Source organism: Frankia sp. AvcI1, assembly GCF_001420875.1.
GTDB classification, from domain to species: Bacteria; Actinomycetota; Actinomycetes; order Frankiales; family Frankiaceae; genus Frankia; species Frankia alni.
On sequence record NZ_LJFZ01000003.1, the window covers coordinates 20,199 to 135,541 of the forward strand.

The 115,343-nt window shown below is 72.1% G+C and carries 51 protein-coding genes, 1 tRNA gene, 49 pseudogenes and 1 riboswitch (1 of these 102 only partly in view); of the genes and pseudogenes, 52 read left to right on the forward strand and 49 right to left on the reverse strand.

The window, feature by feature from the left end; translation table 11 throughout:
- Positions 1–4 precede the first annotated feature (4 nt).
- A partial coding sequence (locus UK94_RS39105) for a GGDEF domain-containing protein (RefSeq protein WP_235486434.1) occupies positions 5–678 on the reverse strand: 674 nt, incomplete at its 5' end.
- Between the two features lies 1 nt (position 679).
- Positions 680–4,180, reverse strand: a pseudogene (locus tag UK94_RS03885) (diguanylate cyclase); the annotation flags it as partial.
- Between UK94_RS03885 and UK94_RS33535 the strand changes: the two are divergent.
- The 7 genes and pseudogenes from UK94_RS33535 to UK94_RS39135 all read left to right on the forward strand — a co-directional run.
- Positions 4,124–4,318, forward strand: a complete 195-nt coding sequence (locus UK94_RS33535) for a hypothetical protein (RefSeq protein ID WP_157734114.1) — start codon at positions 4,124–4,126, stop codon at positions 4,316–4,318. The pseudogene UK94_RS03885 and the gene UK94_RS33535 sit on opposite strands and share 57 nt — an antisense overlap.
- 661 nt (positions 4,319–4,979) lie before the next feature.
- A pseudogene (locus UK94_RS39110) lies at positions 4,980–5,172 on the forward strand (DNA alkylation response protein); the annotation flags it as partial.
- An 11-nt stretch (positions 5,173–5,183) separates the two neighbouring features.
- Positions 5,184–5,538: pseudogene (locus tag UK94_RS39115) on the forward strand (DNA alkylation response protein); the annotation flags it as partial.
- A gap of 1 nt (position 5,539) precedes the next feature.
- Positions 5,540–5,761, forward strand: a pseudogene (locus UK94_RS39120) (acyl-CoA dehydrogenase family protein); the annotation flags it as partial.
- Between the two features lies 1 nt (position 5,762).
- Positions 5,763–5,915 (forward strand): annotated as a pseudogene (locus tag UK94_RS39125) (hypothetical protein); the annotation flags it as partial.
- 1 nt (position 5,916) lies between these two features.
- Positions 5,917–6,235 (forward strand): annotated as a pseudogene (locus UK94_RS39130) (acyl-CoA dehydrogenase family protein); the annotation flags it as partial.
- Position 6,236: 1 nt separating this feature from the next.
- Positions 6,237–6,601, forward strand: a pseudogene (locus UK94_RS39135) (DNA alkylation response protein); the annotation flags it as partial.
- 567 nt (positions 6,602–7,168) lie between these two features.
- Here UK94_RS39135 and UK94_RS33540 read toward each other — a convergent pair.
- The gene (locus UK94_RS33540; RefSeq protein WP_157734115.1) at positions 7,169–7,459 is read right to left on the reverse strand and encodes a hypothetical protein; all 291 of its coding nucleotides are present in this window, start codon (positions 7,457–7,459) and stop codon (positions 7,169–7,171) included.
- Positions 7,460–8,316: 857 nt separating this feature from the next.
- On the opposite strand from UK94_RS33540, the gene UK94_RS33545 reads away from it, so the two are divergent.
- Both UK94_RS33545 and UK94_RS72770 read left to right on the forward strand, forming a co-directional pair.
- Complete coding sequence (locus tag UK94_RS33545) at positions 8,317–8,580, forward strand: hypothetical protein (RefSeq protein WP_050996996.1); 264 nt, start codon at positions 8,317–8,319, stop codon at positions 8,578–8,580.
- A gap of 234 nt (positions 8,581–8,814) precedes the next feature.
- The gene (locus UK94_RS72770; RefSeq protein ID WP_041938769.1) at positions 8,815–10,164 is read left to right on the forward strand and encodes a hypothetical protein; all 1,350 of its coding nucleotides are present in this window, start codon (positions 8,815–8,817) and stop codon (positions 10,162–10,164) included.
- Between the two features lie 84 nt (positions 10,165–10,248).
- Here the strand turns inward: UK94_RS72770 and UK94_RS03910 are convergent, their stop codons facing one another.
- The 4 genes from UK94_RS03910 to UK94_RS03935 form a co-directional block, all read right to left on the reverse strand.
- Entirely contained in the window at positions 10,249–10,800 is a 552-nt protein-coding gene (locus UK94_RS03910; RefSeq protein WP_063822594.1) for an NAD(P)H-dependent oxidoreductase, read from the reverse strand.
- Positions 10,801–11,434: 634 nt separating this feature from the next.
- A complete protein-coding gene (locus tag UK94_RS03920; RefSeq protein ID WP_157734116.1) occupies positions 11,435–12,547 on the reverse strand; it encodes a PfkB family carbohydrate kinase in 1,113 nt (370 codons plus the stop codon).
- A 1,712-nt stretch (positions 12,548–14,259) separates the two neighbouring features.
- Positions 14,260–15,438: a cystathionine gamma-synthase gene (locus UK94_RS03930; protein WP_011602019.1), complete on the reverse strand. Its 1,179-nt coding sequence runs from the start codon at positions 15,436–15,438 to the stop codon at positions 14,260–14,262.
- 9 nt (positions 15,439–15,447) lie between these two features.
- Complete coding sequence (locus UK94_RS03935; protein WP_041938770.1) at positions 15,448–16,866, reverse strand: cystathionine beta-synthase; 1,419 nt, start codon at positions 16,864–16,866, stop codon at positions 15,448–15,450.
- A 327-nt stretch (positions 16,867–17,193) separates the two neighbouring features.
- Between UK94_RS03935 and UK94_RS03940 the strand changes: the two are divergent.
- Positions 17,194–17,579: pseudogene (locus UK94_RS03940) on the forward strand (YccF domain-containing protein); the annotation flags it as partial.
- 68 nt (positions 17,580–17,647) lie between these two features.
- Here the strand turns inward: UK94_RS03940 and UK94_RS03945 are convergent.
- Both UK94_RS03945 and UK94_RS03950 read right to left on the reverse strand, forming a co-directional pair.
- On the reverse strand, positions 17,648–18,064 hold the full coding sequence (locus UK94_RS03945; RefSeq protein WP_011602022.1) for a ferritin-like domain-containing protein: 417 nt from the start codon (positions 18,062–18,064) through the stop codon (positions 17,648–17,650).
- A gap of 176 nt (positions 18,065–18,240) precedes the next feature.
- Positions 18,241–18,918, reverse strand: a 678-nt coding sequence (locus UK94_RS03950) for a hypothetical protein (RefSeq protein WP_235486436.1), incomplete at its 5' end; no start/stop codon positions are given.
- A gap of 1,187 nt (positions 18,919–20,105) precedes the next feature.
- Here UK94_RS03950 and UK94_RS03955 point away from each other — a divergent pair.
- The 5 genes and pseudogenes from UK94_RS03955 to UK94_RS39165 form a co-directional block, all read left to right on the forward strand.
- Positions 20,106–21,839: an ABC transporter ATP-binding protein gene (locus UK94_RS03955; RefSeq protein WP_011602024.1), complete on the forward strand. Its 1,734-nt coding sequence runs from the start codon at positions 20,106–20,108 to the stop codon at positions 21,837–21,839.
- A 44-nt stretch (positions 21,840–21,883) separates the two neighbouring features.
- Positions 21,884–22,288, forward strand: a pseudogene (locus UK94_RS39145) (ABC transporter ATP-binding protein); the annotation flags it as partial.
- Between the two features lies 1 nt (position 22,289).
- Positions 22,290–22,371: pseudogene (locus UK94_RS39150) on the forward strand (hypothetical protein); the annotation flags it as partial.
- A 26-nt stretch (positions 22,372–22,397) separates the two neighbouring features.
- Positions 22,398–22,755, forward strand: a pseudogene (locus tag UK94_RS39160) (ABC transporter transmembrane domain-containing protein); the annotation flags it as partial.
- A 1-nt stretch (position 22,756) separates the two neighbouring features.
- Positions 22,757–23,803 (forward strand): annotated as a pseudogene (locus tag UK94_RS39165) (ABC transporter ATP-binding protein); the annotation flags it as partial.
- Here the strand turns inward: UK94_RS39165 and UK94_RS03965 are convergent.
- Positions 23,800–24,243, reverse strand: coding sequence for an SRPBCC domain-containing protein (locus UK94_RS03965; RefSeq protein WP_050996998.1), 444 nt, complete (start codon positions 24,241–24,243; stop codon positions 23,800–23,802). The pseudogene UK94_RS39165 and the gene UK94_RS03965 sit on opposite strands and share 4 nt — an antisense overlap.
- 225 nt (positions 24,244–24,468) lie before the next feature.
- Between UK94_RS03965 and UK94_RS03970 the strand changes: the two genes are divergently transcribed.
- Positions 24,469–26,103, forward strand: a complete 1,635-nt coding sequence (locus tag UK94_RS03970; protein ID WP_095212531.1) for a S53 family peptidase — start codon at positions 24,469–24,471, stop codon at positions 26,101–26,103.
- A 195-nt stretch (positions 26,104–26,298) separates the two neighbouring features.
- On the opposite strand, the pseudogene UK94_RS39170 reads toward UK94_RS03970, so the two are convergent.
- The 4 pseudogenes from UK94_RS39170 to UK94_RS39185 form a co-directional block, all read right to left on the reverse strand.
- Positions 26,299–26,739 (reverse strand): annotated as a pseudogene (locus UK94_RS39170) (branched-chain amino acid ABC transporter substrate-binding protein); the annotation flags it as partial.
- Position 26,740: 1 nt separating this feature from the next.
- Positions 26,741–26,868 (reverse strand): annotated as a pseudogene (locus tag UK94_RS39175) (branched-chain amino acid ABC transporter substrate-binding protein); the annotation flags it as partial.
- 1 nt (position 26,869) lies between these two features.
- Positions 26,870–26,932 (reverse strand): annotated as a pseudogene (locus UK94_RS39180) (hypothetical protein); the annotation flags it as partial.
- A gap of 1 nt (position 26,933) precedes the next feature.
- Positions 26,934–27,512: pseudogene (locus UK94_RS39185) on the reverse strand (ABC transporter substrate-binding protein); the annotation flags it as partial.
- Positions 27,513–27,659: 147 nt separating this feature from the next.
- Here UK94_RS39185 and UK94_RS03980 point away from each other — a divergent pair.
- The 14 genes and pseudogenes from UK94_RS03980 to thiC all read left to right on the forward strand — a co-directional run.
- The coding region (locus UK94_RS03980) for an ABC transporter permease (protein ID WP_235486437.1) at positions 27,660–29,207 on the forward strand (1,548 nt) is incomplete at its 3' end.
- A gap of 1 nt (position 29,208) precedes the next feature.
- Positions 29,209–29,816, forward strand: a pseudogene (locus UK94_RS39190) (branched-chain amino acid ABC transporter permease); the annotation flags it as partial.
- A gap of 20 nt (positions 29,817–29,836) precedes the next feature.
- On the forward strand, positions 29,837–31,465 hold the full coding sequence (locus UK94_RS03985) for an ATP-binding cassette domain-containing protein (protein WP_063845157.1): 1,629 nt from the start codon (positions 29,837–29,839) through the stop codon (positions 31,463–31,465).
- A gap of 1,355 nt (positions 31,466–32,820) precedes the next feature.
- A partial coding sequence (locus UK94_RS39195; RefSeq protein WP_235486562.1) for a glycosyltransferase family 2 protein occupies positions 32,821–33,505 on the forward strand: 685 nt, incomplete at its 3' end.
- Between the two features lies 1 nt (position 33,506).
- Positions 33,507–33,753 (forward strand): annotated as a pseudogene (locus UK94_RS39200) (glycosyltransferase family 2 protein); the annotation flags it as partial.
- Between the two features lies 1 nt (position 33,754).
- Positions 33,755–34,050: pseudogene (locus tag UK94_RS39205) on the forward strand (glycosyltransferase family 2 protein); the annotation flags it as partial.
- Between the two features lie 212 nt (positions 34,051–34,262).
- Positions 34,263–34,805 (forward strand): annotated as a pseudogene (locus UK94_RS39210) (hypothetical protein); the annotation flags it as partial.
- Position 34,806: 1 nt separating this feature from the next.
- A pseudogene (locus UK94_RS39215) lies at positions 34,807–35,052 on the forward strand (acyltransferase); the annotation flags it as partial.
- A 1-nt stretch (position 35,053) separates the two neighbouring features.
- Positions 35,054–35,798, forward strand: a pseudogene (locus UK94_RS39220) (acyltransferase family protein); the annotation flags it as partial.
- A 14-nt stretch (positions 35,799–35,812) separates the two neighbouring features.
- Positions 35,813–35,962, forward strand: coding sequence for a hypothetical protein (locus UK94_RS33550; RefSeq protein ID WP_157734117.1), 150 nt, complete (start codon positions 35,813–35,815; stop codon positions 35,960–35,962).
- Positions 35,938–37,515 (forward strand): glycoside hydrolase family 30 beta sandwich domain-containing protein (locus UK94_RS04000; RefSeq protein ID WP_313949451.1); only part of this gene is annotated, 1,578 nt, incomplete at its 3' end. The genes UK94_RS33550 and UK94_RS04000, both read left to right, overlap by 25 nt.
- Before the next feature lie 137 nt (positions 37,516–37,652).
- Positions 37,653–37,759: riboswitch (TPP riboswitch) on the forward strand.
- Positions 37,752–38,375, forward strand: a 624-nt coding sequence (locus UK94_RS39225; RefSeq protein WP_235486438.1) for a phosphomethylpyrimidine synthase ThiC, incomplete at its 3' end; no start/stop codon positions are given. (Overlaps the previous riboswitch by 8 nt.)
- Position 38,376: 1 nt before the next feature.
- Positions 38,377–38,752: pseudogene (locus UK94_RS39230) on the forward strand (phosphomethylpyrimidine synthase ThiC); the annotation flags it as partial.
- Between the two features lie 7 nt (positions 38,753–38,759).
- Positions 38,760–39,731, forward strand: a pseudogene (gene thiC, locus UK94_RS39235) (phosphomethylpyrimidine synthase ThiC); the annotation flags it as partial.
- Between the two features lie 132 nt (positions 39,732–39,863).
- On the opposite strand, the gene UK94_RS04010 reads toward thiC, so the two are convergent.
- Positions 39,864–41,510 (reverse strand): toll/interleukin-1 receptor domain-containing protein (locus UK94_RS04010; RefSeq protein ID WP_235486441.1); only part of this gene is annotated, 1,647 nt, incomplete at its 5' end.
- Positions 41,511–41,952: 442 nt separating this feature from the next.
- Here UK94_RS04010 and UK94_RS04015 point away from each other — a divergent pair.
- Positions 41,953–42,025, forward strand: a tRNA-Arg gene (locus UK94_RS04015).
- Between the two features lie 60 nt (positions 42,026–42,085).
- Here the strand turns inward: UK94_RS04015 and UK94_RS04020 are convergent.
- Positions 42,086–42,355 carry a hypothetical protein gene (locus UK94_RS04020; RefSeq protein WP_041938776.1) on the reverse strand — a complete coding sequence of 90 codons (270 nt, stop codon included), beginning with the start codon at positions 42,353–42,355 and terminating at the stop codon, positions 42,086–42,088.
- 414 nt (positions 42,356–42,769) lie between these two features.
- On the opposite strand from UK94_RS04020, the gene UK94_RS04025 reads away from it, so the two are divergent.
- Together UK94_RS04025 and UK94_RS39240 are read left to right on the forward strand one after the other, a co-directional pair.
- Positions 42,770–43,177: a helix-turn-helix domain-containing protein gene (locus UK94_RS04025; RefSeq protein WP_011602040.1), complete on the forward strand. Its 408-nt coding sequence runs from the start codon at positions 42,770–42,772 to the stop codon at positions 43,175–43,177.
- A gap of 3,657 nt (positions 43,178–46,834) precedes the next feature.
- Positions 46,835–47,080: hypothetical protein (locus tag UK94_RS39240; RefSeq protein WP_235486443.1), on the forward strand; the 246-nt coding region annotated here is incomplete at its 3' end.
- Between the two features lie 627 nt (positions 47,081–47,707).
- Here UK94_RS39240 and UK94_RS39245 read toward each other — a convergent pair.
- Positions 47,708–48,265 (reverse strand): hypothetical protein (locus tag UK94_RS39245; protein ID WP_235486445.1); only part of this gene is annotated, 558 nt, incomplete at its 5' end.
- A 489-nt stretch (positions 48,266–48,754) separates the two neighbouring features.
- Here UK94_RS39245 and UK94_RS39250 point away from each other — a divergent pair.
- Positions 48,755–48,952 (forward strand): hypothetical protein (locus tag UK94_RS39250; RefSeq protein ID WP_235486447.1); only part of this gene is annotated, 198 nt, incomplete at its 3' end.
- Between the two features lie 1,213 nt (positions 48,953–50,165).
- On the opposite strand, the pseudogene UK94_RS39255 reads toward UK94_RS39250, so the two are convergent.
- The 5 genes and pseudogenes from UK94_RS39255 to UK94_RS75750 form a co-directional block, all read right to left on the reverse strand.
- Positions 50,166–50,921 (reverse strand): annotated as a pseudogene (locus UK94_RS39255) (ATP-binding protein); the annotation flags it as partial.
- Between the two features lie 849 nt (positions 50,922–51,770).
- The coding region (locus UK94_RS04055; protein ID WP_235486449.1) for a hypothetical protein at positions 51,771–52,079 on the reverse strand (309 nt) is incomplete at its 5' end.
- Positions 52,080–52,331: 252 nt separating this feature from the next.
- Entirely contained in the window at positions 52,332–53,111 is a 780-nt protein-coding gene (locus UK94_RS04060; RefSeq protein ID WP_083866697.1) for a response regulator transcription factor, read from the reverse strand.
- Positions 53,108–53,648: pseudogene (locus tag UK94_RS39260) on the reverse strand (histidine kinase); the annotation flags it as partial. The gene UK94_RS04060 and the pseudogene UK94_RS39260, both read right to left, overlap by 4 nt.
- Before the next feature lies 1 nt (position 53,649).
- A pseudogene (locus UK94_RS75750) lies at positions 53,650–54,940 on the reverse strand (histidine kinase); the annotation flags it as partial.
- A gap of 2,017 nt (positions 54,941–56,957) precedes the next feature.
- On the opposite strand from UK94_RS75750, the gene UK94_RS39270 reads away from it, so the two are divergent.
- The 5 genes and pseudogenes from UK94_RS39270 to UK94_RS72775 all read left to right on the forward strand — a co-directional run.
- Positions 56,958–57,260 carry a hypothetical protein gene (locus UK94_RS39270; RefSeq protein WP_041938782.1) on the forward strand — a complete coding sequence of 101 codons (303 nt, stop codon included), beginning with the start codon at positions 56,958–56,960 and terminating at the stop codon, positions 57,258–57,260.
- A 1,616-nt stretch (positions 57,261–58,876) separates the two neighbouring features.
- Positions 58,877–59,071: a hypothetical protein gene (locus tag UK94_RS04085; protein WP_157734118.1), complete on the forward strand. Its 195-nt coding sequence runs from the start codon at positions 58,877–58,879 to the stop codon at positions 59,069–59,071.
- A gap of 105 nt (positions 59,072–59,176) precedes the next feature.
- A complete protein-coding gene (locus UK94_RS04090) occupies positions 59,177–59,614 on the forward strand; it encodes a hypothetical protein (RefSeq protein ID WP_055748791.1) in 438 nt (145 codons plus the stop codon).
- A gap of 431 nt (positions 59,615–60,045) precedes the next feature.
- Positions 60,046–60,322, forward strand: a 277-nt coding sequence (locus UK94_RS39275) for a type II toxin-antitoxin system PemK/MazF family toxin (RefSeq protein WP_235486564.1), incomplete at its 3' end; no start/stop codon positions are given.
- Between the two features lies 1 nt (position 60,323).
- Positions 60,324–60,402, forward strand: a pseudogene (locus UK94_RS72775) (type II toxin-antitoxin system PemK/MazF family toxin); the annotation flags it as partial.
- A gap of 754 nt (positions 60,403–61,156) precedes the next feature.
- On the opposite strand, the pseudogene UK94_RS72780 reads toward UK94_RS72775, so the two are convergent.
- From UK94_RS72780 to UK94_RS04150, 9 genes and pseudogenes are all read right to left on the reverse strand, one after another.
- Positions 61,157–61,214: pseudogene (locus UK94_RS72780) on the reverse strand (universal stress protein); the annotation flags it as partial.
- A gap of 1 nt (position 61,215) precedes the next feature.
- Positions 61,216–61,379: pseudogene (locus tag UK94_RS39280) on the reverse strand (universal stress protein); the annotation flags it as partial.
- Position 61,380: 1 nt separating this feature from the next.
- A pseudogene (locus UK94_RS39285) lies at positions 61,381–61,585 on the reverse strand (universal stress protein); the annotation flags it as partial.
- Positions 61,586–61,855: 270 nt separating this feature from the next.
- A pseudogene (locus UK94_RS39290) lies at positions 61,856–62,621 on the reverse strand (MFS transporter); the annotation flags it as partial.
- 1 nt (position 62,622) lies between these two features.
- Positions 62,623–63,116, reverse strand: a pseudogene (locus UK94_RS39295) (MFS transporter); the annotation flags it as partial.
- 2,076 nt (positions 63,117–65,192) lie between these two features.
- Entirely contained in the window at positions 65,193–65,873 is a 681-nt protein-coding gene (locus UK94_RS04120) for an FHA domain-containing protein (protein WP_041938787.1), read from the reverse strand.
- 3,082 nt (positions 65,874–68,955) lie between these two features.
- Entirely contained in the window at positions 68,956–70,605 is a 1,650-nt protein-coding gene (locus tag UK94_RS31800) for a glycoside hydrolase family 3 N-terminal domain-containing protein (protein WP_063845155.1), read from the reverse strand.
- A 901-nt stretch (positions 70,606–71,506) separates the two neighbouring features.
- Positions 71,507–73,165, reverse strand: a complete 1,659-nt coding sequence (locus UK94_RS04145) for a hypothetical protein (RefSeq protein WP_011602079.1) — start codon at positions 73,163–73,165, stop codon at positions 71,507–71,509.
- The gene (locus tag UK94_RS04150) at positions 73,162–73,980 is read right to left on the reverse strand and encodes a hypothetical protein (protein ID WP_011602080.1); all 819 of its coding nucleotides are present in this window, start codon (positions 73,978–73,980) and stop codon (positions 73,162–73,164) included. The genes UK94_RS04145 and UK94_RS04150 overlap by 4 nt, the downstream gene beginning before the upstream one ends.
- Before the next feature lie 3,702 nt (positions 73,981–77,682).
- On the opposite strand from UK94_RS04150, the gene UK94_RS04165 reads away from it, so the two are divergent.
- Positions 77,683–78,204 (forward strand): hypothetical protein, encoded by a 522-nt coding sequence (locus UK94_RS04165; RefSeq protein WP_157734120.1) that lies wholly within the window; start codon positions 77,683–77,685, stop codon positions 78,202–78,204.
- 34 nt (positions 78,205–78,238) lie between these two features.
- Here the strand turns inward: UK94_RS04165 and UK94_RS04170 are convergent, their stop codons facing one another.
- From UK94_RS04170 to UK94_RS04200, 4 genes and pseudogenes are all read right to left on the reverse strand, one after another.
- Positions 78,239–79,714 (reverse strand): hypothetical protein, encoded by a 1,476-nt coding sequence (locus tag UK94_RS04170; RefSeq protein WP_157734121.1) that lies wholly within the window; start codon positions 79,712–79,714, stop codon positions 78,239–78,241.
- An 871-nt stretch (positions 79,715–80,585) separates the two neighbouring features.
- Positions 80,586–81,647, reverse strand: a pseudogene (locus UK94_RS39310) (hypothetical protein); the annotation flags it as partial.
- Between the two features lie 1,434 nt (positions 81,648–83,081).
- Entirely contained in the window at positions 83,082–83,615 is a 534-nt protein-coding gene (locus tag UK94_RS72785; protein ID WP_055748807.1) for a hypothetical protein, read from the reverse strand.
- Between the two features lie 1,192 nt (positions 83,616–84,807).
- Positions 84,808–85,083 carry an EsaB/YukD family protein gene (locus tag UK94_RS04200; RefSeq protein WP_055748809.1) on the reverse strand — a complete coding sequence of 92 codons (276 nt, stop codon included), beginning with the start codon at positions 85,081–85,083 and terminating at the stop codon, positions 84,808–84,810.
- A gap of 2,189 nt (positions 85,084–87,272) precedes the next feature.
- Between UK94_RS04200 and UK94_RS04210 the strand changes: the two genes are divergently transcribed.
- Both UK94_RS04210 and UK94_RS04215 read left to right on the forward strand, forming a co-directional pair.
- Positions 87,273–88,172, forward strand: coding sequence for a hypothetical protein (locus tag UK94_RS04210; protein WP_011602093.1), 900 nt, complete (start codon positions 87,273–87,275; stop codon positions 88,170–88,172).
- Positions 88,172–88,879: an RES family NAD+ phosphorylase gene (locus UK94_RS04215; RefSeq protein ID WP_041938791.1), complete on the forward strand. Its 708-nt coding sequence runs from the start codon at positions 88,172–88,174 to the stop codon at positions 88,877–88,879. Before UK94_RS04210 ends, UK94_RS04215 begins: the two co-directional genes overlap by 1 nt.
- A 5,755-nt stretch (positions 88,880–94,634) precedes the next feature.
- Here the strand turns inward: UK94_RS04215 and UK94_RS39325 are convergent.
- From UK94_RS39325 to UK94_RS04230, 4 genes and pseudogenes are all read right to left on the reverse strand, one after another.
- A partial coding sequence (locus UK94_RS39325; RefSeq protein ID WP_235486451.1) for an RICIN domain-containing protein occupies positions 94,635–94,846 on the reverse strand: 212 nt, incomplete at its 5' end.
- A gap of 1 nt (position 94,847) precedes the next feature.
- Positions 94,848–95,138: pseudogene (locus UK94_RS39330) on the reverse strand (hypothetical protein); the annotation flags it as partial.
- Positions 95,139–95,437: 299 nt separating this feature from the next.
- Positions 95,438–95,507 (reverse strand): annotated as a pseudogene (locus UK94_RS39335) (SAM-dependent methyltransferase); the annotation flags it as partial.
- Position 95,508: 1 nt separating this feature from the next.
- Positions 95,509–96,052: pseudogene (locus UK94_RS04230) on the reverse strand (class I SAM-dependent methyltransferase); the annotation flags it as partial.
- 2,206 nt (positions 96,053–98,258) lie between these two features.
- Between UK94_RS04230 and UK94_RS04250 the strand changes: the two are divergent.
- From UK94_RS04250 to UK94_RS72795, 4 pseudogenes are all read left to right on the forward strand, one after another.
- A pseudogene (locus tag UK94_RS04250) lies at positions 98,259–98,577 on the forward strand (peroxiredoxin); the annotation flags it as partial.
- Position 98,578: 1 nt separating this feature from the next.
- A pseudogene (locus tag UK94_RS72790) lies at positions 98,579–98,700 on the forward strand (peroxiredoxin); the annotation flags it as partial.
- Between the two features lie 437 nt (positions 98,701–99,137).
- Positions 99,138–99,285, forward strand: a pseudogene (locus UK94_RS39340) (cupin domain-containing protein); the annotation flags it as partial.
- Position 99,286: 1 nt separating this feature from the next.
- Positions 99,287–99,394: pseudogene (locus UK94_RS72795) on the forward strand (cupin domain-containing protein); the annotation flags it as partial.
- 451 nt (positions 99,395–99,845) lie between these two features.
- On the opposite strand, the pseudogene UK94_RS72800 reads toward UK94_RS72795, so the two are convergent.
- The 4 pseudogenes from UK94_RS72800 to UK94_RS39355 form a co-directional block, all read right to left on the reverse strand.
- Positions 99,846–100,077, reverse strand: a pseudogene (locus UK94_RS72800) (phosphotransferase family protein); the annotation flags it as partial.
- Between the two features lies 1 nt (position 100,078).
- Positions 100,079–100,204, reverse strand: a pseudogene (locus UK94_RS39345) (hypothetical protein); the annotation flags it as partial.
- A gap of 1 nt (position 100,205) precedes the next feature.
- Positions 100,206–100,363, reverse strand: a pseudogene (locus UK94_RS39350) (phosphotransferase family protein); the annotation flags it as partial.
- Position 100,364: 1 nt separating this feature from the next.
- Positions 100,365–100,674 (reverse strand): annotated as a pseudogene (locus UK94_RS39355) (phosphotransferase); the annotation flags it as partial.
- A gap of 1,347 nt (positions 100,675–102,021) precedes the next feature.
- Here UK94_RS39355 and UK94_RS39360 point away from each other — a divergent pair.
- The 3 genes from UK94_RS39360 to UK94_RS72805 all read left to right on the forward strand — a co-directional run.
- The coding region (locus tag UK94_RS39360; RefSeq protein ID WP_235486452.1) for a hypothetical protein at positions 102,022–102,288 on the forward strand (267 nt) is incomplete at its 3' end.
- Positions 102,289–104,652: 2,364 nt separating this feature from the next.
- Positions 104,653–104,865, forward strand: a 213-nt coding sequence (locus tag UK94_RS39365; RefSeq protein ID WP_235486453.1) for a MarR family winged helix-turn-helix transcriptional regulator, incomplete at its 3' end; no start/stop codon positions are given.
- A gap of 24 nt (positions 104,866–104,889) precedes the next feature.
- Positions 104,890–105,099: a hypothetical protein gene (locus UK94_RS72805; protein WP_268761205.1), complete on the forward strand. Its 210-nt coding sequence runs from the start codon at positions 104,890–104,892 to the stop codon at positions 105,097–105,099.
- A gap of 74 nt (positions 105,100–105,173) precedes the next feature.
- Here UK94_RS72805 and UK94_RS39375 read toward each other — a convergent pair.
- The 3 genes and pseudogenes from UK94_RS39375 to UK94_RS04295 form a co-directional block, all read right to left on the reverse strand.
- A pseudogene (locus tag UK94_RS39375) lies at positions 105,174–105,439 on the reverse strand (hypothetical protein); the annotation flags it as partial.
- A gap of 1 nt (position 105,440) precedes the next feature.
- Positions 105,441–105,983: pseudogene (locus tag UK94_RS04280) on the reverse strand (hypothetical protein); the annotation flags it as partial.
- A gap of 1,964 nt (positions 105,984–107,947) precedes the next feature.
- Positions 107,948–108,856: a hypothetical protein gene (locus tag UK94_RS04295; RefSeq protein ID WP_011602111.1), complete on the reverse strand. Its 909-nt coding sequence runs from the start codon at positions 108,854–108,856 to the stop codon at positions 107,948–107,950.
- 1,320 nt (positions 108,857–110,176) lie between these two features.
- Here UK94_RS04295 and UK94_RS39380 point away from each other — a divergent pair.
- On the forward strand, positions 110,177–110,342 hold a 166-nt coding region (locus tag UK94_RS39380; RefSeq protein WP_235486567.1), incomplete at its 3' end, for an SAM-dependent methyltransferase.
- A 1-nt stretch (position 110,343) separates the two neighbouring features.
- Positions 110,344–111,043 (forward strand): annotated as a pseudogene (locus UK94_RS04305) (SAM-dependent methyltransferase); the annotation flags it as partial.
- Between the two features lie 298 nt (positions 111,044–111,341).
- Here UK94_RS04305 and UK94_RS04310 read toward each other — a convergent pair.
- The 3 genes and pseudogenes from UK94_RS04310 to UK94_RS04320 form a co-directional block, all read right to left on the reverse strand.
- Positions 111,342–112,679: pseudogene (locus UK94_RS04310) on the reverse strand (glycoside hydrolase family 3 protein); the annotation flags it as partial.
- 467 nt (positions 112,680–113,146) lie between these two features.
- A complete protein-coding gene (locus tag UK94_RS04315) occupies positions 113,147–113,905 on the reverse strand; it encodes an SDR family oxidoreductase (RefSeq protein WP_041938798.1) in 759 nt (252 codons plus the stop codon).
- Between the two features lie 193 nt (positions 113,906–114,098).
- Positions 114,099–114,944 carry an enoyl-CoA hydratase-related protein gene (locus UK94_RS04320; RefSeq protein ID WP_041938799.1) on the reverse strand — a complete coding sequence of 282 codons (846 nt, stop codon included), beginning with the start codon at positions 114,942–114,944 and terminating at the stop codon, positions 114,099–114,101.
- Between the two features lie 385 nt (positions 114,945–115,329).
- On the opposite strand from UK94_RS04320, the gene UK94_RS04325 reads away from it, so the two are divergent.
- On the forward strand, positions 115,330–115,343 hold the 5' portion of the coding sequence (locus UK94_RS04325) for a DMT family transporter (protein WP_235486454.1). It continues 1,600 nt past the right edge of the window; 14 of the gene's 1,614 nt are visible here — the first part of the coding sequence; the start codon lies at positions 115,330–115,332; the stop codon falls past the right edge of the window.

The following is a 115,343-nucleotide window of genomic DNA, read 5'->3' on the forward strand; positions in this document are numbered from 1 at the left end:
CCGATCAGCGGGTGGCGGGGAACATCTCCCGCCGGGCCCGGGCGGCGCGCTTCGCCGCGTACATGTCCGCGTCGGCGTGGCGGACGACGAGAGCGGGATCGCGTGGTTCGGTCCCGCCGCCGACGCTGCGTGAGGACGCCAGCCCCACGGTCGCCCCGACGACGATGGCGTGGCCGGCCGAGAGGATCGGGGCCGCGACGGTCTCGCGCACGCGCTGGGCGATGTGCCGCAGGTCGTCCGCGTCGACGTCGGGCAGCACCAGGACGAACTCGTCGCCGCCGAGACGGAACGCCGTGCCGTCCGACGGCTGCGCCCGCAGCACCTCGGTCAGCCGGGCCGCGATGATGCGCAGCACGTCGTCGCCCGTCTGGTGGCCGAAGGTGTCGTTCACGGGCTTGAAGTGGTCGAGGTCGACGAGCAGGATCGCGAAGGGCGAGCGCTGCTCGGTCAGGTGGTCGAGCAGCTCGGTGAGTGCCACCCGGTTCGCCAGTCCCGTCAGCGGGTCGCGGGTCGCCCGTTGCCGCAGTTGTTCCTGGAGCTGGCGCCGCTCGCCGACCTCGTGGCAGGTCAGCAGCAGGCCGCCGTCCAGGTAACCGGGCCCGGAGGCGGCCCGCCAGGCACCGGCCTCGATGTCGAACCACCGGTACCCACCGTCGGCCGTGCACAGTCGGACGTCCANCAACGACGCGGGGTTCCCTCGAAGCCGCTCGTCGAGGAAGCCCCGTAGCCAGTCCCGGTCCTCGGGATGGACGAGCTCGAGCAGCGGCAGCCCGATCCTGGACTGGACCGGGTAACCCAGCAGGCTCTCGATCGCGGAGCTGATGAACGTCGGGGAGCCGGCCCGGTTCAGGTTGATGATGATGTCGTGCGACTCGTGCAGCAGGGTCTGCAGCCGCGCGCCGTCGCGCCGGATCGCCTGGTCCTCCCGCAGGATCGCCCGCATCAGCCCCGCCACGGTGACGACGACGATCGAGACGAGCAGCAGGTCGCTGAGGGCGTGGTTCGGCCGCGGCCCCTCCGCCGCCCCGCGGCCGTCGCGCCGCACGACGAGGTACGCCGGCATGGGGCTGGCGGGGATCCTGGTGGCCGTCGCGACGCGACCGCCGCCGTGGCTGTCCAGCACCGTCACGCGTCGGCTGTGTCCGGGCGTGATCGGGCGCAGCTCGTCGGGGTCGACGACGGTCCGCCCGACCGTGGCGGCGTCGTTCGACATGACCGCCCGGCCATGCGCGTCGACGACGCTGATGGTCATGCCAAGGTCCAGCGCGGCCGCGCTGGCGGCCGCCGCGGTTGTTCCCCGGCCGAGGGTGCGGGCCATCTCCGCGGCCGGCGACCCGTGCAGCGTCCGGCCCAGTACCAGGAACGCGGCGCTGCGTCCGGCACGCCGGACGGGCACGACGCTGTAGATCCGGGCCCCACCGGACTCGTCGAGGGCCGGCAGGCTCAGGCCGCCGCCGCGGGCGGACGCCCAGATCCGGCTGTGCGCCGGGAACGGCACCGCCGCCCCGGGCGGCTGGACCGCCCGGGGGTGGCCGTCGAGGTCGACGAGGGCGAGCAGGGTGCCCGGCGTCGACAGGCTCGGCCCGGCGACGGCGGCCAGCGTCCGGGCGTCGGCCGCGGGGTCCGTCAGCGACCACGGCAGTCGGGAGACCGGGTCGATGAGGTACCGGGGCTGGCTCAGGTCGGCCGCGAACCCGGCGAGACGGAAGGAGAGGGCATCGCTGTCGGTCACCCGCTGGGCCTCGGCCCGCCGCCGGTTGGCGTTCTCGATCCCCAGGGTGACCACGGTGGTGGTCAGGATCACCGAGCCCAGGACCAGTAGCGGAAGCGCCCGGGTGAGGTGGGCGCGGACGCTGGTCCGCCGCTGCCGGGACCGCCGCCGCGGGTGCGTCCGGCTCCGCGGCCCGAGCTGGGACGGCGCCGCCGCACCGTCGGCCGTCTCGCCGGGCTCGGCGCCGGCACGGGGACCGGTCGGCTCGGCCGGGTCCGCTGCGGGCGCCGGCCGAGCCGTAGCGGACTCGATCTCGTCCACGGTGACGTCGAGGAGCTCGACCAGGAGAGGCTCGGAGATCGCGAACTCCACGGCGTCCACCCCGACCACACCGGATTCCGCGACGACACCGGACTCCGCGACCGAGCCGGGTGGGCCCGGCGTCGCCACCGCATAACGCCCCGGTCCGACCTGCTTCGCCCGGTACATCGCCTGGTCGGCCGCCCACAGCAGCTGCTCGGGTCCGCACGGGCAGGCACCCGCCAGGGCGATCCCCACGCTCGCACCGATCCGCACCTCGTCGCCGTCGACGAGGATCGGCTGGCCCAGCGCCTGGATGATCCGGGCGGCGACCGCCCGCGCGCCGGGCCCGTCGGTGCCTCGCAGCAGGATGCCGAACTCGTCGCCGCCGAACCGTCCGCCGGCGTCGCCCGCGCCGAGTTCGGACCGCAGCCGTGCGCCCACCGTCTGCAGTACCTGGTCGCCGGCGGCGTGCCCCAGGGTGTCGTTGACCTGTTTGAACCGGTCGAGGTCGACGAACAGGACCGCGACCGAGTCGGCCGGCCGCGCAGAGGTGGCAGAGGCAGAGGCGGCAGAGGTGGTGGCGGCAGGAGCAGTGGCGGCAGGAGTGGTGGTCGCAGGAGTGGCGGCGGCGGTGGCGAGCTCCTCCTCGAAGGCCGACCGGTTGAGCAGCCCGGTCAGCACGTCGTGGCCGGCCTGGTAACCGAGCTGATCGAGCAGCCGCTTGCGTCTGCCGACGGCGTGGCAGGTGATGAGGATCTCGGGTGCGCCGGCCTGCCGCGGCAGCCGGCGCGCGGCGACGTCGAACCAGCGGTGGGTGCCGGCGGCCCGCGTGAGCCGGATGTCGAGCAGCGATCCCGCGGTCGGATTCTCGATCAGGCACAGCAGCCGCGCGGCGTCGTCTGGATGGGCCAGCTCGGTCAGCGACCGCCCCAGCCAGGGTTCGTCCGGGTGGCCGAGCAGGGGGACGATGGCCGGGCTGACGAAGGTGAGCCGGCCGGCCGGGTCGGTGACGAGGACGATGTCGTGCGCCGCCGCGAACAGCGCCCGCAGCCCCGCCCGGCTCCGCTGGGCGGCGGCCTCGCGCAGCAGCCCGAGGAAGACGATGCACAGCACGCCGGTCAGCGCGACCGCCAGCAGCGTCAGGTTGCGCCGGTCGCCTCTGGCCCGCAGGTCGGCGTAGAGCGATTCGGTGGGCTGCTGGAAGTAGGTGAGATATCCGGTCGCCGGCTGCAGCGCGGTGATGTGGGTGATCGTCCCGTCGGGGCCGGAGGTGCGCCAGATCCGCGGGCTGCGGCCGGGGGCACGGGAGCGGCGCAGCTCCGCGGCCGCCAGCATCTGCCGGCCAGGCAGCGCAGGGTCGGTCGAGGCGATCGGGACGCCGTGCTGGTCGATCGTCGACACACTGCCGCTGCCGGCCCCGAGCATGGTCGCGATGCCGCTCGAGAGCCGAAGATTGATCTCCTGGGTGGAGACGGCCACCAGGACGGCCCAGGGCCGCGGCGACCCGACCGGAACCACGGTGGCGCGCACCGGCGCGTCGGCGAGCGTGAAGACGGGGGAGACGGCGCCCCTGCCGGCCCATGCCGACGACAGGGCCGGGCCGAGGGCGCGCGGGGTCACGACGCCGCCCACCGGGTACGCGGCGGTGACGGTGCCGGCCCGGTCGAGCAGGGCCAGCAGCCGGGTGACATCGCCCGACGGCGACAGCTGCAGGCCGGGGAGGAGATCCGCGTTGGTGGCGCGGTCGTCCGGGCGGAAGGGGACGCGCGCGACCGCGGCCGACAGCCCCGCGGGGGAGTCGGCGTCGGACTCCCACTGCGCGAGGCGCTCGACGAGCCTCGCCCGGGCCGCCAGCCGCGATCCCTCCTCCCGGTGCAGCAGGTTGGCACCCACGTGGAGGGCCAGGGTTCCGAGCACCAGAATGGCCAGCAGGATGGCCAACGACGAGAGGAATCGCCGCCGGTGAGCCCGCCTGCGGTGGGCCGGCCTGGAGTGGACCGCGACCGCGGCCGTGCCGGGGCCGAGTGATCGTCGCCCCCCGATCCGGCCACCTCTGATCATCTTTCGCGCCCCGCCCGACAACGCTGCCCGGACTCGACGGATCTCACCGTGAGTAAACGTATTCTGATTTCCGGGCGGCGAATCCTCCCGGTTGTGGGTGAGCATACGAGTATCCGCGCCGCGAGTTTCATCGGCCGCCGCGCATCCGGTATCGGCCGGGCCCGCGCGTGTGCGGCGCGCAGCAATGGGATGGATGTCGACGCATGCCGGTCCGCCGGAGCGGATTCCCTGTCGGCAGAATGACGGATACCGAGAGTCGTCTCGTCGATACCTGCCGTCGCTCCCGAGGGGAGCCGGTCCTGATAGCGTCAACCATGTGTGTTCGACCGTGACGCAAGGTGTCGTGTCGACGGCGAATTGTTGTCGTGATGCTGCCACCGCTCGCGATCGTGCCGGCGGGGCCGCTGTTACTTTCGGTGTTCCTCGGGACTCTCCGTAGCACCCGGGAGGNCTAGCCCGTTCGAGCATCGCACAGCATGATCACGGGATCACGGCGTGCTCCGAGCCTTCGTCGGAGATCCGGTCGGGCCCGGCGGCCTCGCCCCGCGACGGACCCGCGCCGGCGGGCGGGCGCCCTGGTCCGCGCGCCCCGGGCGGGACGACGCCGGAGTGGGCTGCCCGGCCGCCCGCGTTCGTTCCCGGCGGTTCGGATCCATCGCGCTCCGGTCGTCCGGTAAATGCGCGATCCGGCCCCCGAAGATGGGCTGCGAATTGTCCGGAAGGCGGTTATATACCGCCGGGAGGGCGGTTTCCCTGGTGGCTGTCGGGCACCGGCAGCCAATATGTTGTTCTCGTTTGCGGGATCGGTGGACCGTCGAGGGAGGGCACGCCGACCGCCGACCACCGACCACCGGTCTCCCGTGCCGAGGGAGCNCCGTGGCGGGGCGCGAGAGGAGGAGCGGAGATGAGCTCGTCGATCGAGGCGCGGCTGCCCACCGGGGCCTCACGGTCGTCCCCCGGTCGAACGCACGAGGTGACGAACCAGCCCCCGCCGCTGGTCGGCCACGACGCGTCCGCGGACCCGGCGCTGCTGACGGCCCTGGTCCGGGAGGGCGCCGGCTGGCACACGGATGCCCTGCGCCGCCTGGGCCGGCTGGNGGGCACCGANCAGGCTCGGCGCTGGGCGGAGGAGGCCGACCGTTTCCCGCCCGAGCTGCGCACCCACGACCGTTACGGCAACCGCGTCGACGAGGTCGACTTCCACCCGTCCTGGCACGCGCTGCTCGAGGTGGCCGTGCGGGAGGGGCTGACCGGGGCGCCGTGGCGGGACCCGCGCCCGGGCGCGCACGTCGCGCGGGCGGCGAACATCCTCGTCTGGGGCACCGTCGAACAGGGCCACCTCTGCCCCGTGTCGATGACCTACGCCGTGGTCCCGGCGCTGCGGGCCGCGCCCGACCTCGCGGCCAGATACGAACCATTGCTCGCCAGCCGGATCTACGACCCGGGGCTGCGCCCGCCGGAGGNCAAGGCGGGGCTGCTCGCCGGCATGGGCATGACCGAGAAGCAGGGCGGTTCGGACGTCCGGGCGAACACGACGACGGCGACGCCGGCCGCCGACGGCACCTATCGGCTACGAGGCCACAAGTGGTTCACAAGTGCGCCGATGAACGACGTCTTTCTGGTCCTGGCGCAGGCACCCGGCGGACTGTCCTGCTTCTGGGTGCCGCGGGTGCTCCCCGACGGCAGNCGTAACACCTTTCGCATTCAACGGCTGAAGGACAAGCTCGGCAACCGCAGCAATGCCAGCAGCGAACCGGAGTTCGACGACACCGTGGCCTGGCTGGTCGGGGCGGAGGGGCGTGGCGTTCGCGTCATCATCGAAATGGTGGCGATGACCCGGNTCGACGCCAGCCTCGGGTCCGCGGCCGGGATGCGGGCCGCGGTCACGGCGGCCGCGCACCATGTGCGCCATCGCCGGGCCTTTGGGACCCGTTTGATCGACGCCCCGCTGATGCGCAATGTGCTGGCCGATCTCGCCCTGGAATCCGAGGCGGCGACCACCTTGGTGTTGCGGGTCGCGGGAGCCGTCGACCGGGCGGCGCGCGGCGACCGCGACGAGCAGGCGTTCAAACGCCTCGCGACGGCCGTGGCGAAGTACTGGGTGTGCAAGCGGGCGCCGGGCGTGGCCGCGGAGGCCCTCGAATGCCTCGGGGGAAACGGNTATGTGGAGGAGTCGGGCATGCCACGGCTCTACCGGGAGGCGCCCCTCAACGGCATCTGGGAGGGCTCCGGCAACGTCAATGCGCTCGACGTGCTCCGGGCGCTCGATCGGGAACCGGACGGCCTCGACGCGCTGTCCCGGCAGATCGAGGCGGCCCGCGGCGCGGACGCCCGGCTCGATCGGGCCTGGGACCGGTTGCGCGCGCAATTGCCGAAGGCGGCGGCCGACCCCTTCGCCGCGCGCCGTGTGGTCGAGCGGTTGGCACTCGTTATGCAGGGTTCTTTGCTTGTCCGGCATGCGCCGCCCGCCGTTGCGGATGCGTTCTGCGCGAGCCGGTTGGCCGGTGACGGGGGTCTCGCTTTCGGNACGTNGCCGTCGGGGGTTGATGTCGCAGGTATCCTCGACCGGATTGCTTCGGTGGATACGCCTACCGNTTCAGTCGGTGATATCCGTCACGGGCAGGATGATGGCAGAATCTCTTTGTAATTCCCTTGCGACGAATAGCGATGGATCGCCCCTAGCCTGGTAGGCGACTGCGCCCGGGGGGTTTCCATGATGTACTTCTGCCTGGCGGTTGCCGGGCTGATACTGATTGCAGGAGTTCTCGGTCTGCTCCGCGGACGAGCCGAGTGGGCATGGATCCACGATCGCCGTCGGGCCGGGATTGTCACCGGCGCCGGCTCGGTGGCTCTCGTTGCGTTCGGGTTGCTCGCGACGCACGGTGTCGGGACCGGCGACGGCGGCGATCACGATCCGGCCTCGAACAGCGTCTTCCTGGTTCCGCCCGGGTCCGGCTCGTCCTCGTCCTCGTCCTCGCCTGGCCGCGGCGGCCAGGCGGACGTCCAGGTGCAGCAGGATCCGACGAAGGGCGACAAGGCCTATGCCCAGCCCACCGACGACGTGACCAACGGCCGCGCGCCGGGCGGCTCGAATCACCCGCCGGCCACCCCGGCCAGCCGGGCGCGGGCCGGAGCTGCGGGCCTGGTGGCGGGCGTGCCCCGGGCGCCCGCCGGACCCCAGCGCGCCGGCGGCGCGAGCACGCCGCAGCGTGGGACGACCGGCCAGCCCCCGAAGACGGACCGGCCACCGGCCGCCTCCCCCGCACGCCCCGGTGGCACGGCCGTCCGGACCACCTCGCCGCCGCGCGGCGGCGGGGCGGGCTCCGCACCCTCCACTCCCACCGGGCCCAAGGGCGGCCAGACCCCGACCGGCAACGGCAACACGGGTGGCTCCGGTGGCTCCGGGGGCTCCGGAAGTGGTGGCTCGGGTGGGTCCGGTGGCTCGGGCGGTTCCGGGTCCGGTGGCTCGGGTGGGTCCGACGGTTCGAGTGGTTCCGGTGGTTCCGGTGGTTCGACTGGTTCGGGTGGTTCGGGTGGTTCGGGTGGTTCGGGTGGTTCGGGTGGTTCGGGTGGTTCGGGTGGTTCGGGTGGTTCGGGTGGCGCGGGCGGCGCGGGCGGCGCGGGCGGCGCGGGCGAGTCCGAGGGCCCTGCCAGGCCCGTGCCGAGCAGACCAACCCCGAGAAGGCCCGCAACGAGCAAACCTGCACCGAGCAAACCTGCCCCAAGCAAGCCCGTGAGCCGGCCCGCACCGACCAAGCCCGCGCCGACCAGGCCTGCAACGAGCAGACCTGCACCGACCAAGCCCGTGAGCCGGCCCGCACCGACCAGGCCCGTGTCGAGCAAGCCCGCGACGGGGAGACCTGCAGCGGGACGGTCCGAGACGGGCAGTCCCGAGACGAGCAAGCCCGTCACAGGGTCTTCCGGCGGTGGGGCGCCTCGCCCCACCGCCGGCTCGTCCATTCCTCGCGCCTCGGCGCGTCCCCAGCCGATCCCGCCGAGCGACGACGGCTCCCCGCCCGGCCGGTCTGAGGACGAGACCGACGGTCCGTCCTCCACGAGGTCCTCGGCCGGAACCTCCCGTCACGACGGCAACCGCCCCACCTACACCGGGCGTCCGACACCCCCGCCTGCGCCGACCGGCGGCGGGGGCGTCGGATCTGGCGGTTCGGTCGGATCTGGCGGTGCGGGTGGGTCTGGCGGTTCGGGCGGGTCCGGCTGGCCCGGCGGCGGAGGTGGGGCGGGTGGCGGAGCTGGATCGGATGGCGGAGCTGGGGCGGGTGGCGGAGCTGGATCGGGTGGCGGAGGTGAGCCGGATGGCGGAGCTGGATCGGGTGGCGGAGCTGGGGCGGGTGGCGCGGGCAGATCTGGTGGCGCTGGTCGTTCTGGTGGCCTGGGTGATTCTGGGGGCGTTGGCGCTGGTTCCGATGCCGGGACGGGAGGCTCCTTCGGCGGAGGAACCGGCACGGCCGCCGGTGCATCCGCCGGCGCCGGACGTGCCGGTCTGATCGCGCGGCGTTAGGCGGCCGATCTGTCCCACCGCGCTCGCAGCCGGCGCCGTCGAACCGCCGGTGCGGGCAACGGTCCGCCTGGGGCTCGGCGGGTACGGATCGTGCCGCGCCGCGTCGGCGGGAGACCGGTTGGGCGCCGGCACCCCGACACGGCATCCACGGTATCGGTGGTACTACTCTGGGTGAGTTACGGTTCGGGCTCCCGTGGAGACGATGCGACCTGGGGGCCTGATGTCGGTGTTTGCCATGGCCATGGCGCTGCTCGCCGTCGCGGTGATGCTCGTCGGCATCGCCGGCACCCTACGCGGGCGGGTGGGTTGGGCCCGCATCTCCGGCCGGCGCCGCGGGTTGACCGTCGCGGCCGGCGGGTTCACGGTCGCCGTGACCGCCTTCGGCTTCTCCGCCCCCGCCGGTTCGGGCGGGGACGACGTCCGGCTCGGGACGACCAGCGCCGCCGACACCCGGCTCGGGCTCGGCGACCAGCCACAGCGCGACGATCCGCGCTGGCAGCCGGGCGATCCGCAGATCTCCCCCCTGCCGACGCTGCCACCGTTCCCCGGTTCGCTCTACGGCTCCTCCCCGGAGGCCACGGACGGAGCCACCGCCGCGGACGGTTCCGAGCAGGCGGCGCCGACGTATCCGGGCTCGTCCCGGGACGGTGCGCTCGACGAGAACGGCCTGGCCGCCGGCGATCCCACCCGCGTCGACCGGGGCGGGGACACCGACCAGGACGAGGAGCGATTCGCCGCGGACCCGGACGGCGGCGACCGCGACGGGTGGGACGACCGGCCCGGTCGCGGACGCACCGGTTCCGGCCTGGACGGAGGGTCGGCCGGTGACGACCCGGACGGCTACGCCTACCGGGACGAGACCCGACGCGGCGCCGCCGCTCCCGGGGCCGACGGCTATCCCGGAACCGGCGAATATCCCGGAACCGGCGAATATCCCGGAACCGGCGGCCACCGCGGAACCGGCGGAGATCCCGGAATCGGCGGATACTCCGGAACGGGCGGATATTCGGATACCGGTGGGTACCTCGGCGCGGGCGGCCATCCGGGGGCCGGTGGGAACACGGGGGCAGGCGGGTATTCGGGGGCCGGTGGGTATTCGGGGACGGGGGGGTACGTGGGAGCCGGCGGGTATCGGGGCGCCGCAGCCCGTCCGGCCGGTGTGGACGCCCCCGCCGGCACCGCGGCGCAGGGCGCCGCGCCGCGCGCCGGGACGCGACCCGGGTCTCGAGGGCCGACCGGCGCCGGGGGAGCGTCGGAGGCGGGCGCGGGCACCGCGACGAGCGGTCCGGGCGACACCACCCCGCGCACGCGGGGGCAGAACCGGCCCCCTGCGGGCTCCGGCTCGACGTCCGCTGCGAGGTCCGTGTCCGGCGCAGGCCCCCGCAGCCCGGAGGCTCCCGATGGGCGGGCCGCCGCAGGCTCCGCCGGGGCCGGGGCCGGGAGCGGGGCACAGCCCGCGGGTCCGGCGGCGCCGGGCGGCGGTCGGGCGTCGGCGCAGTCCGGCGTGGTCGTCGGGCAGCTGCCGCAGGTGCGGGTCGACCCCGGGATCGCGGGAGTCGGTCACGGCTGAGCCGCGAACGGAGCCGTACCGCCGGTCGTGGTCGGTGCCGCGGAGTGCTTGATCGACCGCCAGGCCGGGACGACGGTCAGGCGGTCAGGCGGACGGCGCCGACACCGCGCGCCGGGCCGCGACGAGGGCGCTCACCGCCGGGAGGTTCACCGAGCCCCAGGCGTCGAGCTGCGTGGGGAGCTCGGCGAGCGCCGAGTCGAGGACGAACAGCCCGGTGGTCGGGCAGGCTGCGCCGATCTCGACGAGCACGGGGCGCAGGTGCACCTCCACCGCCAGGGCATGCTGCGGCGCGGCGGCCACCTGGACCGGGATGGCCGGCAGGCCGGCGAGCTCACCGCCGCCGATCTGGTCGAGGAGCAACTTCAGCAGCCCGGTGTAGGTCGCCTTGTAGGTGGGCGTGGCGATGATGAGGACGTCGGCCGCCCGGATGGTGGCCAGGGCCGCCCCGACGGTCGGGTCGCCCCAGCCGAGGAGGCCGGAACCCAGCTCGCCGACCTCGATGACCTCCGCGGACGTCTCGAAGCCGCTCGCGGCCAGCGAGGTCGCGACGCGGCCGGCCACCGCCTCGGCGACCTGCCTGGTCCGGGACGCCGCCTTCGGGTTCCCCACGACGCTGACGATGCGGCACGGCTCCATCGGGCTGCCTCCCTGTCCGGTCGCGGGCCCGCCCGCGAGTCGCTGGAACCGACGGCGTCTGTTCCCGGTGTCGGCCGGCCGCAGTCTATCTGCGATCCGTCGGTACACGGCAACAGTCAGGCCTGCATCAACCCGGACGGTTACACGATGATGGCCGCTTTGTTGCGCCNCCCGCGGCACCTCCGGGACACCCGGTGGCCCGGCCAGATCGGGCCGCGCGGCGCACATGCCGATCCGGCCCAGGCATCGGTGCCGGAGCCGGATGGGCGTGGTGCGGAAATGCCGGGTTTGGCGTTCGTCGAAGGCGGGAAGGTCGCGTCCGCCATCCTCGATGCCGCGCCGGCGGTCAGCGGGTGTGGAGGGCGAAAGTGTAGAAGATGGCGAGNGGCCACAGCAGGGTCGCGACGAGGGCGGTGAAGAAACTGCTCAGCGCGTGGCCGTCCCAGTCCGTGAAGTTCCAGTAGTCCTGGCTCGCGGTGATGACCACGCCAACGATGAGATAGAGAAGCGTACCGAGGCTGATGCTGCTGGTTCGGGTCCCAACCCGGGTGGCCATGACTGCTCCTTCGGCGGGGGCGATATGTGACTGTCGCAGGATTACCCGCTATCAGCCCACCTACACGCACCTGTCCGGTTAGGCCTTATGCCGGAATACCCCTTCGGGCGCCAGGAGGGCCGGGCCGGCCGGGGGCCGCTCGGGCGAACCGGCGAGGCGGGGCAGCGCATCGAGTGCACCCCGGTGGCGGACCGTCCAGGCCGCCGCGGCGAGGCCCGCTTCGACGGCGGCCAGAACGATGCCGGATGGCCGGGTGGCCGAGGCGGGCACGTGGAGCCGGCCGGCGTCGGTGGCCGGAGTGTTGGTGTCCGTCGTGTCGGTGTCGGTGTCGGTGGCGGTGGCGTGGGTGTCGGTGGCCGGGGCGTCGCCGGCGAACAGGACGTGGGTGAGCGCGGCGGTGAACGCGTCCGAGGCGGCGGTGGTGTCGACGACGGTCGTCGGATGGGCCGGACGGGCCCAGGACCGGGTGCCGTCCCAGACGGCGACACCGTGCTCCGCCCGGGTGACGCACACCAGTGGCGTCCCGAACCGATGACCGAACGCGGCCGCCAGCTGAGCCCCGGGACCGTCGGCCGCCGGATCGCCGGCCGCCGCCAGCAGCAGCCTGGCCTCCTGTTCGTTCGGCGTGGCGACACTCACGCGGTCCCAGGGCAGGTCGACGAGGGCCGCCGCGGCTGCCCGCTCGGGCGGCGCGGGATGGACGACCAGCGCCGCGCCGGCCGCCAGGGCGTGGTCGACGGCCGCCCGCACGGTCGCGGGCGGCGGGTCGAAGGTCACGATGACCGCGCGGGCGGAACGGATGGCCTCCCGAGCGGGGGCCAGGTCGGCGGGGGTGAGCTCGACCGCCTCCGCCCAGCGGCAGAGGAACGCGGTGCGGCCGTCCGGGTGGGCGAGCACCACGCAGACGGGGGTCGCCGCGCCGGGACGGACGGCCATCGTGGCTGCGTCGACCCCCTCGGCTCGCAGCGCCGCGAGCAGCTCGCGGCCGGTCGTGTCCCCACCGACGACGCCGACGGCGCGGACCGGCACGCCGCGGCGGGCGAGCGCCACCGCCTGGTTCAGGCCCTTGCCGCCCGGCCGGGTCCGCACGGCGTCGACCCGAAGATCGTCCCCCCAGGCCGGCAGTGTGTCCGTGGTGACGATGCAGTCGAGGCAGAACCCGCCGATGACTACCACGCCCGACCCGCTCACCGGGTTCACGGTAGCCGGCCGACCCCGGGGACGGCGTGCAGATACCGTGCAGTCGGCGCGGAAGCCCGGGGGACAGAGGATACTCAGACCACGGATGAGCCGGAGTCCCGGGGTTGGAGTGTAACCCGGGTGTGGGCTGATACGGCCTTCTTTGTGGCCTTCTCCTGTCCCGGTCGGACCTTTTTGTGGGTATGTGCAGTGCNGCTCGGAACCTTTGCCGCGCCCCGACCTGCACACCATTGTCGTCCACCCGATAACGTACCGCCGTGCCTATTTCCTATCCCGTCGCCGCGCGGGCGACCCCGCCACCGCTGCCGATCGTCCCGAATATTGCACCATCAAAATCCGTGTACCTCGGTCCGTCGAACGTCATGCCACATTCCGACATATTCCCGTTCCTGGCCGTTCTGGTCGTCGTCCTGGCCGGCCTGCTCGTCGCCCGGGCACTNCGAACCGCCCTGGTCCGACGGCGGGCCGGCTGGTCCGTCGGCGGTCAGACCGGTGACCATTCCTCCGCCTGTGCGACCAGCCCGGACCAGTCCGCTCCCTGGCCTCTGGCCCGCTTCGCGAGCGAGAGAATGCCGTTCGACAACCAACTGCTCGGCCGGACCGCCGAGGCGGCCAGCGCCCTCGTCGCCAGAATCTCCGCCTCGTCCAGATCACGCGACCGCATCGCCGCCGACGCCTGGTAGAGCCGCACGGCGGCGAGCGCGCCGGACGCCCGGGAGCGGCCGAACAGATCGGCGGCCTCATCGAGGCGCTGTTGGCCCTCGTCCACAGCGCCCGCGGCGACGAGCGCCGCACCCCCGAACGTCGGCAGATAGCCCGGATGAATGCCGTCGAGGCTGTAGCCCAACGAACCCTGGGGCAGCTTCGCGGCGATGGCGTCCGCCGAGCGCAGCACGGCCACGATGCCGTCCGTCGGCATGTGCCGGGCGGCCATGATGTGCGCCTCGGTGGTGATCGCAAGGATCGCGGTGTGCGCGTGCGGCGCAGCGGCCCGAGNGGTCCGGGCGAGCTGCAGGCCGTCGAAGGTGCTGTCGAAGGAGTAGGCCGCCAGTTCGGCCAGCACGACTCCGGCGTGGGCGGCGGTGGTGGCGTCCCCGACGTGTTTCGCGAGGACCAGCGCCGCCCGCGCCGCGATCGTCGCCCGGTTCGGCTGCCCGCTGTCGCCCTGGGCGACCGAGGTCATCAGGAGGATCCGGCCGTGCGCCCGCAGCCAGTCCTGACGCAGGGCCGAACCCAGCCGCCAGCGCCCGATGGTGCGGGCGTGGTGCTCGAGGGTGGCGAGCCGTTCGACGAGCTCCGCCGGCGGGGTGGTCTCCCAGCGGCGGGCGAGGGTCTCCAGCGTGGACTCGACCTGCTCCAGGGCTACCCGGCTGTCCGCCGCCGAGGAACTCATGTCGGCGGCACCGCCACCGAGGAGTGCACCGACGACGAGCGCGCTCGAGGTGACGAGCGTCCGGCGGTCCGTCGAGGCGTCCATGCGGCACTCCTGACGGTCGCGACCTGGCGGACCCGGCACGTGTACGGCATACCTGCACGTGCAGCCATGATGTTCTCCGCCCGAGGATCTCAACTCAGTTAGCCAACGATAACCGCTCAAAGCTTGTTATGTCGGCTCGGCGCTCACTTCGGGACTTTCGTCGGCCGTTTTCCACCACCGTGGTGGTGTTGTGCACCGGCTTTGCCCGCGCCTGTCCGCGGTGGAGCTAAGCGGAACGGGTCGAAAGTCCGTCCAGGGCGCGGCGCAGATCGGCCGCGAGGTCGTCGGCCGATTCGATGCCGACCGAGAGCCGGACGAGCTCCGCCGGCACGGCGAGCGGCGAGTTTACGACCGACGCATGCGTCATGCTGGCCGGATGCTCGATCAGGGATTCCACTCCGCCGAGTGACTCGGCGAGGGTGAACAGCCGGGTCCGCCCGCACAGTTCGACCGCGGCCCGCGGGCCGTCCCGCAGGGTGAGCGAGACCATCCCGCCGAAGTCGCGCATCTGTTTGGCGGCGATGCCGTGCCCGGCATGACCGGGCAGGCCCGGGTAGTACACCGTCGAGACGGCCGGATGCGCCGCCAGCAGGGTGGCGACACCGCGGGCGTTGGCGCAGTGCCGGTCCATCCGCACGGCGAGCGTCTTGATGCCGCGCAGGACGAGCCAGCAGTCGAACGGTCCGGGGACGGCACCGGCCGCGTTCTGCAGGAATCGCAGCTGCGTGCCGAGTTCGGGATCGCTGACCACGATCGCGCCGCCCACGACGTCGCTGTGGCCGCCGAGGTACTTCGTGGTGGAGTGGACCACGGCGTCGGCGCCGAGGGCCAGCGGCTGCTGAAGGTAGGGCGAGGCGAACGTGTTGTCCACGGCGAGCAGTGCGCCGGCGTCGTGGGCGAGCGACGCGAGCGCGGCGATGTCGGCGATCGTCAGCAGCGGGTTCGTCGGCGTCTCGCACCACACCAGCCGGGTCACGCCCGGGCGGACCGCGGCCCGGGTCGCCTCCAGGTCGGTGAGGTCGACGCTGCTGTGCTCGACCCCCCACTCGCCGAGGACCCGGGCGATCAGCCGGTAGGTCCCGCCGTAGGCGTCGGCCGGGATGATCACATGATCGCCGGGGCGGCACACCGCCCGCAGCAGTGTGTCGGTCGCCGCCATGCCCGCGGAGAAGGCGAGGCCCACGCGGCCGCCCTCCAGCGCGGCGAGGCAGGTCTCCAGGGCCGCGCGGGTCGGGTTGCCGGACCGGGAGTACTCGAATCCGCCGCGCAGGCCGCCCACGCCGTCCTGGGCGAAGGTCGAGGACAGATGGAGGGGGGGCGCCACCGCGCCGGTGCCCGGATCGGGATCCTGCCCGGCGTGGATCGCGATCGTCTCGAACCCGTCGGCGAACTCGTCGGTGCTCATGACGCCACGCTACGGCGCCACGGCCAGGAAACTCAGCAGGTCGGCGCGCGTGAGGATGCCGACCGGGCTGCCCTCGTCGTGGACCAGGACCGCCGGATCGTCGCCGAGGACCGCGACGATCCGGGACAGCGGCTCGCCGACCCCCACCATCGGCAGCGGCGGGGACAGGTGCTCGCTCACGGGGGAGTCGACGGCGGACCGGTCGGCGAAGACCGCGGCGAGCAGGTGACGTTCGATCACCGAGCCCGCCACCTCGGCCGCGCGCAGAGGTGGTTCGTGGCGGACCACCGGCATCTGCGAGACGTTGTACTCCCGCAGGTAGGAGATGGCCGCGCCGACCGTCTCGTCCGGATGGACGTGCACGAGGTCGGGCGGCCCACCGCCCCGGCCGCCCTCGTGGCCCTGGTCGGTCGGCCGGCTCTGCTCGCTCTTGTACCGCAGCGCGTCGGCGACGGTCGGGCCGCTCGACGGCGGCTCCAGGAAGCCGTACTCGTACATCCACTCGTCGTTGAAGATCTTCGACAGGTAGCCGCGGCCCGAGTCGGGGAGCAGGACCACGACGACGTCGTCGGGCCCGAGACCGCCGGCGACGCGCAGCGCCGCCACCACGGCCAGCCCGCAGGACCCACCGACCAGCAGCCCGCACCGCCGGGCGAGATCCCGGGTCATCAGGAACGAGTCGCGGTCGCTGACCGCCTCCACCCGGTCGACGACCGTCTTGTCGTAGGTCGTCGGCCAGATGTCCTCACCGACTCCTTCGACGAGGTAGGGCCGGCCGCTGCCGCCGGAGTAGACCGATCCCTCCGGATCGGCGCCGATGATCTGCACGGCGCCGCCGGACACCTCCTTGAGGTAGCGGCCCACACCGCTGATCGTGCCGCCCGTGCCGATCCCGGCGACGAAGTGCGTGACGCGGCCGTCGGTCGCCCGCCAGATCTCCGGCCCGGTGGTCGCCCGGTGCGCGGCCGGGTTGTGGGGGTTGGAGTACTGGTCCGGGCTCCACCCGCCCGGGGTCTCCCGGACCAGCCGGCGGGCCACCTCGTAGTAGGAGCGGGGATCGTCGGGGGGCACCGCCGTGGGGCAGACGACGACCTCCGCGCCGTACGCGCGCAGGACCGCCCGCTTCTCCTCGCTGATCTTGTCCGGCATCGTGAACACGCAGTGGTAGCCCCGCCGCGCCGCCACCAGCGCCAGGCCCACCCCCGTGTTGCCGCTGGTCGGTTCGATGATGGTGCCGCCCGGCCGCAGCGCCCCGGCCTCCTCGGCGGCGGCGACCATCGCCAGCGCCACCCGGTCCTTCACCGAGCCGCCCGGATTCAGGTATTCGAGCTTGCCCAGCACCGGCGCCGGGGTCTCGGCGATTCCCGGCGTCAACCGGACCAGGGGCGTGTCACCGACGAGGTCGACGACGTGGTCGTACACCTGCATACCGGGCATCCACCTATCGCTGCGGTCGGAACGCGGGCGGGTCGTGCGTGGTCCGGACCGGTCGGGCGTTGCCCGGGCTGGTCGGGCGAAACCCGGNCCCTGCCGTGCCCGGGCCACCACCGTCGACGGTAGCGAGTCGGGGCCGCCGCCGCCCGCCACCCGCCGGATCCGCCGGGTGCTGACGGTGAACTCGCCCCAAGTGGGGTAAAGGTCGCCGCCCCGTGGGTAAAGTTCCGCAGGCGCTATCCGCCCGCGTTGCACCCGACGCCGCGGGCCTCGGCGACGACCGGTCCCCGATTCCGGGAGAGAGTGCGGGTGGGTCAATGNGCGTCCTGCTCAACGTCATCTGGCTGGTGCTCTGCGGCATCTGGCTGGCCATCGGTTATGCCCTGGCGGCGCTGATCTGTTTCATCCTCATCATCACCATTCCGTTCGGCATCGCGTCGCTGCGGATGGCCAACTACGCGTTGTGGCCGTTCGGCCGGCGGGTGGTCGATCGTCCGGATGCCGGCGGGGCGTCCCTGGTGGGCAACATTGTGTGGATCGTTTTCGCCGGCTGGTGGCTGGCCCTCGGGCATCTCACCACCGGGATCGCGCTGTGCCTGACCGTCATCGGTATTCCGCTCGGCCTGGCGAACTTCAAGCTGATCCCGGTGTCGCTGATGCCGCTGGGCAAGGAGATCGTGGACGTGGACAGCCCCGTCCCCGTCTGAGGGGGCCCGGTGCGGCCGGCTCCCGGCCGGCCGGGACCGCCCCCGCTCAGGCGGCCCGGCCCAGCGGCTCAGCGGCCCAGCGCCGCCTGTAGGTCGCGCACGTGCTCCTGGGTCTGTTCGAGCAGCGGACGCAGCGCCTCGGCGACGTCGGCCAGGCCCAGCTCGTTGGCCTGGCCGAACCGCTCGCGGTAGCGGTCGAGCTGCTCGGACTCCAGCCGCAGATCGTCCCGCAGCGCCTCCTGGGCCCCGCTCGACGGGTGGACCTGGGACACGTCGACGGTCGGTGTCCCGCCGAGGAAGGAGATCTGCTCGGCGAGGATCTGGGCGTGGCTGAGCTCCTGCGGCAGGTGCCGCTTGATCTCGTCGGCGACGTTGAGGTACTCGGCGCCCGTGATGACCGCGCCGTGCTGGATGTACTGGACGATCGACTGGTACTCGGAGCTGAGGTCGTCGTTGAGCAGCTTGACGAAGGTCTCCCGATCCATGCCCTGTGGCCTCCCTGTCTGCAGTACTCCGCCCGGACGGTGCGTCCGGGCGGTCTGAGCGGGATGCCCGTTCTCGGGCCAGTCATGCCTGCACGGCACCTCGGTGGCCGGCCAGGGACCCGGACGGCCGGGCCGCCGGCTCCGGCTCTGGCGGCGGAGCGGGAGCCGGAGCACCGTCATCGTCCGCGGCCGCGCCGCTTGCGTTCCGGCCCGGCGAGGATGTCGGGCTCGGCGCCGGACGCCGTGGCGGCCCGGCGCCCGCGGGCGTTGTCGGCGGGCGCGGCGGCGCGGGTGGCCGCGGCCGCGCGCGTGGCCTCCTGGGCCCGTCGCTGGAGCGCCTCGATCACGGGGGTGGGGCCGGTCGGCGCCGAGTGCAGGGCGTTTTCCGCTGGGTAGGGCAGCGGGCCCCGCACGTTCCAGCCGGCGGGACTCGGCTGCTCGGCGACGAGGTCGCTGAACGCGACGATCGGCCGGTCCCGGCGGTGGTGATGGCCCCCGCGGTGGCCCTGCCGCCGCTGGATGGGCGCCGTGACCGGATCCCCGGACTCGGTCGGCGGGCCCGGCGTCGGCTCGGACTCCTCGGCCGGTCCGCGGGTCTGGAACCAGCCGAAGTGCGCGTTCTTCCCGCGGAGCACCGCGTTCTCGGAGCGGACGATCACCAGCAGCGCGGTGGCGAAGGCGGCGCGCATACGGGCCTCGACGAGCTGCCGTTCGAGATCGGCGACATAGGTCGGATCGATGGTCCCGTCCGACCCCCGGTCGGTCTCCGGGTCGCCCGGCGGGCCGAACGCCTCCAGATGCAGCGGCCGGCACCGTTCGAGCTGCGCCGCCCGCTGCGACTGATCCTCCGGATANAGCAGCTCCACGTAGTTCTCGATGACGTTCCAGTCGATCTGTTTCTCGCCCCGGAACTGACGGCTGAGATCGCGTGCCCGCGCGCGCCGGATCTTGATGTCCTCGCTGTCGGACCAGACTTTCCGTACCACCATCTCGTAACTCACCCGATAAGGGCGGTTGAGTTCATGAAGATGGTGCAGCAGCGTGAGCTGGCTGCTGTTCTCGAGTTCGGGTCTTGGTCCTCGAGGGCGAGCACCGGAAAGAGTCATCGANGGTCCATCCGATTGTAGTGACGGTGCGCCTGCGAGCGAACTGGCGTCGGCCTCCATTACCCCTGCGACNTCACTACGGGTCACCGGCGTCCGGTCCCCCCGGGGGGCGGCGCCCCGGGCATCGGTCGACGCGCAGCTCGCCCTGACACTATCGGTTCCTTTCCGCCATGGACCGGTGGTTGCGCACCTACGACTACGCTCGCCCATGCTCCGGTGTCAACTGTCCTGGCCCGGTGCTCCCGGGCCGGAATAACATGGCTCGTTGTGCCACTTCACCGAAATCTGTTGCATCGACAACTCTGCTGGCGGGTCGAGGGGCACGGGGCGAAGTCGCGTATCGGCGGCCCGCGCCGGACCCGGTACGCCGGCGTCGGGCCGGCCGCCGTGGGCCTGCGGAGCATCCGGCCCCGGCGTCGATCGCCTTCGCTCTTCCGGAGTGGTCGGACGGACCCAGGCTATCGTCGGCCGCCACCATCGACCCGGGAATCACCGCCCGCGCAGGAATGCGGGTCCGGAATGACATCCGCCGCCGGCCGGCGGCAATTCGGTGTGCGTTGGTCGCGGCAGGTCGTCGCCGGTCGCGGCGGGTCGCGGCGGGGTCGCGGCGGCGTCGCGGCGGGGCGTGGCGCGCGGGGTCAGTGTTCGGTCGGTCGATCGACGGCGGCCGCGGCTCGCGAGGCGGTCACGCTCGATCGGAAACGCCTTGACCTGACGTTGGGTTGAGGCCGTAAGGTCGCCACGCGTCCATGGCGCGTCACCCGTCGTCAGGCGGGCTGTGCGACCGCCGTCCCGTCCTCCGCCACCCGGTTGTGGATCACGGGGGTCGCCGCCCGTCGTGGCCGTCATGACGGTGGGGGGACCTGCTCGGTGTCCCCGCGANGGCAGCGGGACGCCCTGGTCGACCGGGTATCGCCGCTGCAGAGAGGGACCGCATGCTCATCCGACTTCTGCGGGCGCATCTGGCCCGCTACCGGCGGCCCATCGCGATCCTGGTGACCCTGCAACTGGTCTCGACGATCGGCATGCTGTATCTGCCGACCCTGAACGCCGACATCATCGACCACGGGGTCGTGGTCGGCGACACGGGTTACATCCTGCGTATCGGCGGGCTCATGCTCGGCGTCAGCATCGTGCAGCTCGTGTGCGCAGCCGCGGCGGTGTTCTTCGGCGCGCGCACGGCGATGGCCATCGGCCGTGACCTGCGGGGGGCGGTGTTCGACCGGGTGCAGGCGTTCTCGGCCCGCGAGGTCGGTCGCTTCGGAGCTCCCTCGCTCATCACCCGGGCGACCAACGACGTCCAGCAGGTGCAGATGCTGGTGCTGCTCAGCTTCACGCTGATGGTCTCCGCGCCGATCATGTGCATCGGCGGGATCATCCTCGCGGTGAACCAGGACGCCGGGCTGTCCCTGCTCCTGGTCGTGATCGTCCCGGTCCTCGCGGTCATCATCACGCTGATCGTGCGCCGGATGCGCCCGCTCGGGCGGGCCATGCAGGAACGGCTGGACACGGTCAACCGGATCCTGCGCGAGCAGATCACGGGGCTGCGGGTCATCCGGGCCTTCGTCCGCGACGACCACGAACGGCAGCGGTTCGGGGTGGCCAACACCGAGCTGACCGACGTCTCGCTGCGGTTCGGCCGCCTGATGGCACTGATGTTCCCGCTCGTGCTCACGATCGTGAACTTCTCCAGCGTCGCCGTGCTCTGGTTCGGGGCGCACCGCATCGACGCGGGCCACATGCAGATCGGCGCGCTGACCGCGTTTCTCAGCTACCTCATGCAGATCCTCATGTCGGTCATGATGGCGACGTTCATGTTCATGATGATTCCGCGCGCCGAGGTCTGCGCCGAACGCATCCAGGAGGTGCTGGCGACGGACTCCTCGCTGCGGCCGCCGGACAACCCGGTGCGCGAGCTGCGCGCCCACGGCCTGCTGGAGCTGCGGGGGGTGGGCTTCCACTACCCGGGGGCGGAGGACCCGGTCCTGCGCGGCGTCAGCCTCACCGCCCGCCCCGGCCAGACCACCGCCGTCATCGGCAGCACGGGCAGCGGGAAGACGACCCTGCTCGGCCTCGTCCCGCGGCTCGCGGAGGCGACCGAGGGCGCGGTGCTGGTCGACGGCGTCGACGTGCGCGACATCGATCAGGCCCTGCTGGCCCGCACCGTCGGCGTCGTGCCGCAGCGGCCCTACCTGTTCTCCGGGACCATCGCGTCGAACCTGCGCTACGGCAAGCCCGACGCCACCGACGACGAACTCTGGCAGGCCCTGGAGACGGCGCAGGCGAAGGAGTTCGTCGAGGCGATGCCGGACGGGCTCGACGCGCCGATCGCGCAGGGCGGCACGAACGTCTCCGGCGGGCAGCGCCAGCGGCTCTGCATCGCCCGGCTGCTGGTCCACCGCCCCGAGATCTACCTGTTCGACGACTCGTTCTCGGCCCTCGACTACGCCACCGACGCCCGCCTGCGCGCGGCGCTCGCCCGGGAGACCGCCGACGCCACCGTCGTGATCGTCGCCCAGCGGGTGGCCACCATCCGCGACGCCGACCAGATCATCGTGCTGGAGGGTGGAGAGGTGGTCGGGGTGGGCACCCATCACGAGCTCATGGCCGACAACCCGACCTACCGCGAGATCGTGCTCTCGCAGCTCACCGAGCAGGAGGCGGCGTGAGCGGGACCGCTCCCACCCCGGCACCGCGGCGCGGGCCGGCCCCGATGGCCGGGCCGGCGCGATTCCTCGGCGGTCAGGGTGCCGCCGAGAAGTCCGCGGACTTCGCCGGTTCGAGCCGGCGGCTGCTGCGCCTGCTGCGGCCGCAGCGGCTGCTGCTGACAGCCGCCGTCGGGTTGGGGGCGGTAAGCGTCGGGCTCACCGTGACCGGGCCGCGGCTGCTCGGCCACGCCACCGACCTGGTGTTCGCGGGAATCTTCAGCCGGCGGCTGCCCGCCGGGACGACGAAGGAACAGGACGTCGCCGCGCTGCGGGCCGCGGGGCACGGCACCCAGGCCGACCTGCTCGCCTCGCTGCACCTCACCCCCGGCCGCGGGATGGACTTCGGCGCGATCGGCACGGTGCTGCTGTGGGTCGCCGTGATCTACGCCCTCGCCGGGATCTGCGGGGTGNTGCAGGCCCGCCTGACCAACCTGGCGATCCAGCGGGTGATCGGCGAGCTGCGCGGGGACGTGCAGCGCAAGATCTCGCGGCTNCCCACNCGCTACTTCGACGGCCAGNCACGCGGGGAGGTGCTCAGCCGGGTCACCAACGACATCGACAACCTCGGCCAGAGCCTCCAGCAGAGCGCGTCGCAGATCGTCGCCTCGGGGCTGACCATCCTCGGCGTGCTGGCGATGATGTTCTGGATCTCCTGGCTGCTCGCCCTGATCGCGCTGGTGACGGTGCCGCTGTCGGTCGTGGTGGCGACGCGGGTCGGCAGGCTCGCCCAGCCCCAGTTCGTCGCCCAGTGGAAGGTCACCGGACGGCTCAACGCCCACGTCGAGGAGATGTACACCGGGCACACCCTCGTCCGCGCGTTCGGCCGTCAGGAGGAGTCGGCGCAGGCGTTCCGGGAGTACAACGAGCAGCTGTACGCNGCGAGCTGGCGGGCGCAGTCCATCTCCGGGTTCATGCAGCCGGCGATGATGTTCATCGGCAACCTCAACTACGTCCTGGTGGCCGTGATCGGCGGGCTTCGGGTGGCCTCGGGGGCGCTGACGATCGGCGACGTCCAGGCGTTCATCCAGTACTCGCGCCAGTTCAGCCAGCCGCTGTCGCAGGCGGCCAGCATGGCGAACCTCCTCCAGTCCGGGGTGGCCTCCGCGGAGCGGGTGTTCGACCTGCTGGACACCGCCGAGCAGGAGCCCGACCCGCCTGCGCCGGCGCGGCCCGAGCGGCTGCGCGGCCGGGTCGCGTTCGAGCACGTCGCGTTCCGCTACAAGCCGGACAAGCCGCTGATCGAGGACCTCTCCCTGGTCGCCGAGCCGGGCCACACGATCGCGATCGTGGGCCCCACGGGGGCCGGCAAGACGACCCTGATCAACCTGCTGCTGCGCTTCTACGACGTGACCTCGGGGCGGATCACCCTCGACGGCGTGGACATCGCGGCCATGACCCGCGACGGGCTGCGCGCCCAGATCGGCATGGTGCTGCAGGACACCTGGCTGTTCGGCGGCACCATCGCCGAGAACATCGCCTACGGCGCCGAGGGCGCCACCCGGGAGCAGGTCGTGGCCGCGGCCCGGGCCGCCCACGTCGACCGGTTCGTCCGCACCCTGCCGGCCGGTTACGACACGGTGCTCGACGACGAGGGGACCGGCGTCAGCGGCGGCGAGAAGCAGCTCATCACCATCGCCCGCGCGTTCCTCGTCGAACCGCTGATCCTGGTCCTCGACGAGGCCACGAGCTCGGTGGACACCCGCACGGAGGTCCTCATCCAGCAGGCGATGTCGACGCTGCGCGCGGGCCGGACCGCCTTCGTCATCGCCCACCGGCTGTCGACGATCCGCGACGCCGACACCATCCTCGTGATGGAGCACGGGGCGATCGTCGAACAGGGCGATCACGCCGGCCTGCTCGCCGCGGACGGCCCGTACGCCCGGCTCTACCGGTCTCAGTTCGCCGAGGCCGCCGTGGAGATCTAGCGCGCGGACGCCGGCAGGCTGGCCCACGACCGGCCGGTCTCCAGGTGCTCCTTCAGGCTGGACAGCGTCGAGGGCCACCCGCCGTAGAGGTCGTGGTCGGCGCCGTCGCGGATCTGGTCGTGCACGACGGTGAGGCGGCAGGCGTCGCCCACGGTCTCGATCACCCAGGTCACGCGGGTGATGCCCGCATCGCGCACGTCGTCGCTCCACAGCGCGACCGTGCGCTGGACCAGCCGCCGCGGCGGCACGACCTCCAGGTTGACACCGGAACCGAGCCGCGCCCCGGTTCCCGGGTGGCGCAGCTCGAAGCCGGAACCGGGGGTCCAGTCCGAGGTCATCCGCGCGCCCAGATCACGGGTGACGCTCGTGTCGGGCGTCGTGATCGCGGCCCAGAGGCGGCACGGCGTGGTGCGGATGTAGATCTCGAACACCTTCTCCATCGGTCTCTCCCGACTGCGTGCGCGCTCGCTGTGCGTGACGAATCGGAGCGGCGTCCGCTCCCATCCTCCGGAGATGGCCGGGCGGCGGCAAGGGACCGGCGGGGGGCACCTTCGGGCCATTCGGGCCCCGATCGCCGGCACGACGGTGTACGAGCCGGAGTGGGGGAATGACGCCTGCGCGCCGAATGTCGGTCTCCGGTCGATTACCGCAGGTCAGGAGGATTCATGGGCCGCCTTCAGGGTTCGTACCGACCATCGTTGGGGACGCCCGTCGGGCCGGTTCCCGACGATCAGCCGATCGACGTCACGGTCGTGCTGCGCCCCACCGCCGCGGATGACTTCCGCGCCGACCCGGACGACGTCGCCGCGGTGCGCGCGTTCGCCGGGCGGGCCGGACTGGACGTCGCCGAGGTCGACGAGCCCGCCCGCACAGTCCGCCTGCGGGGCCCGGCCGCCGCCGCGCGCACCGCCTTCGACACCCCGCTGGCCCTCTACGACTCCGGCGGTCGGGCCATCCGTGGCCGCGAGGGCGACCTCGGCCTGCCCGACGAGCTCGACGACCGCGTCGTGGCCGTGCTCGGCCTCGACGAGCGTCCCGCCGCCCGGCCACGCTTCCAGCCCGCCGCCTCCGCGCGGCAGGGCCTGACCGCCCTGCAGGTCGCGCGGGCCTACGACTTCCCCGCCGCGACCGGCGAGGGCCAGACCATCGCGATCATTGAGCTCGGCGGCGGGTTCGGCCAGGCCGACCTCGACACCTACTTCGGCGGCCTGGACCTGCCGACCCCGGCGGTGTCCGCCGTCGGCGTGCAGGGCGCCGCCAACGTCCCCGGCGGTGATCCGGACGGCGCCGACGGCGAGGTGCTGCTCGACATCGAGGTCGCCGGGGCGGTCGCCCCCGGCGCCGCCCAGGTGGTCTACTTCGCGCCGAACACCGACGCCGGCTTCCTCGCGGCGATCAACGCGGCCGCCGCCGCCACCCCTCGCCCGGCGGCGATCAGCATCAGCTGGGGCGGCCCCGAGTCGTCCTGGACCGCGCAGGCGATGCGCGCCTACGACCAGGCATTCGCCGCCGCCCGCGCCGCCGGCATCACCGTCCTCGCGGCCGCCGGGGACGCCGGCGCCGACGACGCCACCGACCGGCTCGTCGCAGACTTCCCGGCCGGCTCGCCGAACGTGATCGCCTGCGGCGGAACGAAGCTGACCCTCGACGCCGCCGGCGCCCGCGCCAGCGAGGTGGTGTGGAACGAGGCCGCCGACTCGGCGACCGGCGGCGGCTACTCGGCGACGTTCACCCGGCCGGCCTGGCAGCCGGCCGCCGTCGGCCGCTACCGCGGCCTGCCCGACATCAGCGGCAACGCCGATCCGCAGACGGGCTACCGCGTCGTCGTGGACGGCCAGCCGGCGGTCGTCGGCGGCACCTCCGCCGTCGCGCCGCTGCTGGCCGGACTCGTCGCCCGCCTCGCGCAGCTCACCGGCGCCCCCGTCGCGGATCTCGCCGCCGTCGCCTACGCCAATCCCGCAGCCTTCACCGACATCACCGCCGGCGACAACCAGGGCTACCCGGCCCGCTCCGGGTGGGACCCGGCGTCGGGCCTCGGCAGCCCCGTCGGCACGAAGCTCCTCACCGCGGTCGGCGGCCCGACCCCGCCGCCGACCACTCCGCCCCCCACGACTCCGCCCCCCACGACTCCGCCGCCGACCATCCCGCCGCCGACCACCCCGCCGACGCAGACGGTGGACGCCGCGGACAGGGCGCTGTGGTCCGCCGTCGCGACCTGGGCGGGCGGCACCCACACGGGGGCAAACGCCAGGGCCGCGAAGGCGGTCCGTGCCTGGGCCCAGACCAAGAGCCTCGCCTGACCGCACCCGTTCCACGAGGCGCCAGGTCCGGCATCAGGGAACTGTCCCGAGATGTCGGACCTGGCGCGTAAGGGCAGGAGACTGTCAGCCGTCCGGCCGCCGGAATCCGCCCACAACCTCCTCCCTCTCGGTCTTCTGTACTTCGGCGACCTCCGACTCCGGGCGGCGGGCGGTCAGTTGATCAGAGTGATGAGNTGGCGGCCGTCCTGCCAGGTGCCGGTCACGTCGGAGAACGCGTTGTTCTTCCAGTGCAGCAGCCGCACGGCCGTGTTGCAGATGGCCGGGAAAATGTCGATCTGCTTGTTGTCGCAGGTGTAGGGATGGGCCATGACGCTGGGCTGGTCGTGCGTGGCGCGCAGCGCGGTGAGCAGGCCTTCCGCGCTCGGCTGCGGGGTCTTCACCAGCAGGGCCCGCAGGTCGAGCACGGTGGAGAAGGCACCCTGCGACGCCGAGGTGCGATCCGCCTCCGGCACGGCCTTGCGGTAGGCCACCGCGTCGGCGTCCCCGCCGCTGGATCCGACGGGAACGTAGCTGGAGGCGAAGTAGAGGTTGTCGGTGCGGCCCCCGGCGGCCCGTGGCACCGCGGGCGTGGCGCAGGCGCCGACGAAGTAGATGTCGCTGTGGATGTTCAGTGCGNCCGCGGCCTGTACGATCCGCGCGCACGCAGCCGCCTGGAACACGACGATGATGGCGTCCGGGTTGCCGGCGGCGGCCTGGGTGAGTGCCGGCGCGAAGTCCGCCGCGTCCGATTTCTCAGCGATCAGCNGGACGTCGGTGACACCTTTCTTGCGCAGGATGTTCTGGGATCCCTTGATGGCGGCGGTGAGCANCCCGGGGAGATCGACATACAACGCGTGTGCGCTGCGGATGTGTCGGGTCGCGGTGAGGTAGTCGGTGATGCCGAGCAGCTCGGCCACGCTGCCACCGGAAAGCGCGAACGCGTTCTTGGAGTCGAGTTCCCCGCTGAGCTGCGGAGAGCCGGTGACATAGGGGATGCGGGCCGCCTCGTATATCGGCATGGCGGCCTGCGTACCGAAATCGATGCCGCCGACCACCGCGATCGGCTTTTCGGCGACCAGTCGGTTGGCGCAGTTCTGGGAGGATTCTGGGGAACCGTCGGTCACACAGGTCGCCAGCCGCAGGGGTCGCCCGCCGACGCCGCCGAGCGCGGCATTCGCATGGTCCACGGCAGCCTGCGCCGCGCGCCGGGTCTCCGGGTATGACCCGAGAGTGCTGTTCTCGACGGTGACGAAGCCCAGGGTCACCGGTGGCCCGCTCAGGGGGGTCGACGAGGCGCCGGCTGCTGCGCCACCCGACGAGCCACCGCGTTGGCTCGTGCATCCGGCGCCGGCGACGGCGACGGTCAGGGCGACGGAGAACGCGAACAGGACGCGGGAAGCTTGTCTCACGGGCGCTCAAGCTACACTCCATCTCACCCGGTTCCTGGGTGAGACCGCCGGCCGGCGGGACGGGNGTGATTCGGTGACCGCGCGCCCACACTTCCGAGCCACCGCCCGGCCGTCGGCTTCGATGCTGGACATGTGCTCGGGAGCCCCGTGACCACCTATGTAGCCGCAATGCTGCTGGGCCTTGGCCCGGGCGCGGTGTACGCGGCGCTCGGACTCGGCCTGGTGCTCACCTACCGAGCGTCCGGTGTCGTCAACATCGCGCACGGTGCCTTCGCCATGTACGCCACCTATCAGTATGCCGAGCTGCGCGAGGTCGGTGATCTCGTCCTGCCCGTCGTCGGCCTGCCACCGCGAATTCACCTTACCGACACCCCCACGTTCGGGTTGGCATTGTCGGTATCCCTCGCGATGGCCGCCCTGCTGGCATTGGCGTCCTATCTGCTGGTCTTCCGGCCGTTGCGGCGCGCCCAGCCGATGATGACCGTCGTCGCGGCCGTCGGCCTCACCATCGCGTTGCAGGCCGTCGCCGTCGTCCAGTTCGGTTCGGACAACCGCTTCCTCGCCCCCGTACTGGCCCAGTCGCCGCTGCACCTGCTGGGCGTCACCGTGCCGAGTGACCGGCTGCTGCTGGCGGGCCTCGTCGTCGTGGCCGCGGCCGGCCTGTGGGCGATGTCGCGCTGGACCATGTTCGGCCTCGCGACCCGGGCCGTGGCGGACGATGCGGAGACCACCGCGCTGCTCGGCCGCCGGCCGGGCTGGATCGCCGCAACGAACTGGATGCTGGCGGCGGTGCTCGCCGCCCTGGCGGGCATCCTGGTCGCCCCGATCAGCGCGTTGAACCCGACGAGCTACTCGCTGTTCGTCGTGCCCGCGATCGCCGCGGCCCTGCTCGGCGGGCTGTCCTCGTTCGGCCTGACCGTCGCCGGTGCGCTCGGCCTCGGCGTCGCGCAGGGGTTCCTGCTTCCGTTGCAGCAGGACGTGGGCTGGCTCAACCAGCCGGGGCTGCGGGCGCTGCTGCCGATGATCCTCGTGCTCGCCGTGGCGGGTCGGCGCGGGACGCTGATCCCCGGCCGCGCGGCCGCGGCGGTCGTGTCGGTGCCGCTGCCCGTGGTCGAGCCCGCGCGGCGTCCGCTGGGCGGGCTGCTGCTCGGCGTGCCCGTCGGGGTCGTCGCGCTGCTTCTGCTCACCGGCTCGTGGCGGCTCGGGCTCGAGCGCAGCCTCGCCGGCGCCGTGGTGTGCCTGTCCTTCGTGGTGCTGACCGGCTACGTCGGCCAGCTCTCGCTGGCGCAGATGTCGCTGGCCGGCGTCGCCGGCTTCCTGCTGGCCCGGCTGGAGGGCGAGCTCGGCGTGCCCTTCCCGATCGCTCCCCTGATCGCCACGTTCGCGGCCGCGGTCGCCGGACTGTTCCTCGGGGTGGTGTCGCGCCGGCTGCGCGGCGTGGACCTGGCCCTGATCACGCTCGTCGCCGGGGTCGCGATCCAGGAGGCGGTATTCGGCAACCCGCTGGTCACGGGCGGGCTCGCCGGCTCGTCCGTGCCCAATCCGAAGATCTTCGGTCTTGACCTCGGGCTGTCCGGGGCCGGCTTCCCCCGGGTCCAGTTCGGCCTGCTGGCGCTGTCCGTGCTCGCCGCCGGCGGCTACGGCGTCGCCCGCCTGCGCACCGCCGATCTCGGGCGGCGGATGCTCGCGGTGCGGNCCAACGAGCGCTCGGCGGCCGCGGCCGGGATCGACGTGCGCCGGACGAAGGTGCTGGCGTTCACGTTGTCCGCGGCGCTCGCCGGTCTCGGTGGCTGCCTCATCGGGTACGGCCAGGGCCGGTTGTCCTTCGACTCGTTCGGGGTCACCGCCTCGCTGTTCTTCCTCGCCATCGCGGCCGTCGGAGGGGTGACCAGCGTCGGCGGGGCCCTGGTCGGCGGCCTGCTCGCCCCGGGCGGGCTGGCCTTCACGGCGCTGGACCGCGTCGCCGGCCTCGGCGAGTACCAGCAGTTGCTGTGCGGTCTGGCGGTGGTGGTGCTGGCCGTCCTGCGGCCGGCCGGGCTCGTCTACCGGCCCGGCCGCGCCGGCCGCCCGGCGCGGCCGGGCCAGCCCCGACGCAGCACCGGCCGGACCGGCGGGAGCCTTCGGAGACCGCGCAGGCTGGCGCCCGGCGGGGGTCGGCGGCCCGGCGGGGACGGGGGGCCTGGTGGGGACGGGGGGCCTGGTGGGGACGAGGCCGAGGGCGTCGACGGCAGGCCGCCGCGTCCCGCGGAGGGGAACCGGCCGGGCCTGACCGCGTTCCCGGTCAACCCCGGCGGTGTGCCGTGACCGCAAGGCTGTCCGTCGACATGCTCGCCGCCGGGCAGGGCGGCACCCGGATCGTCGAGGACGTCTCCTTCGGCCTTGCGGCGGGCAGCGTCACCGGCCTCATCGGGCCGAACGGGGCCGGCAAGACGACGCTGATCGACGCGCTCACCGGCTTCGCGACGATCTTCGCCGGCAGCGTGAACCTGGACGGCACCGCGCTGACCGGCCTGCCGGCGCACGAGCGGCAGCGGCTCGGGCTCGCCCGTACCTTCCAGGCCCTGGAGCTGTTCGACAGCCTGGCGGTGGCGGAGAACATCGCCGTGGTGGCGCGTCCGACGTCCGGGTCGATGGATGCCGATCGGCTGGGACTCGCGGCGATCGCCGACCGTCTGCCCGCGACGCTCAGCCATGACGAGCGAGCCGCGGTGGCCCTCGGCCGCGCAATGGCGGCCACGCCGAAGGTCCTGCTGCTCGACGAGCCGGCCGCGGGGCTCGATCCCGGGGACCGGCGCGAGCTCGCCGCGCGCATCCGGCGCATCGCCGGCCAAGGCGTGGCCGTCCTGCTCGTCGATCACGATGTCCAGCTCGTCTTCGACGTCTGCGACCAGGTTCTCGTCCTGGACGGCGGTCGGATCGTCGCCCGCGGGCTCCCCGCACAGGTCCGGGCGGATCCGGCCGTTCGCGCGGCCTACCTGGGCGGCTCCGACGGCCCCGAGCCTGCCGCGCCGGTCGAGCCTGCCGCGTCGTCCGAGCCTGCCGCGTCGTCCGAGCCTGCCGCGCCGGTCGAGCCTGCCGCGTCGTCCGAGCCTGCCGCGCCGATCGAGCCTGCCGCGCCGCCCGAGCCGACCGCCTTGGCCGCGCCGGGCGCGGTGACCTCCCCGGCCACCTCCTGGATGCCCGCAGGGCCGCCGGGGGCGGCCACGGCGCCGGCGGCAGGCCCCGAACTGCTCGTGTTCGAGCGGGTGAGCAGCGGCTACAACGAGGGACCGGTGCTGCGGGAGGTGTCGCTGGTCGTCCGGGCTGGCGAGATCGTGGCGCTGCTGGGGGCGAACGGCGCCGGCAAGACGACCCTGATCCGCACGGCCGCCGGCCTGGTGCCGGCGAGTGCGGGCCGGGTCGGGATGTTCGGCGAGTGGTTCCGGCGTCCCGCGCCGAGCACGCTGGCCCGGCGGGGGCTGGCCGTCGTTCCGCAGGGGCGGGGGGCGCTGGGCCGGCTGACCGTCCGGGAGAACCTGCGCCTGGCGGCCGGCCGCAGCCACCGCGGCGAGATCGAGCGGGTCCTGGGCTGGTTCCCGGCGCTCGGCGGCCTGCTCGACCGGCCGGCCGGGGAGCTTTCCGGCGGCGAGCGCCAGCGGCTCGCACTGGCCGTCGCCCTCGTGCGCCGGCCGCGGTTGCTGCTGGTGGACGAGCTGTCGTTCGGCCTGGCGCCCGGCGTCGCGCCGCGGCTGCTCGAGCTGCTGCGCGAGATCGCGGCCGAGACGTCGACCGGTGTGCTGCTCGTCGAGCAGTTCGCCGCTCTCGCGCTGCGGGTGGCCGACCGCGGCTACGTGCTCGACCGCGGTCGGGTCGCGCTTGCCGCGCCCGCCGCGCAGCTCGCCGCCCGCCCCGACCTCATCGAGGCGAGCTATCTCGGCGAGGCACCGGCCGCGCCCTGCGAGTCGCCCTCGTAGGACGTGTCCTTACCGGTGCTCAGGGGCTGGTGTGTGGGCGCCGCGTGGTGGCCGGTTTCTGTCGTGGTTGCGTCGGCACGTGCAGGACGGCTGCCCCCTGACGGCCTGCGCCTGCCACCGGCCATGACCGGTCGGCCGCAGTCGTCCTACCATGCCTGGGCCGCGGCCGTCAGCGACAACCGTATCAGAATCAGTACCCTGATCAATCCGTCATACCTGCCCAGTTCGTGGACGGCCTAACGTTCATCCAGAGTGACGACGGCCATATGAAATATCTGGGTGCCGGCCTCGGCGGCCTCGTAACGACATGGGAACCGCGGGCAGTAGACGCGTCCGTCCCGGTCGGCACGAGGAAGGTGCTCGGAACGAATATCTGACGAAAAGCAAAGGATTCTCGCCGGGGTGCCCGGCTGGTTCCTCCCTTCTTTCTGCATGGCAGCGATCGCCGAGATCATCCGGGGCCGCCGGAAACGTGCGCGGACTCCCGCCGGGGTGCGCTGTCGTCGACCTCATCACCTGNGTCGAGCCACATCACCTGCGTCGATCCACATCGTCCATGTCGACCTCGCCAACTGGTCGACAAGGGTTCGACACCGGCGTCCCTAGCGAAGGTCAGATCGATGGCTGTCAATTTTGCCAACCTGTTCACAAGAAAGTCCNCCCCGGCTGACGACAGATCCTCGGAGGCGCGTCACCCGCCGTTCGCGGAGCAAACCCGGAGGCGAACGTCGGGCGCCGCCGAAGAAAGCCGGGACGGCGCGTACGGACCAGATCAGGCGGTCCGCCCGCCCGGCTTCCGCCGGGATCGCGTGGACCCCGATGACGCGGCGGTCGAGACGCTGCGGGAGGGCCGCCGCCGGCTGCGGCCGCTCGGTGGCGACTGCATCGTGGGTCTGTTCTACCTGCCCGAACTCGACCCGCCCGACGGCGACCCGCCCGACGGCGAGCTGCCGGACAGCGACAGGACGAGCGGCGACCGGGCGCGCAGTGACGTCCCGCGGGCGGCGCCGACCTCGGCCGGGCAGCGGGCGCTGCTCGACCAGGTCATCGCCCTGGTGGGCGCCCGCCACCGGCGGCGCGGCGCGACGGTCGGCCGAGGCGGCCCCGGCGAGGTGATCGTGGTCCGGCCCGCCCGGGCGGGCCGGTCGGCCGAGGGGGCGCTGGACCAGATCGTGCGGACGATCGCCGGCCACGAGTTCGCCGTCGAAGGCCGGCGGCTGCGCGTCACCCCGGCCCCGGGCTACGTCCAGGTCGACGAGGCCGCGGACGACGCGATGGTGATCCGCCGGGNCCGGCTGGCGGCCCAGCACGCCGCCCGGCAGCTCGATCTGGTCCCCGTCGGCTACCACCCGGCGATGGAGGCACGGGCAGGGCGGTTGCGACGCCCGCTGCGGGATCGGCTTCGGCCCGGCGAGGGCCTGCAGATCCTCCTGTCGACCGCGCTGTGCGTCGGCGTGCCGTTCCTCGTCTACAGTGCGCTGTTCGCCCACGGCATCGACCCCACCGCGGTGGTCTTCGGCTTTCTCGTCGTCGCCCTGGTCGGCACCGCCCTGACGATCTACCTGGAGCAGTTGGCCGCGCTCGAGGCCGAGCGGTGCCCGGCCGCGCCGGCTGCGCCCTTCCCGCCGGCCAGCGCCGTCATCGCCGCCTACCTGCCCAACGAGTCGGCCACGATCGTCGAGACCGTCCGAGCGTTCCTCCGGCTCGACTACCCGGGGCCCCTGCGGGTGATCCTCGCCTACAACACCCCTCGGCGGCTGCCGGTCGAGGACGTCCTGCACCGCATCGCCGCCGCCGATCCCCGCCTCCTGCTCGTGCACGTCGCCGACAGCACATCCAAGGCGCAGAACGTCAACGCGGCCGTTCCCCTGGTCACCGGCGAGTTTGTCGGGATCTTCGACGCCGACCACCATCCCGCGCCGGACTCGTTCGAGCGGGCCTGGCGCTGGCTGTCGAACGGCGCCGCCGTCGTCCAGGGCCACTGCGTCATCCGCAACGGCTCGGACTCCCGGGTCAGCCGCACCGTCGCCGTCGAATTCGNGTCGATCTACGCGGTCAGCCATCCCGGCCGGGCGCGCATGCACGGCTTCGGCATCTTCGGCGGTTCCAACGGATACTGGCGTACCGACCTGCTGCACCAGATCCGCATGCGTGGCTCGATGCTCACCGAGGACATCGACGCCAGTCTGCGCACGGTCCTGCGCGGTGGGCGAATCGTCTCGGACCCGGAGCTGGTCTCCTACGAGCTTGCCCCGACGACGGTACCGGCGCTGTGGCGCCAGCGAATGNGCTGGGCGCAGGGCTGGTATCAGGCGTCGCGGCGGCATCTGCACCGGGCACTCGGTTCGGGCGACCTCAACGCCCGCCAGAAAGTCGGCCTGTTCTGGCTGCTCGGCTGGCGGGAGATCTACCCCTGGCTGTCGCTGCAGATCTATCCGCTCATCGTCTTCAGCCTGCTGCACCCGAAGGCCGGGCAGGGCTTCCGGCTGAATATTTCCCTGTATGTCGTGGCCGCCTTCTTCTCCACCCTGGTAGGCCCGATCCAGGCGGTGTTCGCGTTCGCCCTCGCCGATCCGTCGATCCGGNGCCATCCGGGCTGGTTCGTCAGGTTCGCCATGGCGAACATCGTGTACAGCGAGTTCAAGAACGTGATCGCCCGGCTCGCCCCGATCAAGGAGTTGCTGCGAGATCGGGAATGGCATGTCACACCCCGTACCGAAGCGGCGCCGCACGGGGCCGGCGAGGGCGCCGGGTTCCCGTACGCCGACGAGGCCGAGCGGTACGCGCAGGCCCCGTCGTGACCGCCTCGTGGCCGCCGCCACCCCCACCGCCGCCACCGCCGGGGCCGGGGCCGGCTGCCCGCGGCGAGACGCCGCGGGCCACGGTGGCGACGGCGCACGGCGATCGGATCCCGCCGCGACCGCGCACGCCGCCTCCCTCGGAACGCCCGTCCACGCCGGACGCGGCGCACGGCGATCGGATCCCGCCGCGACCGCGCACGCCGCCTCCCTCGGAACGCCCGTCCACGCCGAACGCGGAGGTCACCGGCGGGGACGGCGCGGCGCCGAGCACGCGGGTCGCCGCCGGAGACGGCGCGCAGCCGGGCAACGCCGCGGCGGAGCTGGCGGACCTGGGCGGCTTCCGTGGGGTCGCCGCCGTGTCCGTGATCGTCTTTCACGCGTACCAGTTCTGCCGGGGAGGCGGCCGGACCCCGTACCAGGGCACGTTCTTCGGCCACGTCCTGGGCGCCTTCGACGGGATGATCAGCTGGTTCTTCCTGGTCTCCGGCTTCCTGCTGTTCCTGCCAATGGCCACCCGCGTCCGGGACGGGCGCACCCAGNGCTCCGCCCGGCAGACGCTGCTGCGCCGGGGCCTGCGGATCCTGCCCCTCTACTACACGGCGCTGATCGTCGTGTGGGCCGCGCGGAACCCGGGTCTGCCGGGCGACTGGCTCGACCTGCTCGAACACCTCACCTTCACCCAGGTGTTCGACAGCAGGCGGGTGTTCTACACGATCGGCCCGGCCTGGTCGCTCGCCGTGGAGGTCTTCTTCTACCTCTACCTGGCCCTGGTCGCCGCCTGGCTGCNCCGCCGGCGGACCCACCGGGTGCCGCTCGAACACCGCTGGCGCCTGCTCCGCCGGCCGGCGTACGTGCTGATCGCGGTGTCCGCGGTCTGGCTCGGCTACGCGGTCTGGATCGTGCACGCGCAGCACGATCAGTGGGCGTACTGGTTCTGCCCGCAGAACTATGCCGACAACTTCGGGTTCGGGATGCTCACGGCGATCGCCTACGTCCGGTGGGGCCGGGAGCGGCCGCTGCCGGCGGACCTGGCGTGCGCCCTGCGGTTCGCCGCCGGCGGGATCATCATCGTGGCGGCGTTGGTGCGGGGGAACGACGCGGCGTCGTCGGCGGCGTTCTCGACGCTGAACTCGGTCGGCTTCGCCCTCCTGTTCGCCGCGTCGGTGCTGGCGCCGCGCGAGTCGCGGTGGCGCCGGTTCTTCGCCACCCCGGTCTTCGTCTGGCTGGGCATGATCAGTTACAGCGTGTACCTGTGGCACGAGCCGATCCTGTTGCTCGTGCTCGACCGGTACGGCCTGGTCAGCCACGCGCCGTCCGCGTTTCCCTGGGTGGCGGCGGTCCTGGTGGCGGCGGGCGTCCTCGGCGGCTGGCTGAGCTACATCGTCCTCGAACAGCCGGGACGGCGACTGGCCATCCTGGTGAGCAGGCTGCGCTGGGGCCCGCCGAGCGGCAGGTCCGGCCCGCCGAGCGGCAGGTCCGGCGCGGCGGTCGGTGGGGCAGGCGGCGCGAGACCCGTCCAGCCCGTCTCCTGACGTGCGCCGTCCTGGTGGGCCTCGTGCCGATGGGCTTCGTGCCGATGGGCTTCGTGCCGGTGGGCGTCGTGCCGGTGGACGTCGTAGTGGTGGACGTCGTGGTGGTGCGCGTCGTCGCCTCGTCCTCGCCGTCGTGCCGATGGTGCTGTTCGCGGTCGCGCTGACGGTCACCGTGGTCGTCCGCCGTGGGGGAAGCTCGGTCGGCCCGACGCCCCCGCCGCGGCCACTCGGCGCCGCCGATGCCGGCGGACCGGCGTTTCCCGCGGCCCGGCCGATCGCGGCGGTACGCGGCCTGGCCGGCTGGTCGACAGCGCCGGACGGCAGGCGGCTGGCCATCCTGGACGCTGCCCAGGTCACCGCCGACGGGGTTGCCGCCGGCCCGGGCACTGCCGGCCCGGGCACTGCCGGCCCGGGTGCTGCAGGAACGGGCACCAGTGTCGGCGCCGGCGGGGCGGGCGGCGGGTCGTGGGTGCGGCTGGCCGTCGATCCCGCCGCCCGGGGGCAGCGCATCGACGGCTTCGGTGCCGCACTGACCGAGTCCTCGGCGCGGCTGCTGTGGGGGCTACCCCCCGACCAGCGGGCCGCGGTGCTGCGCAGCCTGTTCGACCCGGTCGCGGGTGCCGGCCTGAGCGTGGTGCGGGTGCCGATGGGCGCCAGCGACTTCGCCACCGGCCAGTACACCTACGACGACGTGGCCGCCGGCACCGCCGACCCGCGCCTGGCCCGGTTCTCGGTCGCCCGCGACGACCGGGCCGTGGTGCCCGTGCTGCGGGAGATTCTCGCGGTCGACAGCCGGGTCCGCATCGTGGCGAGCCCCTGGAGCGCACCCGCCTGGATGAAGTCCTCTAGTCGGCTCGGCGGCGGTTCGCTGCGGCCGCGCTGGTACGGAGCCTGGGCCGAGTACTTCGTGCGGTTCGTCCGGGCCTACGCCGCCCGCGGGATCACGGTGTCCGCGGTGACGGTCCAGAACGAGCCCGGCCACGGCGACCCGTCCTACCCGACGATGACCATGTCCGCGGCCGAGCAGGCGCGGTTCGTGGCCACCGCGCTCGGGCCGGCGTTCGCCGCCGCCGGGCTGGCCACCGACATCGTCGGCTACGACCACAACTGGGACACCCCGGCCGTCCCGACGCAGGTGCTCGGCGACGCCGCGGCCGGGCGTTACCTCAGCGGCATCGGCTGGCACTGCTATCGGGGTGACCCGTCCGCGCAGTCCCAGGTGCACGCGGATTTTCCCGGGAAGGCGACCTGGCTGACGGAGTGTTCCGCGGGGGACTGGCACGGCCGCCCGGCGGACGGGTTCGGCTGGTTGGCGGACGTCGTGGTGGACGCGCTGCGCAACTGGGCGTCGACGGCCCTGCTGTGGAATCTCGCGCTGGATCCCGCGGGCGGCCCGCACCTGGGGGGCTGCGGCGGCTGCCGCGGGGTGGTCACGATCGCGCCCCGGGCGGAGACGGACCTGCGCGCCGTCGATCGGTCGCCGGAGTTCGACCTGCTCGGTCTCGCGGCCCGGGCGGCGCCGCGCGGGGCGGTGCGGATCGGCGCGCGGGCATCCTCCGGGGCGGTCGGTGCGGTCGCCTTCAGCCTGCCCGACGGCCACCGGTCGGTGCTGGCGCACAACCGGACCGACGACGAGGCCGTGCTGACGGTGGACGACGGCGGCGGCGCGTTCACGGTGCGGCTGGCCCCGCACGCGCTTGCCGCGTTCCGCTGGCGGNGCTGACCGGCGCACCGGCGCACGGGCCACGCCCACCGGCCCTCGGCCCTCGGCCCTCGGCGCATGGCGCATGGCCGCGGCGCGATGGGCGCAATCGACTGACGGCCGATAGTCGGGTGGTTTATGGTGACCATGCGCGAATTGATCGCGGGAGCTCCACCGAGGGGCTGAGAGGGTGGCTGGGGCNGCCGACCGCAGAACCTGTCCGGGTAATGNCGGCGTAGGGAGTTCCAACGATGTCGCCATTCAACCGTGATGTGTCGTCCCCTTCTTCCGGGAAGGGCCCCGATCTCGACGGGGCAGATTCCCGGCCGGAATCCGAGCCCGTCTCGGTGGAAATCCCGAGTGTTTTTCCGGCGGCCTCGCCAGGCGGGACACCGGGCCAGCCCGCGTCCCAGGCGGCGCCCGGCGCGCCCCAGGGGTCGCCTGCCGCGCCCCAGGGGTCGCCTGCCGCGCCCCGGGCGACGGCCGTCTCGACCGGGCCGCTGGCGGGCAGTCGCAAGACCTGGCTCGTCGGCGCGGATCCCGACCTGCGGGTGCCGATGCGGGAGGTCGTCCTCACCACCGGCGACAGCGTCGTGCTCTACGACACCTCCGGCCCGTACACGGATCCGGCGGCGGACGTCGACGTGCGCCGGGGCCTGCCGCCGCTGCGGGCACGGTGGATCGCCGAGCGGGGGAACACCGCCCCGGCCGGCGGGCGGGGCGCGCTGCGGGCCCGGCCCGGCGGGGGAGCGGTCACCCAGCTCGCCCACGCGCGCCGGGGCGAGATCACCCGGGAGATGGAGTTCGCCGCCCTGCGTGAGGGGCTGCCCGTCGAGACCGTGCGGGCCGAGATCGCCGCCGGGCGTGCCGTCCTGNCGGCGAACGTGAACCATCCCGAGTCCGAGCCGATGGTGATCGGCCGGTCCTTCCTGGTGAAGATCAACGCGAACCTCGGCAACTCGGCCGTGACCTCCTCCATCGAGGAGGAGGTCGAGAAGATGGTCTGGGCCACCCGGTGGGGCGCCGACACGGTCATGGACCTGTCCACCGGCGCCGACATCCACCGGACCCGCGAGTGGATCCTGCGCAACGCCCCGGTCCCGGTCGGCACGGTGCCCATCTACGAGGCGTTGGAGCAGGTCGGCGGCCGGCCCGAGGCGCTGACCTGGGAGGCCTACCGGGACACCGTCATCCGCCAGTGCGAGCAGGGGGTGGACTACATGACGGTCCACGCCGGGGTGCTGCTGCGTTANGTGCCNCTGACCGCGCGGCGGCGGACCGGGATCGTCTCGCGCGGCGGTTCGATCCTGGCGTCCTGGTGCCTCGCCCACCACGAGGAGAACTTCCTCTACACCCACTTCGCCGAGCTGTGCGAGATCCTCGCCGCCTACGACGTGACGTTCTCGCTCGGCGACGGCCTGCGGCCCGGCTCGATCTCGGACGCCAACGACGACGCCCAGCTCGCCGAGCTCGCCACCCTGGGGGAGCTGACCCGCGTCGCGTGGGAGCACGACGTGCAGGTGATGGTGGAGGGGCCCGGCCACGTCCCGCTGCACCGCGTCGAGGAGAACGTCCGCCTGCAGCGGGAGATCTGCCACGACGCGCCGTTCTACACGCTCGGGCCGCTCACCACCGACGTCGCGCCCGGCTACGACCACATCACCTCGGCGATCGGCGCCGCGGTGATCGGCTGGCACGGCACGGCGATGCTCTGCTACGTCACCCCGAAGGAGCATCTCGGTCTGCCCGACCGCGACGACGTCAAGGCCGGCGTCATCGCCTACAAGATCGCGGCCCATGCGGCGGACCTCGCCAAGGGGCATCCCGGCGCGCGGGCCTGGGACGACGCGCTGTCGGACGCCAGGTTCGAGTTCCGCTGGGCCGACCAGTTCCACCTGGCGATGGACCCGGACACCGCCCGGTCCTACCACGACGAAACCCTGCCCGCCCCCGCCGCGAAGACGGCCCACTTCTGCTCGATGTGCGGACCGCACTTCTGCTCGATGAAGATCTCCCACCAGGTGCGGGCCGCCGGGGACGGCGCCGCCCCGGCCGTCCGGACCGGTCCAGCCGCCGTAACCGGTCCGGCCGCTCTGACCGACCCGGCCGCCCTGGCCCCGCACCCGCACCCGGCCACGGCGGACGAGGAGGTCGCCGCGGGACTTCGGGCCAAGGCCGCGGAGTTCGCCGCGGCCGGCAACCGGATCCACCTCCCGATCGCCGGCCCCTGAGCGTCGCGGCGGCAAGCCGGGCGAGCGACCGTCGCTCTGGGTCGTCGCCGCGGGTCGTCGCCGCGGGTCGTCGCCGTTGGCGGTCGCCATCGGGCGGTCGCCATCGGGCGGTCGCCACTGAGTCGCCGGGGGTCAGGTCCGCGCGGGCGAGCCGGGGAAGGGCGGCGGCGTGGTCGGCCGGTAGCTGCCCTGGATCGCCCGCTTGATCTGCTCGACGAAGGTGCGTCGCGCCGTCTCGTCGTCCAGGTTGACGAGGTCGATGTAGCTGATGCCGCGCAGCAGCCCCTGCGTTTCCGGGGGGCACACGGCGACCCGCACCGGAATCAGGCGCCGCTTCATTCCGGTCGGGTCCGCCCACCATGCCGCGTGCCACTCGGCCTGGACCTTCGCCGAGGCCAGGTAGTTCTCGGAGAGGACCACGAGGGTCCGTTTCGAGTGGGACACGGCCTCGTTGAGGCGCGCCACCAGATGATCCCCGGCGACGACGTCCCAGGTGTCGAGATGCACCTGGAAGCCCTGCTGTTCGAGCAGCCAGGCACACCACTCACCCCAGGCGCCGTCCTCCTCCGCGGCCGAGACGAGAAAGTCCCATCCGGCCGTGGTGCGCGGCTCCTCGGCGACGATCGGCGCCGCCGTCGGCGGAACCGACTGCTGCTCCGCCTCGGGCACCCGAGGGTCGCCGGCCGCCCCGTCGCCCGCTGCCCGGTTGTCCGCCGGGGGCAGCTGGACCCAGGCGGGGCCGGTAAGGCCGGGAACGTCGGTCTCGACCCGCCGGAACGAGTCGGGATCCAGCTCGCGCTGCCGCTGCTGCCGCCGCCGATCGACGGCGGTCGCGAACAGTGCGCCCGAGATGATGACCCCCATCTCCGCGGTGGGGAACTCCCCGAGCAGGCGGCTGAGGGCGGGCGTGTCGACGAGGCGCGAGGCCGCCTGAGCGGCGTCACGCAGGGCGGCGTCACGCAGGGCGGTGGTACCTCGGGCGGTGTCACCTCGGGCGGCGCCGGAAGCGGCGGGAGCGGCGGCGGTGTCGTCGGCGACGGCCCGCCCCTGGTGCAGCGCGACCCGCAACCGCACGCGACCGCTGTCGTTGCGCGGCCGGTTGTAGGCGTGCAGCATGCCCCCCAGCTCCCGCACGAGATCCGCGACGACCCGTTCCGCCGGCACGTCGTCGCGGACCACCCCGAGCAGCCCGCCGCCCCGGTCCTGGACGCGGACCGCGTCGGCCGGCAGGTCGCAGCGCTGCGCGGCGAGGCCCACGAGCTGGCGCAGGCCATCCCGCCAGGCCACGGGCACCCCCACCCCCGCCGGGCCGAACCGAACCGGATCGATGGCGAACAGGACACTGCCCGCCGGCGCCCGGACCCCCTCGGAACCCGTCCCGGACGGGCCCGCCGCCGGCGCTGCCTCGACGCTCGGGGAGCCCGCGCCGGCCGCCGATCCGCCCGCCGCCGTTCCAGCCGTCGCCGACCCGGCCGCCGCCGTTTCGCCCTCTGCCGTTCCGGTCGGCTTGGTGGCCGCGGTGAAGACCTTGTTGGCGGGGTAGGCCGCCGCCGCCGCGGCCAGGATGTTGACCCGACCATCCGCCAATATGCCCAGGTGAAGGTAGTGGTTGATCTCGTCCCAGAACTCCAGCGGGGTCTGCGTCGTCCAGGACGGCTGCCGCCCACGTTCCAGACCGGCCCGTTCGAGTATCGCCATGGCGTTGGATGGACGGTAGAAGGCTCGCGCGAGCATCTCCACCTCGATGTCGGTCAGCCGCTCCGTCACCGCTCCCCCAGANCCGTCCCGCCGCACCGGCAGCCAGACCTGACGAGCGCCGCGCCGCCGCCGTCCGCACCGGGTTCCGCGACTCCCGCCGGATGCTGCTGGCCGATCTTACGTTGCGACCGACTCGGGCGCGCATAGCGTGCGTTCACCGGCACAATCGGTCAGGCGTCAGGCGTCAGGCGTCAGGCGTCAGGTGGCGGTCGGCGCGGTCCTCGCGTGCGCGGGTTCCGCAGAGGGGACCCACCGATGCCACGCCGGCGTCGTGCCGTGCGCCGCAGGAACAGCGCGAAGCGACCCGCGGCTGCGTCCCGGCACCGGCCAGGCAGGGATGCCCCACGACCGCCACTCACCACGAGCATCAGACGAACTACAGATGGTCCCACCTCGACGCGGCCCGTGAGTCGCTCCGGCGGTGCTGTAAGCTGGCACCGCCGGCCACCACGGTGGCGGGCGCGCGCTCGTAGCTCAACGGACAGAGCATCTGACTACGGATCAGAAGGTTGGGGGTTCGATTCCCTCCGAGCGCACGCAAGGTTGAGACAGGCCGGAGCCCCGCACCCCCATCCAAGGTGCGGGGCTCTGCCGCTTCAGGAGCCAGAACGACCGGCCATGCGCCCGAGCGCGACCAGCGCCAGGCCGCCGAGCAGCAGGCCCAGGCCGAGCAGGCCGAACCAATCCACGAACAGCAGCACGCCGATGGTCGCGGCGACCACGCCCCGATGCCGCCAGCAGCCCCGCACCGCCAGCCACAACCCCTTTCCGGCCACCGCCGCCACCAGCATCCACACCGGCACGTGTATCTCCTCGGCCCGTGTCGGCATCCGCTGGAAACGCTGGTCACCGTCGATTCTGGACATGGCAACACCACCCGCTTTTCGGACGTGCGAAATCAAGGGCAGGAGAGGTAGGGAAATCTCGGGCGGCCCGGATCCCGGAGAAACGATCCGGCTCCCCCGATTGGACCGGCGGGGTCGAGCTACGACGCCCGCGGACCCGTCACGCCGGCGGCATCCTCAGCGGCGAAACGGATTTGCTCCGCCACGGATCCCCCTTCCTGAGATCGTCCCCACCGGCCGGACCAGCCCCACCGGTTGGGTACGGATCGAGAATGCTCCGCCAGAAGAGCGCTTTTCAAGCGGTATATCGGCGGTGCATGAGCAGTCGGGATCGAAAAAGGCCGTGACGGCATGAAGCTATGCACGCCATGCCGGGTCGATATGGCCATTGACCAGGTCAGCTACGGGCAATGCGAATTCGCTAGCATGCCGTGCATGACTGATCGTTCCGGTCCCGTCCGTGTTCCCGATTCCGGTCGGGACTCCGACGGCGAGGATTGGACGGCCGTAGCGCAGGCCATCAACACCAGGATGACCACCCGCCGTATCGGGCAACAGGAGCTCGCCGACCGGGCCGGCATCGCTGTGTCCACGCTGCGGCTGGTGCAGCACGGCGCGACCCGCCGCGTGCGTACCAAGACCCTGTCGGCCATCTCCCGGGCTCTCGACTGGCCCGACGATCACCTTGTGCGTGTTCTGACCGGTGACCACGTGGCAGCGCCCGCGGCAGTGGACGAGACCGCGGCGCTGGGGCGGCAGATCCTCGAAGGCGTCCGCGACATCCGCGACGACCTACGGGCACTCGTTCGCCGCCTGGACGACCTCGACGGGCTCCAACGCTGACGTGCCGCCGCGGCGCTCACTCCCGTGGACTTGTTGCCCGCCGGAGTCCTGGCGCACCGCGGACGTCCGCGCACAGGCGAAGACCCCGGACCTCGGTCGGAGGGGAGAGGCCCGGGGTCTTCCTGTGGCCGGCGGTGTGCGACCCGTCGGATCACCGGCCACGTTCAGGGTGGGAGGACCCCACCGCCCCCGGATGGGAGGAGGTGGAAGGGCAGGGCCCTCCCGGGTGACAGGTCGGACGGTCGATTCCGGCCGGTTACCGGCTCAGGTGGGGAGTGTCAGCTCCCACACGGTGTGTTCGGTCCAGGACCCGGCGGCGCTCACCCNCNCCTCATGCGGTCGGCCTCGATACCCACGCTGAAACCGGGACGCGGCGACGACGGGAGCGCGTTGGCCGATCGGACCGCGTCGGATCGATGGCAGATCCTGGGCGTAACACAGCGCCACGGTCGTGCTGGCGAACGGGGTGNCCTTCCGGTGGATCGTCACGGTCGCGGCGGTCCCCAGGACCGCGGCCGCACCGCGGCATCTTCCAGGAACGGCGCTATGACGGGCTGGAACTCGGCCACGAGAGCCACCAACGGCCCGCCCCGCGTGGACTCCACGGCCTCTGACGGCTCCGCGATCAGCAGCCCGTCCACGTCCGGCACGCCCAGCGGGGGTAGAGGGCTCCCCAAAATCATGATCTTAGGCACCGGGCAGCAGCTCCCACGCCGTGTAGTCCACGGTCCGACCGCCGGTCTCCATCCGCATCCGGTGNGGCACCGGTGTGACGGCAACATCGAGATCCTCCGGCCCGGGGGCCACGCCGACCGTCACCACGGTCAGATCCCGATCACCGGCCCACTCCCGCTCCCCGCGGATGTACCGGCCGATCAGGAACGCCACCCCGGTCTCCATCACCGTCGCCCCCGACGGCCACACCGTCACCGTCCCCCCGCCGGTATCGGCCACGGTGCTCAGCGCCCAGCCGACCAACCGCCTCCCACCACGCGCCGGCAGGAAGTCGGTGTGCACGCGACCGCCGCTGTCACGGGCCACCAACGGCCCGGCGACGAGCAGCCCGGCGCGGCCGGGATGGAGCAACCGGGGGATGTCCTCGGCCGGCACCTCCCACGTCCGCGGNCCCACCCGAGCTCCACTCACCGTGCCGTCCCCGCGGCAACAGACAGGCCCGGCAGCACGAGCGCGTTCGCATAGCCCTGTTCCCGCGCGTAGTCTCTCGCCTCTGTTCCGGACAGAAACCAGCCGATCACGCCCGCCAGGGTTCCGCGGGGACTGCGCACCACCAGCGCCCACCGGATCCGGTGCACCCTGGACGCCGCGTCGGCGGTGTTTTCCCGGCCCCGCCGTCCTCCCTGTGGCCGGCTTCCGCGGCAGGAACAGGTCCCGCCTGGAACACGTCGAGCTCACCCGGACGGGCGTAGGCGCGGCATCCGCAGCCGCATCGCTGACGCTGCCCGCCTCGCCACACAGATCAAGACGCGGCAGCGCGGCAATCGGCGTGCCCGTCCCGCGTGCCCGTTGCCTGCCGTTCATCGCTGTCCCCTTCGTCGTCTCCTCGCCCACGCCACCCACCCCGACGGGTCGGACGCCCGCAGGGTCGCCCGGCGACCAACCACGGATCGGCGCGGATGTCGTGACCGGCACTGGTGTCGACGCCGCCCGCGGAGGAACACTCGGCACGGACGGCGCCGACTGCGGACAAGACTCACCGGAACCGGGCAGCCACGGAATGTCGAGACGGCATGGAGCGACGGCATTCCAGCGCCGCCGTCTCCGCAGCACTATGGGCAGCTCAGCGCCGGTCCGGCGCCCTTTGACCGCTCGAGCCGGACTTGTGATGCCGAGACGACATCGGCCCAGCTATGCTCACCGTGCTGATCTGCTTACGCGGCTTGCCCTGATCTGCCACCGACCGAAGAGCGATGCATGACCGNCGATCCCGAATCCGCCTGGCAGCGCTACACCGTCTCCGCGGAGCTGCTGCACCGCGACGACATGGCCGACGCCCTGCGCGGCCGGGACTTCGGCGCCGCGTTCCTGCTCATGCGCAAATGGGATCACGTCAGCCAGGACCNCATAGCCTCCTCGATCGAGGGCTTCAGCCAGTCCAGGATCAGCCGCATCGCCGGGGGCAAGGCGAAGGTCGAGGAAGTCGAGGTCGTCGAGCGCATCGCCGACGGCCTACGCATCCCCGGTGCCATGGTCGGCCTGGCGCCTCGCCCCTGGGAAGTCCCCGGCGCCGCAGGCGTCGCACCGCGACCGCCGCGGGAGACGCTGCGGGTGCCCACCCACCTTCGGGAACAGGCGGGTGGGGCGTTCGGGGCGCCGCCGGTGATGCCCCGGCGCGACGAGGTCACTGACTCCATCCGCCAGCTTCTCGCTTGCATCGAACCCCCCNCTGCCAGCCGAGGCCGCCGGGTCGAGCTTCCCCCGATCGACCTCGAAGCGAAGATCCTCAATGCGTGGAGTTCGGGTCGGCCGCGGGAGGNCTCCCCGGTCCTGGTGATGGTGGCGGGGTTTCCTGGGTCGGGGAAGACGGAGTTCGCCCGGTTCATCTGCGAGATCACCNGCTGGTCGCTGCTCGACAAGGACACGATGAGCCGCCCGCTGACCGAGTCCCTGTTGCTGTCGATGGACACCGACCCGAACGACCGCCAGGGCGAGGTCTACACGGGCCGGATCCGCCCGTTGGAGTACCGGGCGATGTTCGACACCGCGTTCGACAATCTGCGCTTGGGCCTNCCCACGGTCGTGACCGCCCCGTTCGTGCGTGAGCTGACGGACGCGGCGTGGATGGAGCGGATGAAGAAGCGGTGCGCGAAGGCCGGCGCGGCGATCGCCGTGGTCTGGCTACGCTGCGACATCGACTCCCAGCGCGACTACCTCGAATCCCGCGACGCCGCCCGCGACACGTGGAAGCTGTCCTACTGGGACGAGTACGTGGCCACCATCGACCCCGACCAGCGTCCCGTGTGCACCCACTATGTGGTCGACAACAGCCGCCACGCCCGCAGCAACCTTGCCGAACACGCCCGCCGCCTGGCCAGCCGGATCCGCGATGCGTCCTGACGCCGTCATCCTTTANGGCCCCCCCGCCGCAGGGAAGGACACCGTCACCGCCGCCCTCACCGCGCTGGACGATCGGTATGTGCACTTCGACCGGCTGAAAGTCGGTGCCAACGCCGGTGCCCCCTACCGGGCGGCATCCGCCGACGAACTTGACCGCCTCCAGGCCGAGGGGGCGATTCTCTATGCGAACGAGCGGTACGGGAACGTCTACGCCATCGACCGGCCCCGCCTCGACGACCTCACCACCGCCGGCCGCGTGCCAGTCGTGCACCTCGGCCAGGTCGCCGGCATCCACACCCTGCATGCCGAATATCCAGNCCGGTGGGTGACGGTCCTGCTTTGGTGCCCCCGCGAGGTTACCGCCACCCGAGCCCGCCAGCGCGGGAGCACCGACGTTGCCGAAAGACTGACCGTCTGGGACGAGACGAAAACCGATCTCGCCGCCGCGGACATGGACGTGTTCGACGTGGTGCTACGCACCGACCAGCGACCGCCCGACGAGGCTGCCGTTCACATCCACCGCGCTCTGACGGACCGGGCCCGAGCCGTCCCGCCGGTATGGGACAAGGTGGACTGACCGCGATGCAGCTTGTCCTTCCCGCCCTCACCTTCCGCACCCCCGACGGCGCCATCGACACCGCCGCCACCGTCGCCTACGCCCGGCGTGCCGCGGGAACATGGGCGCACCGCTTCATCCTGTCCGGCACCACCACCGGCGGACACCAGGCCAGCGAAGCCGACCGCGCCGCGGTCGTCGACCTGTGGGCGGACACGATCGGAGTGGACCGGCTCACCGCATGCTGCTGGACTCCCGCCGACATCACCCACNCCACCCACGCCGGTGTCGTCCCGATGGTCGTCCTGCGAGACCTCGCCAACGACGCCGAGGCCCTGAGCCTGTTCGCCGCTTTGCCGAGGCCGAGCTACCTGTTCAGCCACCCGGAGTTCAGCCCGACCACCCTGACACCCGAGCTTGCCGCCGCCGCCCGCGCCGCCGGTGTCCTGCCCGCAGCCGCGAAGGTCTCCAAGGTCCCACCAAGCGGCATCGCTGCTCTCCGCACCGCGACCGGCCCGGACTTCACCCTGTGGGACGGCACCGCCCGCCACATCAGCGCCAGCCTCGACGCCGGAGCCGACGGCATCGTGACCGCACCCCTCAGCCACCTACCCGACCCGTTCCCCGCCACCCAGGCCGACCAGCTCCAAGCCGCCATCGACGCCGCCCAACACCACCTCGACACCCAGACTGGCCGAGACGCTCGGACCGCCGCCCTGTTCGTGATGGCCACGGCTGGACACCCGAGCATCGGCACCTGACGTCGTGTCTGCCGAATTGCTCGTTTTAGGATCAAGTCGCGGTGCGGGCCCGCGCCGCGCGGCCGCCTGCGCGCGGCCGTGAACGGCCGTGCTCGCCGGGCGCGTCGCGGCCCCCCCAAAAATCTCCCTAAGCCAAGTTCACGTACGAACAGAGATCTCCACAACAGGCTGGAGCACCTCAAGCCTTCCAGCATATGCGCGAATTACGGCATCATAAATGTCGGTCTTAGTGCTGCGAACTGCAACAACAAGTGCATACCTAATCTTATTAGCCGAGTTAGTGATTCCACCACCCATGCGCGCATTATAGTGAATATCGAACATGGGGCGATACAGGGTGTTCCCGCGAAATCTCTGCTTTGCGTTGAGGACCGTGTCCCACTTCTGCGCATCCCGGCGCAGAGTTTGCTCCGAATCATAATTAGTACGTTTAAAGAAGGACTTACTCTGAGGATCGGTACTTTCGTCCTTCGCGAAGCGACGAGCATCGGGCCGGAACGTCACCTCGAGCCCACTCCGGGTGTAGCTTCCTGGATCTTGTGGATCTACAGCTGTCGCATAGCAGAAAGTTGCGCTAATTTCTACCATTCCATCCAGCTGCTCATCGGGCATCGGAATCAGCGCGCGAAGATACTGGCTCGGCTCCAGCTCGCCCTGATAGATCACGCGTACAGTGTTCTCTGGGCAGGTGACAAGNCTTTCCAAATCGCCTCTTAGTCGGCCCCAACCGACCTCAGACCTATCGTTCATAGCCCCGTCTGCACCATGGATAAGGAGGGCCTTCAGCGCAAGAGGATTCAAACGACTACCAAAGTGTGCGCGAATTCCGGAGGCCAGACGTAGCGCCGCAGGTGCTGCGAACGACGTGCCGCATGTCGACGCTATTTGCGGAGAACGATCCGTGGCGTAGACCATGAAAGGCTCACGATCTTCGCCCCCAAAATGTAGGAGATCCGGCTTCACTCTACCGGGGCTGCGACCAGGACCAAACGCGCTGTAGCTGGCGCGCTGCCAACCCTCTCGCACACTATCCGCAGCGCCTACACCAAGGGCATTGACGCAATCAGAGGGTACTTGGATCCGCGCCTCACCAAGGTCGGAGTCGCCCTCCCCATTGTTTCCGACCGCTACCGCTGCTAGTGCGCGACCGTCGGCGAGATACTCATCCAAAAGCGCCGTCCATGCATGAACTTCGTCGTCCTCAACGGGGAGAGCTGGACCGATGCTGAGGCTGAAAAGTTCATAGCACTCCTGCTTCAGCACACTCTCAATCCGTTTCAATACATCGTAAAGCTCGTAGGGGTCACTATCAGTCTTCTCGTCAAGGACCCGATAATGATCAATTCGACTGTACGGCCGCGGCGCCGGTTTACCGACCACAAGNCAGCCGAAGAGAGCAGCTGAAGTGACATCATGGCCGTGTTGTAGAAGCATAGGTCGGGAGGTAGACACCCCTTGAGTGTCTAGAGCGGTTACCCATCTACCAAGCTCACTCGTTTCGTCAAATCCTCCATCGAAGATCGCCATTCGGAGATCGGGGTCAACCGGTCCCTCGGACGGCAAGGGGGAAATCGGTGAGTTCGGGAGTGGGACCGATCGTTCTATGGGCATCAGCCTGCGCAGTCGAGGCATAGCGCGTACAACCCGGAGAAACGAAAATCGTGCAAGATCGGAAACCGCATGAATCGGGGCCTCGACAGGCATGAAGCACAGACCACCTGCGTACACTCTACGATCTAGATCGGGCTGTACACCAAGCGACAACGCGTATTCTTCGAATGCCAAAATAATGTACTGTGCCGCAGGAGAGTTACTTGCATGTAGGCCGACTTCGAGTACAATTGCTTCGGCCGAATTTATCTGGGGAGCTCCAGAAGTGTTGCGTATCTTCTCAACACTGGTGGGCGCACGGAAGTCTTCCAATCGTTGGATCTGTTCACTAATTCGATGTGGGGAATGACCAAGATCGATGGCCCAACGCTCGAATGATTCACGTTTCCCTGCGACAAATATATCCGTGCTTGGCAGCGGCTGAGGATTCCCCTCTCTAGTCCATCTTTCCGGCTGGACAGTGACAGGACGGCTTCCTACTTGTCTGAGATTAAACTCGTCGAATAGCTGCTGCGGATGATACGATTTTGCGATAGACTGAGGATGNAGTGTTACTATTCCGATAGCTTCATTCTCCGGACATGCCGAGCGTGGCAATGCATCCAAGATCGCTGCAGCTTCCCTAACCCTCGGGTGCAAACGCTCTATTGCCTCCTGGTAAGAGTAAGCGGGTTGCGGACCCCCGCCGCCACCAGGCGGAGGGNTACGTTCCGTCAGGCGCTCACCGTAACCGAGGAGAAAGCGCGGCTCATCCGGCATCCCCAATTTCCTCTCTTTTAGCGCTGCTACTTGACTGATTTGCCATATATTTACGAATCGTATCCCTACTTACGCCAGTCATTTCACTTGCTCGCCTTTGAGACATTCCTGTACTTCTGATTATTTCGGCTACAAAGCGTCCGCGCTGGGNGGCTGGCAGCGTTCGGATGCGAATCTGGGCTATCTGGAAAAGCGCCTGCTCGATGGAGGTCCCGTCCAAGACGGNCGCTCGACGGGCTCGCATGACCTCACGTTCTACGTCATTGAATGACGATCCCACATAAAGTTGTGCAAGCATGGAAAGTGTTTCGTTCCCGATTTCATTTCCGTCAAGATAGCGCTGAATCGCCGCTGCAAGTTTCTCTGGCTCAGGTAGAGGGAATTCGACGAGAAGCTCAAATCTTCGCCACACTGCCGGGTCGAGTAGTTCGGGGTGGTTAGTCGCGGCTAGAAGAAGAGATCCCCCCGGCCAGGAATCAACTTCCTGCAGAAGTACCGTAACCAACCTCTTTAGCTCACCGACATCCGTTACGTCATCACGCTTCTTTGCAATAGCATCAAGCTCATCGAGAAGTAGAATACTCTTCGTGCTCTTGGCGTAATCAAGAACCTTGCGAAGATTATTTCCTGTCCGACCCAGCAAACTACTAATAACGGTCGAAAGATCGAGCACTATCAAGGGGACGCCAAGTTCCCTGGCTAGCCAACGCGCAGCGAGAGTTTTTCCAACACCAGGAGGACCCGTAAAAAGTGCAGTTCGGGTAGGAGCTATACCCGCCTCGAGTAGAGGTTCGGGCATTCGATATTCCCGAAGAAGTTGTTGCAGCGAGGCATTTGTTTCCGTATCAAGTACTGGCTCAACCGAGAGTACTACATGCTCCTCTTCGCGAACGAGAGGAAGGCGTGACTCCGTGTCGATCGGCTCCGCCATTACCGTTGCGCGACCAGCACTACTTCTAAGGGGGCTTTCGCGAAGGAGCATGACGAGGTCCGATGCCAGCGCCGGCCTTCTGTCCCTGTATCGCCNAGCAAGGCGCCGGAGCGTGACCTGCGCGTGGGAGGAGTTCGAGGCGAGGGCAAGTCGCGCCACATGGACTAGATCTGTCTCTACCTCCGAGAGCTCGTCCGTCTGAGGGTTGGATGGGTTCGAGGNCATGGCATCAGCCTACCGGGCTGGTGGACTAGCAAACAGGGTCAGGACAACAACTAGTCCACATCGTAGCAGTCTCCTTGTGATCCGGTGACGATCNCCTGACCCTGCCGATACGGCGGGCACTCACTGCACGGCAAGGATCAAGACCTTCCTGATCTTTGGCGCGAACGAGACGCCCCCGGCGCTGTGGCGTGACAGTCGGGCAGCCAACACTTAATGATCTTCAGGTGATCGCGTCAGCGAACGCTCGGTGACTGCAACAGGCAGACGATCCGTACTGCAGTCGTACTGCAACCGGGACAGACACCCGCAGACGTCCGTGGACATCACGCAGCCTCTGACCTGCTCCGATGGACACCTGTGGACGTCCGTGGACGGTGCGCCGAGGGCTACGGATCAGAAGGTTGGGGGTTCGAGTCCCTCCGAGCGCACGCAAGGTTGAGACAGGCCGGAGCCCCGCACCCCCATCCAAGGTGCGGGGCTCTGCCGCTTCAAGAGCCAGAACGACCGGCCATGCGCCCGAGCGCGACCAGCGCCAGGCCGCCGAGCAGCAGGCCCAGGCCGAGCAGGCCGAACCGATCCACGAACAGCAGCACGCCGATGGTCGCGGTATCAGAAGCGGCCCGAGCGCCAAGAAAACCGCCGGTACGTTAGGGTTCGCGGAAAACGAAGGAGCGGCTAGGACTGCGCTGCCATCCCGAACTTCTCCACGGCCAGACGGCGGGATTCATACTCGTCGAGCCACCGCAGGTGGTAGATTTCGCCGACGAACCTGAGGCGCCCCAGATCCCAGTCGTCGAGCTCCTCAGGGAGGTCGTCGGGTATCACGATCGTGTCCGTGAACGAGATCTCGCTTCCCGGCAGCACCAGGTACAGCATGGCTGCATGGCGGCCCGCTGACCACCGACGCCACCATAGGGCGCCGCCGGTCTGCTCCGAATAGACCTCCGGCACGACAAGCAGGAGTCCGATCTCGACCGGGCCATCNCAGATCCGCGCCACGCGGTGGCTGTACCGTTCCAGCCGCGGGTCAGCCACAAGGGACTCACGCGGCGGGCGCCAAGGCACCGGCTGACCTTCCTTCCGGATCGGATGAGAGACAGGCCGTGGACAATCCTCGGACGAACCGGTGACTGCCGCCAGCAGGCCGAGCGGCGGGAGCGTACGCCCCGAGACATCCGACTTCCGGACGGCTGGAAATGGAGAGGTTCCAGTGGGGCCTCATCAGGACGACCGACGTCACGGGTGGGCTCGCAGGTAGGCGAGGACCGCAAGGACCCGGCGGTGATCGTCAGCTTCCAGGTGCAGGCCCAGCCGGGTGAAGATGCTGCGCACATGGGAGTCGACCGTCTTCTCCGCGAGGTGAAGCCGCCGGCAGATTCCCTGGTTGGATCGACCCTCGGCCATCAGGGCAAGGACCTCGCGTTCCCGCCGGCTCAGACTGCCGAGCTCGCGGCGCCGGGCCCGCATCAGCAGGTCGACGATCGCGGGGTCGACGACATGGCCGCCCCGGGCGACGCGGCGCACTGCGCCCACGAAACCCATGCTGCTGACCCGCTCTTTGAGCAGGTAGCCCACGGACCGCGGGTCGTCGCCGAACACCGCGTCGAGATAGTCCGACTCCAGGTACTGGGAGAGCATGAGCACGGCAGTGCCGGGATGGGTCCGGCGGATCTCGACCGCCGCCTGCAGCCCTTCCGTCGTGCCGGTCGGCGGCATGCGGACGTCGACGACGGCGATGTCCGGCCGAACCGAACCGACCGCTGCCAGCAGGCTGACCGCATCGCCGACCTGCGCCGCCACGTCGAAGCCGTGGTCGCGCAGCAGGACAGCCACCGACGCGCGGATCAGCTCCGCATCGTCGGCGAGCAGCACTCGGATCGGCCCGTCCGGCGGTGTGGGCGGCATCAGGTCATCATCGGGTGTCACCGTGACGGACGCCGTCGGGTTGCGGGGCGCCGTCGGGTTGCGGGGCGCCGTCGGGTTGTGGGACGCCATCGGGGCCGGGTACGTCGTCATGTCGCGCGTCCCCTCTGTCGTGGCTCGGATTCCCGGCGTGCCGGCTGGACTTGGGCGCAGGGGATGACCGCAGCGATGCGGGTGCCGGCGCCAGGTTCGCTGCGGACGGTCAACGTCCCGTCCAGGGCAGCGACGCGATCGCGCAGGCCGAGCAGGCCGGAACCGGAGCCGGAACCGGAACCGGAACCGGCGCCGCCGACCCCGTCGTCGGCAATCTCGACCCGCAGAGCACCGCAGCTGTAACCAACGGTAATCCACACACCGGTCGCCTGGGCGTGCTTCAACGTGTTGGCCAGCGCCTCGGCGACCACGAAGTAGGCAGCCGCCTCCGCCGACGGGTCCAGCCGTCCGAGCACCGGTGGAGGCGCGGGACGCAGGTGGACGTCCAACGGGCATCGCTCCGCCAGGCCGCGCAGCGCGGGTAGCAGGCCCGCGTCGGTGAGGATGGCGGGGTGCAGGCCGCGGGCGAGTTCCCGCAGCTCGCCGATCGCCGCGTCGAGTCCGTCGGCGCAGTCGGCGAGAAGCTGTGCGGCGCCCNGGTCGGTGGTGCCACCGAGGCGGTGCCGTGCCCGCATCAACGTCAGCGCGACCACCACCAACCGCTGTTGCGCGCCGTCGTGCAGGTCGCGTTCCAGTTCGCGGCGGGCGGCGTCGGCGGCCGCGACGATCCGCCCGCGAGACGCCCGCACCTCCACCAGCTGGGCGCGCGCCTCGGCGGTCAGCCGCTGGTTCTCCAACGCCAGGCCCGCGACCGACGTCACCGCGTCCAGCAGGGCGGTGTCCTCCCGCAGCGCCGGGTCGTGCAGCAGCACGGCGACCCGTCGGCCGCCGCGCTCCACCATCCGGGTGCAGCGCTCGGCGTCCGCCGCGGGCAGCGTCATCGGCTGGCCGTCGCCGTCGACGAATGTCCCCGTCTCGGTCTGGGCGTACCCGACCTGCAACGACAGGTCGCCCAACGCCTGGGCCAGCTCGGTGCGCAGCTGCGCGGCGCTGACCGGCTCCCGCAGCCGGACGAGCAGCCTGTCGACCGGGCTGCGCCCCATCCGCAGCCGCAGCACCCCGACGACGAACCCCAGCGGCAACAGCCACAGAGCCACCAGGGAGATCCACATCGACTGTCCCCGCCACGGGTGGCCAGGGCCGAGCAGGCCACCGGCGGCCGTCGCCGCGCCGCCCAGCGCGGTGGCCAGGTAGACCGGCGCCAGCACTCGCCGCAGCGGCCGGCCGGCCCCCGCCCATTGACGGGCCAGCATCACCAGCACGGCGACGGCCACGGCGGCGGTGAGCAGGCTAGCGGCCCGGTCGAGCTGCCCGCTGAGCTGCTCGCTGTCGACGACGAGCAGAAGGTTGCGCCGTGGGATCGGCAGCCCCTCGTTGTTGGTGAACAGTGCCCGGATCGGCGTGAGCCCGAAGGCCACGGCGTAGGCCGTCGCGGCCAGTCCGCGCCGCGTCCGGGTGGTGAGCCTTCCGGTGGGGAACGCCAGCACCAGGTGGGTCAGCACCGCACTGGACGCCCGGGGGAACAGCAGGCCGGCGGTGTGCACCCACGGGGTGGTCGACAACTGCAGGTCCTCCGCGGGCAGCGCGACGCCGACGAGCACCATGAGCAGTCCCATTCGGGTTTCCGGCCGGCGCAGATGCGCGACCACGCCGGCGCAGAGGAAAAGCATTCCGCCGGCGCCGCTCGCCACCGTGTCAGCCGCCGAATGATAGTGCTGGTCGACCTTGAACGTCAGCGCGGCAGCGGTGAGCGGCAGACCGACACCGGCCGCCAACCACAGCGGCGCAACGCCCCACCACTGCGATTGCCCCCGCGACTGCACCTGCATTCCCGCACATTCACACCGGGCCGGACGCGGTGTCAACGGGCCCTGCCCGGTCTGGTTGGTCTGGTCAGACTGATGGGTCTGGCCGGGAAACGGCCGCGGAAGACCGCGACCGCGCGGACGTTTTTCAGGGCCAGCCCTGATGCCGGGCGCCGTCTCCGCCGGCACGCTGAATCCGCATCCCAGCCGTCCTCCGCATCCCGTGTTCCCGGAAGGTGACAGATGGAGCTTTCCCGCAGGCAGTTACTGACCGCCGCATCCGTGGCGACGGCAGGCGCGTTCGTCTCGACGGCCGGACTCACCCCGGCAGCGGCGGCAGCGGCGACGGCGACGCTCATCGGGACGACCGTCGCCGCTCCCGCCATCGTCGGCCCCGGGCCGTCCGGGCAGCCGTTCCAGATCGCCTTCGCGGGCGGCGGCGGCTATGGCGCAGGCGCCCCCAACCATCTGATCAACATTGCTCACGGCAACGACCTGGCGCATCCACGGGTGCTGCCCTACCGGACCGGCGACGCCCTCGNCCTCGCCTGGGACGGCAGTGGCATGAGTACCAGCCTCACCCTCGCCTGGACGCACTACTACGACCGCACCCGGCGGCTCAACCTCGGCCGGTCGGCCAACGGCGCGACCTTCGACCTGTTCCCCGCGAGCAGTCACACGTGCCTCGGTGGGGTTGCCCTCACCCGGCACGACAACGCCGTCATCGTCGGGTGGGCCGGCGGCGGTGGTCCCGGTGGCGGCGCGCCCGACGGCCGGGTCAACGTCGCCGCCCTGGGCGGACGTCCGGTGACCCTGCCCTGGCGCACCCCGTCGGCGCCCGCCCTGGCGGGCGACCCGGGCGTCTTCTGGCCGGACGGACGGCCACGGCTCTACGTCTGCTGGAGGGACGCCGAAGGCTACCTGTACTTCACCTACTGTGGCTATCGCGATTTCGGCGAGTTGCTGGACCNCAGGCGCGTTCAGCGGGTGGAGACCCGCGGGAAAGCCGAACGGAGCTCCCAGAGCCCCGCCCTGGCATTCAGCGGTGACCGCCTGTATCTCGCCTGGCCAGCCGTCGACCGTGCACATCACATCAATGTCAAGATTATCGCCGGTGCCGGCGCCGGGCAGAAGATGACCGGATCGGAGACCGCCTCCTCCGCCATCGCTGTGCAGTCCCACTACCGAGGGTCGGCGAGGGGATGGACAGGACGATACGTCTACCGCGGCACCGACCGGATCGGCGGCGTCTACCTGACTGACGCGATGCCCCTGTGATCCACCGACCGGCCAGAACGGGCACGGACGTTGCCGAAGCCGCGGTCGGGGGTGAACACGACCACCCAGGCGGCGGCACCAGGTGAGGGAGGCGTTGTCGCCACCTCGGGTGCCTACGGCGGTTCGCGACCCCTGACGATGAGGCCGTGGCCGCCCGCGTCCGTCTGGACCACTACCTTCAGCTCGTCCGCGCGGAACTCCACCAGGCCATCAACGTCGGGAGGTCCATCGCCGACTGCGTGGCCCGCGCCCGGGGTCGCGTCCCGTTCTGGTCCGACGACACGATCGCCGACGCCCTCACCGACCGCGGAGCCGACCCCCTGTTGCGCTGTCACCGCCGTCCTGCGCACCGCCTACCACCAGCCCCTCACCCTCGCCGACCTCGCCGAACTCTGGCCGGGTGGCCCGGTCCCGGGCAGCTCAGGCCCATGAACCGAATGACCGGGCGACGAAGCCGAAGACTGCCAGCGGCAAGATTTTCCATGGCTACTCCGCGGAAGCAGCGACTATCCACAGCCTGTGGATAGTCGCTGTGCGTAATGAAAATCGATGGGATTGGGCGGGATGGTGCAGCGAACCGCCTATACAACGGTTGGCGGAGAGTGGCGCCGGTACTCGGAATTTCCGATTTAGAAAAAGTGCCGCGTGTGGTCAGTATCCACGCCGACTCGATGGCCTGACCTGCGTTCCGTGAACCCACTGGCTAGGGTTGCCCTCGCGCCATCACCGCACGAATAGCAATCATGACGAAAGGGTTCACGAGATGACTCAGCAGGAGCAGCAGCAGCAGCGTCAGCAGGTTGAGCAGCAGCTCCGCCAGAACTGGCGGCAGCTTCGCTACCGTCTGCTCGACCAGTTCGGTCAGGTCAGCAGCTCCGACCTGGACGCAGCGAGCGGCATCAACGACCTCATTGCGCGGATCTCCGACAAGACGAACCACAGCGAGCGGTACGTCGAGAACCGTCTCCGGGAACTGGTTGGCGTTGGCGCTGGCCAGGGCGGGCAGTTCGGTGAGCGTCTCGGCGGGCAGCAGGCCGGTCAGGGCCAGCCTTTCGGCGCCCAGTAACAGCCACTCTCCACCGGGCAGGCGCAAGCAGGGAAACCACGGCCCCCACCCGGCGCGCCTGCCCGGCCTTCGCCCGTTGAGAGCAGCCGGGTGCTGACCCGTCCCGAGTCGGCGGCGGGTCGGAACCGATGCTGACGGATGGCAGCCACAACGGCAGTCAAGGCCACGCCCGGNGGTGGACGGGCGACGGCACTCGGCGGACGAGGCTGAGCGTGCGACCGCAGCGGCGGACGCTGGCGGACGAACCTCCGACGATGAGCTGGCTCACGAAATGACGGGGCAGCCCAACCGGATGTCTCGCTCGAAAGCCGCTCCAGGAGGGACGCGCACGGTTTGAGAAAGGCCAGAGCCCCGCACCCCGATCCAAGGTGCGGGGCTTTGCCGCTTTCAAGATCTTCGGTACTGCAATCAGGGCTGCAATGGCGGCACGGTAGTCAGCCGTCCTCGCGGCGGATGCGGAGCAGACCGCCTCGATCGCCGAGATCGCCGTGCGGGCTGCCTGGTCGTCAACGCGGAATACCACGATGCCACGATGGGACCCGGGCGGATAGGCACGGACGTTGCCGAAGCCGCGGTCGGGGGTGAAACAATCCGGCCATCGTCGCCTGCAGCGGCGAGCATCTCAGGGTTCGTCCGTCCCGCACGCTGCTCGCTGAACACGGTGTCGGCGTCGATGTTGAACGTGGCGAGCCGTTCGGCCAGCGAGACCGGTAGGGCGAGCAGGCCGCCCCGGNGGCCGACGTGCTTGTCTGGCATCCCTCCGAGGCAACAGCCCTGGCCACCGCGGCGGCAATGGGCGCACGGGGCCGGGTCGAGATCCGTGACAACGGCACACCCATCGACCTGACCGACCGCAGCGCAGGCATCGACTACCTGACCTTCCGCCGTCTCGCCGAGGCACTGAACGTCAGCCCCGGCAAGCTGGACCAGCTACGCGCCGAGCTCCACCAGGGCCAGCCCGCCGACGAACGCTTCCCCCTCTGGCCAGTCCAACCCCGAATATGCTGAGAGCGGGCTGGAGCCGGTGGAAAGACCGCGGCCGAACAGAAGGCCACTGTCATCGCAACGCCGCTACNAGGCCCCCTCAAAACAGGCGGCCGGCAGGTCACAATCGGCCGGCAGGTCACAATCGGCCGGACGTCTTCCGGTCATCGCGTGAAACGCCGGCGGGGGACCTGGAGATGTACCGCCGTAGCCTTTCCGGCCCGCGAAGGACAGGGCTCCCGGAGCCCAACCGCCAGGACTCTGTACCNGAGCAGGGCCGCCGACGATCCTACAACGGGTCACCAGTCATGACGGCGAGCTACCTTGCCGAGGCCCTGGTTTGTACTACCTTCGGTGGGCGNCGTCGTGCCCAGGTCGGGGTTGGTGCAGTTGAGACGAGAGGCGCAGAGTGAGAACTCGTGTCGGTACCCTCGCGGCGAGCGCACTTCTGGTGTGGTCGGAGCCGACTTCCTGGCCGGTCAGGACATGGCGCTGGAGGCGCCCGGTGTTCTCCTGGCAGCGATGGGGCCTCAGTGTCGTCGTCGGATGCGCTCTCCTCGGTGGGGCCATGGCGCCGGCGGGCGCCCGTTCGAGCCGGCAGGCGACGTGATCAAGCGATGAGGAGTGCGGATATGCAGCAGGAACCGGATCCCGAGCGGGGACTGACCGCGCACCAGCGCGAGTTGTTCCAAACCCTGGTCGACAGGTGCATGGATTTCGGCATGCCGACCGACGAGACCTTCCAGGCGCTCCGAGCCTGCGTGCTCAGCATCAGGACCGACATTCAGGGAATGACTCGCTACCAGGTCACGAAAAGTGACCGGTAGCGGGAAATGTGACGGCTGCCACCCGAGGGGTGGATAGGGGACGACTCGAACTCAACGCCGGCGACGAGTCTCGGAGCCGGAACGACCCAGCACCGGGGGTAGAACGTGGATCCGACGCCTGCAGTCGATGGCACGGGCAACTCCGGCGATGCCCGAGGTGGCGGCCTACGCGACGTCGTGCGGCTCACCATCCCCGCCGCCGGCGCCTACCTGGTCGTCCTGCGCACGGCGACCGCGTCTCTGGCCGCGCGGGCGGACTTCACCCTCGACGACATTGAGGACCTGCGGATCGCGGTGGACGAGGCCTGCGCCCTGCTGCTGGTCTCCGCGGTCCCGGGATCGGCCCTGGAGTGCGTCTTCACGCTGTCGCCAGGCCTCCTGCGGGTGACCGTCTCGGTCGACAGCTTCGACGGCGAGCCGCCGTCGAAGGACACGTTCGCCTGGACCGTGCTGAGCGCGCTGGCCGGCGAGGTCGCCAGCTCCACCGGGCCGGGTCGGCGAGTCACGATCGCGCTGGCGAAACGGCGCGGCGACCGTGGCTAACAGCTGATCCCGCGGCTGCCGTCCAGCTTCCCGGTCGCCGTCGCGGCCTCGCTCGCTCGCGCGAGCCGGCGACCTGACGGCGTCGAGCTGCGAAGGCGGCAGCGCCGTCCGATTATTGTGGCGGCATGGGATTGCTGGGGGATCTGGTCAGGATCGTGTCCGACCTGGTGACGGGCGGCCGGCGCCAGGGTGAGGCACCCCCGCGGGAGGCGGGACGGGTAGGCCGGCGGCGGTCGGTACCCACATCGAAGGCCCCTTCCCCCGCCCCTTCCTCCGCTTCGCCCTCCCCTTCGTCCTCGGGGGCGGCCGCGCGCAGTCACCCGGCCCGGGAGCGGGCGCGGTCGTCTCGCGCGNACGAGGAGGGCTCGCCGGGTGAGTTCGGGCCGGATGCGACCGTGGAGGTCGATCCGGGGCGCATCGGGTCGGTACGGATGAGCTACGCGCCGCAGTCGGACGGGGCCCCGGATCCCGGTGAGATCGTCTGGACGTGGGTGCCGTTCGAGGAGAACGACGGGCGGGGCAAGGATCGGCCGGTGCTCGTGGTGGCCGTCGAATCCGCGGGCACCTACCTGGCCGTGCAGCTCACCAGCAAGGAGCATGACGGCGAGGGCGACTTCGTGCCCGTCGGCGCGGGCGGGTGGGACAGCGAGCGCCGACCGTCCTGGGTCAACCTGGACCGGGTGATCCGGGTGCACGAGGGCGGGATGCNCCGAGAGTCGTCGGCCCTGCCGCGCGAGCCGTTCGAGCGGGTCACGGGCCGGCTGCGTCAGCGCTACGGCTGGCGCTAGGCGCTGTCGGGTTCTCGGCCGCCAGGTCACCCTGACAGCCTTACCCCCGAGTCATTTTCGACTCAGTATTAAGGATTGTTTCCCTTTGTCCAGAAGACCTGAAATGTTATCGGCGCCGGTCGACTTACGACGATGCCACTGACATAGTTCCAGCAGCCTTCCTGTCGGATGCCGACGTGCAGACTCGCCACCCTGAGGTAGCTGCCCGCCGAGGGGTGGCCTGGCGTGGAGTCATCACGGCCGAAGTGGCCGCGAGCTGGCACAGCGGCTGAATCCCGGGCCGCATCGTGATCTCCTCGCCGAGCGCGAAGAAGCCGCCGGCGCCGGCCACCACGTAATCACCGCCGACGGAGAGCAGCGTCACGGTGGCATCGCGGGCACGAACGACGTCCATTGCCCTCGAATTCCGGCGAGGTCGTCGGAACATCGCGAGCACCTCCGTCGGTCATCGTCACTCTCGGAGTTCGACAGATCGCTCCTGTGGTGTGCCGTACGTCTGCGGCGTATCTGAGATCACGAAAAGGTACAGGGGTGCAGCGAACAAGGCGTGCCGTCCCTTCACGCCAGACCCTGAGCGGGGACGTGGAGAGACGCACCACGAGGACNCCCTCGCTCGGGCCCGGACAGCACTTGCGACACAACTCGGTCGCAGTCAGTTTGACCCTGCCTTGGACGCCGCTACCCGCTTTGACAAGCCATACGATCCGGCGCAGGCAACAGTGCGTCCTGGACTGCCTGCACCGACCGGCCCGGATCAGTCGCGCTGGTGGACGACCAGGACCGCGCCGGGGGCGTGGGCGACGACGGAGGTGNCCACGCTGCCGAGCAGGTGGCCGGCCAGCCGGGAGTGCCGATGGGCGCCGAGAACGATGAGGTCCGCCTGGCGCTCGGCGGCGGTGGCGATGATGCCCTTCCAGGTCGGTGCCGCCTGGACGGTCGCGCTCTGGGCGCGGAGTCCGGCGGCGTTCGCGAGGTGANCACCGTGCGCGGCGATCTCGGCCGCGGCCTTCTCGACCTCGGCGGCGCTGTTCGCGTCGAAATGCTGCGAGCCGACCGGGGTGAAGCCGACGTCGGCCGGCTGCCAGGCGCACAGGATGAGCGCCTCGCGTCCGGGCGGAAGCTGCGTCGCGGCGAACTGGATGGCGTGGCCGGCGACGTCACTGCCGTCATAGGCGAACAGCACCGGACCGGGGCGGCCGNCTCGAGCACCGGGCTGCACGGCGTCGGCGTTGGAGTCGGCGTGGGGTGAGGACATGTCAGTCGACGCTTTCCGGGACGGGGAGGGCGATGTCCAGATCATCGAGATGGGGGGTTCGGCGGACTCTGGCCAGCAGCGGGGGAGAGTACCAGGCCGGACGCAGGGCCCCCAGGAACGTGTCGACGTCGGGAGTCTGCGGGCGGGCACCGCTCAGGGCGTAGATTGCCACGCCGATGGCGGCGCCGGCGAGGGCCNGGCCAAGGCCGATCCACAGGGCGATGTTCGTTCCCTCGTTGAGGTCGCCGGTCACCGTGGCCGCGAAATGGGCGAAGATCGGCGCAATCATGAAGGCGGCGACCGCACGTAGCAGTTCGACCAGGGCGAACACGCGCTGAAGGTTGGCGGACGGCAGGGAGAAACCGGCCACGAACAATGCCGGGGCGACCGTGGCGCCGAGGGCGAGCCCGGTCAGTCCCGAAGCGACGAGCGCCAAGGGCTGGCTCGCCGGCATCGCGAACCAGAAGACCAGGATTCCGGCGGCGAGCAGGACCATGCCCACGAGCGGCATGTAGTGCACGGAACGCCGGGTGACGACGAAGCCGAACGTGACCGCGGCAATGACCGCGCCGCCGAGTTCGGGCAGGTAGAGCAGCCCGACGCGCACCGGGCCGTAGGTCTCCGCGAGCACCGAGGCGGTCAGTCCCGTCGCGGACACCGACGCCGCCGCGGCGAACAGCGCGATCACCACGCCCGCGACCGGAATCGAGCTGGTGAGCATCTCCCGGACCATCAGCAGCGGCTGCGTGGCCCGGTACTGGTAGACGACGAGGACGACGATCAGTGCCAGACCGCCGAGCAGCGGTGCGATCACCTCGACGTCCAGGAAGCTGTGGCTGGTCAGTTCGGACGCGCCCAGGAAGGCCGCCAGGCTGCCGACCGCGGACAGCGCGATCGCCGGCAGGTCGCGCGGGGCGTCGGGGTTCGCCGGCGGTGCGTCCTCGAAGGTGAGCACGACCAGCAGNAGCGCCAGCACCGAGACCCCGGTGACGATCCAGAACAGCGGTCGCCAGGCGTTGGCGTCAGCCTGCAGACCACCGATGAACGGGCCGAGTGCGACCGCGCCGAAGATACCCATATTCATGATCATGACGGTGGTGCGCAGCTTCTCGCGCGGGTAGCCGATCGCCAGCGCGGGGGCCGCGGCGATCAGCAGCATGCTGGTGGCCAGGCCCTGCAACAGGTGGCCGATGATGAACATGGCCGCGTCCTGCGCCGCCGCCGTCAGCACCGATCCGACGACGAGCACGACCGCGTAGACGAGCAGCATCCGCCGTTGCGGCAGGTGCAGACCCAGCTGGACGGCGAGCACCGTCCCCAGCGCGTAGGCCGCGTTGCCCAGGCCCGAGCTGATGCTCATCGTCTGCGCGCTCATGTGCAGTTGTTTGGCGACGATCGGCGCCAACGGCTCCAGCGCGGCCGACAGCGCCAGGTAGGGAATAAGCGCGAATATAACCATGGCTGCGGACGCCGCGTATCTGCCAGCAAGAGGACCTTGACNCATCAATACCTTCTGATTTAGGCGTGCGGAATCCGGGGGAAGGATCGGGGCGTGGGACTACGGACTTTCCCTCCGATACCTTTACTCGTTCCCCGCCGGACGAACAGAGGGGCAGACGGACTGTGAGAATCGTTACCATCGGCTAAATACTGGCTTTGNCAGGAATACCGAACGCGCCGCCGGTGTCGCCTCCGGCCCGGGGCTCGGCTTCGGTCCTCGCTCTGGTCGGTCCGGACCTCGGTCCATGTCCCGGCTCTGGCCTTGGCGCTGGATCCGGCTGCCGCGCTGGATCCGGCTCTGACCTCGGCTTCCGTTCGGCCGTGCCGTCGCCTCGGCGGGACGGGAGTCGTACGACTGGGCGGCCGGTGGACGGACTGGGTGCCGTCTGCGTCCGCCGGCGTGGTGTCGGCGGACCGCCGGGTGGTCCCGGCCGACCGGGCCGATGTCGCCCGGAGTGTGGTCCCGCGCGTGACGTACGGCCAGCGGTGATCGAGCGTTACGGCACGTTCACCCAGTGATGGGGAAGGTCGCCCAGGGGTCTTGATGATCTTTAGATCGTCGTCGCCTGGCGGTGAGAATCCGGTCCGGGTAGCACGGCGGGGTTGGACGCCCCTGCGCGCGCCGGCGCGCACCGCCTACTGATGCCGCTGCAGAGCCGGCCACCACGTCCGGCGATCGTCACCGCCTGACCGCCTGACCGCGTGCCGCAGGACGCGCGGTCAGGCGGCTCAGGCATCAGGCGATGTTGCAGTTGGTTCCGGCTGCCGCCGCGGTGTAGACGGCGGGAATGAACACCAGTCCCCCGCCGGCAGGTGCCGGGGCAGGCAGCGCAGGCAGGGGCAGTATGCCCAGGTCGGGAGCCGGGGCGGGAGCGGGAATGATCCCCCGGTTGCCCTGGCGGTCACACTCGTCCGACTCGTAGNGATGAATGATCACATCGATGCCCTGGTCAGTGAGGTAATCTCGCAGTGGCTTCGAGGGACCCAGCGTGTCCTTCTGGCCGGGGAAGAAGTGCCATTCGACGTGGAATCCGTAGGCTGNCACCAGCTTCCCGTCGGCGGTTGCCTGCGGTTCGACCTCCTGTGACTTCGAGACCTTCCCGCTCTTGACCTCGTAGGCGATGCGCTGTGCCGTGTTCGCGAAGTCCAGGATTCGCGCCTCGTTCGCACCGCAGGTCTGGGCGCTGTTGCGGGGCAGCGACGTGTCGACGTGGCACTGCCGGGTGAAAGTGGGGGAGGCGTGCAGCACGGTCGCCCAGAAATAGTCCTCCGCCCAGGTCCCGCGGTTTACCGCAAAGGCCTCGTAGGCGTTCCGGCTCACGTCGGTGACGTCGTGCACCGCTCCCTCGATTGCACCCAGGTAGACCTCGTCGATCTGGAGCCACACATCGGTGCCGGGAGCCCAGAATCCGCTGTAGACGGTGACCGACGTGTTGTCCTCTGAATTGAACTTGACGACAAGATCGATATATCTGCCGCCGGTCGGCCCGAACTGCGTCTCGGCGATCGTGGCTCCCGACTTCGTTCGGACACCGAAGACGCCGGTAGCAAAGTTGTCGGAGGTGCGTACCTTGACGGAGATCGCGTAGGCGTGGTGGCGGTCGACGGAGGCGCTCTGGGTGATGGCGTTCCAGTCCTTGCTGGCGGCCCGGATCCAGGCGTTGTTGTCGCCGGCTGCGGAAAATCCCTTACCGCGGTCAATACCCTTGCTGTCCGGCCCTTCGGACCCCCAGGGCCTGGATACGGATCCGCTGTGCTGGCTTTCGAACCCACCGTCCTTCAACAGCTGCTTCGATGCCGCCGAAGCGGCGGGGACGGCGACGAATGTCGCGGACAGTAGAAATCCGAGGACGGCGACCAGGATGACGGCCGGGCGTGCCCTCGGTAGTTTTTGGAACAATCTTCCCTCCGTAGTAATCTCGCTGCGAACAGTAGTGGATTTGACAGAATGCCGACATCCTGGTCGCGAACGGCTAACCCGGCGCGATCGGGGGCAGACCACGACCCGGCCGGTGTGTCGCCGACGCCGGTGCGGTCATGACGCTGTCCGACGGGCGCTGCCGTACCGCACGGTCGCCGCGGTCGCGGAACCCAGGCGCAGCTGGGCGCCGTCCGGCAGGTTCGACCAGGTCGTGCCGAGCCGCCGGCCGTCGACGAAGGTGCCGTTGGCGGTCGGGTTCTCCTCTCGTCCCTGGGCGGTACCGTCCGCCGCCACCCGGATCAGGACGTGCCGGCGCGAGACGTAGACCCGGCCGTGCAGCACCCGGCCGCTGTCGTGGGTGCCGTGCCGACCGATCACGGCGGTCTCCCCGGCCGGGATGACGACCGTGCCCCGGTCGAACCGCAGCTCGACGCCGCCGGGACCGCCACCCCCACCGGCCGCACGGCGCAGATCGGAGGCGCAGAACGGGCAGACCAGCTCGCCGGGCCGGATCGGCGAGCGTTGGCAGGTCGGACAGGCTGCCTGCGGCCCTGGCTCGGCCGACGTCGCGACCTCGAGTCGAGTTGCCGGGGGAGCGTCGGCCGCCGGGGGGCCGCCGGATCCCGGCGAAGCGTCGGGCGGTCCGGGACTGTCCGCCGGCGGTGGGTCGTCGCGGATCCGGGACTGGTCGGTGAGAACCGTGCCGCACCCGCCGCACACCACGGCCGTCCGCGACACGGGCGACCGGCAGACCACGCAGACCCAGCCGGGGGTGCTCACGGCCGCGGCCGCCACGACACGTCGGCCAGCTCGACGCCGCGGCGGGCCAGCGCCTGCTCGATGCGGTTCAGGTCACCGGGGGCGGGGACGCCGATCAGCCACCAGCGTCCGTCGTCCAGCCCGACCTGTAACGGACGCGCGGCGCCGGCGCCTTCGCCGACGGCGCCGAAGCGCTCGCGGCCCAGCGGGGTGNGGATCTCCAGTCGCTGGTTGGCGGAGCCGCGCCACGCCCCGCCGGGAGCGCGCCGGGCAACATACGGGCCGGTGACGACGACGTCGCACCACTGCATCGCCGCCGCCCGGCGTGGGCTGCGGCGCAGCGCGGCGGTGGTGTAGCCGGAGTAGACCAGCACATCGACCGCGGGCAGCTGCGCCCGCAGTCCGCGCAGCAGCGCGNCGAGCGGCTCCGGCTGCTGGAACGGTTCGCCGCCGGAGATGGTCACGCCGGTCAGCCCGGGCCGCTCGCACAGCCACGCGAGCAGCTCCGCGATCGGCGTCGTGCTGCCGCCGGCGGGATCCCAGGTGTCCAGGGACATGCAGCCGGGGCAGCCGATGGTGCAGCCCTGCACCCACAGGCCGGCGCGGATGCCCGGCCCGAGCGACGTCACCGGGAAGTGCCGCCGGCTCATCCGCAGCGTCGCCCCCGACGGGCCGAGCCCCGGCTCCGCGCCGGACACTCCGGGGCCGGACGGTCCAGGGCCGGACGGTTCAGGGTCGGACGGCGCAGGGCTGGGCGGTTCAGGACTGATCACGGTGGCGCACCTTCACCAGGCCGGCACGGAGGGGGNCGCCGCCCTGGGATCCCGTCGGGCCGGCGTCCGGTTGCGGCGGGGGCCCGGACCGGCGCAGGGTCAGCGTGCGCCGGCCCGAGCTGCCGCCGAGCTCGGTGACCTCGACGACGGTGCCCCGCGGGAACCCCTCCCGGAACAGCGCGTGGGCCAGGGGGTTGACGAACGCCGACTCCAGGAACGACCCGATGCCCCGCCCGCCATAGGCCAGCACCGTGTCCGAGGTCGCCTCCCGCACGAGCGCGGCGCGCACCGCGGCGGACGGCCGCACGTCGACGGCGTGCTGCTGGCGCACGCGCGCCAGCACCCGGGCCAGCTGTTGCTCGAAGATCCGCGCCCCGGTCGGCTCGTCGATGAAGCCGAACACGACGATGTTGTCGCCGAGGCGGTTGAGCAGTTCCGGACGTCGCAGCGTCTCGACGAAGTGCCGGCGGATCTCCGCCTCGACCCGCCGCTCCAGCTCCGCGCGGTCGGTCTGCGGGGTCAACGGCGGCCCGTCGGACGCCTGCATCCCGAGATTCGAGGTGAAGACGATGATGCTCTCGCTGAAATGGACGGTTGACCCCGTGCCGTCCGTCAGTCTGCCGTCATCGAGAACCTGGAGGAACTTGTCCAGGATGCGGGGAGCGGCCTTCTCGATCTCGTCGAACAGCAGCAGGCTGAAGGGGCTCTGGCGTACCGCGTTCGTCAGCTCGCCGCCGGCGTCGTAGCCGACGTAGCCGGGNGGCGCGCCGGTCAGCCGGTCGGCGGAGTGCTCGGCGGCGAACTCGCTCATGTCGAAGCGGATGTAGGCGTCCGCCTCGCCGAAGACGAGCTGGCTGATGGCCTTGGCGAGCTCCGTCTTGCCGACGCCGGTCGGCCCGGCGAGGAACAGCACCCCCCGCGGGCGCACGACACTACTCGCCTGCGCCCCGGACAGGCCCATCACCGACCGGACGAGGATGTCCACCGCCCGTCCGACGGCCTGCTGCTGCCCGAGCACCGCGGCGTTGAGGGTTTCCTCGGCGTCGCGCAGCCGGCCGCGCAGCTCGTGCTGGCCCCACGGGTTCTCCCGGACACCGAGGCGGTAGCTGCGCGCCGCCGCCTCCATCGAGGACACCTCGGGGATGCCGGAGCGGCTCAGCTCGACGATCGCCGGCAGGCTGTTCAGCGGCAGCCCCTGAACGCTGTCGGCGAAGCGCCGGGCCAGCGCCGCACGCTGCTCACCGGTGAGCCCGGCCGACTCCGGTAGCAGCGGCAGCAGCGCGGTGGTGGCCGTCAGCCGGTCGTCGAGCTGCGGGACCGGCACCGCGATGCGGCGCAGCGGAACCGACGGCGACATGAACGACGCAGGNAGCTCCTGTTCGTTGTGNACCAACCAGATCAGCGGGTTNTACCGGGCCCGCTCGTCCGGCCAGACGAAACGCATCGCCTGGTGCGCGAGCTTCTCGGCGGCGGTGAAGAACGCCTGCTCGTTCTCCATCAGGTTCGCGGGATTCGTCACCAGCCGGCCGGCGTAGTCGATGATGAGCGCGACCGGGGTGTCGACGATGCCGGGCGGACGGATGTCCGGCCCGTCCTGCGCCGCGGCGCCCTCGGCGCCCTCGGCGCGGTCGGGATCCGGGCCGTGGACGACGTGGCGCATCCGGTCCGCGAGGGCGGCCAGGTCGAGTTCGCGCTGCGGGGCGCGGATGCCGTACCGGGCGCGCAGCACCTCCTGCTGGGCGCGCAGCCGCTCCTCCCGCTCGGGCCGCGGCATGGCCCGTGGCAGGTGCAGGCGCAGCCCNTCCACCGGGTCGGCGACCAGGACGTGGTGGTAGCCGCTGGCGTCGAGGGTGTACCAGAGTCGGTCGAGCAGCGACAGGAACTGCATCGGCCCCCGCGGCGGTGTCCACAGATGCTGGTCCCGGACATTGCCGTGCAGGACGAACTGCGGGTGCGTGAACACCGAGGACTGCAGGTCGCGCAGCCAGCCGGGGACCCGTGGCCCGTCGACGTCCGTCCCGGCGTTCCTCGGTTCGGCCGCCTCGGCGCGTTCGCTCATGTGCCTTGCAGCGTGCTCGCCGCGTGGGTGTGACACGCGCGTACCTCCTGCCCGTACGACCCGGCCGGCCGGGTCGTGTCCGTCAGTGCTTCAAGGGACGGCCGGTGCGTCCCGGGGATGTCCGGTGCTTCCGAGGGGAGGCCGGTGGGCTCCCAGGGATGACCGGTGGGGTCACAGGGACGGCTGCGCGTCCGGGAATGGAACCGGCGCAGACAGACCGGATCCGGGGTCGGAGGAGGGGCGCTCGATGGCGAGCGAGCACGATGCGCCGCGGCCGGCACGCCGGTCACCTGGTCGGGACCGGGGTTGGCGTCGGCGCTGGTGCTGGTGCCGGCGTCGGCGCTGCGGCCGGGCAGTCGAGCAGGCCCTGCCGCTGCTTGCTTGCGAGGACGGCCGTCGCGGCGTCCGCCAACCGGCGGGCGAACACCGGCGAGCGGTGGGCTTCGGCGGCGAGCGCCGCAGTCATCGGTGCGGCGTCCGCGCCGCGGACGGACAGCACGAGGTCGCCCCCGGCGGCGACGAACCGGACGGCCCGTTCGCCCACCGGCACCGACTGCACCGCGACGGCCGAGCCGAGGTCGTCCGACACGATGACGCCGCGGAACCCGAGCTGGTCGTGCAGCAGCCCGGTGACGACCGGCGCGGAGAACGCCGCGGGCGTGGCCGGATCCAGCTTCGGGTAGCGGGCCAGCGAGACCATCACCGCGGCCGTTCCGGTGGACACCGCGACCCGGAACGGCTCCAGGTTCGGGTCGGTCGTGGTCGCCGCATCGTCGACGGCGGCGGCCGACGTGTCGGTGTTCTGATGCACCCGGCCGAGGCCGGGGAAGTGCTTGGCCGTGGCGAGCAGGCCGCTGTCCTGCATCGCCGGGACGACGACGCCGATGTCGCCCGCGACCGCGCTCGCGGCGGTGCCGAAGTTGCGGCCGTAGGCGCCGATCGGCGGGTTGGACCGCGCGGTGCCGGCGGCGACGGTGTCGGCGACCGGGGCGAGGTCCAGGGTCACCCCGGCGCCGGCGAGGACGCCGGCCCAGGCGGCGGTGCGCGAGCGCAGGGTCGCCGCGTCCCACCGGCCCTGCTCGACGGCGCTCGGGATCGTCCCGAAGCCGGGGCCCTGCAGCGTCTGGACCTGCCCGCCCTCCTGGTCGACGGCGATGTGCGCGCCGACGCCGACGTCGCGGCGCGCCGCGTCCTGCACAGCCCGCAGGTCGTCGCGCAGGCCGGCGGCCGACTGGGTCGAACGGCCGGCGAGGAACACCCCGCCGAGGCGCGACTGGCGGATGAGCGCGATGGCGGAGCGCACGTTGGTGACCGGGACGCCGATCATCATCACCTGGCCGGCCTGCTGCTCGATGCTCATCGCGGCGGCCCGGGCCGGGGCGCAGGACGCCGTCGGGCCCGGTCTCGCCCCGGACGCGGCGAACCGGTCGGCGACCGTCGCCGCCGGCGCGGTCGGGCCCGGGCGGCCGCCGGTCCCGTCGCTCGCGCTGCTCCCGCCGGACTCGCCGGACAGGGCACCCAGGGCGTCGAGGTCGGCGTCGAGGCCGGTGGGGAGGCCGGCGGGGAGACCGGAGCCGGACGGGTCCGGCGCGAGGGTCGGCCTGGTCGCCGTGGCCCGGGTGGCATCGCCGTCGCCGGGCGAGCCGTGTGCCCTGGCGACCACGACGACGAGGCCGAGCACCGTCGCGAGCAGCGCCGGCAGCAGCAGCCGGAACGGCACCACCTCGCCCAGCCCGTACAGCCAGTCCGGGATCGGCAGGTACCACCGCCGATGCCGGATCCCGGGCGCGCTGGCGCGCCGGCTCAGTCCGAACACCGCGACCTCCACCTCGCTGGCGACCTCCACCTCGCTGGCGACCTCCACCTCGCTGGCGACCTCCCCCTCGCTGGCGCCCTCCCCCTCGCGGGCGACCGCCACCTCGCTGGCGACCGCCACTTCGCGGGCGACCTCGGACGCGCGGATGCACCCCCTGAGCCCAAGGGAGTTGATCGTGAAGGACGTGACGACGAAGGAGGCACAGCGTGACCGAGGGCAAGCCGTATCCCGGGTACCCCGCCGGGCCGAGGCCGCAGCTCGCGCCGGGTGTCGCGGCGCTCCTCGCCGCGGCCCTGTTCCTGCTGGTCGTCGGCGGTGGCTACCTCGTGGCCCGGACGACCGGCGTGATCGGCGGCGGCTCCGGCCGGACCGCCACGCCGAGCGCGGCGCCCGTCGCCGCGGTGCCGTCCGGGGCATCCGGCTCCGGTGGTCGGGGTGGGTCGTCCGCCGTCCCCGCCCTGCCCGGCTTCGCCACCCCGGCCCCGCTCACCCGGACCCCCGTCCCCCCGGCCACCAGCACGCCGGACGAGATCGCCCTGCTTTCCGAGACGCGGGCCGACGCGGTGCTCACCCAGCAGGCGGCGCTGGACCGGCCCCGGGTGGAGGCACTGCGCGGCTGGTGGGTTCCGCAGGTCTCCAGCAAGTGCGTCGGCCTGCAGGTCGACATCGAGCCGGACTGGACCCCGGACGGCACCCCCGACGTCCCGAGNGTGACCGAGGCTCAGATCGCGGCCTTCCACGTCGCGCTGCAGCAGCGCTACCGCACGCTGACGACGAGGCAGACCACGCTCGGCATCGACGGCGACTTCGCCACGAAGGGCCCGTGCAGNGGCCGGATGGTGTGGATCAGCATCGTGCCGCAGGGCTTCAGCAGCGCGGCGGGAGCCAACCAGTGGTGCACCGACAGGAACATCCCGCTCGTGGAGTGTGATGCGCGGCTGGTGGCACCGGGTGGCGACAGCTACCAGGTGCCCCGCGGCTGACCCGGCCCGGCCAGCCGCGGACGGCCGCCCCGGCAGGGTCACGAGCCGGGCAGCCGGCGCCGCAGCGGCTGCGGCGCCTCGTTGCGCCGGCGCCGCTGCGCGCGGCGGCGGGCCGCGGCCTGCTCGCTGGTCTCCGTGCCCCGGGTCTGCTCGGCGTCGACGGGCAGTTCGGCGCCCGGCGCCCGGCGCGTCTCCTCCTCGTGCTCGACGCCGACGACGGCAAGGCGTTCGGCGACCCGGTCCACCTCGTCCGCCGCCGCCGCGCACGCCACGCTGTCCGCCGCCAGGACGGACGGCTGCCGCCCGCCCGGCGACCCGATCTCGCCGGGAACGACGGTCTCGCCGGGAACGACGGCCTCGCCGGCCACCACCGTGCGCACCGTCGTCCAGGCCAGCGTCGCCTGGTGCGGCCGGCCGTCCCGGCGCAGGGCCATCCGCAGCTCGTGCTGGCCGCCGAGCTCGGCGCGGACCTCGACCGTCCCGTCCTCGGCCGTGACGACCTCCAGATGCTCGGGGTCGTCCGCGAGTTCGCGGATCGCCTCCCGCAGCGCCTGCGCCTGATGGCGCCGGGCGACCTCGGCGAGCATCGCGTCGACGGCGGCGATCGCCCGGCCGCGCAGCGGACCGTCCAGCGCCCGGCGGCCGGCCAGCACCGCCAGCAGCTCCGTGCGCACCTCGGCGCCGGCCGAGTCGACGGCGCTGGCCCCCGGACCGTCCGGCAGCAGCGGCTGGATGAGCACCGCGGCGTCGGCGGCTGCCGCCTGACGCCGCCGGACCGCGTCCCACACGTCCTGCGCGGTGGCGTGCAGCCCGGCCAGGCGGGCGTCGACATCACCGGGCAGCCGCCCCCGCGCAACGGCCGCCGCGGCAGGGGCGGCCGCGGCGGGGTTGGCTGCGGCGTCGAGCGCTCGGCGCAGTGCACGGTCGGCGGCGGAGGCGGCGTCGGCCAGGGCCGCCCGCTCGTCCACCGAGGCGAACGCGATGCGCGCGTCGGTCAGGACGGAGCGCATCTCGGCCTGGACCGAGGCTGCGAAGTCCGGCACCCCGGCGGGGGCCGCCGGGGGAACTCCGGCGCCGCCGGCACCGCCGGTGGCGCCCCTGCCGCCGGCCGGCTGGGGGAGCAGCCGCACCCGGCTGCCGCCTGTCACGGTCCCGCCTGTCACGGTCCCGGCCGCCACGGTTCCGGCCGTCGAGGGGGCGGCCAGGGGGCTCACGGCGGGGGCGTGCAGCCGGGACAGCAGCGCCGCGCCGCGACGGCGGGCGAGCTCTCCTTCCAGGTCGGCCAGACGCCGGTCCAGCTCACCGCAGCGGCCGAGCACCGCGTCGGGCTGGTCGCTGCGGCCGAGGGCGACCAGCGCCAGGTCGACCGGGATACCCTCGGCCACCGCCGCGGCGGTGAGCTGGCCGATGCGCGCGTTGCGTTCGGCGACGGCGTGCACCGTCGACTCCCAGCGGCGGGCATCGGCGACGGCGGCCTCGCAGGCCGCCGCGGTTCGCGCCGCCCGGTCGGCGCCGAACCGCAGGCTCTGCGCGACGGCCCAGCTCATCCCCGCGCCGGCGGCACCGGCGACGGCGACTCCGGCGGCGACGACCACCACCGTGCCGGCCGCCGCCACCGCCGCGGTCTGCGCGGCGCCGAGCGCCGCGTGCGCCGATATCGTTGGGGCGACGCTGACAACGCCGATTCCAGCACTCATGATCCTTCTCCTGTGGACCGTCGGACGGTGGATTGCGTGCCGCCGGGGCGCGGGCCGCCGGAGGGGACGCTGCCGGTCGGGATGCCGCCGGTTGGGATGCCGCCGGTTGCGATCCGGACGACGCGGGGCCGCATCCGGCCGGGCTGGTCGCCCTGGGCGTTGCGCCGACGCTCGCGGTAGTCGCGGGACCAGTCCGCGCGCCGGACGGCGACCCCGCGGGTGGCGACGACGAGCTCGACCGCCTGCCACAGCGGCGGCACCGCGACGACCAGGACGATCACCACGGCCAGCGCCGCCAGCATCGCCAGCCCCGCGAGGACACGCGGACCCGTGTCCATGTCCTGCAGCCGGCGGGAGGCGTTCGCCCGCCGCACCTGCTGGGCGCGGGCCCGGGCGGCCCCGGCATCGCCGCCGGAGCCCGGCCGCCGGTAGTCGCCGGCGAGTTCCGCGGCCAACCCCAGCTCCCGGTAGACGTGGACCGCGAGCACCCCGGCCGCGACCGTGGCGAACAGCAGGAACCACGGCAGTGACCAGGGTCCGCCGCCGCGGGCGGCGCCGGCCCACAGATGCAGGCCGAGCAGGACGAACGCGCCGAGTGCCCACGGCACCATCCGCCCCGCCGCACGCCGGCGCGCCGCGGGACCGCCGGCCTGTCGCCGCGCGTCCTGGCGCTCCCACTGCTCGCGGCGCGCCCGAGCCGCCGCCGCGTCGCGTTCGTACTGGTCCCGGGCGGCGTCGGCGGCCAGTCCGGCGGTGAGTGCGTGCAGCAGCGCGGCCGCCAGGTCCACCGCGCGGCGCAGCTCACCCCCGGACACCGGACTCACCTCCGGTGGCGGTTCCGCGCACGCGGACCCGCGACGACGTCCCGGTGGCGCGCACCCGGCGCTGCGGGCCGGTGGATGCGGCCGGCGAGGCGGAACCACCGGGCGGCATCACCCCCACCGCCCGCATCAGACCTGACCATGCGCGCGGCGCCCACGGGCCGAAGCGGGCGGTCTCGGCACCCAGCACGTCGGACAGCTCCGCGGCGGCGGCCGTCGGGTCGGCGGCAAGCCACAGCCCGGTCGCGTTCGCCCATTCGGGCAGCCAGGTCGGCAGCGGCCAGCCGGAGGGCGCCGGGGCCAGGTCGTGGGCCCGGCGGGGCAGCGTGCGGGCGGCGAGGTCCCAGCCCTCGGCCACCGCCGCGAGCCGCCGCCGCGCGGCGGCGACCGCGGGCCCGGGATCGACGACCCGCCCGTCCGCCGCGGTGAGGACGGGCTGCGCCAGCAGCGGCAGGACGCGCTCCCGGCGCAGCTGGTCGACGAGCTGGCGTTCCTGGCCCTGCCGACCCCTGGCGATCATCCCGCGGGCGTCGTAGGCGATCGACCGCAGGGACTCCGGAGTGATCGCGATGCCGCGGAAGCTCGGCGGTGCCGCCGGGTCCAACCAGCGCACCAGGTGCAGCAGCCGCACGTCCGCGGAGATGCCGGTCCGGCGCAGGCGATGGTCGAGCAGCTCCGCGAGGTCCTCGTCGCTCCAGCCGGCGGCGGTCCGCGGCCGCACCGCGCGCAGCCACTCGACCAGCTGGCGCCAGCCCTCGCCGCTGTCGTGGCCGCCGTCCACCGGCAGGAAGCGGCGCCGGGCCGTCGCCCAGGTGACCGGATCGGCGCTGATCGCGGCGGCGAGGCCGGCCGGCTCCTGGAAGCGGCGGGCGCGCAGGCTCAGCGTGACCTGCTCGGCGTCCGCGGGACCGGCCGCGGGCGTCCCGCCGGCCAGCCACCGCGAGATCTCCTCGTGGCCCCAACGGTCGGCCTGGTCGCGGGTGAGCAGGCCCTGGCAGAGCAGCCGGACGCGGTCGTCGACCACCATGGACACGTCGACGCCGCTGCCCGCGAGCTGCCGCGTCCAGGCCGCGTCGTGCACGCGGCGGTAGCCGCGCACCCCCGTCGTCAGTTCCAGCACGACCATGCCCAACGCCCAGTAGTCGCGGGCCGGGGAGTCCCACACCAGGCCGGCGACATGTGCCTCCGGCGGCATGAACCGCGGCGTGCCGAGCCGGCTGGTGAACCGACCGGCGCCGTCGATCAGCAGGGCGATCCCGTAGTCCCCGAGCACGACGTGCAGGGGGTCGCGGCACCGCACCAGGATGTTGCCCGNCTTGACGTCACGGTGGACCAGGCGCGCGGCATGTAGGGCCGCCAGGGCCGAGTCGAGCTGGCGGACCAGCTCGCGGATCGCCGCCGGCTGCCACGGTTCGAAGGTCTCGCCGTGGGAGTCCACCGTGGCCCGCACGGCATCCTCCAGGGAGCCGTCCGGCCAGTACGGGGAGATCTCGTAGTCGTGCCGTCCGGCGGTGCCGGTCTCCCCGAGCGTCTGGACGTGATCGTGGCGCACGCTGCTCACGGCGGCCCACACGGCCCGCCGGTCCTGTTGCTGCTCCGGGTCGTCCGGCCGGCGTTCGGGGTCGTAGAGCTTGAGCACCCAGCGGCGGCCCGCGTCACCGACGAGACGGATCCGGCCGCCCGGCGCCTGCGCACGCGGGCGGACCAGCAGCAGGCTGGCCTCGCCGCCGGCGGGAAGCCGGCCGCAGAGCTGCCAGCTCACACCGAGGTCGCCCGGCAGCCCGTCGGTCAGGGTGATGCGAGGCCTGCCGCCGGCCCGGCCGAGCAGCGCGGCGGCCTCGGCGCTGCTCGGCTCGATCCGGGTCACGTCCTGCTGCTGCGCCGCGGCGGACTCGACCCGCGTCAGGTCCTCGCCCGCCGGCGCGGCCGGGTCCAGCCGGGTCACGCCGGAACCCGGCGGCGCGGAAGGCTCGAACCGGGTGGCCTCGGACGCCGGCCCGCGCGGCTCGAGGCGGGTGACCTCGTCGTCTGCCGCCGGTTCGGCAGGGGCGTCGTCGGGTTCACCGGAGCTGGTCAGCGCGCACCTCCTCGGCCTTGGGCGCCACGGTCACGGTGCGAGCGCCGCATACGGGACAGACGGACCAGAGCCGTCACCGGGGCGCGTCCGTCCGTCCGTATCCAGCGGCGGGGGAAAGCGGGCCCGCGGAGGCATCCGGACGGGGAGGGATGCGTCATGGTGTTGGCACCGTGCGGGCGGCGGCGCGGCCGCGCCGGCGACGGGTCGTCCCGGCGGCGATGTTCACGCGAACGGGCCTTGCGGCGGTTGCGCGGAACCGTCCGGGTCGTCGGGCTCCTCCGGACCGGCGTCGGGTTCGCCGTCGGGTTCGGCGTCGGGATCGTCGTCGAGGTCCGGGAGATCCTGCACATCCCGCGGCGGGCGGTAGCGGCGCCGCCCCACGTCCTCGTTGTAGAGCTGGCGGGCGATCACCTCCCGGAGGAACCACTCCCCGGTGACGGGGTCCGCCAGCATGTCCTTGATCAGTGCCTCCAGGGTCGCCCGGTCCCCCGGCGTGGATCGGGCGTCCGCCAGCACCTGGGAGTNGGGGTCGACGGAGCCGCGATCGAGGTGCCGCAGCACCTCGAGCAGCAGCTGGATGCCGCGCGGGTGGCGCTCCCGCAGTCCGTGGAACAGGACCCGCTGAGCCAGATCGCGTCCGGGCTTGACGGCCCAGCCGTGCCGCTGCGCGAGCACCGAACGGCGCGCGTCCCCGACGAAGTCGCAGGTCCGCCGCATGGCGTGGACGTCGCCCGCGGACGGCAACAGCTGCGTGGCGACCGCGTGCACCAGCGGCAGCAGCGGATCGTCCCCGGGAAGGTGCCGGAACAGCGCGGTCCGGACCGCCACCACGGGCGTGTCGTCGTGCGGCGGGCTCTGGACCCAGGCGAGAATGCGGACCCAGTCCCGCACCGGCTCGCCGCGGGTGGTCGGCGGCCCCGTGCGCAGGCACCGGTGCAGCTTGTTCGCCGCCCACGCCGCGTGGTGCAGCGCGATGTCCCAGCACAGGTCGCAGGACCGCCGGCAGTGCGGGCCCAGGTGCAGCTGTCGGGCCCGCTCCGCCCGGGTGAGCGCGAGGAAGCGGCGCGACAGCAGCTCCACCATCGCGTGGTAGGCCTGGTCGGACGGTCGGTCCGGACGGGCCGGGTCCGATTCGGCGAGGTGCCGCAGCCGCCAGTCCGCCGTCGGCCCGCGCGCCGTCCGGTCGTCCCCCGCCGACCGATCGTCCATGGTCGAGCTCCTCTCCCAGCCCTGCCCCTGCCGGTGCCACCGTTGTGTGTGCGATGCCGTCGGGTGGCTNCGCTGTCAGGTGAGCGTCGTCGGGGGGACAGTTGTGACTTCTAGGGACAGGCCTACCGGCCGAAATGGGAACCGACGATGACGGTGCACAAGATGTCGCTCATCTGTCCTGTTCGCGGGTGCTGGCCGGCCACCGGAGCGGCGCCGGCCCGGGTAAGTAACAGTTCTGCAGGCGACAGGCGACACGCCATCGGGCGCTGCCGACCGGCGCTCCACGGACACCCCGGCGCGCAGCGCCACCCGCGCCACCCCGGCGCGCAGCGCCACCCGCGCCACCCCGGCGCGCAGCGCCACCCGCGCCACCCGGCGCGCAGCGCCATCCCGGCCACAGGGAGCGGACGATGGATCGGAACGAGTCGCGCCACGCGTCACCGGCTGGAGCAGAGCCGCCCGGCCCGGCGGAACCATCGGGACCGTCCGGCGCCGCGGAGCCGCCCGGTTCCGCGGAACCGCCCGGCTCGGCGGTGCAGGAGGACCTCGCCGCGGTCGTCTGGCGGCTTGCGTGGACCAGCCGGCCAAGCCTGCGGGTGGACGTCAGAGCGGAGGCCGACCGGCTGCTGGTGACCGGCCAGCCCGGGCCGCCCGACGTCGAGGTGGAGGTGAGCGACCGGCTGTCGGCGGGTTTCCGCGCCTCGGTGCTGACCTCGCTCGGTTTCGCCGGCCTCGCCGACTGGCACCAGCACACGGCTGAGGTACTGCTGGCCCACCGGCTCGTCGGACCGCGGGCCGCGCGGACCATCGGCGAGCTGCTGCCGGGCGGCGGGGGCGCGCGGGTGGACCTCGACACCGCCGAGGGCGCGGACCTGGTCGCCGTCTGGACGGGCTACGTGCACGACGTCGAAGCCGGCCACGGCCCGGACTGACCCGGGCACGGCGGCCGGTTCCAGCACTCGCGGGTCACCAACGGTCGTCGGCGTCGAGGAGTTCTGCGTCGAACTCCACCGGTTCCGGTTCAAGCCGGCCGAGATGCTCGAAGATCCACGGCTTCTCCAGTCGTTCGGCCTGCTCGTAGGCGGAGCGGTCGGTGGCGGCGGCGACGGCGTGCTCGCCGAGCGTCCGCCAGCAGGCCGCCGCCCGGCGCCGGGCGAGCGCCGCCATGTCGGGTCGGTCGGCGTCCATCCAGCCGTCGTCGCAACGCATCCACGCCTTCGCGGCCAGCTCCCACTCCCGGCGCCGCTCGTGGGAGCCCGCCCGCCGGCCCGCCGCCAGCGCCTCGAAGCGCGCCTGGGACGTCGAGGACACCACCCGTTGCAGCGGCCGGTCGGTGACGTCGAGGCGCAGCCGGTGGGCCGGCACCGCCGGCGGCACGAGCAGCCGGGCCACGCCACCGGCAGCCGCCGTGTCCGGCTCGGGCGCGAAGGCGCCCAGGTGTCGCACCCGTGGCAGCGCGTTCGGCACGTCCTCGTGCGCGCGAGCCCAGTGGCCGGTGACGTCCGCACCGGTGACGACGCGTACCCGCACCTCCAGGATGCCGCGCTGGCGCGACCAGGCGATCTTCGCCCCCTGGCGCCACTGCACCACGTCCGGGTCGACGAGGCGTTGGTCCAGATCCACCAGGTAGCGTTCGACCGGGTCTGCCATGCCGAGCCTCCCGTTGCTCGCGGCCGCCGGGCCGGGCGCCCGCAAGCCGGAGGGCCCGTCGCCGTCCTCGCCGTCGCCCCGGTCGCTCGCAACCCGCGTGCTCGCGCCATGAACCTCGCCCGCGCGCTTGCGTTCGGCGTCCAGCAGGTCGGCGAGCTGGGCCAGCCGGCGGACGGCACGCGGGCGGGAGCGGTGCGGCACCCCGTCGAGGAGATCGCCCTCACCCCACGCACGGACGGACGACCTCGCCTGCGCCCCAAGTCCCGCGGAACACTCGCCCAGTCCGACCGACGCGGCGAGCAACGCGGCCTCCAGGGGCCGCCAGGGGGCGTCCACCATCACCGGCATGGACGACAGCAACAGGCACAGCCGGCCGGCCCGCCACTGCGCGGCGAGCACCGAGCTCACCGCGCAGACCACTGCGGACGGCTCGGCGCCGGCGGGCGGCCGCCGGCAGATCAGCCGGGCCGTCTGGGCGCCGAACAGCCGCCCGACCAGCCGGAGCGCACCATGGCTTGGCGCTGCGTCGGGATCCCCGCCGGGCAGCTCGACGGAGATCCACAGCAGCCTGGGCGAGGTCCCCGCGTCGGCGCTCGCGACGACATCCGGCAGGAGTCGCGCGGCCGCGAGTCCCGCGGGACCGGCCCGGCCGTCGCCGACGACGAGGTCCCAGGCGGCGCGTTCCTCGTCGAACTCCAGGGTCAGGTCCAGCCGACGCACCGGGACGTGCACCGTCTGCTTCTTGGGTTCGGCGCCGACGGCGGCCCGGCGGGGACGCAGGCGGGGGAGCATCACGCCGCCCCCAGCACGCTCGCGTGCACCTGGTGCAGCAGATGGCGGCTGCAGTCTCGCAGCCGTTTGCCGGCCTGGCGCGCCGCGGCGCTCTGCGGGGCGGCGTCGAGGGGGAAACTGGTCGGCGCGGCCACCGCGGCGACCAGCCGCCTGGCTGTCCGGGGCGGGTACTCGTCGGCCAGCCCCGCCGCGGTGACGGTGCCGAACGCGATCGAGAACACCTGCTCGGGATGCGGGCAGCCGCCGGCGTGACGCGGGCACCGCGGCCCGGCGGCGGTGAACATCAGGCGGGTGAGCTCGTCGAGGCAGGCCGCGTCGAGCGCCGGGTCGTTCCCGCGGGCCTGGTCGGCCGGGTCGGGCACGGTTCCGCGGCCGGCCGCGTCCTCGGGTAGCTCGTCCGGGAGGACCTCCCGGTCCTCGACGTTCCACGTGCGCCGGCGGGCGCGAAACTCGTCGACGACGGCGTGGCGCAGGGCCCGCAGGCCGAAGGCGCGCAGGTTGGCCTCGTGCCGCGCCGGGCCGTTCTGGAACGTCCGCTCCAGCCGCGGGTAGAGCTCGCCGATGGCCTCTGCGGCGACCTCCCGGTCGCCGTCGGCGAGCCGCACGGCCACGCCCCAGGTGCGTCGATACCGTTCGGCCGCGTGCNGGTGCTCGCACATGCCGAGCTCACAGCAGACGATGCGCAGGTGCTCCCGTCCGTCGAGTTCGGCGGTGGGTGCGGCGCTGTCGGCCGACGCCGCGGTGGTCGCGCACGAGGCGGTTCCGGCGGTGTGATGGGTCGTCACGACGGGACCTCCGACGGCGGGGCGGGCGCCGCGCGGGCGCCGGGCTGCCGGGCCTCGGCCCGGTGGTCGAGCCGGCGTGCACAGGGTCAGTACAGGGAGCAGGCGTCCGACGGGGTGCCGGCCTGGTCCTCGAACGGGTGCGCGCGCGACGGGTGGCAGGCGGCGGGCGGCGGCGTGGGGGACCGGGGCGAGAACGAGTCGTCCGCGCCGTCCCCGAATCGGGAGTAGGCCCGGTAGGTGACGTAGGCGAGCAGCAGGAGGGTGAGGACGGCGGCTGCCAGCACCGTCCACTCCCAGCGCCAGCGGCGGGAGCGCGCGCCGACGAGCCGATCCGGACCGGCCGGTGCCGCGGAACCGGGCGCACCACGGTCGGCTTCGTCGGGGTAGGGCGCGACGGGCCGGGCGGACCGGGTAGGCAGGCCGAGCCGGCGTCGCCCGGCCGGTGCGTTTCGGCGGCGTAGCCGAGGCCGTCGTCGGACACCCCGCGGACGCCCCTGCTCGGCGGCGATCTCTGCGGAGCCGTGGGCCGCGGAACCGTGGGTCGCGGGGCCGTGTGCCGCGGGGCCGGGTGCCGCGGGGCCGGGCGTGTCCGACCTGGCCGGGCCGGATGGGTCCGCCGGGACCAGCGGGTCGAGGGATGCGGGGTGCACCCGGGCCGGGTGCGGCTCGGGCGGTTCGGCGGTGCCGTCGGGCGACGTCGGGTGACGTTGCGACCCTGCGTCGCGGACGCCCCGCGCGTGGCTGCCGCCCCCGTACGGCCGGCCGCCCCCGTACGGCCGGCCGCCCCCGTACGGCGGGCCGCCGCCGGGCTGCGGGCGTCGGACCTGGCCGAGGCGGACGGGTGCCCGGTCATCCGTCGACGGTCGCAGCGCGATCTGAACATCGGGCTGGTACGGCCGGGTCGGTGCGCCGCCGCGCGGGCCGGAGGTGAACACGCCCAGCTGGCCCGCGTTCGGATCGGCCACGAGCGCGACCTGCCCGGGCAGCCCGAAGAAGCTCCCGTGCAGGAACGTGTCGTATGCGGACAGGAAGATCCCCAGCCCGGGGTGCGTGTGGTACCAGCCGACCAGGCACTGGTCGGGGCGGTCCTCCAGCCAGTGCTGCAGGTCCACGAAGGATTCGGGCGGGATCTCCAGCCGCGCGCGGTTNCCACGGGCCTNCAGCGCCGGATGCGCCTGGCGCACCGACGTCCAGGGCCCGTCGACGTCCTCGCCGATCTNGCCGGTGAGGAAGCCGCCCACCTCGTCCGTGGTGGTGAAGGCGTGATCGCTGATCGTGACCAGCGGTCCGGCCGTCAGGTAGAGCGCGCCGCGCCCGGCCGGGAGGCTCCAGACGGGCGAACTGGTGTCGGCCGCCGGCCGGACCGGGGCCGGGGCTGCGGGGACGGCGGGACTGCGGCGCGCCTGCACCCGCACCCGCCGCCGTGCCGGATCCGGCGGTCGGTCCGCGGACGGCGGCCGGTAGGCGCGCCCGAGCAGCTCGGATGCGCCCTGCTGTGAGATCGGCCCGATGTCCCGCGCTGACCCACCACCGCGCGCGGCGCCGGTGTCGCGCGTCGTCGCGGCGCGAGGAGGCGGCTCGGCGTCGGGAGGCAGGCCGGTGAGCGCAGGCAGGCCGGTGAGCGCAGGCAGGCCGGTGAGCGCAGGCAGGTCGGTGCGAGGGGGCGGGTCGGTGCGAGGGGACGGGTCTGTGTGAGCAGGCGGGTCGGTGCCAGGAGGCGGGTCGGCGTCGGGCGTCCACCCGTCGTCGCCCGCCGCGCCGGTGCCGAGGGGTGGGCCCGCGGGGCGCGCGGGGCCGGCGTCCTCGTCCGGCCAGGGGCCGCTGACGGTCATCTCGTCGCGTTCCGGGGGGCCAGGACGGGTCATGGCTGGCTCCGGGAGATGCGGATGCGCGGGGTGGTCGGCGGGATCGGCGGCGTGGTCGCGGAGCGGACGCGGACCCGCGGCGCGGTCGTCGTCGGAGACTGGNCGGCGCTGTGGTCGGGGCGCAGCAGCGGGCGCGGATCGACGGGCCGGGACCTGGAGAAGTAGCCGGCGCGCTCCGCCTTCAGCGCCCACTTCGCCGCCTTGTTGTCCAGCGGGTACGGCGGCACCATCTCGGCGTGGTAGTTCTTGTACTGGACCATCTCGCCGAGCATCAGCACGACCGTTTCGAGGGTCCGGCCCACGTGCCACTGGGCGATGCAGACGCGCTGGGCGCCGTGNCCCTCGATGTTGGGATGCAGGATCGGGGTCAGCCAGCGCAGTCCCGGCGCCTGCCGCGGATACTCCCGGCCGAGTTCGATGCGCACCCGGTGGTAGTCGCCGTACACGGGGCGCCCGTCCCGCTCGGCGCCCACGATGCCGCGGCAGCGGAAGGTCACCTCCCAGATCTCCGGCGGCCGCCCGGTGCCGGCGTCCACGATCCGGGCCTCGATGAGGTCGCTGTTCTCGCTGAGCTCGAGCACCTTGCGGGCGTCTGCCGCGAGACGCCGGTCGCGGGGGCTCAGCTGTCCCCCGGCGGTCAGCTCCACTGTCTGCTCCGTTCGATCAGTCCGTGCTGTTGCGTCGATGTGGTGACCGCCGACCGCGCCCGGCCGCTGGTCAGCGGATCTCCGCCCCGCAGTGCGGCACCGCGCACTCGCGGGCGTACTGCCCGCAGGCGCGGTGATGGGTGTGTCCCGCGGCGCACCGGACGTAGGCCTCGCCGGACGTGATCGGGTCGGCGCAGACCGGACAGCCCGGCGTGCCGTGCTGCACCTGGATGTGCGTGCCGGTGCCGCCGGCGGCGCTGCTGCTGGCGGTGGGTGTGGTGCTGACGTTGGGGGTGGTGCTGGCGGTGTTCGGCCGGGGCGGCCGGGTGCCGGGCGGGGAGGCCGGGTCGATGATCCGGATCCGGCTGCCCGGGCGGGACCCCGCCCGCCGCCCCGTCGGTCGTTCGCGCCGTGCCGGCGGCGGTTCGGGCCGTCCCGGTGGTGGCAGGGGCCGTCCCGGTGGTGGTGCGTACGGGGCAGGTGGCGGAACGCGGCCGCCCGGCCGCTGCGCGCCGCGTCCCGCCCGGGAGCGCTGGTAGCCGAAGACGGAGATGCCCACCAGGACCGTCAGGATGGCGATGACGACGGCAGCGGTGGCGTCCATCAGGGGTGGCTGTCCCTGTCGGTACCGGTGGGCACCGCCTCGGCACGGTCACCGGCGAGCTCCAGCCACGCCGAGCCGGCGGGCCCGCGGACCTCGACGACATCCAGGGGCGGGATGCCGACGGCGGCGAGCGACAGGCCGGCGTCCTCGGCGCCGAGCCGGTGGCGGAACACCGGGCGGCGTTCGGCGCCGCAGTCCGGGCAAGTCGCCGTCGAGTGCGGGACCAGCCCGCGGGCCCGCCGGACCGGGCTCGTCCGTCCGCAGCCGGCACAGTCGAACTCCCACACGCTGTCCCAGCGCAGCTCCACCGTGGCGGGCTCGCCGACCGTCGGCGCGGCGGCGGCGAGCAGATCGCCGACCGTCGCCGTGCGCGCCGACAGTGCGGTGTCGAGCACCGGTTCGAAGCGGGTGTGGGCCTCGCAGGCGGGGTTCTCCGGTCGACCGCTGACCATGAGGTCCGGGGCCTCCAGGTTCACCAGCAGCGATCGGCCGCCGACCACCGGGCGGCCGTGGAGCAGGTCCATGGCCAGGTGCACCTGGGCGGCGGCGACGATGGACGCCGCTGTCGGCGAGGTGGCCACCCGGCCGCGCACCGCCGCGTCCAACGCCAGCTGACGGCAGGAGGCCACGTCGTCCAGGGCACGCCAGTCCTGGTCGGTGAAAGTGCACTCGTAGCAGGGGNCGGCGCCCGGCAGGAACGCCATGGCGTGACCGTGCGGACCCTGGGTGGCGCCCTCGACCCAGGGCACCCCGAGGGCGCGCGCGGTGCGGTTGAGCCACCAGCGCACCCGGCGGCTGTCCAGCCCGGCGAGGATGACGTCCTGCCCGCGCAGGTGGCCGAGCCCCGTCTCGTGCACGACGTCGGCGTGCAGGGCGTCCACCCGCAGCGCGGGATTGAGATCGGCGAGGGTGTCGGCGGCGGCGGTCACCTTCGGTTGGCCCTCGTGCCGCGGCCGGAACAGCACCGAGCGACTCAGGTTGGACCGCTCGACCGTGTCCCGGTCGATGATGGTCACCTGCCGGAAGTCCAGCAGCGCCAGGTTCTTGAGGATCTCGTTCCCGAGCGCCCCGACGCCGACCACGGCGACGCGGGCGAGGTGCACCGTCGACCGGTCCCACCACCCGTCCAGCCAGGCGAGCCGGGCGTTGCGGTCGCGGGGGTCGGGGATCCGGCGGCGCGGCTGGGCCAGCGTCATGCCCGCGCACCGGCCAGCGCGAACGGGGCGATCAGCAGCGGGCTGCCCTGCGGAACCCCCGCGCTGGCCAGCGTGTCCGTGCCGGTGAGCTCCCGGCCCAGCGACTTGGCGTGAATCCGGTAGACCACCGCGGAACCGTCGCTGCCCGTCGTCGGCAGACCCAGCTCGGTCACGAACTCGGGGATGAGCTCGCCGATGGGCACGTCGTCGGGCATCTCCACATCGGTGCGCGCGCCGGACGGCTGGATGAGCGTCATCGGGACGTCGGCCATGTCGGTTCCCTTCGGTCCGGTGTTCCGGTGTTGCGTCGCACGGTCAGCGACGTGCGCCGACCGCCGTGACATCCGGAACTGACGGACCGGGTCCGGTGCTCGCCGGACGTCGGGTCAGCCGGTCCAGCGCAGGCCGTACCCGCGCCCCTGGCGCAGGTCGCGAAACAGCATGCGGACCTCGACGGCCCGGTGCGGCGCCAGCCGCGGCTGGCGGGGCGGATAGTCGTCGACGACCCGTGGCGGCACCCCGTCCAGCACGAAGACCTCGACGCCGGCCGCGACCTGCCGCCGGGAGAACCGCACCCGGATCTGGAACTCGGCCAGCCGGGACAGCGGCACGCACATGTAGTGCGGTGCCATCGGAGNGCCGTCCACGAGGCGCAGGACGATGTCGAGGTCGTGGCGCTCGCCGGCCTGCAGCGGGCGGGGCAGGGCGACCTGCAGCCGGTAGTAGCTGGGGCTCGGCTGGTCCCAGCTGAGCAGGGTGCCGCCGTAGAGAACCTCGGCGCCGAGCTCCCGGCCGCGCCCGCGGTGGTCGTCGCCGGGCGGGACGCTGAGCTCCAGCGTCACCNTCTCGACGCCGTCGGCCGTGGCGACGATGGTGCGCCGTTCGGTCACCTCGGGCAGATCGCGGTCGANCAGCACCAGGGCGGACAGCCGCTCGGTGTACCAGGAGGCGTCGGCGGCGAAGGGCGGGATTTCTTCTCGGTTGTCGAAGGGCGTGCCGGTGTCGAAGGGCGCGCGGGCGGGCGGGATCGCGTCGGGGGCGGAGGTGAAGGTGGCGGGTGCGCGGACCGCCGCCTCGGCGATCAACACCAGTGCCTCGTCGGCCCGCCGGCGCACGGTGCGCCGGTCGCAGCGCCACTCATGTCCGAGTCGGTCCAGCCGCTCGCCGAGAAAGCGGTCCTGCGCCTCGCGATGCACCCCGAAGAAGACCTTCGCGGCCTCGGCGAGGTCGACCGGCAGAAGGGGGAGGCGCTGGCGCAGCCAGCGGATCACCATGGCCCGATCGACCCCCGAGCCGTTCGGGCCGGCCCCGTTGTTCGGGTTGGCCGCGGACCGGGATGACCCGTTCGGGCTGGGGTTCGTGCTGAGGCTGGGAGGCTGCGTGAAGCCGAGGCCCTCGTCGCGGCGGATCACCAGCGTGAGCATCGGGCCGATCCGGCCGTCCAGGTTGACCGCGTTCAGCCCCCGGCCCCNGCCCAGCCGGCGCAGTTCCGCCAGCAGCGCGTCCTGGGTGAGCTCCCCCTGCCCGTCCCGGCCAGGTCTCTGCCCGTCCGGGCCAGGTCTCTGCCCGTCCGGGCCAGGTCTCTGCCCGTCCGGGCCAGGGCCCGGTCCGCTCGGGCCGGCCCGCGACCCGTCGTTGCCGGACGTTCCGCGCCCTGCGGAGCCGTCAGTCGGCACGCTGCCTCCTCCACCGTCCTGCCGCGGCTGTCGTCGCGATCCGGACATCGCGACGACGCCTGTAGCACGCGCAACAGGCCGGGTGTCCATGATCCGGTCGCATCCGAAAGGCCGGCGCGGGCGCGAAGAATGAAGATGATGTCGTCGTCTGNCGGTGGCGGCGGTCCGGGCTGACCGCCAGCCGACCATCTCCGGACGGTCGACCACGTCGCCGTTCGGTGCACGCGCCCCGCCCGCGTCGCGCGTCGGCTGCGTCAGNGGTGGCCGACGAGGTTCTGATTCCCCACGATGTTTCCCCCGATTGTCAGTTCTCGTGTTCCTGCCCTGGCACAGGCCGGCCGGNCCGTGTTCGTTTCCTGTCCGAATCGGGCGGAGCCGAAACCCGGCCTGGATGCTCGAAGCCCTGCCCGTAGTATGCCGCCGGCCGTGGCCCATGTCCGCAGGTCCGGCGCGACATTCCAGCGCGACGTTTCTGGTGCGCAACCGCGGTGCGCCAGGGGATGTCGTCGGCCCGGGGGCGCCGCCCGAGCGACGTCCGAGTGACCGCGGGCCCCGGGGGAAACAGGACAGAAAGTGAAGGATTCGTGGACAGCATGCCGTGCGCCGTCGCGGCCCGACGCCCGGTGGCCTACCGTCCGTCCGTCAACGGTGTGTCCAGCGTCGGAGCAGCGCACTGCTCGCGGCGGAGGCTCTGGCAGCGGAAGGCCAAGGCGCATGACCCGGCGGCGAGGACATCGAGCGGAAAATAATTCTGTCCAGCGCGGATCGGAAAAAAGAATTTCGCGATGAGTGGCTCGGGGGTGGATCCGCCGGAACCGTCGGATCCATTGCTGCGCGTACTGGCCAGGTACTGGGACGACGTGCTGGCGCTCGCCGACCCCGAACAGCGCGCGAAGCTGCAGGGCCTCGTCGACGGCACGCTGGAGCCCGACCCGATCGACGCCCGTGCCGCGCTGGCCGAGGAGCTGCTGGACCTGCTCCCGCCGGGCCATGAGGTGGTCGACGTCCTGCTCGCCGGCTCCATGCTGGCCGGGAGCTCCGAGAGGTCCGTCCGTGACCTGTGGGAATCCGGCCTCCGACTGCTGCGGGCCAGTGACCCCGCCGCTGGCGACAAAGCCGGCGGTCCGGCCGGCGACGCGGCCGGTGGCGGTCCGGCCGGCGACGCGGCCAGTGGTGGTCCGGCCGGCGACACAACCGGGGGAACTGGTGACACCGCCGGTTCTCCCGGTGGAGCGTCCGTCGGCGGCGGCCCGCGGCCGGTGGACGCTCCGGCGCCGGCGGACGAACGGCCGGCGGACGAACGGCCGCTGGACGAGCGACCGGCAGAGGAGCGGCCGCTGGACGAGTTCGACCGGCTGGTGCGGTCCAGATTGCTGGCGATGCCGTCGCTGGCCCCGGAGGAGCTGCGGGGCTGGGGCGGCGACCCGGACGACACCCACCTGATCCGACTACGCGACCCGCGCAGAGGAGACCAGTTGCCCGCCTTCCAGTTCACTCCGGCCGGCCGGCCCTGGCCGATCGTGCGGCAGGTGAACGCGCGCCTCGGCGCCGCGGCCGACCCGTGGGGGGTGACCTGCTGGTGGGTCGACCCGCACGCCCGGCTCGACACCTCGCCGGCCGCGCTGCTGGGCCAGGGGCAGGACGCCCTGCTGCTGCGTGCCGCCGCGGCCCTGGCGGAGGACTGATGCCCACCGGCGTGCCGCCCAAGGGCGACCGGGCCGCCCCGCGGTTCCACGAGGTTCCCCCGGGGACGCTGCTGTGGCGGGTCACCGCTCCCGCGAAACCGGCCACCCCGGAGGCCGAGCAGCCGCTGTTCCGCGCGCCCGCCCGCGAGGTGGAGTCCCATGGTGGGCGGTGGGGCGGCCGCTTCGACGCGACCCCGGACTGCCCCTATCCGTTCTGCTACGCCGCCTTCGACGATCTGACCGCGCTGTGCGAGGTGCTGCTGCGCGACATCCCGTTCGGGGCGGAGGAACGCTACCTTCCCCACGCCGTGGCGGCCGGGCGGCGGCTGGTGCTGCTGGAGACGCTGCGTCCACTGTGGCTGGTCAGCCTGCTGGCCGCCGCCGACCTCGCCGCGGCCCGGCAGGACACCTGGCTGGTCCACACCGACGACGTCAACTATCCGATCACCCGGCTGTGGGCGCACTGGCTGCGCGACGGTGACGGACCGGCCGGCCAGGGGCCGCCCGCGGGGTTGGTGTGGCCGTCGAAACGACAGCCGACGGGCCGGGCGGTGCTGCTGTTCGGCGACCGGTGTGGCGACGCGGTGCGCTATTCGCCGCTGGGATCACTCCGGCTCGACCAGCCGCCCGGCCTGGACTGGCTGAACCGTCGCCTGGCACTCGTGCGGACCCGGATCGGACCACCCTGGCCCGGCCCGTCCGTCTGAGCTTCAACGGGCACGCCTTGCCGCCGACCGGGAAGCCGGCCGGCGCAGGTCCTGTCGACAGAAGGGATGGCCGGTGGCACTCGGACCCGAGGAGTTCTTCGCGTCGGACCCGGACCAGTTGCGGTCGATGATGGCGGCCATGGAGGGGCTGCGGCGGACCCTGCCGACGCTCACGGCGCATCTCCCGCCGCATGACCCGACCCGTCGGNGGTTCGCGGTGCTGACGGCGTCCGCCACCCTGTCCGACGCGATGGTGCAGGGCCGGTGGTCGGAGGCGGAGGACGAGCTCCTCGCCGAGTTGGAGCGGTTGGCGCCCGAGGGCCTGCGGACGGACTCNGGTGAGGACGACACCGTCACGCTGCGCTTTCTGATCGCGATGACACGGGCGTATCGCTGCCAGGTCCTCACCGCCCGCCCCGGGCAGCAGCCCACGGTCGCGGAGATCGAACGGGCCGTCGAGGAGCTGGAGGCTGCGTTCGCCGAGATTTCCGCCGGTCCGTTGCCGGCCACGGCCGCCAGTCTCGTCGCCGTCGTGCCGGTGGGGCACTGGCTCGTCGCGATGCTGCTGCTGGAGCTTGTTCGCCGGGGGCCTGTCGGCGCCGGCAGCCGGGAGCCGCAGGACCGGGCGGCGGCCGAGCATCTGCTGGACCGGGCGCGCCAGCACTGGTCGACGGGTTCGGTGGCGGGGCTGCCGTTGAGTCAGGACAACAAGGACATGATCGACCTGCTGTCGCGGCGGTTGTCGAGCGCCACCGTCGATTCCATTCCCGTCGATCCGGTCCGAGCGGCGCAGCGCGGTTCCACCCCCGTCCCGGACCCATCATCGGCCGCGCCCCCCGGCTCGGACCCGCCGGCTGCGCCGTCGCCCTCCGGCGAGCAGGCGTCGCCCGCGGACCCGGCTGCCTCCGCCGAGGCGTCGAGGCTGGCCGCGCTGGAGGAGGGCGTCCGCCGGCTGCGTGAGATGTACGCCGAGGCGGGCGAGGCCGACCGCGGTCGGGCCGCGCTGTCGCTGGGGTTGGCGATCGCGGACTTCGTCGATCACCTGCCCGCCGGTGACACGCGGCTGCCCGAGCTCGCCCGCGAGGGTGTCGGGCGGCTCACCGAGGCCGAGGCGGACGAGCACTCCGCGGAACTGGCGTCCGCCCGGGCCCGGGCACTGTCGCGACTCGGCCATCGGCTGCGCGTTGCTCCGCCCACTGCGACGGTCCAGCCATCGGCCGATCGGCTGCCCGGCGCACCCTTCGACTTCGGGCCTGGCGTGGATGTGAACTGGCCCGCCTGGCGCGAGGCCGAGCAGTGGACGCGCAGCGGGTTCGACGTCCTGCGTTTTCTGTCCGCGATCGCTCCCGGCGAGTACGAACCGGTGGTGCAGGCCGCCGAGCGGCTGGCGAAGGTCTCCGATGCGTCCGGTCTGGGCAGTGAGGCGACGCGACAGGCCGGTACGGCCTACCTGAACGAGGTCCTCGCTCATGCGGACACGGTCGGGCTGGACGACGGGCAGTCCGTTCTCACCCGGGCGTTCCTGCTGATGTTCCGGATCGTGCGGGCCACGGAGGTCGACGGCGGCGGCCAGCCGGTGGACTGGCCCAGCGCCGCCGAGCTCGACACCGCCATCGCCGATCTGGAGGGTGTGGACCATCAGTCGCTGATGGCGGTGCCCGCGCCGATGGCCGGGATGACGAACGTGCTGCTCGCCGGACTCATCGTCAGCCGGGTGCAGATCGACATCCGGGACGGTGTCGATGGTCGTCCGGTGTCCTGGTACGACGACACGATCCGGCGACTCGAGCAGGTGCGCGGACATCTTGCCTCCCCGCCGCCGATGTTCGGCGGGATGGCCCAGACCCTGCGGGACGCCTGTGACCGCGCAACGGCGGATCTCCGTCTGGCACGCGACGTCGTCGCCCGCCTGCGATCCGCCCCACCTCGACCCCCCGCGCCCTCNCCCNCTCCGGCCCCGTCGCCGCCGCCCGCGCCGGCCCCGCCCCCCGCTTCGGCCGCGTCGGCGCCGTCCGCCCCGTCGCCTCCACTGGGTCCGGCGCCATCGTCGATCTCGCTCGAGGATTCGCCGTCCCTCGTCGAGTCGCCGTCGCCCGCTGGGTCGCCCTCGCCGGCCGACCCGATTCGGCCGGGCCGGGGTGGCGACGCCGTCGCCGCGGCGCTGCTGGACGAGGTCGGGGGCAGCCACCCACGGGCCGAGGAACTCGCGCGGCGGGCGTCCGCGAGCCGGCGGCCCGAGGACATCACCGCCGCGATCGAGATGCTGCGGGTCGTCCGCCGCGGCCTCGCCGCCGGCGATCCGACGCACGCTCTGGTGCTGGCCGAACTCGCCCGCATGCTGGGTCTGCGGGCGCGGGTGACGGACTCGCCGCAGGTGCTGTCGGAGGCCATCGACGCCGGCGTGGAGGCGGTCCGGGCCGTGCGCGGCAGCGCGTCCGCGTCCGCGGTCGGGCATCTGGTGGCCCTGCTCGTCACCGCCGTCGGCAGCCGGCAGACCATCGGGCCCGTCGACCGGGCGCAGGCCGCCCTGCTCGAAGCGCAGCAGGCGCTCGACCCGGCCGACTCCCGGGGCGCGGTCATCCTCGCCGTCGCGATCGGCGCGGCGCGCAGCCTCCAGACCTGGCAGCGCGGGCCCGCTGCCGCCCGGACCGCGGCGGCCGCACCCCTCCCGTCACCCTGCGTCGACGCCGAGCGGATGCTGCCGGACGGGGACCTGGCTGTCGCGTGGTACGGGCCGGCCCGTCAGGTGTACGTGTGGGCGCTGGCCGAGTCAGTCGGCCATCGGGACCGGGCCGCCGTGGATGTGGCGCTGCGGGTGTCCGCCCGGCTGGAGAAGCTCCTCGCCGCCGATCCGGCGGCCGTCGGGCAGGTGGACCGCGATTCCGACGCGTTCGCCGGTCTGGCCAGTCTCCTCGGCGCGGGCACGTCCGACGAGCTCGCGGGGCTGGGGCTGGCGCGCGAGATGCTGACGATGCTGCGGCAGGGCGGGCCGTTCGCGGCCATGCTCGACCAGGCCGTCGAGCAACGGTCCGCCGGACGGACGCCGTCACCGATGCCGGCGGCAACCCCGGCCGCGGCGCCGCTGTCGGGGAACGACAGCGAGCTCTTCGCCCGGCGCGGGTTGGCGCTCGCCAGGCGGGTCCTGGGGCCGCGCCAGCCCGGCGGCCGCCTGGCGGGGACCTCCGGAGCGGGTGACCGGCCCCAGCCCGATCTGCTGCGGGCCGCAGCGACGGACCTGCACGCCGCGTTGGGCACCGGCCTCGCCGACGCCGAGCTGCGGATCGAGTCGAACGCGACCCTCGGCTGCTGCCTCGCCGAGCTCTACTGGCAGGCGGAAGCCGACTCCTCGGCGGCGGTGTCCCGGTGCGACGCGACCGCGAGCGCCGTCGAGGTCGCCGATGCTGTCGCCGCCGATGCTGTCGCCGCCGCTGTCGACGACGCCGCTGTCGACGCCGCCGACGCCGACGACCGGGTCCTGGTGCGGACGCTGGTGGACGCCGTCGAGCACATCGGCCGGGCGCTGGCGGTCAGCGCGCACGCCGAGCCGACGCTGCGCCGAGCGGATCTCCTCGAGACGTTGGCCCGCTGCTACCGGGAGCTCTACGAGCGGGAGGTGCGCCCGGAGGGCTGGCTGGACGCGCAGCGCACCGCGTCGGCGGCGCTGCGGGAGCTGTCCCGGCTGGTGATGGTCGTCGCCGACCCGGCGCAGAGTGCGGCCGCGGCGAGCCGGGCGAACGACATCGTGGCCCGCGCCGTCGGCTGGAGCCTCGCCGACGACCGGCCCGATGCCGCTGTGCGCATCGCCGAGGCGGGCCGCGCCCTCGTGCTGTCCAGCACCGCGCTCGCCGGTGACCTGGAGCATCTCCTGCGGACCGCCGGACGCGATGATCTCGCCGACGCCTGGCGCAGCGGTGGCACCGAGGGACGGCTGGCAGCCCTCGACGGTCTGTGGGAGCTCGAGCACCGAATCGGCCCGCTGTCCACGCCGTCGGCGAACGAGATCCAGGTGGCGCTGGCGAGAACATCGCTGGACGCCGTCATCTACCTCATCCCGCCGGCCGCGGCTGACACCCCGGCGGAGGATGNCGCCGGCGCCGGNGCCGGCGCCGAACCTGGCGCTGGTGGTGGCGTCGGAGCTGGGGCTGGCGGTGTCCGGGCGCGGGCGATCGTGCTGCGGCCGCTGTTCGGCGAGGCGACGGTGCTGGAGCTGGCCGGCGTCGACGTCGGCCCCGACACCCCGCTGGACCGCTACCTTCGCGCGTTCCGTGCCGCGGTGGACCTCGCGCAGGCGAGCGGGCGCCGCGAGTTCTTCCTGACCTCGCCCGGCGGACCAGCCTGGGCCGACGCGCTGGAGGACCTCGGCCGTTGGGCGTACGACACCATCGTCGGGCCGCTCGTCGAGCACACCCGAACCTGGCGTCTCGGCCGGGAGCCGCGCGTCGGGCTGGTGCCCGTCGGCACGCTGGCCGCCGTCCCGTTCGCCGCGGCGTGGAAGCCCGACCCGGACGTCGCCGGCGGACGGCGCTACGCCGTGCACGACCTGGTGCTCAGCTACGAGGCATCCGCCCGGCTGCTGGCCCAGACCGCGCGCCGGCCCAGGCAGGAACTGGGCCGCCGGGTGGTGTTCGTCACCGATCCGACCGGCGAGTTCCCGTTCGCGCGGCGGCTGGCCAGGCAGCTCCGACAGCGGCAGTACCCGGGCGCCGAGATGTACGGGCTCAAGCGCGATCCGAGCGGTCTGGCCGACACCGCGGCCGTGCTCGGCGCGCTGCCCGGGGACGAGCAGCCCGGTGCGTCACTGCTGCACCTGTCCATCCACGGCAGCGCGTCCGCCGCTGGTGCCGAAGGCCGCCCGCCGGAGCCGGCGCTGCTGACGGCCGACGGCTGGCTGCCGCTGACCAGGATCCTCGCCCAGGCCCGCAGCCGTCCCCCGGACGCGCCCGGCGGCCTGATCATCACGGACGCCTGCCTGACCGACACCACCAGCCTGCACTTCGACGAGTCGCTGACCGTCGCCACCGCGCTGCTCGCCGCCGGCGCCACCGGCGTCGTCGCCACCCGGTGGCCGGTCGACCACGCGCCCGCCGCGATCCTGACCTACCGTCTGCACTTCCACCTGCATCGAGGTCACCCCGTCGCGCAGGCGCTCCGGCTCGCCCAACTGGACCTGATCGCCCCCNCCGACGCCGTCCGCCAGGGGCTGGAACCCCATCTGGNGGCGCTGCCGGACAGCCTGCTCGCCCACCCCGCCAGGTGGGCCTGCTACGTCCACCACGGAGTCTGAGGGGAGCCAGACGGCTCGACCGGCGAGGAGGGTGACGGCGTCGTGGCCGTCAGTGCGATCGCCGGCGAGTCGCTGCACCTCGACAACGTCGCTGACCTTGATCAGATCGACGACATGCTCCGTCGGACTCTGCCTACGCCGTGTGCTGCGGCGTCGGTCGACTATGCAGCGTGATGCCCTCGGGCGGGTGCCCGAGCGTCACCCGGCCCACGCCCGGCATCAGCCCGGCCCACGCCCGACCGTTGCCCGGTCGCCCCGGGTTCACTCGATGTCGGCAGGTCGGATGACGGAGGTGGCAGATGGAACCGCACACCTGACACGGGCGGTGACGGTAGGTGCGGGTCCCGGCCCGTCCCTGCCGTCGCGGCCACCCGGGCCAGATCCGCGACAGCTGCCCGACGGCGAACGTAGCTCACCGCCGGGCAGCCCGAGCCTTCCGTCAATCAGGGCAGTACTCGCCCGGGGGCGGGCTCAGGCCCATTTCTGGTAGCTGCCGTCGTTGCAGTCGAGCGTGTACACCTGTCGGGAAGCGTTGGAATCGAGGCAGAAACCCGTCGCCAGATTGCGGAACGAGTACGTCCCATAGTCGTTGCGGGTGACCTGCCACTTCTGGTAGCTGCCCACGTTGCAGGCCAGAGTGTACACGCGCCTCGCGGCATCGCTGTCGAGGCAACGGCCGGTGGNCGCATCTCGGAAGGTGACCGCCGTAGCGAACTCGGTGGTGCCGACCGTCCATTCCTGGAAGTCCCCACCGTTGCAGCCCAGCGTGTAGACCTCGCCCACATCGTTGCTGTCGAGACAGAAACTGGTAGCCAGATTCTTGAACGTAAGGCCGGACGCCGCCTGCGCGGTTCCCGCCAGACCGACACCCAGGAGCACTGCCGCCGCCACGAAGACCGCCATGACCGGCCGCATGGCCTTCAGTGCCGCGAGTTCGCGGCAACGCCGACGAGAATTTATGCGCATGATTGTCATTGTCCCCCGTATCGCGCTGACAAGTCGGAAATCATGGTTGNAGGTCACAGCTGGAGCGTCAACGCGTCCTGGATANGTATCGCTGTCCAAAAACGTGACAGATAATGCGGACGACTGGNTGACCGACCACGCGCAGACCTCCGGCACGGTGTGGATGGCCTGGGAATGGCGGCCCTCGGCGCGGACGAGAGCCCGGAGGGTGGAGTGATCGAGGAGACGGCCCGGTCAAGCACCGTCGCNGGGGTGGGATCGAAGCGGGTGTGCCGTTGTCCGGCGGCGTCCGAGTAGGAGTGACAGCATCAGGCCGGTTTCGACGCGATGCCCTCGTAGGCGAAGCCGAGTTGGGCTGTGCCGCGCATCGGAAAGGTGNTGGCCGACTCCAGCGCCAGTCCGGCCTTCTCGACCAGGTCGTCGATCCGGCGGTTGAGGCGGCAGCCTCCGGCGATCCTGCTCCAGGCGGGTGTGATCCGGTCCTGCCAGCGGGCGACGGTGGGCCGGGGTGAGCGGCCGTGCTCGGTGAAGTGCAGTGTGCCGCCGGGCCGCAGTACGCGATGGATTTCGCGCAGTGCCCGTTCGGTGTCGGGGATGGTGCACAGTGTCCAGGTGGTCAGGACGTGGTCGACCGACGCGTCGGGAAGCTGCAGCGCCTGACCGTCGTCGCCGATGAACTCGACCGTGACGGGTGCGGCGGCGATGCGGGAGGCGGCGAGCGTGCGCCCCACGGAGGCGGGCTCGACCGCGAGCAGGCGGGTGACTCCCGCCGGAAGGTACGCGAGATTGCGTCCCGACCCGAAGCCGATCTCCAGGACCTCACCGGACAGGCCGGCCGTGACACGCGCCCTGGCCTTCTCCATCGGCCGGCCGAGGACGAGATCGACGATGCGGGGCAGCACCTGGTCGTCATAGAAGCCCATCACGACTCCTTATCGGGGGCCTGGCCTGGGCGGCACCTGCGAAAGGCAGGGCCACCCTCGGCGCTGTCGGTGGAACCGCGGGCCATCGGGGTTGCCTCGATGATGGCCGAGACAGGCCGGACGGCTGCAGGATAGTCGCGACATCGACGGCCTGATCCCAGATCTGGAGCCGCTCGGGCCGAGGAGGGCAGCCACGCCGACCGCTGCGCGACAGCTCTCTTACGGCCTCCGGCCGGTGCCTGCGGAGGTGGATCGCTCGTATGCGTCCCCCTTATCCTGCGGAGGTGGCTGTCACTCGCGTTCTGATCGTCGGTTTTGACCCCAACGCACTGCCGGGTGTCGACGCCGAGGCGATTGCGCGCGGTCTCGCGCACGGCCTTGAGCGCGTCCAGGCGGCTGGCTGTCTGGTCGAGCAACTCCTCGTCCCACTCGACGAGTCGGCCGTGGACCGGATCAAGCGAGCGGTTGTCGGCCAAGCATGGGATGTCATTGTCATCGGCGGCGGTATTCGCAAGCCCGAGCCGCTGCTGGAGTTTTTCGAGACCGTGGTCAACCTCATTCACAGCGGCGCGCCGGCCGCCAGGATCGCCTTCAACTCCGACGGTGGATCAAGCCTNGAAGCCGTCCAACGGGTCCTGTCCTGACAAAATCCGCGGCCATCACCTGGTCCAGGTGTGCTGACCGAGGAATTTCGGTAGAATCATGCGCACGCACCTGCAGGACGGAGTGGACGGTGCCATGGCGGTCACGATGCAAAGGCGGTTGCCGTGATGTCGCTCGCGAGGTGAACCGACTCGTGGCCGTAGACGTCGGGTCGGTCCAACCGCAGGACAAGGCAGAACCTGCGGTCGGCGCCGTAGGCTCGGCGCAGCTCCTCGAACCGGCACCGCAAATAATGTGCGGCGGCAAGGTTGGTGACCCCCGTCTGGCCGGCAATCAGAAATAGCGGCCGAGCGCCTGGGGAAGGGAAGACCCTGGCCAGTATCACGAATTCCCGAAGTCCGGGCTCTCGAACAAACTCGGAACCGCCGGCGACTATCGCGATCGAGTCGGGCTGATCTCGGCGGTACGGTGTGAAACCTGCGCCGGGGAGGTAGGTCGCGATATGCCCTGCTGTTCGGTTGTTGGCAAAGGGGCCACCGATGCAGAACTCAACCCGACCGCCGGTGCCCTCCCGAAACTGGTCGGACTGGAAAATCTGGAACCCCGGGCCTCCGTCGTTGGCGATACTCNCCACCTCGACTAACGCTCTGACATCGGAGCGCTGCACGCCGAACGGGTTGTTCATCTGCTGCCCGATGACGACGACACACTCCCCGGCGCCGGAGAGGCCGAAGAACGCTCCGTACCGACCTTTTCGTCGAAGAAACTCGACTCGCCGCCAGCTCCAGACCAGACTCCCGGTTACGACGCTGGTCAGAACGCCGATCGCGACATTGACCACTATCGATGACATGTGACTCCCGAGAGGAGACGGCGCGGTCGCAGAGCCGCGGCGGTCGGGTGCCGTGCGATCATCGACCACCTACTGCGGATTTTCGCTTTCCTCTGGTGTCTCGTCTCGCCGCGTCACGGCGAGACCCAGGCGACGGCGCACCACCCGGCGACCGAGGTCCAGCACCGAGGGATCGTCGTACATCACGAAGCTCGTGTCGGCCGCCAGGAGCGTGCCGTTGAGCTCCAGGGCGAGCGCTGCCGGATCCTCGTCGNGCGGCAGTTGCCGGAGTTGGACCGCTGTTCGCACAACGTCGCGGATGAGCTGGATGAAGCCGGAGTGGAACTCGGCGACCTTCTCCTGCACCGGTCCGCGGTGCGTCCCCATCTCCAGCGCGGCGCCCGCGAAGAAGCACCCGCCGGGGAAGACCCGCCGTTCGAGATGATCGAAGAAGCCGTCGCAGAACGCGAGGAGCTGTGGCACGCCGGGGTCGGCCGTCAGCGCGGGCTCGATGACCTCCGACCGGAAGATGACGCCAGCCGCCTCGACGGTCGCGAGCTGCAGGTCCTGCTTGGAGTCGAAGTGGGCGTAGACACCGCCCTTGCTCATGCCCAGGTCCTTCGCGAGGTTGCCGATGCTCAGGCCCTCGAGGCCGTCGACGGTCGACAGTCGCACCGCCGCGTCGAGGATCGCGGNGCGGGTGCGATCCCCGTCCGCTCGTCGCTGGCGCGTGCGCGTCGCCCTCTCCGCCATGACCCACATCCTAGTTGNCGCGAGAAACGATCGTTCGTACTATCGCTCTATAAAAACGAACGTTCGTTCTTATACTGCGGAGGAGGGTTCGCCGATGGCGAGCAAGGCGGTCATCAGCCTGACCACGGGTCTCGAGGACCTCGAGAAGGTCACCGTCGCGTTTCTCGTGGCGGTCGGCGCCGCGGAGACCGGCAGGGAGACGCTCATGTTCCTGACCCAGGAGGCGGTCCGGCTGGCACTGCCCGGGGAGGCGAAGGGCGAGGGTTGTGCCGGCTGCCCGCCGCTGGAGTCGCTCGTCGAGCGATACAGGATCGCCGGTGGCCGCTACTTCGTGTGCNCGATCTGCGTCGATGCCCGCAACATCGACGCCAGCCTGCTGATCGAGGGCGCGGAGCTGAACGGCACCGTCCCGATGTGGAACTGGATCGGCGACGACGGCGCGACGACCTTCAGCTACTGAACCGGCGTTCTCTGCCCGTCGGCATGCGGGCTGGCCCGCGTCAGTGCCCGAGGACGCGGCGCAGGATCTGGTCGGCGCGTTACCAGGCGTCCTCGCCCGGCACGACGGGGCAGACCACGACCCGGCCGGTGTTGGCCGTCCTGTCGACCCAGGCGCGTCAACGGCCGCCGCTACCGCGACGCGGTCGTCCCGATGCACGAGGTCGGGGTGATGCTTGAGTTCCGTGCCTGGTCCGCCCGTCGGACGGCCCNCCCCGGCCGGAGTGAACGGTGGTCCACGACTTTCGCGATTCTTCCGACTGAAAGGACCCTCGGTGGAGATTGTTCGCGCTGCATCGGTGCCGGACCTGGGGCCGCAGCATCAGGGACTGTCCTCGCTGTGGCTACGCGGTCCGGGGCAGGACGACTCACTCGACGTCGCCATCGTCGGATTCGAGNCGGGATCCGCCACGCCCCCGCACGTGCACCACGGTGGTCAGACGCTTGTCATCCTCTCGGGCCAGGGCTTCGTGGAGGTCGATGGAGTGCGGACCGAGGTGTCGACCGGGGACATCGTCGTCAGCCCGCCCGGAGAGTCGCACGTGCANGGCGCAGCGGACGACACTGCCATGGTGCACGTCTCGGTCACGACGGGCCGTAACGAGCTTCTCCGGGGCCTCGGCCCTGCTGCCGCCGGGGATACGGCAGTCGAGTGAAAGCGGCGGGCAGGTCNCCGCGGTGCGCACCCTCAGCCCAGCCAGCGTCCGAAGGGCTGCATCGTGTGGTGGGCGGCCATGGCGGAGCCGGCGGGGCCCATCAAAGCCTTGTAGCGCTGCCAGCGGCGGTTGAACAGGACGACGAGTTCCGCGTCGTGGCGACCGTCGTCGGCGAGGACGAAGTTCTCCAGCGCCGTCTCGCATTCGTCCCAGCTCTTCGGCGCGCGGCCGACGAGCCGGGCGAGGTCCTCCCGATCGGCCTCGGTGACGGCCGCGCCGATCTGGTCGGCGCGTTCGAGGTGGCGGGCCAGGCGGAAGGCGATGCGGATCTGGTAGGTGACGTACGGGTCCTCGACCGAGATCGACCGCAGCGAGCGGGACAGGTGCTGGTGCGGGATGGAGACGGGGGAGGAGACCGGCTCGGGGNTCTCCACGGGCTCGAGGTCGATGNCCAGGTACTCCGCCATGGTCTCGACGGCGTGCAGGTTCGTCTCGCTGACCCACTGGGCGTAGGTCATGTAGTCGGTGTCCAGGGTCGGGCGGGCCAGCGGGCCGTGGAAGGACAGCTGGTTGGTGAGGGTGAAGAACAGGTGGTGCCACTGGATGGCGGCGAGGTCGACGGGCCGGCCGGTCAGCTCGGCGTACCGGTCGTACAGCACGGGGAACTCGCCGTAGGGGATGACNGTGTCGCGCATCCGCCAGGCGGCGAGGTCCATCATCGGGTCGCCGATGTGGCCGATCTCGACGTCGACGAGGGCGACGAGGTGGCCGTCGGCGTGGTGGAACTGGCCGGAGTCCCAGACGATGGGCNCCTCGCGGTCGGAGGCGGGCAGCGGGTGGCGGCGCAGCCAGCCGAGGACGAACTCCATCAGCGGGTCGGGGCGCGTCTTGCTCGATCGGTAGTGCTGCTCGAACCGGCGTACTCCGATCATCGCGGAGTCGCTCGGCGACGTCCCGGAGATGACCCCGNCGGCCTTGAACGGCTCGACCGGGAGCTGGTGCATCCTCGCCAGTGCCTGCAGGTACTCGTCGACCACCACGTGGCGTTCGTCGTCGGTGGTGCCGGCGAAGTCGGGCCGGCCGGGGACGGCGGCCATCGCGTACGCCCTCGGTTCGTCGCACCAGCCGTGCACGCGCGGGACCGGGACACCGTGCTCGTCGAGCAGCCGCTGGAACAGCATCTCGTGTTCGAGCGGGAAGATCAGGGACGTGTCGGACCGTTCGCCCCGCACGACGACGCGTTCGGTGACGCCGCCGCGGTCGATGTCGACGAACCACATGGGCCGCCATCTCGGCTGCCGTTCCCACGACACGACCTGGCCGCNGAGCAGGGACTCCAGCCAGGCTATGACGCGACCGTCGTCCTTTAACTCCGTGTCACGGGCATCCGATGCAGCCATGATCATCCTCCGGTGTCCAGCAGTCCTCGGCGCGGCTCCCCTCACCCTCGCACGGACAGTCGCGCCGGTCTCCTGACATGCGCGGCCGGCACGCGCCGGCGGCTCGTCGACGACAGTAGCCCGCGGGGCCCCGGACGGGCCCTGGGAGCGGACCATAGACGCGGCCCTTCCCGTCCCGCTCGCATCTCAACTCGGTCCCCGGGAACGGACCGCCGTGGGCCCGCGCGCGAAGGCAGGCAATGTCGCCATGGAACCCCGGAGCCTGGGACGGTCCAAGCCCGAGGCCCCATGGCTCGGCATCAGGCTCCCCGCGCGGCCGGTGAGGCCATCGCTGACTGACGGTAAACCCAACAGGCCAGAGACCGGGACCCGTCACGTCTCCACCCGTCGCCGGAATATCCTACGACTCCCTCCGGGCTCACCGACCCATTACCTGTGCCGGAGGGGCGATCTGCCTACGTGGCCGACACCGGGGGGTGGGAAGTGGGATCAGGATCGACACGGACCTTCGACGAGTTCTGTGAAAGTTTCGAGATTTCGTCTTTCAGGGGAAACGACACCGCTGCCTTTGGAATACCAGGTCGAGCCGCAGTGGATTCTTTTGTGCCACCCGTACTGGTGGAGAAGGAGAACGAAGAATACCTGCCGGTGACGCTGGTGTCCGCCCGAGGAGCGGCGGGTAAGAGTATGGCGGCGGTGGAACTGGCGGCTCGGCTCGATGCCCCGCTTTGGCGTCTGGAACTCGACAAGGCGGTGAGCGCGACTTCCCTGGAATACGCGCTCGGCCAGTACCTTGGTAGCCACGATGTGAGGAGTCGTCTCGATAAGGACCGGCATCAGTTCATTGTCGTCGACTCCCTGGATGAGGCGCGTGCTCGGGTTTCGGGTGTGTCCTGGACCGAGTTCATTGAGTCTCTCGGACTACTCGCCGAACACGGTCTTCGATATGTNCTTTTCGGGCGTGAGCGCACATTAGAGGACGTCTGGGTTGGGCTGTGCGATCTCAATCTCCGGGTGGCCTGGTGGGAGATCTCCCATTTCGCGGCACCTCAGTGTNCCGAGTACATCGATGGCGTGGTGCAGAAGCGCGATCCGGAAGCGACCTGTTCTTCGTTCGAGTATCGGGCTGCACGTGACGCGCTGGTGGCATCACTGNGGAGCGCGGCAGAGGGCCCCCACGCCGGGGCATTTGTCGGGTACCCGCCCGTTCTCGACGCGGTTGCAGCCATGCTGATCAAACGTCCAAATCTGTTGAGTATACGTCAGCAGTTCGAGCCCGACGGTCTTCCGGCGGAAGGCCGGATCGAGCTGCTGCAGCGCATCCTCGGTGGACTACTGGAAAGAGATCAGACCAAGATCAGTTCGATGGCCGTGGAAATCGGGGTCGACCCGAAGCTCACCTACCGGCCGCACGAGCAAACCCGCTGGCTCTGTCACTTCTTGGAGGGAGCTGACCCGCCGGACCTCGCCTACATCGCCAGTGCCACGGCCCGGNAGGATTATGTCAAGCGTATCTCAACGTTCGCCTCTGAGCATCCGTTCCGGACCGAGAACAAATGGGCAAGCCCGGTATTCGAATCCTATGTGGCATCAGTCGAATTCGATAACTCGGTGTTCTCGCCGGCACGCCTTGTGGAGATCGGTGACACCTCGGGGTTGCTGCTCGACTTCGTCGGCGGGCAAAGCGATCTGCTGATAACCGAGACTCAGTTTGCGGCGCTACACGCCTCAATCATCGCCTCCGAGTCAATCAGATCGATGACGAACACCAGTATCAAGCAGGAGTTGGACGGCACGTTCGATGGAATGTTCGCAATTGATCGGGGTGGTGAACCGGCACGTGTGACCAATTTCAAGCTGATACCCGACTCGGCTGATGTCCTGGAGATCCTCGGCCCGCTCGCCGAACTTTCGGTGCGCAGTCAGGGCGCTGTTGTGATCAAAGGGAAGCCTCAGGGAACCGTGCTCGGCCCCGACCTGTTCATCCACGCCGGAGCCGTGCGATTCGAGGGGCCTGCGCTGGAATTTGCCCGACGGTCCGAGGTCGACTCGGCTGGTGGGGAGTCGGAGCCGTCGGTGGTGATCGAGGCGCGCGACTCGCTGCAGCTTCCGCCAAGCTCGACCCAGTTGCCGGCAACCAGCGAACTTGAATTCCGAGTGTCATCGGAGATGAAGTTGCACTATCCTTGGTTCGAATATCGGGTAGAACTGGTGGACGAAGAGGCTCCCGACAAGAAGGTGGTTCGCTTCCTGAACAAGTTGATGAACCTCACCCGGGCTCATGGACACTCCGGTGAACGAGGCACCTATATCAAGAAGTTCGAGGGGCGGCAGCCGTTCCCGCCCGCCGAATTCAGCGCAGCCCTCGCCGCGCTCGTCGCGGCCGACGTCGTGCGGATCGAGGGCGAACTCATCTTTCTCCGGAACGAATGGGAACGATATCGGTACAGCGGCAAGGCGTTGCAAGGACAACGGCAGTTGTCGGACGTAATCTCCGCCTGGGGGCCAGTGATCTACGCGATCGAGCAGAGTGTCTGGGGGCGGTAGCGAGGCCGCTCCGGGAGGTGCCGGCAGGCCGCCGGGGCCTCTCCGGCTCGGCGACCTGTCAGATCGGGCCCGGCCGACGATGCGGCTGCGGCGGCCGGGCTGTGGGTGGTCAGCCGACGTGGGTGGGCGGTAGGCCGCGGGCGGCCACCTCGGCGCGGACGGCCGGGATGATCTCGCGGGCCACGAGTTCCTGTTGGGCGACGGTCGGGATGGCCAGCAGCAGCGCGGTGAAGCCGACCGCCAGGATCTGCAGGAGCTGGTCGATCACCTCCTGGNCACCGCCGGCCACCGCGCCGGCGCCCGGCTGCGGCGGCGCCCCGACGCGCACGATCACGTTGCAGGCGCAGGTGATTGCGGCGGGATCGCGGCCCGCGTCACGGGCGGCCGCCAGCACGGACTCGCGCATCCGGCGGGCGCCCTCGAGGCCGATGCGGCCCACCGACGGCAACCAGCCGTCGGCGAGCTCACCGGTCAGCGCGAGCGCCCGTGGCCCGTACGACCCGAGCCAGATCGGGATCGGATGGTCGGGGCGAGGCTCGATGCGGGCGCCGTCGACGGAGAACTCGCGGCCGCGCACGGTGGTCGACTCGTTCGACCAGAGCCCGCGGATGATCGTGATGGCCTCGCGCTGACCGGTGATCTTCTGCCCGGGGGTCCGGTCGGGCAGGCCGAAGGCGCGGAACTCCTCGTCGTATCCGCCCCCGCCCAGGCCGAGGACGAACCGGCCGCCGGAGACCCGGTCCAGCGTCTCGGCCGTCTTCGCGACCACCGCCGGCGGCCGGTAGGGCAGCGCCAGGACGTTCGTGGCCAGCTCGATGCGGCGGGTCTGGCCGGCCAGCCAGCTCAGGGCGGACAGCGGCTCGACGGTCCGGCTGTGACCGTGCAGGTGGTCGCTCAGGCTGAAAAGGTCGTAGCCGAGTTCGTCGGCGCTCTGGGCAAGATCCAGGGTTTGCGACGCGGACAGCCCGCTCACCGCACCGCCGGCGCCGAACACCAGCCGGGACCCGTCCAGGCGGCTCACCGCGCACCGCCCCCGGCGGGGGTCGGGGTGATCGCTGTGGTTGGTGGGGTCAACGTCAGTCCTTCGACGGATGTGTTCGGCCCGCAGGTGCAGCAGAGGCGGCGGCGCTCCAGCGGCTCAGCGCGCGGGTGCGCTCGCCGGGCCCGGTGTGGCTGGCAGTGAGGCCGCCTCGGCGGCGTCGGAGACCTCTTAGTTTGGATCACATATAGTATGTATCACGAATCAATAAGGTCGGCAATGCCAACTGCCGGCGGTACAGTGTTCGCACGGCGACGCGAGGGAGATCCGCGGTGGGCGCGACGTTCACGACACCGGTGGCCCTGGTGCGGCTGTCCTACCTGGTGAACTCGATCTACGCCGACGTCTGCGCCGGTCACGGCCTGTCCGTGCCGCAGGCCCAACTGATGTGTGTCCTCAGGGACCAGTCCCGCGGCATGGGTGAGATCAGCGTGATGCTCCGACTGGACAAGTCCAGCGTCACCGGCCTGGTCGAGCGGGTGGAGNGCCGCGGCTACCTGGGTCGCGCNATGTCGGCGACCGACCGGCGCGCCGTCACCGTCTCCCTCACCCCGGAGGGCAAGCGGCTCACCGACGCCTTCTACGACGAGGTCAGCCAGCGGCTGACCGACCTCGTCGCCCACGTCCCGGCCGCCGATCGGGATCATCTGGCCCGCATCGCCACCGAGATCGTTGTCGACGAGGGCGTTCCCGACGTGTTCGGTGCCCTCGCGTCCTGAGCGGAGCAGGTCCGACCCGCGCGGGTCGTCTCCGCGTGCCGTGAGCCTGCCACCGGCTCGCGGGGCGATGACGATCAGAAGCGGCAGCGCAGAGGGGTGGCGAAGGTCGGGGGCGGGGCGGCGAGGGCGGCGCGGATCGAGCGTTCGAGCACCGAGTCATCGGCGTCGTCCTCGCGGTCGAGGCGCAGGGGAGCGCGCAGCCCCGCCTCGGTGTTGCTGATGAACCTGGGTGGTCCGGTTCGTTTGAACCCGCGGGTGTGGAACAGGAAGGGGTGGGCGAGGATCACGTCCCCGGCCGCTCCGGTCAACTCGGTGAAACTACCGATGGGCTCGGCGAGGANGGCCTCGAACAGCTCCAGGTGGGTCAGGCCGCCGGGATGCTCGGCGAGCACCCGCGCGGTGCGCAGGTGGGAGCCCTCCGCCACCAGCGTCGCGCCGCCGCCCGGCTCGACGTCCGAGAACAGGCCGATGACCAGCAGACCCTGCCGGGACGCGTCGAGCGTGTGCCGGAACCAGTTGCCGTCGACGTGCCAGCCGGTGGTCGGCACTTCACGCGGGTCGCCGGCGCCGTGACTGAAGTTCACCGGCCAGAACCCCCAGCCGCGCTCGCCGCGCCACCGGCCGGGTCCGACGAGGTCCGAGATCGCGTGGGCGAGCGGGTCGGTGAAGCAGGCGAGCACCTCCGGCACCGCCAGCCGCTCCTCGATGTCGTAGCCCGGCGGCCAGGTGCTCGGGTCGTCCTCGCGGATGCCGGCCTTCTGCGTCATCCGCCGCCAGACCGCCCGGCGGGCCGCGGCCGCCTGCGCGGCGGTGTACGCCGCCCGCAGCACGCAGAAGCCGCGTTCGACGAACGCGTCGCGATCCGCCGCCGTCAGCACCGCCATCCGACTGCTCCCCCTCCCCGGTCCGGGCAGCTTCACCAGTAGAGCAGCCAGGAGTCGCCGCTCCAGATGCCGTGCCCCTGGAGGGTCAGCCGCTCGTCTCCCGGGCGCACCGATGCCGACGGGGCGATCTGGTGCAGCAGCAGCCCGGAGTGCACGACGAGCTCACCGGGGCTGTACGGCACGTACTGGAGCGGGTGGAAGCGCCGCAGGTCGCCGACACTGTCGATCAGATCCCGCCGCATCGCCTCCAGGAACGTGGCGTGGCTGACCGGCCAGGTGTTGAGGCCGCCGCCGGCCGCGGGCACCCGCAGCGGCAGGGTGAACGAGAACACCCGACTCGCGTCGACCTCATCGGGCCAGTCGAAGAGCCGGTACTGGAGGTCGAAGTGCACGGAGGCGCGTGGGCGGGTGAACACGGCCTCGGTGAACCACACGTGAAACCCGGGCAACGCGAACCACTCGGTGTACCGGACCGGGGCATTGAGGTCGTCGACGAGCGCGGCGGCGAGCCGGTTGTAGAGCCAGNCGAACCGATCCCACAGCAGCGGCCGGTGNCGCGCGGCGCGATCGTGGTAGTCGCCCGACTGAGAGTTCGGCGTGAGGTCGAGATAACTGGGCGTGCCGAGGGTGTGGAAGCCGGCGCCTCGCTCGATCCAGCTCGGCCGCTCCCGGTGCACCGCGTCACGGACGTTCTCGGCCTCCCGCGCCGACAACAGCCGCACGGTCGAGACGTCCGGCCGAGCCGCGGACCTGGCCGCGGTCGTCCTCGCGGTCGTGGTCGTCCTCGCGGTCGTGGTCGTCCCCGCGGCCGTGGTTGCGATCGTGGTCATCCCATCCTCCTCGCAGCGAGTCCGGGGGTTGTCGTGACAGGTGCGGCGTGGTCGACGGTCGGCTGGTCGGCGGTCGGCTGATCGACGGTGGGCCGGTCGACGGCGGGTCCGGAGACGGCGGGTCCGAAGGCGGCTGGGCGGCGGGTGAGCAGGTCGACCAAGGAGGCGGTGACGACGCCGCCGGCCCGGCGGTCGTACCAGTCGTAGCCGGGCATCGGGTTCGCCTCCAGCACCCAGTACCGGTCCCCGTCGACGCGCAGGTCCCAGCCGGCGAGCAGCAGGCCGGACTCGGCGGTCGCGGCGACGAGCAGCCTCACCAGGTCTCCGGGCAGGTCGACGTCGCTGAACTCGAGGTCGGCGGCATCGAGTTCGCGGTAGTCGACCNCCGCGGCGCCCTGTCCGTCCCCGTCGGATCGGCGTCGAACGATCTGCTGGGCGTGGACGGCGCCACCGCAGACGTGGACGCGGACGTCCACTCCCGCGACGTACCGCTGAAGGTGCACCGGGCCCCGCCCGGTGCTGAAGCCGGCGGCCACGGTGAACTCCCCCGGGTCGACGCGTCGGGTCCGGGCGCGCACCCCCGACAGCGGCTTGACGATCGTCGGTCCGGCCGCGGCGAACGCCCACAGCCGCTCGCCGTCGGAGCTGGTCAGACTCTCCGGTACCGCGAAGCCCGCCCGCGCGAGTCGAGCCTCGTGCAGCGGCTTCGCGCCGTTGTCCGCCCAGGCGCTCGGCCGGTTGGCGACGGGCCCCGGCACGTGGTCGAGCCACGCCGCCAGAGCGCCGACGAGCGCGCGCCACCGGGCCGCCAGCCGTGGGGCGGCTTCCAGACTGGACAGGTCGGCGAGCCGGACGAAGTACCCGCCCGCCGGGTCCAGGTCGAGCGCCTGCCGGCCGGTGACGAGCCGACTGGCGCCGTCGTCCGGAATCGCCAGCCGCCAGTCGCCGGTGCGCACGACGTCGGCGAGGTCGATCGCGACGACGCCGGCCCCGCGCCGGCCCGCCCCGTCGACGAAGTGTCGCCAGGTGCCATCCGAGCCCAGCCCGATCGCGTAGATCGGTGCGGCGACATGGTCGGGCGGGCCGTCGCCTGCGTCGCGCGGCGGCGCGGCCTGGCTGCCGGGACTCCCCACCTCAGGCCTCCGATCCGGGGAACAGGACCGTGAGTAGATGCGGACCGAGACCGAGCCAGGTCATGCGAACAATGTCGAGCCCCGGGAACGGATCGACGTCGACGAGGTGGGCGCTGCCCCCGTCGTCGCCGACCCGCCAGATCAGCGCGGCGAGGGTGAGCCCGAGCCGTTCGACCACCGCCAGGCTGCGGCCGGGCAGGTCGAGGTCGTCGATCTCGGCGGTCGTGCATCGCCAGGCGGACCCGGCGAGGACCACCACCACCTCGAAGACCGGGTCGGCCGCCGACCACCGCGCCCGGAACGGACCGCCGGCCGCGGGCGGCTGCGGCCAGCGCGCCGTCTCCCGGGTGACGGCGTCCTGCACCCACCACGCCTCGTCGGTCTGGCGGGCGGGGTCGGGGTAGGTCGAGGAGAAGACCTCGATCGAACTCACCGGTTGCCCGGCCGCCATGTCGGTGAGGGCCGCCGAGCCGGAGACGGCGCTGCCGAACGCGACAACGGACGGCCGGTTCACGACGGGCAGGTCGGTGAGGGCGGCCGCCGCCCACAGCAGGGCGACGCACTCCTGGTACTGGAACTGCGCGTCGGGGCGCGCACCGGCGCCGACGACGGGGGGCGGGGGAACCCGCAACAACATCGGCACCCGGGGCGTCACGAGGGCGGACCTGCCCGACACCGCGACGGTGAACAGTTGTGCCGCGTGGAAGGGGTCGAGGACGACGGCACGCCGGCCGACCTCGTCCAGGTACTCGGCTACGAAGGAGGCGACCGCGTCATCGGGCTCGGCGACGATCAGCAGGTCGTCCTCGTCCAGCGCGGACGTGAGACCGGGCGTTGGCGTTGGCGTTGGCGTGATCCGGGCTGTCGGCGCGAGGGAGGCGGGGGCTGCGGCGTCGGTCTCGGCGGTCATCGTGGCGTTCGTTCAGATCACCACGCCGGCCAGCCGCAGGTAGCGGTTGATCCGGGAGGCGCGGAGCGTGGCGGCGACGTCGTCGGGGTCGTGGCCGGGGTCGTGGCCGGTGCGGCCCGTCGCCGACGCCCGTGCCCACTCGGAATCATCGAGGTGACCGTCCTGCGGGTTGCCGTCCTTCGCATATCGGTCAGGCGGGTGCTCGACGCTGGGCGAGCCAACGGGTGAGCGGCCGGACGTGTCGTTCGGGAAGCGCGTGGTGGGCGCGCCGACGCCCGGATCCGNCCGATCCCACCGATCTTTCCCGTCTTTGGTATCTTTTGTGTCTTTTCCGTAATCCTTGGTGTCCTTGAATTCCTTCCCGTCCTTGCGGTCCTTGCCGTCCTTGCCGTCCTTGACATCCTTCCATTCCTTGCTGTCCTTCCCCTCCTTGCCGTCCTTGCTGTCCTTCCCGTCCTTGCCGTCCTTGAAGTCCTTGAACTTGCCGGACGGGCTCCTGGCGAAGGTGCCGGGCAGCCCGGCGGTCAGCAGTTCGGAGGAGGTCTCCTCCGGCGACTCGGTCGTGTCCTTCTGCAGTCNTGACCACAGCACGGCCATCACGTTGTGGCGGTCGTCAGCCGTCAGGAACGGCATCACGCGGGCTTCGTCCATGGACCAGGGCATCGCCGGTCAACCTCCTTGGCGTTGCTGCTCTGTCAGCAGGTGCTGCTGCGTGGTGAGCTGGTGCTGCGTCGTGGGATGGTGCCGGCGGTGCGTCGCCGGGCGGGTGGAACAGGAGATGGTCGAAGACCCAGAGGAAGTCGAAGCCCGCGGACTCCGCCTGCTGCGCAGGATCTCGTACGTCGAGGTGGGATGGTTGTTTCCAGGGATATTCGGAGACTGGAAGCACCACGCCGACCTGCAACGTGGCGCCCATTGAAGCTCGACCGAACGTGACGGNGGCCTCCACGGTCTCCATCGTAGCCAGCGGCGGTTACGTTTTTCGAGCGTTGACGAACGTTTCCCCAGGCGCCGGCGGCCGGGTCGAGGCCCTGGCCGGGAAAGCGGGAAACTGCGGGACGGCGTTCGCCGGTTCCGGCGGTCGCCGATTCACGGGACGCCACCCGGACGTGTACGAATCCCGGCGCGGGCCACCGTCACACCCGGTGGGAATCCGACGGCTTCGTCGCCGCCGCTGTCGATTGCCCGAGGCGCCGGCCGGATCGAGGGGCGGGGCTCCGGGAACCGGGGACGAACCTCTCCTATCCTCTCATCAGGCACCTGGGCTGTTGTCGCCGATCGGGGCGGACGAGCGTAGTGGAGGCAGCGGTGAACGCGGAGATCGGCACGGATCCGCAACCGTCCGAGGGCTCGGGCGACACGCCATGGTGGCAGTCCGTGGCCGACGACCCGAAGCCGGTGGAGCTGCGAGTGGACCTGCCGCATCCGGCCCGGATGTACGACTACTACCTCGGCGGGAAGGACAACTTTCCCGCCGACCGGGAGGNCGCCGAGCAGGCTCGGGCCGTCGCACCGAACGCGAGCGTCGCCGCCCGCGCCAACCGGGCGTTCATGGCCCGGGCGGTGCGCCACCTGGCCGGCGAGGCCGGCATCGACCAGTTCCTCGACATCGGCACGGGGATCCCGACGAGCCCGAACCTGCACGAGATAGCGCAGGAGGCCGTCGAGGGCGCCCGGGTCGTCTACGTCGACAACGACCCGATCGTGCTCACCCACGCCCGCGCGCTGCTCACCGGCACCCCGGCGGGACGGACCGCCTACCTCGACGCCGATGTGCGGGACGTCAGGCGAATCCTGACCGCCCCGGAGGTCACGGACACCCTCGACCTGTCCCGGCCGGTGGCGCTGTCGTTGCTCGCGGTGGGCCACTTCCTGCCCGACTCCGACGACCCGGGCGCCATCGTCCGCCGGCTCGTCGACGCCCTGCCGGCGGGCAGCTACCTCGTCCTGTCCCATCTCACGCCCGACCACGACCCGTCGATCGAGGCCGGCGCCAAGGCCTACCGCGCGCGTGGCATCCCGCTGCGGCCCCGGACCCGGGCCGAGATCGAGGCGCTGTTCGGCGGCCTGGAACTACTCGACCCGGGGCTGGTCTGCGTGCACCGCTGGCGGCCCGACGCCACCGTGCCGACCGACCTGACCGACGCGCAGGTCAGCGCCTACGGGGCCATCGGCCGCAAGGGCTGACGCCCGCCCGCTCGGCGCTTGGCCGGCCCCGGTCCGGCGCGGCGGGCGGGGGTCAGCAGGGGCGCAGTGCGGTCAGGCCGGAGCCGCGGGGGAGGGGACGGCCCGAGGGGGCGGTCGCGGCGACCGGGAGGCGGCCGCGCGGCGGGGCTGCGCCGGTGAGCACGTCGGCCAGGGCCGCGAGGGAGGCCGGGTCGGCGGAGTAGGTGGCCAGCCACGCGGCGGCGGCGGTCGGCGGGTGGTAGGGCGTGGCCGTGGAGACGACGACCGTGCCGGGGCCGGTGCGGGCGGGCGGCCCGGNGCCTCCCGCGAGGACGATCGTCACCGGGGCGGTTTCAGCGGCGCCGCCGGGGCCCGCGGCGGCGGATCCGCCGGGGGGCGGCGCGGTGGTGCCCGGCGCCGGGGCGACGACTCCCCGGGCGGCGAGGGCCGCGCGCAGGCGGGCGGCCGCGGTGGACGAGCCGGCGACCGTGACCGGGGCGCCCGCGCGCAGGGGGAGGATCCCGCAGTCCTGCGTCAGGAGAGTGACGGACCGGGACGCGACCCGGGCGGCCACGGCGGGTCCGTCACCGGCCGGCGCCGGGGAGGCATGCGCGAGGCGCCACTTCAGGCGCAGCACGCGCCGCGCCGATTCGTCGATGCGGCCGGCCGGGATCCGGCCGCTGCGCAGCGCGGCGAGCAGGCCGTCGCGGGCCTCGACGAGCCGCGGCGGCATCAGCAGCAGGTCGTCGCCGGCGAGCACGGCCCGCACGGCGGCCTCGCCGGGCGAGTACCGCCTGGTGATGGCTGCCATGTTCAGCGCGTCGGTGACGACCACGCCGTCGAAGCCGAGCTCCCGGCGCAGCAGCGAGGTCACCACCGACGGGGACAGCGACGCCGGTGACCCGCCGTCCAACGCGGTGGCGAGCAGATGCCCGACCATCACCATCGGCGCCCCGGCGGCGACGGCGGCGCGAAACGGTGCCAGGTCGACGGCGTCGAGGCGCTCGCGGGAGGACGCGACCACCGGCAGGTCGAGGTGGCTGTCGACCGACGTCGAGCCGTGCCCGGGGAAGTGCTTCGGGGCGGCGGCCACCCCCGCCGAGGCGAATCCGCTCACGGCCGCGGCGGTGAGGCGGGCGACCGCGGCCGGGTCGTCGCCGAACGACCGCTCGCCGATCACCGGGTTGGCCGGGTTGGTGTTGACGTCCGCGTCGGGGGCGAAGTCGACGTTGATGCCGAGCGCACGCAGGTCCGTGCCGGTCACCCGGGCGGCGTCACGGGCGTCCTCGACGCGGCCGCTCGCGCCCTGCGCCATCGCGTCGGGCAGCAGGGTCACCCCGTCGCGGATCCGCATCACCGGCCCCTGCTCCTGGTCGGCGGCGACGAGCAGGGGAATGGCCGCGGCGCCCTGTAACCCGGCGGTGAGGCCGAGGACCTGGCCGGGGGCGACGACGTTGTCGGGTAACGCACCCGGCCCGGCGCCTGCGGCGTCGAACAGGACGACGCCGCCGAGGCCGAGCTCGCGCACGGCGGCGGCGGCCGTGTCCGTGCCCGCGACCGTCCGGTTGCCGGCCAGCGCGGCCGGCGTGCGGTCATCCGGCGTCGTCCCGAACACGTAGCCCATGAGTAACTGGCCGATCCGCTGCTCGGGCGTCATCCGCGCGAGGGTCGAGTCCACCCACACCGTCTCCGCGTCGTCCGTCGCCGACCCCGGAGTGGGGTCCGCCGTCGCGGCGGCCCCCGGGGACGCGGTGGGGTGCGCCGCGTCGACGGCCGCGGCGAGCGCGTCCGGGGCCGGGGGCGTGGCGCCGCGGGTGCCGTCCCCGCCGGTCCGCTCCGGATCACGCCCGAAGCAGCCCGCGACCAGCAGGAGGCAGGCCAGCAGCACGACGACGGCCCGCGGCGGCCGGCGCCGCCGTCTGGTCACCACCGACCCGGTCACCACCGATCTGGTCACCACCGATCGGGCCCCGCGTCCGGAGTACCGGAACTCATCGTGTCGATGAGTGATCGACCGCCTTCCTGATCATCCGAGTGAACGAGGACGGCCGTGAGTCCGCCCTGCACGGGCCGACTTGACTGGATGACTTCAGGTGCCTGGTGGACTTCAGGTGCTGGGTGACGTCAGGTGCTGGGGCGCAGGCCGCCGTCGACCTCGATGACGGTGCCGTTGACGAACGACGAACCCGGCGTGGCGAGGTCGCGGACCACGGTGGCTATCTCGGCGGGCTCCCCGCCGCGGCCCACCGAGATGCCCGCGACGATCCGCTCGTGCCACTCGGTCGGGATCGCCCCGGAGTACAGCTCGGTGTCCGGCACGTAACCGGGGGCGACGGCGTTGACCGTCACCCCGTCGGGGCCGTAGTCGTTGGCGAGGCCGACGACGATCCGGTTGAGCGCGGCCTTGGTGGCGGCGTAACCCGGGTCGCCGCCGGCACTGCGCGCCGACCTGGAGCTGATCATGATGATGCGCCCGCCCGGCCGCCGGATCGCGGGGCCGAGCGCCTGGGTGACCAGCAGGGCGCTGACGACGTTCTGCAGGTAGAGCGTCGTGTGCCTGGTCGCCAGGTCGCGCAGCGAGGTCACCGGCGCGGGGTGGGTGCCGCCCGCGTTGTTGACCAGCGCATCGAGGGTGCCGAACTCGCCGGTCACGAACTCGGCGAGGCGTTCGACCTGGTCGGGGTCGGTGACGTCGGCGGCGAAGGACAGCACCGGCGGGCCGCCGACCTCGGCGTTGATGTCCTTGGCCGCGGACTCCAACCGATCGGGGCGGCGCCCGACGATGACCACCCGGTCGCCGCGTTCGGCCAGCGCCCGCGCGATAGCCCGGCCGATCCCCGTCCCGCCGCCGGTCACCACGGCCGTCCCTGCCTGCTCGCTCATCGCAACGCCTCCTCGCGCCGGTTGATGTCGCAATGCATCGGCTTGTACCCAGACGTCCCCAGTCTCGTCGATGCCCCGACCCCTGGCGCCCATCNCCCCCCGCCGACCGCCGCAGCAGCGGTGTGGGCGTACTCCGCGCCGCTTGCACCGTCTTCTCGGCGCGCCCGGCCACCGCCAGGCCTGCGCGCGCCGGTCAGGCCGAGGCCGGCTGGTCCGTGCCGCCGGGGACGCGCTCGCGGAACTGCGGGGCGCGCTTCTCCCGGCGGGCGGCGACGCCTTCGTCGAAGTCGAACGCGCGCAGGCCGGCGCGCATCACCGGCACGGTCGCCGCATAGTGCGCGGCGAGTGGCGAGACGGCGGCGTCGTCGATCATGCTGCGGATCATCGCCAGCGAGTCCGGCGAGCAGTTCAGGGCCAGGTCGCGGGCATATTCCCAGGCTGCCGGCAGCACCTCGGCGGCAGGCAGGACCCGCTGGGCGAGACCCAGCTCGCCCGCCTCGGCGCCGAGGAAGACCCGGCCGGACAGCAGCAGGTCCGCGGCGGCGCCGGCACCGATCAACCGGGGCAGCAGCCAGGCCGACGCGTACTCCGAGTACAGACCCAGCCGGGAGAACGGCAGCGACAGCTTCGCGTCGACGGCGACGAACCGAACGTCGGCGGCCAGGCTGACCGCGAACGCCAGCCCGGCCGCCGGACCGTTGATCGCCGCGATCACCGGCAGGCGCAGCGAGCGGATCATCGCGGGGCCGTTCTCCGGCGAGACGATCAGCGAGTCCCGACCCTCGACCGGGGTGTTCGCCAGCATGGCGAGGTCCGCACCGGCGGAGAACGCCCGCCCCGCTCCGGTGATGACCACGGCCCGAACCCGAGGGTCGGCGTCGGCCCGCCGCAGCAGCGCGAACAGCCGGTCACCCATCGCCACGGTCAGCGCGTTCAGCTTGTCCGGACGGTCGAAAGTGATCGTCGCGACCTGGTCGGCCACGTCGTACCGGACCGGAGCATCGTCATGCTCCGCGGTCGTCCGGGTGTCCACCGGCATCGTCCACCTGCCTCTGTCGCTCCGGTCACATCTGGCTGCCGTCCCTTCATACCGCCCGCGATGTTCGCGTGCGCGCCGTCGCCGGGTCCGCGGGTCCGGCCGGCGACCTGGGACACGACGAGCCGGGTGCGGTCGGCCGACTGCGCGGGGTCGAGCCGGGGTGCCCGTGAAGCGGTCCCGGTCGCCGTCCGGTGTGAGATGTAGCGCCCGCGGCGCCCGAACGGGGACGGATGAACGACCGCTGACCGCCATCCGGCCACCGGCATGACACCCTGTGGGGAACCGGCCGTCGACGGGCCGGGCACACGCCGGGGGCCGGCGTCACGAGGCGACGGACGGACCGTCGCCGGCGGGCGCGACGGGACCACGGCGGGATCGAGGAGGCGTGGCGACCTATCT

Coding starts and splice junctions, on each gene's coding strand:
- UK94_RS04170 (WP_157734121.1), bottom strand. CDS start 79,714: ATGCTCCCCCGCCTGCGTCCCCGCCGGGCCGCCGTCGGCGCCGAACCC.
- UK94_RS04145 (WP_011602079.1), bottom strand. CDS start 73,165: ATGAGTGCTGGAATCGGCGTTGTCAGCGTCGCCCCAACGATATCGGCG.
- UK94_RS03965 (WP_050996998.1), bottom strand. CDS start 24,243: ATGGAGAAGGTGTTCGAGATCTACATCCGCACCACGCCGTGCCGCCTC.
- UK94_RS04020 (WP_041938776.1), bottom strand. CDS start 42,355: ATGTCCAGAATCGACGGTGACCAGCGTTTCCAGCGGATGCCGACACGG.
- UK94_RS03930 (WP_011602019.1), bottom strand. CDS start 15,438: ATGAGCACCGACGAGTTCGCCGACGGGTTCGAGACGATCGCGATCCAC.
- UK94_RS03970 (WP_095212531.1), top strand. CDS start 24,469: ATGGGCCGCCTTCAGGGTTCGTACCGACCATCGTTGGGGACGCCCGTC.
- UK94_RS04165 (WP_157734120.1), top strand. CDS start 77,683: ATGGATCGGAACGAGTCGCGCCACGCGTCACCGGCTGGAGCAGAGCCG.
- UK94_RS04295 (WP_011602111.1), bottom strand. CDS start 108,856: ATGACCGCCGAGACCGACGCCGCAGCCCCCGCCTCCCTCGCGCCGACA.
- UK94_RS03945 (WP_011602022.1), bottom strand. CDS start 18,064: ATGGATCGGGAGACCTTCGTCAAGCTGCTCAACGACGACCTCAGCTCC.
- UK94_RS04085 (WP_157734118.1), top strand. CDS start 58,877: ATGCAGCAGGAACCGGATCCCGAGCGGGGACTGACCGCGCACCAGCGC.
- UK94_RS03935 (WP_041938770.1), bottom strand. CDS start 16,866: ATGCAGGTGTACGACCACGTCGTCGACCTCGTCGGTGACACGCCCCTG.
- UK94_RS04200 (WP_055748809.1), bottom strand. CDS start 85,083: ATGGCCGACGTCCCGATGACGCTCATCCAGCCGTCCGGCGCGCGCACC.
- UK94_RS39270 (WP_041938782.1), top strand. CDS start 56,958: ATGACTCAGCAGGAGCAGCAGCAGCAGCGTCAGCAGGTTGAGCAGCAG.
- UK94_RS03955 (WP_011602024.1), top strand. CDS start 20,106: ATGCTCATCCGACTTCTGCGGGCGCATCTGGCCCGCTACCGGCGGCCC.
- UK94_RS04315 (WP_041938798.1), bottom strand. CDS start 113,905: ATGAGCGAGCAGGCAGGGACGGCCGTGGTGACCGGCGGCGGGACGGGG.
- UK94_RS03910 (WP_063822594.1), bottom strand. CDS start 10,800: ATGGAGCCGTGCCGCATCGTCAGCGTCGTGGGGAACCCGAAGGCGGCG.
- UK94_RS04210 (WP_011602093.1), top strand. CDS start 87,273: ATGAGTGGCTCGGGGGTGGATCCGCCGGAACCGTCGGATCCATTGCTG.
- UK94_RS04060 (WP_083866697.1), bottom strand. CDS start 53,111: ATGACGACGTACCCGGCCCCGATGGCGTCCCACAACCCGACGGCGCCC.
- UK94_RS03985 (WP_063845157.1), top strand. CDS start 29,837: ATGCTCGCCGCCGGGCAGGGCGGCACCCGGATCGTCGAGGACGTCTCC.
- UK94_RS72770 (WP_041938769.1), top strand. CDS start 8,815: ATGTCGGTGTTTGCCATGGCCATGGCGCTGCTCGCCGTCGCGGTGATG.
- UK94_RS72805 (WP_268761205.1), top strand. CDS start 104,890: ATGTCGGCGACCGACCGGCGCGCCGTCACCGTCTCCCTCACCCCGGAG.
- UK94_RS04215 (WP_041938791.1), top strand. CDS start 88,172: ATGCCCACCGGCGTGCCGCCCAAGGGCGACCGGGCCGCCCCGCGGTTC.
- UK94_RS72785 (WP_055748807.1), bottom strand. CDS start 83,615: ATGGACGCCACCGCTGCCGTCGTCATCGCCATCCTGACGGTCCTGGTG.
- UK94_RS04025 (WP_011602040.1), top strand. CDS start 42,770: ATGACTGATCGTTCCGGTCCCGTCCGTGTTCCCGATTCCGGTCGGGAC.
- UK94_RS04320 (WP_041938799.1), bottom strand. CDS start 114,944: ATGCCGGTGGACACCCGGACGACCGCGGAGCATGACGATGCTCCGGTC.